93 protein-coding genes and 2 tRNA genes are annotated in these 90,630 nt (G+C 56.8%); 62 read left to right on the forward strand and 33 right to left on the reverse strand.

The window, feature by feature from the left end; genetic code table 11:
• Window positions 1–162: 162 nt before the first annotated feature.
• Window positions 163–239 (forward strand) — tRNA-Asp (locus tag NR201_RS19865).
• 1 nt (window position 240) lies between these two features.
• Here NR201_RS19865 and NR201_RS19870 read toward each other — a convergent pair.
• Both NR201_RS19870 and yafC read right to left on the reverse strand, forming a co-directional pair.
• Window positions 241–462: a hypothetical protein gene (locus NR201_RS19870; RefSeq protein WP_132500273.1), complete on the reverse strand. Its 222-nt coding sequence runs from the start codon at window positions 460–462 to the stop codon at window positions 241–243.
• Window positions 450–1,352, reverse strand: coding sequence for a DNA-binding transcriptional regulator YafC (gene yafC, locus NR201_RS19875; RefSeq protein WP_256850097.1), 903 nt, complete (start codon window positions 1,350–1,352; stop codon window positions 450–452). The genes NR201_RS19870 and yafC overlap by 13 nt, the downstream gene beginning before the upstream one ends.
• Window positions 1,353–1,614: 262 nt before the next feature.
• Here yafC and NR201_RS19880 point away from each other — a divergent pair, with 262 nt between their 5' ends.
• On the forward strand, window positions 1,615–2,406 hold the full coding sequence (locus NR201_RS19880) for an endonuclease/exonuclease/phosphatase family protein (protein WP_010255114.1): 792 nt from the start codon (window positions 1,615–1,617) through the stop codon (window positions 2,404–2,406).
• A 108-nt stretch (window positions 2,407–2,514) separates the two neighbouring features.
• Here NR201_RS19880 and mltD read toward each other — a convergent pair whose 3' ends face one another.
• The gene (gene mltD / locus NR201_RS19885; RefSeq protein WP_022625195.1) at window positions 2,515–3,891 is read right to left on the reverse strand and encodes a murein transglycosylase D; all 1,377 of its coding nucleotides are present in this window, start codon (window positions 3,889–3,891) and stop codon (window positions 2,515–2,517) included.
• A gap of 71 nt (window positions 3,892–3,962) precedes the next feature.
• Window positions 3,963–4,718 (reverse strand): hydroxyacylglutathione hydrolase, encoded by a 756-nt coding sequence (gene gloB / locus NR201_RS19890; protein ID WP_010255119.1) that lies wholly within the window; start codon window positions 4,716–4,718, stop codon window positions 3,963–3,965.
• A gap of 42 nt (window positions 4,719–4,760) precedes the next feature.
• Between gloB and NR201_RS19895 the strand changes: the two genes are divergently transcribed.
• Window positions 4,761–5,498, forward strand: a complete 738-nt coding sequence (locus tag NR201_RS19895) for a class I SAM-dependent methyltransferase (RefSeq protein WP_010671138.1) — start codon at window positions 4,761–4,763, stop codon at window positions 5,496–5,498.
• Here the strand turns inward: NR201_RS19895 and rnhA are convergent.
• Window positions 5,480–5,947, reverse strand: coding sequence for a ribonuclease HI (rnhA, locus tag NR201_RS19900; RefSeq protein ID WP_010255125.1), 468 nt, complete (start codon window positions 5,945–5,947; stop codon window positions 5,480–5,482). The two genes, NR201_RS19895 and rnhA, sit on opposite strands and share 19 nt — an antisense overlap.
• A 51-nt stretch (window positions 5,948–5,998) precedes the next feature.
• Here rnhA and dnaQ point away from each other — a divergent pair, with 51 nt between their 5' ends.
• On the forward strand, window positions 5,999–6,730 hold the full coding sequence (gene dnaQ, locus NR201_RS19905; protein ID WP_010255127.1) for a DNA polymerase III subunit epsilon: 732 nt from the start codon (window positions 5,999–6,001) through the stop codon (window positions 6,728–6,730).
• A 134-nt stretch (window positions 6,731–6,864) separates the two neighbouring features.
• Window positions 6,865–6,941: transfer RNA gene (locus NR201_RS19910), tRNA-Asp, on the forward strand.
• A gap of 49 nt (window positions 6,942–6,990) precedes the next feature.
• Here NR201_RS19910 and NR201_RS19915 read toward each other — a convergent pair.
• Complete coding sequence (locus NR201_RS19915) at window positions 6,991–8,499, reverse strand: NCS1 family nucleobase:cation symporter-1 (RefSeq protein ID WP_033756668.1); 1,509 nt, start codon at window positions 8,497–8,499, stop codon at window positions 6,991–6,993.
• Window positions 8,500–8,643: 144 nt separating this feature from the next.
• On the opposite strand from NR201_RS19915, the gene NR201_RS19920 reads away from it, so the two are divergent.
• From NR201_RS19920 to puuE, 3 genes are read left to right on the forward strand one after another with little or no spacing between them, the layout of a single operon-like run.
• A complete protein-coding gene (locus tag NR201_RS19920) occupies window positions 8,644–9,366 on the forward strand; it encodes a GntR family transcriptional regulator (protein ID WP_010671140.1) in 723 nt (240 codons plus the stop codon).
• Window positions 9,363–10,094 carry an allantoin racemase gene (gene hpxA / locus NR201_RS19925; RefSeq protein WP_122889169.1) on the forward strand — a complete coding sequence of 244 codons (732 nt, stop codon included), beginning with the start codon at window positions 9,363–9,365 and terminating at the stop codon, window positions 10,092–10,094. Before NR201_RS19920 ends, hpxA begins: the two co-directional genes overlap by 4 nt.
• Window positions 10,095–10,126: 32 nt before the next feature.
• Window positions 10,127–11,080, forward strand: a complete 954-nt coding sequence (gene puuE / locus NR201_RS19930) for an allantoinase PuuE (protein WP_010255138.1) — start codon at window positions 10,127–10,129, stop codon at window positions 11,078–11,080.
• Between the two features lie 50 nt (window positions 11,081–11,130).
• On the opposite strand, the gene hpxZ is transcribed toward puuE, so the two are convergent.
• The 4 genes from hpxZ to NR201_RS19950 are packed head-to-tail and all read right to left on the reverse strand — an operon-like array spanning window position 11,131 to window position 14,686.
• On the reverse strand, window positions 11,131–11,511 hold the full coding sequence (gene hpxZ / locus NR201_RS19935; RefSeq protein WP_010255141.1) for an oxalurate catabolism protein HpxZ: 381 nt from the start codon (window positions 11,509–11,511) through the stop codon (window positions 11,131–11,133).
• Window positions 11,511–12,908, reverse strand: coding sequence for an AtzE family amidohydrolase (locus tag NR201_RS19940; RefSeq protein WP_062758311.1), 1,398 nt, complete (start codon window positions 12,906–12,908; stop codon window positions 11,511–11,513). The genes hpxZ and NR201_RS19940 overlap by 1 nt, the downstream gene beginning before the upstream one ends.
• Window positions 12,905–13,087 carry an oxalurate catabolism protein HpxX gene (hpxX, locus tag NR201_RS19945; RefSeq protein ID WP_256850098.1) on the reverse strand — a complete coding sequence of 61 codons (183 nt, stop codon included), beginning with the start codon at window positions 13,085–13,087 and terminating at the stop codon, window positions 12,905–12,907. Before hpxX ends, NR201_RS19940 begins: the two co-directional genes overlap by 4 nt.
• A 12-nt stretch (window positions 13,088–13,099) precedes the next feature.
• Window positions 13,100–14,686: a gamma-glutamyltransferase family protein gene (locus NR201_RS19950; RefSeq protein ID WP_033771016.1), complete on the reverse strand. Its 1,587-nt coding sequence runs from the start codon at window positions 14,684–14,686 to the stop codon at window positions 13,100–13,102.
• Window positions 14,687–14,824: 138 nt separating this feature from the next.
• Between NR201_RS19950 and hpxU the strand changes: the two genes are divergently transcribed.
• From hpxU to uraH, 9 genes are all read left to right on the forward strand, one after another.
• Entirely contained in the window at window positions 14,825–15,664 is an 840-nt protein-coding gene (hpxU, locus tag NR201_RS19955; RefSeq protein ID WP_010255152.1) for a MurR/RpiR family transcriptional regulator HpxU, read from the forward strand.
• Between the two features lie 192 nt (window positions 15,665–15,856).
• Entirely contained in the window at window positions 15,857–16,642 is a 786-nt protein-coding gene (locus NR201_RS19960) for a transporter substrate-binding domain-containing protein (protein ID WP_010255154.1), read from the forward strand.
• A 10-nt stretch (window positions 16,643–16,652) separates the two neighbouring features.
• Window positions 16,653–17,321, forward strand: a complete 669-nt coding sequence (locus tag NR201_RS19965) for an amino acid ABC transporter permease (protein WP_010255155.1) — start codon at window positions 16,653–16,655, stop codon at window positions 17,319–17,321.
• On the forward strand, window positions 17,321–17,977 hold the full coding sequence (locus tag NR201_RS19970) for an amino acid ABC transporter permease (protein WP_010255156.1): 657 nt from the start codon (window positions 17,321–17,323) through the stop codon (window positions 17,975–17,977). Before NR201_RS19965 ends, NR201_RS19970 begins: the two co-directional genes overlap by 1 nt.
• On the forward strand, window positions 17,958–18,689 hold the full coding sequence (locus tag NR201_RS19975) for an amino acid ABC transporter ATP-binding protein (RefSeq protein WP_010671147.1): 732 nt from the start codon (window positions 17,958–17,960) through the stop codon (window positions 18,687–18,689). Before NR201_RS19970 ends, NR201_RS19975 begins: the two co-directional genes overlap by 20 nt.
• 20 nt (window positions 18,690–18,709) lie before the next feature.
• The gene (locus tag NR201_RS19980) at window positions 18,710–19,945 is read left to right on the forward strand and encodes an alanine--glyoxylate aminotransferase family protein (protein WP_256850099.1); all 1,236 of its coding nucleotides are present in this window, start codon (window positions 18,710–18,712) and stop codon (window positions 19,943–19,945) included.
• Window positions 19,942–21,195 carry an allantoate amidohydrolase gene (gene hpxK / locus NR201_RS19985; protein ID WP_022625186.1) on the forward strand — a complete coding sequence of 418 codons (1,254 nt, stop codon included), beginning with the start codon at window positions 19,942–19,944 and terminating at the stop codon, window positions 21,193–21,195. The genes NR201_RS19980 and hpxK overlap by 4 nt, the downstream gene beginning before the upstream one ends.
• Window positions 21,196–21,197: 2 nt before the next feature.
• Window positions 21,198–21,692 (forward strand): 2-oxo-4-hydroxy-4-carboxy-5-ureidoimidazoline decarboxylase, encoded by a 495-nt coding sequence (gene uraD, locus NR201_RS19990; RefSeq protein WP_052272054.1) that lies wholly within the window; start codon window positions 21,198–21,200, stop codon window positions 21,690–21,692.
• Window positions 21,689–22,024, forward strand: a complete 336-nt coding sequence (uraH, locus tag NR201_RS19995) for a hydroxyisourate hydrolase (RefSeq protein ID WP_010671151.1) — start codon at window positions 21,689–21,691, stop codon at window positions 22,022–22,024. Before uraD ends, uraH begins: the two co-directional genes overlap by 4 nt.
• Window positions 22,025–22,051: 27 nt before the next feature.
• On the opposite strand, the gene NR201_RS20000 is transcribed toward uraH, so the two are convergent.
• Window positions 22,052–22,819, reverse strand: a complete 768-nt coding sequence (locus NR201_RS20000) for an amidohydrolase (RefSeq protein WP_033766593.1) — start codon at window positions 22,817–22,819, stop codon at window positions 22,052–22,054.
• Window positions 22,807–23,967 (reverse strand): pyridoxal phosphate-dependent aminotransferase, encoded by a 1,161-nt coding sequence (locus NR201_RS20005; protein ID WP_256850100.1) that lies wholly within the window; start codon window positions 23,965–23,967, stop codon window positions 22,807–22,809. The genes NR201_RS20000 and NR201_RS20005 overlap by 13 nt, the downstream gene beginning before the upstream one ends.
• Window positions 23,968–24,320: 353 nt before the next feature.
• Here NR201_RS20005 and NR201_RS20010 point away from each other — a divergent pair, with 353 nt between their 5' ends.
• The 5 genes from NR201_RS20010 to NR201_RS20030 all read left to right on the forward strand — a co-directional run bounded on the left by NR201_RS20010 (window position 24,321) and on the right by NR201_RS20030 (window position 27,517).
• On the forward strand, window positions 24,321–25,310 hold the full coding sequence (locus tag NR201_RS20010) for a colicin D domain-containing protein (protein ID WP_256850101.1): 990 nt from the start codon (window positions 24,321–24,323) through the stop codon (window positions 25,308–25,310).
• Window positions 25,300–25,599, forward strand: coding sequence for a colicin immunity domain-containing protein (locus NR201_RS20015; RefSeq protein ID WP_033766595.1), 300 nt, complete (start codon window positions 25,300–25,302; stop codon window positions 25,597–25,599). Before NR201_RS20010 ends, NR201_RS20015 begins: the two co-directional genes overlap by 11 nt.
• 79 nt (window positions 25,600–25,678) lie before the next feature.
• Window positions 25,679–26,293, forward strand: a complete 615-nt coding sequence (locus NR201_RS20020; protein WP_010255165.1) for a methylthioribulose 1-phosphate dehydratase — start codon at window positions 25,679–25,681, stop codon at window positions 26,291–26,293.
• Window positions 26,290–26,973 (forward strand): acireductone synthase, encoded by a 684-nt coding sequence (mtnC, locus tag NR201_RS20025; protein WP_256850102.1) that lies wholly within the window; start codon window positions 26,290–26,292, stop codon window positions 26,971–26,973. Before NR201_RS20020 ends, mtnC begins: the two co-directional genes overlap by 4 nt.
• A 1-nt stretch (window position 26,974) precedes the next feature.
• Complete coding sequence (locus NR201_RS20030; RefSeq protein ID WP_064690614.1) at window positions 26,975–27,517, forward strand: acireductone dioxygenase; 543 nt, start codon at window positions 26,975–26,977, stop codon at window positions 27,515–27,517.
• A 56-nt stretch (window positions 27,518–27,573) separates the two neighbouring features.
• On the opposite strand, the gene mtnA is transcribed toward NR201_RS20030, so the two are convergent.
• Complete coding sequence (gene mtnA, locus NR201_RS20035; protein ID WP_256850103.1) at window positions 27,574–28,596, reverse strand: S-methyl-5-thioribose-1-phosphate isomerase; 1,023 nt, start codon at window positions 28,594–28,596, stop codon at window positions 27,574–27,576.
• Window positions 28,597–28,718: 122 nt separating this feature from the next.
• On the opposite strand from mtnA, the gene mtnK reads away from it, so the two are divergent.
• Window positions 28,719–29,918 (forward strand): S-methyl-5-thioribose kinase, encoded by a 1,200-nt coding sequence (gene mtnK, locus NR201_RS20040; RefSeq protein WP_256850104.1) that lies wholly within the window; start codon window positions 28,719–28,721, stop codon window positions 29,916–29,918.
• 192 nt (window positions 29,919–30,110) lie between these two features.
• Here the strand turns inward: mtnK and fadE are convergent, their stop codons facing one another.
• Complete coding sequence (gene fadE, locus NR201_RS20045; protein ID WP_256850105.1) at window positions 30,111–32,561, reverse strand: acyl-CoA dehydrogenase FadE; 2,451 nt, start codon at window positions 32,559–32,561, stop codon at window positions 30,111–30,113.
• Window positions 32,562–32,814: 253 nt separating this feature from the next.
• Between fadE and lpcA the strand changes: the two genes are divergently transcribed.
• Both lpcA and NR201_RS20055 read left to right on the forward strand, forming a co-directional pair.
• Window positions 32,815–33,393, forward strand: coding sequence for a D-sedoheptulose 7-phosphate isomerase (gene lpcA / locus NR201_RS20050; protein WP_010255178.1), 579 nt, complete (start codon window positions 32,815–32,817; stop codon window positions 33,391–33,393).
• Window positions 33,394–33,444: 51 nt separating this feature from the next.
• Window positions 33,445–34,212, forward strand: a complete 768-nt coding sequence (locus NR201_RS20055; protein ID WP_010255181.1) for a class II glutamine amidotransferase — start codon at window positions 33,445–33,447, stop codon at window positions 34,210–34,212.
• On the opposite strand, the gene dpaA is transcribed toward NR201_RS20055, so the two are convergent.
• The gene (dpaA, locus tag NR201_RS20060; protein WP_010255183.1) at window positions 34,183–34,926 is read right to left on the reverse strand and encodes a peptidoglycan meso-diaminopimelic acid protein amidase; all 744 of its coding nucleotides are present in this window, start codon (window positions 34,924–34,926) and stop codon (window positions 34,183–34,185) included. The two genes, NR201_RS20055 and dpaA, sit on opposite strands and share 30 nt — an antisense overlap.
• A 244-nt stretch (window positions 34,927–35,170) precedes the next feature.
• Between dpaA and dinB the strand changes: the two genes are divergently transcribed.
• Window positions 35,171–36,226 (forward strand): DNA polymerase IV, encoded by a 1,056-nt coding sequence (gene dinB / locus NR201_RS20065; RefSeq protein ID WP_010255185.1) that lies wholly within the window; start codon window positions 35,171–35,173, stop codon window positions 36,224–36,226.
• 36 nt (window positions 36,227–36,262) lie between these two features.
• Here the strand turns inward: dinB and NR201_RS20070 are convergent, their stop codons facing one another.
• From NR201_RS20070 to pepD, 4 genes are all read right to left on the reverse strand, one after another.
• The gene (locus tag NR201_RS20070; RefSeq protein WP_010255186.1) at window positions 36,263–37,330 is read right to left on the reverse strand and encodes a sugar ABC transporter substrate-binding protein; all 1,068 of its coding nucleotides are present in this window, start codon (window positions 37,328–37,330) and stop codon (window positions 36,263–36,265) included.
• Window positions 37,331–37,355: 25 nt separating this feature from the next.
• Complete coding sequence (locus NR201_RS20075; RefSeq protein WP_010671160.1) at window positions 37,356–38,357, reverse strand: ABC transporter permease; 1,002 nt, start codon at window positions 38,355–38,357, stop codon at window positions 37,356–37,358.
• Window positions 38,354–39,859: a sugar ABC transporter ATP-binding protein gene (locus tag NR201_RS20080; protein ID WP_256850106.1), complete on the reverse strand. Its 1,506-nt coding sequence runs from the start codon at window positions 39,857–39,859 to the stop codon at window positions 38,354–38,356. The genes NR201_RS20075 and NR201_RS20080 overlap by 4 nt, the downstream gene beginning before the upstream one ends.
• Before the next feature lie 260 nt (window positions 39,860–40,119).
• The gene (pepD, locus tag NR201_RS20085; RefSeq protein WP_010671162.1) at window positions 40,120–41,577 is read right to left on the reverse strand and encodes a beta-Ala-His dipeptidase; all 1,458 of its coding nucleotides are present in this window, start codon (window positions 41,575–41,577) and stop codon (window positions 40,120–40,122) included.
• A gap of 254 nt (window positions 41,578–41,831) precedes the next feature.
• On the opposite strand from pepD, the gene gpt reads away from it, so the two are divergent.
• The 3 genes from gpt to crl all read left to right on the forward strand — a co-directional run bounded on the left by gpt (window position 41,832) and on the right by crl (window position 44,188).
• Window positions 41,832–42,290: a xanthine phosphoribosyltransferase gene (gpt, locus tag NR201_RS20090; RefSeq protein ID WP_031590376.1), complete on the forward strand. Its 459-nt coding sequence runs from the start codon at window positions 41,832–41,834 to the stop codon at window positions 42,288–42,290.
• A 116-nt stretch (window positions 42,291–42,406) separates the two neighbouring features.
• On the forward strand, window positions 42,407–43,654 hold the full coding sequence (gene frsA / locus NR201_RS20095) for an esterase FrsA (protein ID WP_061901724.1): 1,248 nt from the start codon (window positions 42,407–42,409) through the stop codon (window positions 43,652–43,654).
• A 132-nt stretch (window positions 43,655–43,786) separates the two neighbouring features.
• Window positions 43,787–44,188: a sigma factor-binding protein Crl gene (gene crl, locus NR201_RS20100; RefSeq protein ID WP_003851176.1), complete on the forward strand. Its 402-nt coding sequence runs from the start codon at window positions 43,787–43,789 to the stop codon at window positions 44,186–44,188.
• 259 nt (window positions 44,189–44,447) lie between these two features.
• On the opposite strand, the gene ompC is transcribed toward crl, so the two are convergent.
• A complete protein-coding gene (ompC, locus tag NR201_RS20105) occupies window positions 44,448–45,560 on the reverse strand; it encodes a porin OmpC (RefSeq protein ID WP_010255197.1) in 1,113 nt (370 codons plus the stop codon).
• Between the two features lie 238 nt (window positions 45,561–45,798).
• Between ompC and proB the strand changes: the two genes are divergently transcribed.
• The 10 genes from proB to NR201_RS20150 all read left to right on the forward strand — a co-directional run bounded on the left by proB (window position 45,799) and on the right by NR201_RS20150 (window position 53,992).
• Window positions 45,799–46,902: a glutamate 5-kinase gene (proB, locus tag NR201_RS20110; protein WP_010255198.1), complete on the forward strand. Its 1,104-nt coding sequence runs from the start codon at window positions 45,799–45,801 to the stop codon at window positions 46,900–46,902.
• A gap of 10 nt (window positions 46,903–46,912) precedes the next feature.
• Window positions 46,913–48,166 (forward strand): glutamate-5-semialdehyde dehydrogenase, encoded by a 1,254-nt coding sequence (gene proA / locus NR201_RS20115; RefSeq protein ID WP_033766601.1) that lies wholly within the window; start codon window positions 46,913–46,915, stop codon window positions 48,164–48,166.
• A 360-nt stretch (window positions 48,167–48,526) separates the two neighbouring features.
• Window positions 48,527–49,258 (forward strand): S24 family peptidase, encoded by a 732-nt coding sequence (locus NR201_RS20120; RefSeq protein WP_010255201.1) that lies wholly within the window; start codon window positions 48,527–48,529, stop codon window positions 49,256–49,258.
• Between the two features lie 423 nt (window positions 49,259–49,681).
• Complete coding sequence (locus NR201_RS22705; RefSeq protein ID WP_071785064.1) at window positions 49,682–49,960, forward strand: hypothetical protein; 279 nt, start codon at window positions 49,682–49,684, stop codon at window positions 49,958–49,960.
• A 204-nt stretch (window positions 49,961–50,164) separates the two neighbouring features.
• Window positions 50,165–50,632, forward strand: coding sequence for a glycoside hydrolase family protein (locus tag NR201_RS20125; RefSeq protein ID WP_010255203.1), 468 nt, complete (start codon window positions 50,165–50,167; stop codon window positions 50,630–50,632).
• On the forward strand, window positions 50,629–50,976 hold the full coding sequence (locus NR201_RS20130) for a hypothetical protein (protein WP_010255205.1): 348 nt from the start codon (window positions 50,629–50,631) through the stop codon (window positions 50,974–50,976). Before NR201_RS20125 ends, NR201_RS20130 begins: the two co-directional genes overlap by 4 nt.
• Window positions 50,973–51,266 (forward strand): hypothetical protein, encoded by a 294-nt coding sequence (locus NR201_RS20135; RefSeq protein ID WP_033766602.1) that lies wholly within the window; start codon window positions 50,973–50,975, stop codon window positions 51,264–51,266. Before NR201_RS20130 ends, NR201_RS20135 begins: the two co-directional genes overlap by 4 nt.
• A 203-nt stretch (window positions 51,267–51,469) precedes the next feature.
• Window positions 51,470–53,224, forward strand: coding sequence for a glycosyl hydrolase family 28-related protein (locus NR201_RS20140; RefSeq protein WP_033766603.1), 1,755 nt, complete (start codon window positions 51,470–51,472; stop codon window positions 53,222–53,224).
• Window positions 53,225–53,605: 381 nt separating this feature from the next.
• A complete protein-coding gene (gene cspA / locus NR201_RS20145) occupies window positions 53,606–53,818 on the forward strand; it encodes an RNA chaperone/antiterminator CspA (protein WP_003854408.1) in 213 nt (70 codons plus the stop codon).
• 3 nt (window positions 53,819–53,821) lie between these two features.
• Window positions 53,822–53,992, forward strand: a complete 171-nt coding sequence (locus NR201_RS20150) for a cold-shock protein (protein WP_085978710.1) — start codon at window positions 53,822–53,824, stop codon at window positions 53,990–53,992.
• A gap of 288 nt (window positions 53,993–54,280) precedes the next feature.
• On the opposite strand, the gene NR201_RS20155 is transcribed toward NR201_RS20150, so the two are convergent.
• The 3 genes from NR201_RS20155 to NR201_RS20165 all read right to left on the reverse strand — a co-directional run bounded on the left by NR201_RS20155 (window position 54,281) and on the right by NR201_RS20165 (window position 57,350).
• Window positions 54,281–55,858: a methyl-accepting chemotaxis protein gene (locus tag NR201_RS20155; protein WP_010255214.1), complete on the reverse strand. Its 1,578-nt coding sequence runs from the start codon at window positions 55,856–55,858 to the stop codon at window positions 54,281–54,283.
• Window positions 55,859–56,157: 299 nt separating this feature from the next.
• The gene (locus NR201_RS20160) at window positions 56,158–56,307 is read right to left on the reverse strand and encodes a hypothetical protein (RefSeq protein ID WP_022625169.1); all 150 of its coding nucleotides are present in this window, start codon (window positions 56,305–56,307) and stop codon (window positions 56,158–56,160) included.
• 80 nt (window positions 56,308–56,387) lie between these two features.
• Window positions 56,388–57,350, reverse strand: a complete 963-nt coding sequence (locus NR201_RS20165) for a chemotaxis protein (RefSeq protein WP_010255217.1) — start codon at window positions 57,348–57,350, stop codon at window positions 56,388–56,390.
• Window positions 57,351–57,517: 167 nt separating this feature from the next.
• On the opposite strand from NR201_RS20165, the gene NR201_RS20170 reads away from it, so the two are divergent.
• Window positions 57,518–57,910: a YgiW/YdeI family stress tolerance OB fold protein gene (locus NR201_RS20170; protein ID WP_010255219.1), complete on the forward strand. Its 393-nt coding sequence runs from the start codon at window positions 57,518–57,520 to the stop codon at window positions 57,908–57,910.
• Between the two features lie 35 nt (window positions 57,911–57,945).
• Here NR201_RS20170 and dbpA read toward each other — a convergent pair whose 3' ends face one another.
• The 3 genes from dbpA to NR201_RS20185 all read right to left on the reverse strand — a co-directional run bounded on the left by dbpA (window position 57,946) and on the right by NR201_RS20185 (window position 63,099).
• Entirely contained in the window at window positions 57,946–59,328 is a 1,383-nt protein-coding gene (dbpA, locus tag NR201_RS20175; protein WP_010255222.1) for an ATP-dependent RNA helicase DbpA, read from the reverse strand.
• A 1,431-nt stretch (window positions 59,329–60,759) separates the two neighbouring features.
• Window positions 60,760–62,148 (reverse strand): amidohydrolase, encoded by a 1,389-nt coding sequence (locus NR201_RS20180; RefSeq protein ID WP_256850107.1) that lies wholly within the window; start codon window positions 62,146–62,148, stop codon window positions 60,760–60,762.
• 90 nt (window positions 62,149–62,238) lie between these two features.
• Entirely contained in the window at window positions 62,239–63,099 is an 861-nt protein-coding gene (locus tag NR201_RS20185) for a LysR family transcriptional regulator (protein ID WP_256850108.1), read from the reverse strand.
• An 87-nt stretch (window positions 63,100–63,186) separates the two neighbouring features.
• Here NR201_RS20185 and NR201_RS20190 point away from each other — a divergent pair, with 87 nt between their 5' ends.
• The 6 genes from NR201_RS20190 to yniD all read left to right on the forward strand — a co-directional run bounded on the left by NR201_RS20190 (window position 63,187) and on the right by yniD (window position 68,890).
• Window positions 63,187–64,356, forward strand: a complete 1,170-nt coding sequence (locus NR201_RS20190; RefSeq protein WP_256850109.1) for a cyanate transporter — start codon at window positions 63,187–63,189, stop codon at window positions 64,354–64,356.
• A 205-nt stretch (window positions 64,357–64,561) separates the two neighbouring features.
• Window positions 64,562–66,217, forward strand: a complete 1,656-nt coding sequence (gene lldP, locus NR201_RS20195) for an L-lactate permease (protein WP_010255230.1) — start codon at window positions 64,562–64,564, stop codon at window positions 66,215–66,217.
• The gene (gene lldR, locus NR201_RS20200; protein ID WP_010255231.1) at window positions 66,214–66,987 is read left to right on the forward strand and encodes a transcriptional regulator LldR; all 774 of its coding nucleotides are present in this window, start codon (window positions 66,214–66,216) and stop codon (window positions 66,985–66,987) included. The genes lldP and lldR overlap by 4 nt, the downstream gene beginning before the upstream one ends.
• Entirely contained in the window at window positions 66,987–68,174 is a 1,188-nt protein-coding gene (lldD, locus tag NR201_RS20205) for an FMN-dependent L-lactate dehydrogenase LldD (RefSeq protein ID WP_022625165.1), read from the forward strand. Before lldR ends, lldD begins: the two co-directional genes overlap by 1 nt.
• A gap of 58 nt (window positions 68,175–68,232) precedes the next feature.
• The gene (locus NR201_RS20210; protein ID WP_022625164.1) at window positions 68,233–68,661 is read left to right on the forward strand and encodes an OsmC family protein; all 429 of its coding nucleotides are present in this window, start codon (window positions 68,233–68,235) and stop codon (window positions 68,659–68,661) included.
• A 121-nt stretch (window positions 68,662–68,782) separates the two neighbouring features.
• Complete coding sequence (gene yniD / locus NR201_RS20215; RefSeq protein WP_022625163.1) at window positions 68,783–68,890, forward strand: small membrane protein YniD; 108 nt, start codon at window positions 68,783–68,785, stop codon at window positions 68,888–68,890.
• Window positions 68,891–69,005: 115 nt separating this feature from the next.
• Here yniD and NR201_RS20220 read toward each other — a convergent pair whose 3' ends face one another.
• The 3 genes from NR201_RS20220 to NR201_RS20230 form a co-directional block, all read right to left on the reverse strand.
• Window positions 69,006–69,236, reverse strand: coding sequence for a hypothetical protein (locus NR201_RS20220; protein WP_029519422.1), 231 nt, complete (start codon window positions 69,234–69,236; stop codon window positions 69,006–69,008).
• Between the two features lie 99 nt (window positions 69,237–69,335).
• A complete protein-coding gene (locus NR201_RS20225) occupies window positions 69,336–69,506 on the reverse strand; it encodes a hypothetical protein (protein WP_003850083.1) in 171 nt (56 codons plus the stop codon).
• Between the two features lie 172 nt (window positions 69,507–69,678).
• Window positions 69,679–70,329 (reverse strand): CPBP family intramembrane glutamic endopeptidase, encoded by a 651-nt coding sequence (locus NR201_RS20230; protein ID WP_010255238.1) that lies wholly within the window; start codon window positions 70,327–70,329, stop codon window positions 69,679–69,681.
• Between the two features lie 213 nt (window positions 70,330–70,542).
• Between NR201_RS20230 and NR201_RS20235 the strand changes: the two genes are divergently transcribed.
• The 3 genes from NR201_RS20235 (at window position 70,543) to NR201_RS20245 (ending at window position 74,191) form a co-directional block, all read left to right on the forward strand.
• Entirely contained in the window at window positions 70,543–73,146 is a 2,604-nt protein-coding gene (locus NR201_RS20235) for an EAL domain-containing protein (protein WP_187501282.1), read from the forward strand.
• A 272-nt stretch (window positions 73,147–73,418) separates the two neighbouring features.
• Window positions 73,419–73,715, forward strand: a complete 297-nt coding sequence (locus tag NR201_RS20240; protein ID WP_010255242.1) for an I78 family peptidase inhibitor — start codon at window positions 73,419–73,421, stop codon at window positions 73,713–73,715.
• Window positions 73,716–73,870: 155 nt separating this feature from the next.
• Window positions 73,871–74,191: a hypothetical protein gene (locus NR201_RS20245; protein ID WP_010255244.1), complete on the forward strand. Its 321-nt coding sequence runs from the start codon at window positions 73,871–73,873 to the stop codon at window positions 74,189–74,191.
• A gap of 9 nt (window positions 74,192–74,200) precedes the next feature.
• Here the strand turns inward: NR201_RS20245 and NR201_RS20250 are convergent, their stop codons facing one another.
• Entirely contained in the window at window positions 74,201–74,452 is a 252-nt protein-coding gene (locus NR201_RS20250) for a biofilm development regulator YmgB/AriR family protein (protein WP_010255246.1), read from the reverse strand.
• A gap of 434 nt (window positions 74,453–74,886) precedes the next feature.
• Here NR201_RS20250 and NR201_RS20255 point away from each other — a divergent pair, with 434 nt between their 5' ends.
• The gene (locus tag NR201_RS20255; protein WP_010255249.1) at window positions 74,887–76,161 is read left to right on the forward strand and encodes a multidrug efflux MFS transporter; all 1,275 of its coding nucleotides are present in this window, start codon (window positions 74,887–74,889) and stop codon (window positions 76,159–76,161) included.
• Here the strand turns inward: NR201_RS20255 and NR201_RS20260 are convergent.
• Window positions 76,043–79,180, reverse strand: a complete 3,138-nt coding sequence (locus NR201_RS20260) for a beta-galactosidase (protein WP_256850110.1) — start codon at window positions 79,178–79,180, stop codon at window positions 76,043–76,045. The two genes, NR201_RS20255 and NR201_RS20260, sit on opposite strands and share 119 nt — an antisense overlap.
• Window positions 79,181–79,433: 253 nt before the next feature.
• Here NR201_RS20260 and NR201_RS20265 point away from each other — a divergent pair, with 253 nt between their 5' ends.
• The 4 genes from NR201_RS20265 to NR201_RS20280 all read left to right on the forward strand — a co-directional run bounded on the left by NR201_RS20265 (window position 79,434) and on the right by NR201_RS20280 (window position 82,183).
• Window positions 79,434–79,577 (forward strand): hypothetical protein, encoded by a 144-nt coding sequence (locus NR201_RS20265; protein ID WP_164480391.1) that lies wholly within the window; start codon window positions 79,434–79,436, stop codon window positions 79,575–79,577.
• A 204-nt stretch (window positions 79,578–79,781) separates the two neighbouring features.
• Window positions 79,782–80,033, forward strand: a complete 252-nt coding sequence (gene iraP / locus NR201_RS20270; RefSeq protein ID WP_187499816.1) for an anti-adapter protein IraP — start codon at window positions 79,782–79,784, stop codon at window positions 80,031–80,033.
• A gap of 115 nt (window positions 80,034–80,148) precedes the next feature.
• Window positions 80,149–80,451: a PsiF family protein gene (locus tag NR201_RS20275; protein ID WP_010255256.1), complete on the forward strand. Its 303-nt coding sequence runs from the start codon at window positions 80,149–80,151 to the stop codon at window positions 80,449–80,451.
• 205 nt (window positions 80,452–80,656) lie between these two features.
• Window positions 80,657–82,183 (forward strand): FAD-dependent oxidoreductase, encoded by a 1,527-nt coding sequence (locus NR201_RS20280; protein ID WP_256850111.1) that lies wholly within the window; start codon window positions 80,657–80,659, stop codon window positions 82,181–82,183.
• A 61-nt stretch (window positions 82,184–82,244) separates the two neighbouring features.
• On the opposite strand, the gene proC is transcribed toward NR201_RS20280, so the two are convergent.
• A complete protein-coding gene (gene proC, locus NR201_RS20285; RefSeq protein ID WP_010255263.1) occupies window positions 82,245–83,057 on the reverse strand; it encodes a pyrroline-5-carboxylate reductase in 813 nt (270 codons plus the stop codon).
• 168 nt (window positions 83,058–83,225) lie between these two features.
• On the opposite strand from proC, the gene NR201_RS20290 reads away from it, so the two are divergent.
• On the forward strand, window positions 83,226–83,675 hold the full coding sequence (locus NR201_RS20290; RefSeq protein ID WP_010255266.1) for a YaiI/YqxD family protein: 450 nt from the start codon (window positions 83,226–83,228) through the stop codon (window positions 83,673–83,675).
• A gap of 2 nt (window positions 83,676–83,677) precedes the next feature.
• On the opposite strand, the gene NR201_RS20295 is transcribed toward NR201_RS20290, so the two are convergent.
• A complete protein-coding gene (locus tag NR201_RS20295) occupies window positions 83,678–84,394 on the reverse strand; it encodes a DUF2076 domain-containing protein (protein WP_010671175.1) in 717 nt (238 codons plus the stop codon).
• Window positions 84,395–84,709: 315 nt separating this feature from the next.
• Between NR201_RS20295 and aroL the strand changes: the two genes are divergently transcribed.
• From aroL to ppnP, 7 genes are all read left to right on the forward strand, one after another.
• The gene (gene aroL, locus NR201_RS20300; RefSeq protein ID WP_010255270.1) at window positions 84,710–85,234 is read left to right on the forward strand and encodes a shikimate kinase AroL; all 525 of its coding nucleotides are present in this window, start codon (window positions 84,710–84,712) and stop codon (window positions 85,232–85,234) included.
• A gap of 111 nt (window positions 85,235–85,345) precedes the next feature.
• A complete protein-coding gene (locus NR201_RS20305; protein ID WP_010255272.1) occupies window positions 85,346–85,537 on the forward strand; it encodes a YaiA family protein in 192 nt (63 codons plus the stop codon).
• Between the two features lie 349 nt (window positions 85,538–85,886).
• Window positions 85,887–86,639 (forward strand): IclR family transcriptional regulator, encoded by a 753-nt coding sequence (locus NR201_RS20310; RefSeq protein ID WP_010255274.1) that lies wholly within the window; start codon window positions 85,887–85,889, stop codon window positions 86,637–86,639.
• Window positions 86,640–86,927: 288 nt separating this feature from the next.
• Window positions 86,928–88,487 carry an OPT/YSL family transporter gene (locus NR201_RS20315; protein WP_010671176.1) on the forward strand — a complete coding sequence of 520 codons (1,560 nt, stop codon included), beginning with the start codon at window positions 86,928–86,930 and terminating at the stop codon, window positions 88,485–88,487.
• A gap of 11 nt (window positions 88,488–88,498) precedes the next feature.
• The gene (locus tag NR201_RS20320; protein WP_010671177.1) at window positions 88,499–89,431 is read left to right on the forward strand and encodes a DUF1177 domain-containing protein; all 933 of its coding nucleotides are present in this window, start codon (window positions 88,499–88,501) and stop codon (window positions 89,429–89,431) included.
• Window position 89,432: 1 nt separating this feature from the next.
• Window positions 89,433–90,110, forward strand: coding sequence for an AroM family protein (locus NR201_RS20325; RefSeq protein ID WP_256850112.1), 678 nt, complete (start codon window positions 89,433–89,435; stop codon window positions 90,108–90,110).
• Between the two features lie 95 nt (window positions 90,111–90,205).
• Window positions 90,206–90,496, forward strand: a complete 291-nt coding sequence (gene ppnP / locus NR201_RS20330; protein WP_009091800.1) for a pyrimidine/purine nucleoside phosphorylase — start codon at window positions 90,206–90,208, stop codon at window positions 90,494–90,496.
• Window positions 90,497–90,630: the final 134 nt, after the last annotated feature.

Genomic DNA, 90,630 nt, shown 5'->3' on the forward strand with positions numbered 1-90,630 from the left:
GAACTCAGAAGTGAAACGCCGTAGCGCCGATGGTAGTGTGGGGTCTCCCCATGCGAGAGTAGGGAACTGCCAGGCATCAAATTCGTTCCTTTTCCCCTGACAAGGAAAATAACAGGAACAGACGGCCATCAGCCAGTTGCTGACAGCTGTGAAAGAATCGGTGGAGCGGTAGTTCAGTTGGTTAGAATACCTGCCTGTCACGCAGGGGGTCGCGGGTTCGAGCCCCGTCCGTTCCGCCACTTAATTGGAAAGCCCTGACTTAACGGTCAGGGCTTTTTCCATTGCAGCAAATTCAACACGGAAAAATACACCGCGCTGATTCTCTTCGATCTCCCGGATCATTTTAACGATCGCTAATTCTTTGAATCTGAAGCGATAATCGCGCAATCGATCCCACCCCTTCCAAATTGTGTGCGGGCAGACCCCGATCAGGCCTGCCCCTGTAGACTTCAGGTACGCCACGGCTGGTCAGCTGTCCACTCACTCAGAAAATCGATAAAAGCGCGCACACGCTGGCTTACGCCAATATCACTGTAGTAAACAGCATGGAAGGGCATCTCGACCGGCAGACGCTGATCGGCCAACACTTCCACCAGTTTTCCCTCAGCAACTTCACGATCGATCATATAGTCCGACAGGCAGGCAATACCATTACCGGTAAGACAGAGCTGCTTGATCGTCTCTCCACTGTTAGAGGAGATAGCCCAGCTAATATCATAGAGTTCGCCGCTTTCAAGGGAGACGGGCCAGCGATTGAGTCGTGGGGAATCATCAAAGCCAAGACAATGGTGATTATCCAGCTCAGCCACCGTTTGCGGTGTCCCATGCTCACGGAGATAGGCGGGTGAAGCAACCATCTTGCGAAAGCTCCTGAACAGCAGCCGGGCGCGCAGCGTTGAGTCGGTGAGATTGCCGGCGCGAATGGCGATATCCACTTTCCGCTCAATCAGATTGATAAAACTCTCTGAGGAGATCAAAGAAAGAGTCACGTCAGGATAGCGCAGACGAAAGGGTTTAATCATCGGCATCAGCAAATGCAGAATGACTGGCGTCGCGGCATCAACGCGCAGTAGTCCTTTAGGCGCCTGTAAACTCTCGATCAAATCGCTTTCTGCCGTGGTCATCTCCTGCAAAAAACGTTGAACATGGCGAAAATAGCGTTCGCCCTCCTGCGTAAGCGCCAGCTGCCGTGTTGTGCGGGTCAGCAGGGCAATACCCAGCTTGCTCTCCAGCTTTTTAACTGTCCTGCTGACGGCAGAGTTAGCCATCTTCAGCTGTTCAGCAGCGCGACTGAAACTTCCACTTTCTACTACGCTGACAAACACTTTTAGTTCATCAGAAGATGCCTTCATTCTTCCTCCCTGCAGTCACATGGCCATTAAGCCAGTTTATGACTGATAATGCTGTTATAACCAGTACAGGAGCCGTTAACGATGACATCGGGGATCTCACCGCCTGATCTGCCTCGTTTTGCTTAGCGAACGTAAAAGGGCTGCTTTATTCTGGAAAAGGTGATGAATTCTGACATTCACCTGCATCCATTGAAACCCCGGTCTAAAATCCCTATAACAGACAGGTGTTAACTGTATTTTGAATCATCAGCCAGGCGGGAAAGTGCGCAAAAAAACTTATGCAATGCGATATGTAGCAGGACAACCAGTGGAACAGATCTTTCCACCTGGCGCGATGCTCCATCTCGGTCAGGCACTGCCACCCGGCGCACCCTTGCCCGCGCACCCAAACCTCAAAGTTCTGGTATGGAACATCTTCAAGCAGCAACGCGCAGACTGGATGTCGGTACTGGAAGGATTTGGTAAAGATGCGCACCTGGTATTACTGCAGGAAGCGCAGACCACTCCAGAACTGGTGGAGTTTGCCACCAGTAATTATCTTGCTGCCGATCAGGTACCTGCCTTTGTGCTGCCTCAGCATCCCTCTGGGGTGATGACGCTCGCCTCTGCGCACCCGGTCTATTGCTGCCCGTTGCGTGAGCGTGAGCCTCTGCTGAGGCTGTCAAAATCGGCACTGGTCACGGCGTATCCGCTGCCCACGGGTGAAATGCTGATGGTCGTGAACATCCATGCGGTAAATTTCAGCCTGGGCGTCGACGTCTACAGTAAACAGCTGGGGCCAATCGGGGAGCAGATCATGCATCACCAGGGGCCGGTGATTATGGCCGGGGATTTCAATGCCTGGAGCCGTCAGCGTATCAATGCACTCTACCGTTTTGCACAGCGAATGAAGCTGGAAGAGGTCATGTTCACTGCCGATCACCGCCGTAAAGCCTTTGGTCGCCCGCTGGATTTCGTCTTCTATCGCGATCTCAGGGTGAGTGAGGCATCCGTACTGGTGACGCGCGCGTCCGACCATAACCCCTTACTGGTGGAGTTCAGTTCAGGAAGCTAGTCCGGTGCATTAAGCGAGCCTGCAAAGGGGAGGGAAGTCCGGCAGATGAGTAAACGGTGGCGGATGAATAAAAGAAAAAGGCTGACAAATGTCAGCCTTTTCAACGTATCAGGTATCAGGTGTTGCGTTATTATTCACAAACAGCGTTAAGTTATCGCCGGGTTGAATATCTTTCGCACTGTCCAGCACACTGTTCCAGCGCATCACGTCTTTGATGTTAACGCCGTGATGACGGGCAATACTGTCAAGAGAATCACCCTTACGAACACGATAGGTGATGCTGTTGCCGTTATCAGCCAGTCGGGTGCCATTCGAACCAATGGTCAGAGTCTGACCCGGTCGGATATCAGCACCGCGCAGGTTGTTATCCTGCTTCAGTGTCGAGACGCTAACGCCAAGTTTTGAGGCGATACCAGAGAGCGTATCACCCCGTCGCACTTTGTACCCGCCACTCGCACTGGCTTTCGCAAGCTGAGTAGGCTGTACCGCTGCGATGTCACCGGAAGCCAGTGAGTTACGCAGTTTCGCGACGTTCGACTTCGGCACCATAATATAGTGTGGGCCGTTTGGCGCTGTTGCACCGCCTTTATAACCGGTATTGAAGCTCTTCAGTTTCGTGAGCGACATACCCGCCATTTCGGCAGCCTGCGTCAGCTGTATCTGCTGACCCACTTCCACTCGCGCCAGAGCACGACTTTCATTAGGTGTCGGCAGTTTGATACCGTAACGCTTGTTATTTTTGAGCAGTTCACTCAGAGCTAACATTTTAGGCACATACACGGTCGTTTCGCGTGGCAGCGATAAATGCCAGAAGTCAGTCGGCTTACCGCGCGCCTTGTTCTGCTTTATCGCTTTGAGTACACGTCCTTCACCACTGTTGTACGCTGCGATGGTTAATAACCAGTCGCCGTCAAACATGGTGTTAAGACGCTGCATCATATCCAGCGCAACTTTCGTGGATGCGACCACATCGCGTCGCCCATCGTAATACTGGTTCTGTTTCAAACCATAGTTTCGACCTGTTGCAGCAACAATCTGCCAGATACCAGCGGCATTGGCGGATGAAGTTGCCCGGGGGTCAAAAGCGCTCTCCACTATGGGTAGCAGTACCAGTTCCATCGGCATTTTACGTTTCTGTATCTGCTCGACTATCCAGTACATGTACGGCTCTGCCCGTAATGTTACATCGTGGAGATAGCTCTTATTTTTTAAAAATTTACTTTTTTGTTCGCGGATTGCCGGGTTTTCCGGAATCCCCATCTTCAACTCGTCACTAATGAAACTCCAGAGATCTGCGTCTGCTGCGAGGCCAGTTCCATCTTCCTGCCATCGCGGCGACAAAAACTCGTCTCCGTACTTTCCATTTTCACCTTGACCAGCTGAAGACAGACTCTGTGCATGCTGTACCGGGATATTGGCATCGTTCCTGGACGCCTGACATCCTACCAGCAAGACTGAGGCGAGTAAGATCGCTTTAGCCTTCATGTGTGTGTCAATAGTTCGCTTAAAAGACGAGCAACTATACGTGACGACTTTTCACAACACAACCCGAAAAATCAAAAAGCGTCTTTCTTCTCGCGTAGAACGGCAAATGAACGCCATACGGGTTCATCAGTAACGTTAACGTTTAATGCCCTTTGTAAATCAACGTCTTGTGTGCGAAGAAATAAATTTATTGTCCGTTCGTGCGCCAGTTTTGTGGGCAAACTAATGCCATTTTCAGCGCGTAAGTCCTTAATTTTCTGATATTCGGCCGTTATTTGTGGGTCATGGGGCAGAATAGCCGCAGCAAACTTCAGATTGGATAAAGTATATTCATGTGCGCAGCAGACTAATGTTTCACCTGGAAGCTGGTTAAGCTTTTGAAAGGAATCATACATCTGCTCTGCCGTGCCCTCAAAAAGGCGCCCGCAGCCGCCCGAAAAGAGTGTGTCACCACAGAAAAGATAAGGTGAGCTGTAATATGAGATATGTCCTAAAGTGTGACCAGGGGTGTGGATCACCTCAAACGTCAGGCCCAGTACCGTGACCTTATCGCCTTCGCTGACTATCGTTCTGGCCCCTTTAGCCGCGGTTTCCTGGGGACCATAGACCTCAAGCTGAGGGAAATGCTCGCACAGTGTTTTCACTCCGCCCGTGTGGTCGTTATGGTGGTGAGTCAGCAGAATAGCGACCGGCTGCCAGCCGTTGGAGGCCATTTTTTCTAACACCGGTTGGGCTTCGCCGGGATCGACAATCAGGCATTTACCGTCATCATCAGTCAGCGTCCAGATGTAGTTGTCCTGCAACGCAGGAATACTGGTAAGATTCATCATCACCTCTCGCAGGTCGTAGGAAAAGGAAGAGCGTAAAGCATGAAGCCCGCTAAATCACGCCAGATTCTGAACGCACCGCTGTCATGGCGCGATATGCCGTGGGGAGATTATTTCCGCGACGCGCTAACGCAGCAGCTTCAGCCTTACCTTGGAAAGCTTTATGGCTTTCATATGCTTAAGCTTGGCAACCTCAGCGCAGAAATCAACACCGAAAACTGTGCTATTTCACATCAGGTCAATGTTGGCAGGGAAGGTGAGCTGTTACAGGTGCTGGCTGACCCGATGCAACTGCCGTTTGAGTCGAAGTCGATCGATGCCTGTTTGCTGGCCCATACGCTCGCCTGGAGCCAGGATCCTCACCGGGTGTTACGTGAAGTAGATAGGGTGTTAATTGATGATGGCTGGATGATTATCAGCGGCTTCAATCCATTCAGCCTGCTCGGCGTGAGTAAGATGGTGCCGGGCCTGAACCGCAAAGCCCCCTGGAGCGGACGGATGTTCAGCCAGGTGCGGTTAGTCGACTGGCTGGGACTGTTGAATTATGAGGTAGTCTATCGCACCCGCTTTCAGGTGCTGCCGTGGCATCGGCAGGGCGGAAAACTGATCAGCGCCCACTTACCGGCGCTGGGCTGTCTGAATATTGTGGTGGCACGTAAACGCACCTTCCCGCTGCTGCCGACCCGGGCTAAGAAGAGTATGAGCACCAGCAAGATCCGCCAGACGGTCAATGCCACACGCCAGTTCCGGCAGGCAGAGGATCAGGATTCGGTTTTATAACCGATATCCTCAAAAGCGGGATTTTCAGCCGCGCTGCGGGCCAGCACGTCGCAGCGCTCATTTTCCGGATGTCCGGCATGGCCTTTAACCCACTCCCACTGAATCTTATGGGTGCTGAGTGCTAAGTCGAGACGCTGCCAGAGATCGACATTCTTCACCGGCTTTTTGTCGGCGGTTTTCCAGCCACGCTTTTTCCAGTTATGGATCCAGCTGGTAATTCCCTGACGCACATACTGACTGTCGGTACTGAGCACCACATCGCACGGCTGGGTCAGCGCTTCCAGTGAGACAATCGCCGCCATCAGCTCCATCCGGTTATTGGTGGTAAGGTGATAGCCCGCGCTGAAGGTTTTCTCATGCTGACCGTAGCGTAAAATCGCCCCATAACCGCCGGGACCAGGATTTCCAAGACAGGATCCATCGGTGAATATTTCTACCTGTTTGCGCATCTCTGGTAGACTTCCTCTCAAAAACGCTAAGTCTGACATAAAACGGGTCTTATGAGCACTGCAAATAACCGCCAGATCGTTCTCGATACTGAAACCACCGGCATGAACATGATCGGGGTACATTATGAGGGGCACCGCATCATTGAGATTGGTGCGGTAGAGGTGATTAACCGTCGCCTGACCGGTAACAATTTCCATATGTATCTCAAGCCCGATCGGCTGGTCGATCCCGAAGCCTTTGGCGTACACGGCATTGCCGATGAGTTCCTGGCCGACAAGCCTGCATTCAGCGAGATTGCCGATGAGTTTCTCGACTACATTCGCGGTGCTGAATTAGTGATCCATAACGCCCCGTTTGATATCGGCTTTATGGACTACGAGTTTGCAAAGCTGAACCGCGGCATTGAGAAAACCGAAACCTTCTGCAAAATCACCGACAGTCTGGCGCTGGCGCGCCGTATGTTTCCCGGCAAGCGCAACAGCCTTGATGCGCTTTGCTCGCGTTACGAAATAGATAACAGCAAACGAACCCTGCACGGCGCACTGCTCGATGCCGAGATTCTGGCTGAAGTCTTCCTGACGATGACCGGCGGACAGACGTCACTCTCCTTTTTATCGGAAAGTGAAAGCGCCCGACAGGCGCAGGGAGAGAGCATCCAGCGCATCGTGCGTCCCACCTCTGCACTGCGCGTGGTCACGGCCAGCGATGAAGAAGTGGTTGCCCATGAGTCACGTCTGGATCTGGTGATGAAAAAGGGTGGCAGCTGCCTGTGGCGCGGCTGAATTACGCATTTTTGTGGATAAAATCAACGGCAAGCTGAAAAAAACAGCAAACGATTTGTTCGCCTGGAAAAAGCGTTGACGTCGCAACAGGCTGCCATTACTATGCGCCTCGTTCCCGACGGGGAACAAAGCGCGGAGCGGTAGTTCAGTTGGTTAGAATACCTGCCTGTCACGCAGGGGGTCGCGGGTTCGAGCCCCGTCCGTTCCGCCAATCTCTTTAAAAAAGCCGATTCAGAAATGAATCGGCTTTTTGCTGTCTGCTATTCAGCGGTGGCCTGGTTCTTCTGCGGCATCACCTCGCCTTGCCAGCGGGCACCATCCTCCGCCTCACGATCTTCACGGGCGATAAAGCGATAGCAGCCTGCCGCCAGACCGGCGCCAATAAACCAGCTGAAATTCGCCACCTGATGCAGGGAAGGGATAAAGCTAATCACCAGGCAAATCGCCACCGATGGCAGCAGTGCGCCAATCGCTTTAGGGTTAAAGCCACCGCGATACCAGTAACGGCCTGCTGGCGTATCGTTAAAAAGATCGTCGACCGAGATACGTCCACGTTTAATCAGATAGAAATCAGTTAGCAGAATCCCGAACAGCGGCCCGATAAACGATCCCAGCACATCCAGCGTATAGTGAATCAGCTCAGGAGACTGGAACAGATTCCACGGCGTTAACAGCACCGACCCCACCGCGGCGATCATCCCGCCGGTACGGAAACTGATTTTCTGCGGTGAACAGTTGGAGAAGTCAAAAGCGGGCGAGACGAAGTTCGCCACGATATTGATACCGATGGTAGCGGTAATCATGGTCAGCAATCCAATCGCGACCGCCAGATCGTTGCCGACCATGCTTACGGTTTCGATGGGATCGGTAATCATTTTGCCAAACAGCGACTGGGTGCCCGACACAATCACTACGGTCACCACCGAGAACAGCAGAAAGTTAAACGGCAGTCCCCAGCGGTTGCCGCGACGGATCTCTGACATGCTTTTGCCGTAGCGTGAAAAGTCACCGAAGTTCAGCAGCGGTCCGGAGAAGTAAGAGACCACCAGCGCCGTCGCCGTAATCATCTGCCACGTCTGCTCGCCTGCGGTAAGCGATTTGCTGGCGAGGGTAAACGAGATCCCATCGAAGCCGGTCTTGTATACAATCCAGCCCGCCAGCGCCACCATCACCACATAGACCGCCGGTCCGGCGACATCAATAAACCGTTTGATGGCGTTCATGCCATGCCAGAACACCATCGCCTGCAGTAACCACATAATGCCGAAGCAGCACCAGCCCAGCAGCGACAGACCAAGCCAGTGTGGCACGGTCATCGACGTCAGCGACGGCGCGAACTTCAGCAGCACCAGCATCAGCGCATTCGCCGCCAGATAGGTCTGGATGCCATACCAGGCGAACGCGATCAGACCGCGTATCACTGCCGGGATATTGGCACCAAACACCCCAAACGCCTGACGGCAGATCACCGCATAGGGGACGCCCGCCATCTGGCTCGGTTTCGCCACCAGATTCGCACAGATCTGCACGATGCAGATCCCCGCCAGCAGGCAGAGCAGCACCTGCCAGCTGGCTAATCCCAGCGTGAAGAAGCTGGCGGCCACCACATAGCCGCCCATGCTGTGCACATCCGACATCCAGAAAGAAAAAATGTTGTACCACGACCAGTTCTGATCGCGAGTCGGTGCCAGGTCGTCGTTACAGAGTCGTGGGCTGTAACGGGCGTTGGCTTCAGAGGCCGTGCTGGCCACCGTTGATTGATTTGGCATGAAACCTGCTCCTCTACCCGAGAGTGGAATGAATAATCTGGTAAAGCGGTATTGCAGGATCCAGGCCAGATCTCTTTTCTTGTATACAATATTTATTTTTCACGTATACGATATGTGGCGTACAGCAAGCGACCGGAGCGTGTAATGACGAGTAAAACAGGACAGCGAGACGCCACCAGGCTGCAGGATAAAGATGAAGGGATTTACCAGGCATTGATGAACGCCATTGTTGAGCATCAGCTGCCGCCGGGCAGTAAACTGCCGGAAGAGGCCCTTTCCGGGGTCTTCGGTGTGAGCCGCACCGGCATCCGCAAAGTGCTGCAACGCCTCGCGGCGGTGCAAATGGTCACTCTGACGCCCAAACGTGGTGCGCAGGTCTCCACACCCGGCGTTGAAGAGGCGCGGGATATCTTCTCAACCCGCAGTTTAATGGAGTGCGCTAATCTGCCAGTGGTCCTGGCCCATTTGCAGCCCCCGCATCTGGTGGCGCTGGAGCAGCTCATCGCGCAGGAGAACCAGGCGCACGCCGATCATGATGGCCCGGCAGCCATCCGGCTGTCAGCGGCCTTTCATATTCAGTTACAGGCGATCTCCGGGAATCAGGTGCTCACCGGCATGGTGACCAGTCTGACGCAGCGATCATCGCTGGTGATCGCCGCCTATGGCGCACCCTGGCAGCGTGGCTGCCGCTGTGACGATCATGCGAATCTGCTTCAGTTACTGCGCGCGCGTGCGCTGCAGCCGCTGACGCAGGCGCTACAGCATCACTTCGAGCACATCGTCTCCAGCCTGCACTTTGAGCGCAGCGGGGAAACGCTGCCCGACTTTTCCCGACTGTTTGCCGCAGGCTCTGGAGCTGCCTCATGAGCCTGATTCAGGTTATTAACCCTAATACCAGCCTGGCGATGACCGAAACTATCGGTCAGGCCGCGCGTGCGGTCGCCGCACCGGGCACCGAAATTCTGGCTGTTTCGCCGTCGCAGGGCGTGCCTTCCATTGAAGGGCACTTCGATGAGGCGATCGCCGCCATCGGAGTACTGGAGCAGATTAAACTGGGCAGAGCGAAGGGCGTCAGCGGCCACGTCATTGCCTGCTTTGGCGATCCGGGTTTGCTGGCGGCACGCGAGCTGGCCAGCGGACCGGTGATCGGCATTGCGGAAGCGGCGATGCATACCGCCACGCTGCTGGCGACGCGTTTCTCCATTGTCACCACGCTGCCGCGCACCCTGGTGATTGCGCGTCATCTGCTGCAGCAGTATGGCTTTACCCATCACTGTGCCGCACTGCATGCCATCGATCTGCCGGTACTGGCGCTGGAAGATGGCAGCGGCCTGGCGCAGGAAAAAGTGCGGCAGCGCTGCATTCAGGCTAAACGGGAAGATGGCAGCGGGGCGATTGTGCTGGGCTGTGGCGGAATGGCGACGCTGGCCGGGGAGCTGACCCGGGAGCTCGGCCTGCCGGTGATCGATGGCGTCAGCGCGGCGGTGAAGATGGTGGAGTCGCTGGTGGCGCTTGGTTTTGGCACCAGCAAACATGGTGATCTGGCCTGGCCTTTGCAGAAACCTCTCTCAGGTGCGTTTCAGCATCTAAACTAACGGAACTTTCCCGAATCAAAACAGGTGGAGTGATGACTGACGCTGCAGAGAAGAAAGAGTACAGCTTTAACAAAAACTATCCGCGCGATTTAATCGGTTATGGCGCTCATCCGCCGCACGCCGCCTGGCCCAACAACGCCCGTGTGGCGGTGCAGTTTGTTCTGAACTACGAAGAGGGCGCAGAAAACAGCGTGCTGCACGGCGACACCGGCTCAGAGCAGTTCCTCTCCGACATCATCGGGGCAGCCAGCTATCCCGATCGCCACATGTCGATGGAGTCGCTGTATGAGTACGGCTCACGCGCCGGTTTCTGGCGTATCCACAACGAATTCCAGAAACGCGGTCTGCCGTTAACGGTTTTCGGCGTGGCGATGGCGCTGGCGCGTCATCCGGAAGTTGTCGAGGCGATTAAACAGGCTGACTACGATGTGGTCAGTCACGGCTGGCGCTGGATCCACTATCAGGGCATGGATGCAAAAACCGAACGCCAGCATATGCAGCAGGCGGTCGATGTGCTGGTTGATCTGTTTGGTAAAGCGCCGACCGGCTGGTACACCGGCCGCGACAGCCCGAATACGCGGCGGCTGGTGGTGGAGCAGGGCGGTTTTAGCTATGACAGTGACTACTACGGCGACGATCTGCCTTTCTGGACCCAGGTCACCTGTCAGGATGGAACGGTTAAACCGCACCTGATTATCCCCTATACCCTGGAGTGCAATGACATGCGCTTTGCCTCGCCGCAGGGATTTAATACCGCGGAACAGTTCTTTACCTATCTGCGCGACAGCTTCGATGTGCTGTATGAAGAGGGCGAAACCGCACCGAAGATGATGTCGATCGGTATGCATTGCCGCCTGCTGGGTCGTCCTGGCAAATTCCGCGCGCTGCAGAATTTTCTCGATCACATCCAGCAGCATGAGGATGTCTGGATCTGTACCCGTCAGCAGATCGCTGACCACTGGATCAACACGCACCCGGCACCTTAAGCCGGTTCCGGCGCTCGGCCCGCGTTGATCGGGCGAAGCGCCGGACGATGTCAGCTCATCAGGCTGACCTGCGCCGCCACGATGCACCAGCCGTGGGGCATGCGTACCCAGGTCTGCTGCTGACGGCCAATTTTATCGCTGCCGGTGCGGGTAAATTCGGTGCTGCAAACCGCATAATCCTCGCCAAAGGTGGTGATCACGGTGTTTCGCAGCGTCCGGTTCAGCCCGGCTGAAGGACGCGCGGCGCGGAAGGCCCGAATCTCATCAATGCCATACAGATTCTCACCTGCGCCGAGGCGCACGGTTCGCGGGTCGTGCCAGAACAACGCATCCAGTTCGGCCACGTCATTGCTGACCAGCGCCTGCTCGTAGCGGTAAAACTGCGCCGTCACCTCGGTGACCACCTGCGGTAAATTAATCTCTCTGTTCATCAGGCTCCAGCCATATTGATTTGCGGTATCGTAATGCCGCGTTGTTCCAGTGCCCAGGCGGCACGTAACACCGCCTCTTCATTAAATGGACGGGCGATAAGCTGTAATCCAATCGGCAGACCGCTTCGGGTCGCCAGCGGCACGGTACAGACCGGCAATCCCAGGAAGGAGATCGGCTGCGTCAGCATACCCATGCTCGCCTTAGCGGGCAGCGATTCCCCCTGAATCGACAGGGTCTGCTGACCGATGGTGATCGCGCTGCAGGGTGTCGCCGGCGCTATCAGCACATCAAACCGATCAAAAAGCGGCAACACCTGCTGCTGGAAATGGCGGCGGAAACGCTGCGCCTGCACGTACCAGGCACCTGGCATCATGGCACCGGCCAGCAGACGCTCGCGTGAATTGGGTTCAAACTGCTCAGGCGTCTGGCGCAGGGCGGGCAGATAGTGATTGCCGCCTTCTGCCGCGGTCATGATAAACGCCGCCGAGCGTGCCAGCTCAGCGTCCGGCATCAGCACCTCTTCCTGTGCATCAAGTGCTGCCGCGACCACCGCGACGGCAGCGCGGGCATCCTCATCGCACCAGCGGGCAAAAAAGCCACCCAGTACGCCGCAGCGCAAGCCTTCGCTGCCCTGTGACAGCCCCGGTAGCGTCGCGGCCAGCGGGCGATCGGCCTGAAACGCATCGGTGTGGTCTGCGCCCTGCAACAGATCATATACCAGCGCCAGGTCTTCAACCCGCCGCGCCAGAGGACCGATGTGATCGAGGCTGGCGACAAACGGATGGCTGCCGCTGCGTGACAACCGGCCAAAGGTCGGCTTAAGACCAAAAATACCGCACAGCGACGCGGGCACCCGAATCGAGCCGTTGGTGTCGGTGCCCAGTGAAAAGTGGACCAGACCGGCGGCCACGGCAGCCGCCGAACCGCCTGACGAGCCGCCAGCCACGCGGCTGAGATCGCGCGGATTGTGCGTCGCGCCGTAGTGGCTGTTTTCGGTGGTAAAACCATACGCGTAGGCATCCATGTTCAGCATGCCAGACAGCAGCGCACCAGAGCGACGCAGTTTATCGACAGCAAACGCATCTGCACGTGCCGCCGGCCGGTCGCTGAACAGGCTGGCACCGGCCAGGGTAGTGTGACCCGCCACATCAAACAGGTTTTTTACCGCATACGGGATGCCCGCCAGCGGTGGCAGGGTTTCGCCGCGCTGCCGCTGCGCATCAACATCCGCCGCTTCTTTTAACATGCGCGGCCCGGTCACTTCCGTCCAGGCATTCAGCGCCGGATTATGCTGCTCAACCGCCTGCAGCGTGCGCTTTGCCACTTCCAGCGCACTGATTTCACCCTGCTGAATCGCCCGCTGCAGGGTCTGAATCGAAACGTCACCTAATCTCATGCCTGGTATACTCCTGCCACTTCAAGCCAGTCATCCAGCGGAAACGCCATCAGCGGCGCGGCCATCTCCGCGATACGCGACAGCTGGATCAGCAGTTCAGCGCGGCGGGCGTCATCCAGTTCCAGTTGCAGTATCTGCTCCATATGGCCGATGTAGCTGGCCCAGTCGTGTTGATTCATGATTCGCTCCTGTTAAAAACCGGCGGCGCTGCCGTTACTGCGTGGATCGCTTGCGCCCTCAAACATGCCGTTGCTGTGGCGCACAATGGCGCCCGCATGGCCTACGGATTCGCTGAAGTCCGGCAGCAGCTCCACCTCATGTCCCCACAGACGCAGCATCAATACCGTTTCGTCGTCAAAACGACCTTCCAGTTTCAGCGAGTCTGATGATTGCCCCCAGGTCCGGCCCAGCAGCCAGCGCGGCGCACTGACCGCCTGTTGTAACGGCAAGCCCTGAATCACATGGCGGGTAAAAATCGCCGCCTGAGTCTGCGGCTGTCCATCCCCACCCATCGCGCCATACACCAGCGTCCGGCCATCTTTCAGCCGTGCGGCGGCGGGATTCAGGGTATGAAACGGCTGCTTACCGGGTGCCAGGGCCAGCAGATGGTCAGGATCGAGGCTGAAAGCGGCGCCGCGGTTCTGCCAGGTGATACCCGTGCCGGGCAGCACCACACCACTGCCAAATTCGTGATAAATGCTCTGAATAAAGGAGACGGCCAGGCCGCTGCTGTCCATCACGCCCATCCAGACCGTATCGCCCGGCCCGCGTCCGTTTCCCCATGCCGCCGCCTCTCCATCGGTGATCTGGCTGGCGAGTGTGGCAAGGTGATCGCTGTCCAGCAGCGCCTGCAAATCTTCCGTGACGTGACGCGGATCGGTGATGTGTTTGTCGCGCAGTGCAAACGCTTTTTTGGTGGCTTCCACGATACGGTGCACCGTCTGCGCATCGTCAGCCTCCGCCATCTCCAGCCGATCGGTGATGCCCAGGATCGCCAGCGACACCATGCCCTGCGTTGGCGGGGTGATATTCCAGATGTCACCTTCGCTGTGGGAGAGATGCAGCGGCGTCGTGCGGCGGGCGCGATGCTGCTGCAGATCGGCCAGCGTCACCGGCATGCCCAGCGTGGCCATCTCATCGGCCATATGGTGAGCCAGCGTGCCGCGATAAAAGCTGTCGAGCCCCTCTTCAGTAAGCTGGCTCAGGGTGTTAGCCAGGGCAGGCTGGGTAAAACGGCTGCCTGGCTGCGGCACGTTGCCGTCAGGCATAAAGGTGGCGCTGAAGCCGGGCTGATGCTGCAATTCACTGCGGAACGTCGCGGTGGCGGCGCTCTGTGAGGCAGTCACCGGAATACCGTCGGCGGCGTAGCGAATCGCATCGCGCAGCAGACGTGCCAGCGGCAGCGGTGGGGTGCCCATCTCAGCCGAGAGATTCAGTGCCTCCTGCCAGCCGCTGACCGTACCGGCCACGGTCAGCGCCGCTTTCGGCCCGCGATGCGGAATCTTAGGGTGATCGGCGTAGAAATCGTGATGAGCCAGCGAACCGGCTGCGCCGCTGGCGTCGATAGCGACAGGATCGCCGCCGGGCGGCAGAATCAGCCAGAAACCATCACCGCCCAGTCCATTCATATGCGGGTAGACCACGGCGATGGTCGCGGCAGCGGCCACCATCGCTTCAATGGCATTACCGCCATCACGCAGTACCGCGAGCGCGCTTTCACTCGCCAGATGGTGTGGCGTCACCGCCATCCCCTGCGGGGCCATATTGCTTTGAATCATCTTTTTCTCGTTATCCGGGTGACAGAACCGATAACAAAGCAAGAGCTGTTCCAGTTTTCACCCTGAGCTGACAATGCGCCGGTTAACCTGGCGCAAATTGTGCTAGCTTCTGCTGAAACAAAAGTTACAGGACGGGTTATGAAACAGCTTGATGAACGACTCAGGAGTCACTATCCCCAGCTCTCCCCGCAGGAGCAGCGTATTGCCGACTTCGTGTTTGACCACTTCGATGACCTGATCAGCTACAACAGTGCCGAGCTGGCGCGGCTCAGTGGCGTGTCGAAAGCCACGGTCAGCCGGCTGTTTAAGCGTCTGGGCTATGAAAAATACAAGGATATGCGTGATGAGTTACGCATCCTGCGCCAGAGCGGCATGCCGCTGACCGATAATCGTGATGCGGTGCAGGGCAATACGCTGCTGGCGCGACACTACAAGCAGGAGATGGCTAACCTGACGCAGTGGGTGAACAGTCTGGATGCCCGGCACTTTAATGAGGTTATCCAGCAGCTGGCGCAGGCAAAACGCGTCTTTATCATCGGCATGCGCAACGCCTATCCGGTGGCACTGCATCTGCGACAGCAGCTGGTGCAGGCGCGTTCGCAGGTACATATCCTGCCGCAGCCGGGCCAGACGCTGGCTGAGGAGCTGGTGGATATTACGCCGGAGGATATGGTGGTCGTGATGGCCTTCCGTCGTCGTCCCCGCATCATTCGCCCGCTGATGCAGCAGTTGCAGGCGGCCGGTATCCCGCTGCTGGCGCTGTGTGAGCCGCAGGCGCAGACGGTGATTGCGCTGGCGCGCTGGCAGCTCTGTACGCCGCTGGACAGCGTTTCCGCCTTCGACAGTTATGGCTCCGCCATGAGTCTGGTTAACCTGATTGCCAATGCACTGCTACATGAAATGCTGGCACAGGGACGTCAGCGCATTCATCAGATCGCCGACCTTTACCAGCAGTTTGACGAGCTGGAGCACCGCTAAAAGGCACCGTTTTGGTGCTTTGCCCCATTTCAGAACAGACCTTCCCCCGGCGTAGTCGTCCCGATTACGCCAGATTTCAGCTGAATGCTTTGCCGCTTAACCCTTTTTCTGTGGCCGTCCGGATTGGCACATTAGTTGCAGATTGCATCTCAAAGAATCTTTTGTTTCACGTTAATCTCACCGGGGTGCATAATGAAAAAAGTTTTGATGGCGGTTGCGACAGCGGCATTACTGATGGCACAAGCGGGAAGCGCGCTGGCCGATCAACTGCAGGATATCCAGAAACGCGGCGTCATTCGCATCGCCGTGCCGCAGGATTTCCCGCCGTTTGGCTCGGTTGGCACCGATCTGCAGCCGCAGGGGTATGACATCGACACGGCCAGATACCTGGCAAAGCAGATGAAACTTAAGTTGCAGCTGGTGCCGGTCAGCAGTGCCAACCGCGTGCCTTATCTGCAAACCGACAAGGTCGACCTGGTCATCTCCAGCATGGGTAAAAATGCCGAGCGGGAAAAAGTGATCGACTTCACCCGCGCCTATGCGCCGTTCTTCCTGGGCGTATTCGGGCCGAAAGGCGATGAAATCAAAGCGGCGTCTGCCCTGAGCGGCAAATCGATTGGCGTAACACGTGGTGCAGTAGAGGACATGGTGCTCAGTGACGTTGCGCCGAAAGATGCACAGGTGAAACGCTACGAAGATAACAACACTACCTTGTCTGCGTATCTCTCCGGTCAGGTGCAGTATGTGGCGACCGGCAACCTGGTGGTCGCCGCCATTGCCCGTCAGAATCCGGCTAAAGCGCCGGTGGCGCAGTTTATGCTGAAAGATTCTCCCTGCTATATCGGCCTGAAGAAAGATCAGCCGGCACTGAAAGCGAAAGTGAATGCGCTGATTGAGCAGGGCATCAAAGATGGCACCCTGAATAAACTGTCAGAAGAGTGGCTGAAAGCGCCGCTGCCCGCCAACCTCGGCGCCTGAGGAAAGATTCATGACCGGGCAACTTAACTTTCCCGCCCTGTGGCCCTACTGGCCGGAGCTGCTCTCCGGTCTTTGGGTCACCATTCAGCTGACGGTGCTGGCGACTACCGGTGGTGTGGCGCTCGGCATTGCGGGCGCGGCGCTGCGCAGTGGCAGACCCAGCTGGATGAGCCGCCTGTGGGGCATCTATGTCGAGCTGATCCGCAACACGCCGTTTGTGGTGCAACTGTTCTTTATCGTTTTCGGTCTGCCTGCGCTGGGGCTGAAACTCACTGCTGGCGAGGCGGCGCTGTTGGCGATGCTGATCAACCTCGGGGCATATAGCACCGAGATTATTCGTGCCGGAATACAGGTGACACCCAAAGGGCAGTGGGAAGCGGGACGGGTGCTGGGATTAACCCGCAGCCAGACGTTTCTGCGGGTGGTCTTGCCGCCCGCGCTGCAGCGCATTTATCCGGCACTGGTAAGCCAGTGCATCATCGTGATGCTGGGTTCGTCGGTGGTGTCGCAGGTCTCCTACGAGGAGCTGACCTTCGCCGCTAACCTGATCCAGTCGCGCACCTTCTTAAGTTTTGAGGTCTATCTGGTGACCACGCTGATCTACCTGGCGTTGTCGATTGCGATGCGCCATCTGCTGCTGGCGATTGGCCGTAAATGGTTTGGAGTGCAGCCATCATGATGACGACCTTTACCGACTGGGACATCCTGCGCAACCTGCTGCTGGCGGCACGCTGGACCCTGTTGCTGTCGCTGGTGGCCTTTGTCGGCGGCACGCTGGTGACGCTGCCGCTGCTGTTTATGCGCCTGCTGCAACGCAAATGGTTAACGCGCCTGGTACGCGGTTACACCGCGCTGTTTCAGGGCACGCCGCTGCTGATGCAGCTGTTCCTGGCGTTTTTCGGCGTCGGCCTGTTCGGCATTGATGTTGCACCCTGGACGGCAGCCTCGCTGGCGCTGACCTTCTACACCAGCGCCTTTCTGGTCGATATCTGGTACGGCAGCATCCGCGCCCTGCCAAAAGGCCAGTGGGAAGCGTCGCGCTGTCTCGGCCTGACCTTTGGTCAGACGCTGTGGCGGGTCATTGCGCCGCAGGCGATCCGCATCGGTATCGCGCCGACGGTGGGGTTTGCTGTCCAGGTGATCAAGGGCACCGCGCTGGCGTCAATTATCGGGTTCATCGAGCTGACCAAGGCGGGCACCATTCTGAACAACGTGACCTATCAGCCGTTTAAAGTCTTTGGGCTGGTGGCGCTGGGCTACTTCCTGATGTGTTATCCGCTGTCTCGCTACAGCCAGTATCTGGAGAAAAAATTCAATGCCGCTCATCACCATTAATCAGGTGCAAAAATATTACGGCGACAACCATGTGTTGAAAGGCGTGGATCTGGATATCGACATGGGCGAGGTGATCTCAATCATCGGTCGCAGCGGATCGGGCAAAAGCACGCTGCTGCGCTGCATGAACGGGCTGGAAGGCTATCAGGAGGGCAGCATCAAGCTCGGCGGTATGACGATTACCGATCGCGACTCGCAGGCGCGTGAAATCAGCCGCTCGGTCGGGATGGTGTTTCAGAGCTTCAATCTGTTCCCGCACATGACGGCACTGGAGAACGTGATGCTGGCGCCGCGCCGGGTGCTGAAAAAAAGCGAGGCCGAGTGCCGGGCGCTGGCGGCGCAGATGCTGGAGAAGGTCGGGCTGGGCGAGCGTCTCAACTACTATCCTGCCAGCCTCTCCGGCGGTCAGCAGCAGCGCGTGGCGATCGCCCGTGCACTGGCGATGACGCCGAAAGTTTTACTCTGTGATGAGATCACCTCCGCGCTCGATCCCGAGCTGGTGGGCGAAGTGCTCAAAGTTCTGGAGCAGCTGGCGTCAGAAGGGATGACGCTGATCCTCGTCACGCATGAAATGAGCTTCGCCCGCGACGTGGGCGATCGTGTGGTCTTTATGCATCAGGGGCGCGTCTGGGAGCAGGGCGACAGTAAGACGCTGTTCGCTCAGCCGCAGTCACCGGAGCTGAAGCAGTTTATCTCTTCGGTTCGCCTCTGATTCTGAAAAAGGAAATTACGATGGATATCAATCACTACCCGCAACTTAACCCGCCACAGCGTCTGCTAATGGGGCCAGGACCGATCAATGCCGATCCACGTGTGCTGCGCGCCATGTCGAGTCAGCTGCTGGGGCAGTACGATCCCGCGATGACCCACTACATGAATGAAGTGATGGCGCTCTATCGCGGCGTGTTTCGCACAGAGAACCGCTGGACACTGCTGATTGACGGCACCTCCCGCGCCGGTATCGAATCGATTCTGCTGTCATCGATCCGGCCTGGCGACAAAGTGCTGGTACCGGTGTTTGGCCGCTTTGGTCATCTGCTGTGCGAAATTGCCCGCCGCTGTCGTGCGGAAGTGCACACCATTGAAGTGCCGTGGGGCGAAGTCTTTAATCCCGACCAGATTGAAGATGCGATCAAAAAAGTGCGGCCGCGCCTGCTGCTGACCGTGCAGGGCGACACCTCAACCACCATGCTGCAGCCGCTTGAGCAACTGGGTGCGATCTGCAAACAGTATGGCGTACTGTTCTACACCGATGCCACCGCGTCGCTGGCGGGTAACGCGCTGGAAACGGACGCCTGGGGGCTTGATGCCGTATCCGCGGGGATGCAGAAATGCCTGGGCGGTCCATCGGGTACCTCGCCGATCACGCTGAGCGCAGAGATGGAGGCGGTGATCCGCAAACGCAAATGCGTAGAGCAGGGGATCCGCACCGAGGCGCATCAGGATGGCGAAGAGGAGATGATCTACTCCAACTATTTTGATCTCGGCATGATCATGGATTACTGGGGGCCGGAGCGGCTCAACCACCATACCGAAGCGACCAGCGCACTGTTTGGCGCGCGTGAGTGCGCCCGTCTGATCCTGCAGGAGGGGCTGGACAACGGCATCGCCCGCCACAAGCTGCACGGTGAAGCATTGCTGAAAGGCATTCAGGGGATGGAGCTGGAGACCTTCGGCGACCTGAAACACAAAATGAACAACGTGCTGGGCGTGATGATCCCGTCTGGCGTAAACGGCGATCAGGTGCGCAAGCTGATGCTGGAAGATTTCGGCATTGAGATTGGCACCTCGTTTGGCCCGCTGCATGGCAAGGTGTGGCGCATTGGCACCATGGGCTACAACGCGCGTAAAGATTGCGTGATGCAGACTCTCTCCGCGCTGGAAACGGTGCTGACCTATGTCGGCTATCGCACGCCGCAGGGTGCCGCGGCGCAGGCCGCCTGGGATCACTACGGGAGCCACGCATGATGATGAGCGCCAGCGAAGCCCAGGCCGCTGCACAGCGCGTTATGGCGCGCTGCGATGCGCTGGCGGCGATCAGCGAAACGGCCGAGGGGCTGACCCGCGTCTACCTCTCACCCGAACATCTGCGCGCCAATGCCTGTGTCGGTGAGTGGATGCAGGCGGCGGGGATGCAGGTGTGGCAGGATGAAGTGGGCAATATCTGTGGGCGCTACGAGGCGGCAGAAGCGGGTGCACCCGCGTTATTGCTTGGTTCGCATCTCGACACGGTGCGCAACGCCGGTCGCTATGACGGCATGCTGGGCGTGCTCAGCGCCATTGAAACCGTACAGTGGCTTAACGAAAATCAGCGCCGCTTACCGCTGGCGATTGAAGTCATTGGCTTTGGTGACGAAGAGGGCACCCGTTTTGGCATTACGCTGCTCGGCAGTCGTGGCATTACCGGCAGCTGGCCGCAAAGCTGGGTGACGCATCCTGACGGCAACGGCATTACCGTGGCGCAGGCGATGGCGGATGTCGGGCTCGACAGCGACAGGATCGCATCTGCGGCGCGGCGGGTTGAGGATATCGTCGGTTATCTTGAGCTGCACATCGAGCAGGGCCCCTGCCTGGAGCAGGAGGATCTGGCGCTCGGTGTGGTCACCGCCATCAACGGTGCGCGCCGCCTCAACTGCCGTTTCACCGGTGAAGCGGGCCACGCGGGCACGGTGCCGATGACCCACCGCAAAGATGCGCTGGCTGCTGCTGCCGAGTGGATGGTGTTTATCGAGCAGACCACCCGTGAGCAGGATCCGCAACTGGTGGCTACCGTCGGTACGATTAACTGCGCGCCGGGAGCGGTCAATGTAATCCCTGGCGAGGTATCGCTGTCGCTGGACGTGCGCGGTCCGCTGGACAACCCGCTGGAGACACTGCTCTCCAGTCTGTTAACCCAGGCGGAGGCGATTGCGCTGCGGCGTGGACTCCGCTTTGAGTCGAACGAATATTATCGCATCGGTGCCACCGCCTGTGACTCCGCGCTGCAACAGGCGCTGAGTCATGCGGTGGAAACGGTGCAGGGGCGCAGCCTGTCACTGCCGAGCGGTGCGGGGCACGACGCCATCGCTATCGCTGAACGCTGGCCGGTCGGCATGCTATTTGTGCGTAACCATCGCGGTATCAGCCACCATCCGGCAGAGTCCGTGGCGGTGGCTGATGTGGCGCCCGCGCTGCAGGCTTATTTACAGGCGGTCTCGCTGATTGCTGAACGGAGCTGAACATGGAATTAGCCGCATTTAATCAGCTGTCGGCTGATGAGGCGCAGGCGGCCATCCGGCATTGTGTTGCCATTCCGCACTGGCAGCAGTCGCTGGTGGCGGCGCGGCCTTTTGACACCCTGGATGCGCTACGGGCAACCGCCGATGCGCTGGCCCGCCAGTGGCAGCGGCCTGAGCTGGAGGCCGCACTGTCGGCGCATCCCCGCATTGGCGAACGCGCGAACGGTGCGGATAAAGAAGCGGCACTTTCACGGGGAGAGCAGTCCGCCATGCAGCAGGCCGACAGCGCTTTGCAGCAGGCGATGCAGCAGGGAAATCAGGCGTATGAAACGCGTTTTGGCCGGGTGTTTCTGATTCGCGCCACAGGGCGCAGCGGCGAGCAGATGCTGGCAGAGTTGGAGCGTCGGTTGCAGAATAGCGATCCTGCCGAGCAGCAGGAGGCGCTGGATCAGCTGCGTGAAATTACCCTGTTACGCCTGAAGGAGACGATTCAATGAGTACTGTTACCACCCATATTCTGGACACGGCGCTGGGCAAACCGGCCAGCGGTGTAGCGATTTCACTTGAGCAGAATAGCCCGGAAGGGTGGTTCCCGATTTCACAGGGTGAAACCGACAGCGACGGGCGTCTGAAAGATCTGACGCCCGAGCCGCTGACGCCGGGCCACTACCGTTTAACGGCAGAAATCGGCGACTATTTTGCCGCCGCCGGTCGGGATGCACTCTACGTCAGCGCGCAGATCGATTTTATGATTGCCGAAGCGGGCAGCCATTTTCATCTGCCGTTTCTGATTTCGCCCTGGTCGTGGTCAACCTATCGCGGCAGTTAATGGGCGGTCTGACTTCCCGCCCGCCATTCACAGCGAAAAGCGATCCGCATCCTGCCAGGCCGGGAAGCGCTCGCGATAAGCATTCAGTGCGTCCAGCGACAGCTCTGCGTCCAGCCTGGCGCGCTGGTGCGGCTCAGCCGCGCTGAGGATCTCGCCCTGCGGTGAAATAATCTGGCTGTCGCCGCTGTATTCATGCTGATTGCCGTCACTGCCGACGCGGTTACAGCCTGCTACATAAGCCTGATTCTCAATTGCCCGCGCCAGCAGCAGTGCCTGCCAGTGCAGTGCACGCGGTGCAGGCCAGTTGGCGACATAGAGCGCCAGATCGTAATCGTTGCGGTTGCGCGAGAAGACCGGGAAACGCAGGTCGTAACAGATTTGCGGCAGGATGCGCCAGCCGCGCCACTCAAACACCTGACGCTGTTCGCCAGGCAGATAGTGGTGATGCTCGTCCGCCATGCGGAACAGGTGGCGCTTGTCATACTGATGCAGCGTGCCGTCCGGCTCCACCAGCAGAAAGCGGTTTACCGCGCCGTGTTCGGTCTGAATCGCCGCGCTACCGCCGACCAGGGCATCGTTGCGACGGGCATGCTGATGCAGCCACTCCACCACCTGCGCCTGAGGCAGCGAGCTTTTCGCCGCTTCCATTGCAAAGCCGGTGGTAAACATCTCTGGCAGTAAAATCAGATCGCGCCCGGTGAGTCCATCCAGTTGCTCGTCAAAATGGCGCAGGTTGGCCTCGCCATCCATCCAGCTCAGCGTCTCCTGCAGTAACGTGATTTTTAAAGCTGACATAAGCGCTCCGCGGCGGCATCTAATGTCGCCGGCTGTTTGGCAAAACAGAGGCGGATCAGTTTGTGAGGAAAGGGATCGGCGCAGAACACCGACAGAGGAATTGCGGCCACACCGACTTCCCGGGTCAGCCACTGGCAGAAACTGACATCATCCAGATCGGAGATGGCGCTGTAATCGACCAGCAAAAAGTAGGTGCCTTCGCAGGGGAGTACCTTAAAGCGGCTGCTGCTTAGCGCCGTTGCCAGCCGATCGCGGCGGTCGCGATAAAACGCCGGCAGCTCAAGATAGTGCTCCGGATGCTCACGCAGCATATCGGCAATTGCCAGCTGCGCCGGCGTATTCACCGAGAAGGTCAGATACTGATGCACCTTGCGCAGTTCCGCGCTGATCGCGGCAGAGGCAATGCAGTAGCCCACTTTCCAGCCGGTCATATGGAAGGTCTTACCAAACGATGATACCGCGATAGCGCGCTGGCGCAGTTCGGGATGTGCCAGCACGCTGGCGTGGCCCGCCTGATCGAAGCAGATGTGCTCATAGACTTCGTCGCTCAGCACATAGACCGGCCGCGCAGCAATCGCCTGCCACAGCGCGGCGAAATCCTGCTGCTGCCAGACGGTGGCGGAAGGATTGTGCGGCGTATTCAGGATCACCAGCCGGGTTTTATCACTCAGCAGGGCAGCAAACGCCTGCCAGTCCACCCGGAAAGCGGGCGGCGGCAGCGTAATGCGTTTCATCACGCCGCCCGACAACTCTACCGCAGGCGCATAGCTGTCGTAGCTGGGATCAAAGCAGATCACCTCATCGCCCGGCCGCACCAGCGCGGTAATCGCCGCATAGAGCGCTTCGGTTGCGCCTGCCGTCACCGTAATCTCCGTTTCGACATCAGGCCGATAGTCATAAAGCCGCGCGGTTTTCTCTGCTATCGCCTCACGTAACGGCAGCGCACCCGTCATCGGCGCATACTGGTTCGCGCCCTGGCTGACATGATACGCCAGCCGCTGCTGCAGATAGTCCGGGCCGCTAAAATCAGGAAAGCCCTGAGAGAGATTGATAGCGTTATGCTGCTGCGCCAGCGCACTCATCTGGCTGAAAATGGTGGTGCCGAGCAAAGGGAGTTTACTCTCGGGGATCAGGTTGTGCTGCGTCATGATGTCAGGCCTTAAGCGCGAAGATTGATGCGGTGTCACCCGGTGTTTGTGCCACTATAAACAGGATGATAGTATTTGGCAATCAAGACGCTTAGATGGCTAAATGCGTCATGCTCCCGGCGATAAGCGCTTGCCGCCTTGCTGAGATGCGGATCATCTGGCAGGACCCGGAGAGTATGGTTCAGCAGTCGGGCACCAGACCCATAAAATTCTGACAACAACAGTACAGCCTGATGCTGGTCGCTCCGCTCCCCGTCTGCTGGTGTATCCACTACGGGGATATCAGGACTTCTTCGCCTGTTGTCAGAAATTCCTGATAATTGGGAACATAACGGCAGCGTAAAAGGGACATTATGCTTCATTACAGTCAGGCAAAGTCACTGGATGACATCTACCTTGAGGACATTCCTCACATTATCCACCCGGAAACGGCGGCACGAGATCTTGCAAATACCGCGTTGCAAAACCGCATCATCCAGGAGTGGAATTTACCGCAGGGCTACTCCCTTTTTGTCAGCCGGTATCACAAGTTCCACTGGCAGCGTCCCTGGATGGCATACCGTGACACGCTGGACGACATCAAATCCGGGGCACTCGTTCTGCTGAGACAAAATATCACCGGTTATGCCATCTCTGGCGTTCTGACGACATCTGGCGGCCTTCTCGATAACCTGCCTCTGTTACTTCGATCCCGGCTCAATCACCTCATATCCCGGCAACTGAAACGCCCGGTATATCACGTCCGTCCTGCTGCACCGGTGCAACACGCTCAGTCAGCAAAAACCATCAATAGCAAAGCCGCGGGCCGGCTGTTGGCTGCTGGCGGAATTTATAACGGCAATATCGAGGGGTTCAGAAAGACCGCCGGACAGCTCGGCGGCGATGCTCCAGCCGGTTTCGAGCAGGTCATGGATAACAAAGGTCTGCTCATTACCGGCGCCTCTGTAGCGGCAGGTCTTGCAATGGGAAAGCTGGGAACGGTAAGCGAATTAGAAAAGCTGTCTGCGTTATCAAAAGTACCTAAGCCACCTCCATCAGAATTTGTTAATTTTGAAACCAGACAGCTACAGAAGAAATTCAAGCACGCTGTGGATTTCAACCTGTCGGGCACTCCCAATGCCGAAGGGTTGAAGTCATATGAGCAGGCACTCAAAGCGCATATAGATGATCCACTGACACAACAAATCGCCGGCAAATACCGATGGAATCAGGATGTTAACCACTACTACAATCCTGAAACTAAAATTGATGTAATGACTAAACCTGATGGTAATTTCATCTCTGGATGGAAGTTATCCGAAACTCAAATTTCCGATCTGAAAGGTGAAGGTAATGTCTACTGATCAAAGCGAAGCAGATATGTTAGCCCTAATCGATTCGTTTGTTTCGGGTGCTATGTCGGCGCCAGAGTTTGAGGAAAAATACCTGAACGCATGGCGTGAACACAGAGCTGCTGACACAGCGGATAAACAAAACAAAGATACACAACGTTATTTTGACTCGGTATTCTCAGCTGTTGATTCTTATTGCTCTAATCCTGACCTGATTGACGAAGATGACTTAGATGCTCAGGGTTTGTTCGATTACGTCGTGAATTTAAGAAAAACCTGGGAAGAGTCACTCCTGGCTTGATGGCCTGGGCGAACTGAACATCATATCCCTGACCGTTATCTGAGCCACCCGAGATCACATTTCACCGCAAGGAACTTTTATGTCGCAGAGTCTTCCATTAGATCAGCTGGTCGCCGCCTGTCACTGGATTGGCGCGAAAGGCTGGGCACCGGCCACCGGCGGAAATATGTCGGTGCGCCGCGATGAACATGTCTGCCTGCTGAGTGAATCGGGCAAAGATAAAGGCACGCTGACGCGGGATGACTTTATCGAGGTCGATATTGCCACCAGCCAGTCGCTCTCTGGCCGTAAGCCGTCGGCAGAAACCGGTCTGCACACGATGATCTATCGACTCTTTCCCGAAGCGGGCGCGGTGCTGCATACCCACACCGTGAATGCGACGGTCCTGTCGCGGGTGGAGCAGGGCGCGGCGCTGCTGCTGCACGGCTATGAGATGCAAAAATCGTTAAGTGGCCAGCACACCCATCTGGATACGCTGGCCATTCCTGTGTTCGACAACAGCCAGGACATTGCGGCGCTGGCGTCAGAAATTGAAGATTACGCTGCCCGCTTTCCGCTGCGTTACGGCTTTCTGCTGCGCGGTCACGGCTTAACCTGCTGGGGCCGGGATGTCAGCGAAGCACGCCGTCATCTGGAAGGTCTGGAATTTTTATTTGAATGTGAACGTCAACGTCGCCTGCTGGAGAGAGCATGATTCGCGCCATTGTTACTGATATCGAAGGCACCACCAGCGATATCCGTTTTGTACATAACATCCTGTTTCCCTACGCCCGTGAGCATCTGGCGAGTTTTTTGCGTGAAAATGCGCATCAGCCCGAGGTCGCCGCAGCGCTGCAGTCGGTACGTGAGGAGGCCGGTCAGCCGCAGGCCGACCTGGATGCGGTGATAGAGATTCTGCTGGGGTTTATGGACCAGGATCGCAAATCAACCGGCCTGAAAGCGCTGCAGGGCATGATCTGGCGCGATGGCTATGTTAACGGCAGTTTTACCGGCCATCTCTATCCTGACGTCCTGCCAGCACTGAGCCGCTGGAAGGCGCAGGGCATTGAACTGTATGTATATTCCTCCGGCTCGGTTGCGGCGCAGAAATTGTTATTTGGCTACAGCGACGAAGGTGATATTACTGACCTCTTCAGCGGCTATTTTGATACGCACGTGGGTGCCAAACGCGAAGTCGCAGCCTATCGCACTATCGCCGCTGAAATTGGTCAGCCAGCGGAGCAGCTGCTGTTTCTCTCCGATATTCATCAGGAGCTGGATGCCGCCGCTGAGGCGGGCTGGCAGACGCTGCAACTACTGCGTGGCGATGCAGACGGCGAAAGCCGCCATCGTCAGGTGACCGATTTTTCCCAGATTAACCCGGAGTCGATTTAGGATGAGCGCACTGACTATTTTTACCGACCGCGAAGCCAGCCAGCCGGTGTGGCACAGTACCGACGCGGAAGAAATTCGTGAACGCCTGAGCGCCAAAGGCGTCCGTTTTGAGCGCTGGGAAGCCGATCGCGATCTGGGTGAAAATCCGGATCCCGAAACGGTGATCAACGCCTATCAGCATGCGATCGATCGGCTGGTGGCAGAGAAGGGCTATCAGAGCTGGGATGTGATCAGCATGCGCGCCGATAATCCGCAGAAAACCGTGCTGCGCGAGAAGTTCCTCTCTGAACATACACACGGCGAAGATGAGGTGCGTTTCTTTGTTGAGGGCGCTGGACTCTTCTGTCTGCACCTGGATGGCGAGATCCTGCAGATCCTCTGCGAAAAAAACGATCTGATCTCGGTACCAGCGGGAACACCACACTGGTTTGATATGGGATCGTCACCGCACTTCACGGCTATCCGTATTTTCGATAATCAGGAAGGCTGGGTAGCGAACTTTACCGGCGATAAGATTGCGGATGCCTATCCGCGTCTGGCGTAAACCGCCCGTTGTTTTCGCAAGGCGTTTGCCGCTCACGGTAAACGCCTTGCAGACCGTTATTGTGGCTGGAAAATGCCACCCTGAACCTGGTCAGGCGTGACTACCCCGGTGTCCAGTACCCAGCCGCTGATCAGGGTGGCGGGCGTGACATCAAACGCCGGGTTATAGACCTTCGCCGCTTCCGGCGCCCACTGCACGCTGCCAAAACTGCCGGCAACGCCCGTCACTTCACTGGCGGCGCGCTGCTCAATAGGAATCGCTGCGCCGTCCGGACAGCTGCGATCCAGCGTGGTATTTGGGGCCGCCACATAAAACGGAATCTGATGATAATGGGCCAGCACCGCCAGGCTGTAGGTGCCGATTTTATTCGCCACATCGCCGTTGGCGGCAATGCGGTCAGCGCCTACCCATACGGCATCGACCTCTCCACGGGCCATCAGGCTGGCGGCCATGGAATCGGTAATCAGGGTGTAAGGAATTGCCAGCTCGCCCAGCTCCCAGGCGGTTAACCGGCCGCCCTGTAACAGCGGACGGGTTTCATCAACCCAGACATTCTTAATCAGCCCCTGCTGATGGGCACGAACAATCACGCCAAGGGCGGTGCCCACACCGGCGGTGGCCAGTCCGCCGGTATTACAGTGGGTCAGCAGCTGGCTGCCGGGTTTCACCCGCGTACAACCCGCGTCAGCGATGGCGTCACACAGCTGCTTATCTTCCTGCACCAGCCGCCAGGCTTCCTCTGCCAGCGCGGGGGCAAAGTCCGGCTGCGTCAGCGCCAGTTTCATCCGGTCCAGATTGTTCATCAGATTGACAGCGGTAGGGCGGGCGGCGCGCAGGGTCTCCAGTGCCTGCGCCAGTTCAGCGCGCGTCTGCCCCTGTTCTGCCAGCAACGCCAGCAGCAGTGAGGCGGAAAGGCCGATCAGCGGCGCACCGCGCACCCGCAGCGCATGAATATGTTCAATCAGCTGGGGCACGCTGTGCGCGGGCAGCCAGTTCTTTTGCTGCGGCAGTGCCTGCTGATCCAGAATCCAGAGCTGATTGTCACGAACCTGTAAGCTGGTGGTTTGAAGTGTCTGCATTGTGGGTGAAATCCATGTTGCGTTAATGATGCCTATTGTGCCAACATGCTGAACGGATGTATAGACGTCTGAACGGCTTATTACACCCAGGTTATCCCCCTTCGATTGATGAGGAACAGGCAATGTCGCAATACCGTACCTTTACTGCTGCTGATGCTGTGGAATATGCCCGACAATTTGGCGGCGTGGACAATCCTGCCGCGCTGAGCAGCGCAGAAGAGATTGGTGATGGCAACCTCAACCTGGTGTTTAAAATTTATGACGATCAGGGCAACAGCCGGGTGGTGGTCAAGCAGGCGCTGCCCTATGTGCGCTGTGTGGGTGAGTCGTGGCCGCTGACGCTGGATCGGGCGCGGCTGGAAGCGCAGACCCTGGTCGAACACTACAAATATTGTCCGCAGCACACGGTGAAGATCACCCATTACGATGCGGAGCTGGCGGTGATGGTAATGGAAGATCTCTCCAGTCATCGCATCTGGCGCGGCGAGCTGGTGAAGGGCGCTTACTACCCGGAAGCGGCTCAGCAGTTAGGCGACTATCTGGCACAAACCCTGTTTCATACCTCCGATTTCATCCTGCATCCGCACCAGAAAAAAGCGGAAGTGGCGCGTTTTATTAATCCGGAAATGTGTGAAATCACCGAAGATCTTTTCTTTAACGATCCCTATACCGACCATGAGCGCAATAGCTATCCCGAAGCGCTTGAACCGTTGGTCGCCAGCCTGCGTAATGACGATGCACTGCGCATTGCGGTGGGCGGTCTCAAGCATCGTTTCTTTGCCCACGCTGAAGCGCTGCTGCATGGTGATATTCACAGCGGATCGATTTTCGTTGCTGATGGCAGCCTGAAAGCGATTGATGCGGAATTTGGTTATTTTGGCCCTATCGGTTTTGATGTCGGCACCGCCATCGGCAACCTGCTGATTAACTACTGCGGCGTGCCGGGTCTGCTGCCACCGCGTGAGGCCGCCGATGCTCGCGAGCAGCGTCTCAGCGATGTGCACACCCTCTGGACCACCTTTGCCTCGGGCTTTCTGGCACTGGCGGCTGAGAAAACCCGTGATGAGGCGCTGGCTTATCCAGGCTATGCAGAGGCGTTTCTGCGTAAAGTATGGGCCGATACCATCGGTTACTGCGGCACCGAACTGATTCGCCGCACGGTGGGGATGTCACACGTGGCGGATATGAAGCTGATTGCCGATCCGGCGATGCGTACCGACTGCATCCGTAATGCAATTAATCTGGGACGCACGCTGATTCTGGCGGCCGATCATGTAGAAGACGCGGATGCGCTGATTGCCCGCATCCGTCAGGCGGGATAAAAAAAGCCGACGTGATGTCGGCTTTCAGGTAAATCAAAGGCTGGCTGTAAGAGTGTGCCCGCGCCGGAAACAGGGGCAGATCGGAAAGTCGCTAAAGCCATCCCTGGCTCGCTCGGCCCGCGTTGTCCTGACGCGGGACGCTTTCCTCTTCTGACCCTGTTCCTGCGCCGGTGATGCAGGCTAACGCTAAACCTATGCTGCCTCACTCGCTCGCGACGCAGCCTGAGGGGCTTTCTCTGGCACCGGCACTGCCAGCGCATCCGCCTCAAACTCATCGACGTTAATCGAACGCAGGCGGCTGGCCTCAGCACGCTGCAACACTTCAGCCTCTTTAGCATCAATCCAGCCCTGCTCCAGCGCGCGCTTCGCCAGCGCATCCAGTCGGGTAAAGGAAAGGTGCTGCTTCGTCTGTTTGCACAGCCTGTCATGGATCACTTCTGCCGCCATCACATCCTGCAATGCCTGTTCCAGCTGACCGGCAGGGTTGTGCTCGCTGGGCGTCAGGTACATGCCACGGCCCAGACGGCTGCGGGTAGCTGACGGCTGTTGCAGCAGTTTTGCCAGCTGATGGTCCAGACGGTCAGACGGAGCAGGGCAGTGATGACCGCCTGCAAAAATAGTCATCCGCAATGCGCCCGCGACCAGACGGTTCGGGAAATTACGCAGCAGATCGTCCATCGCGACTTCCGCCTGATGTAACGCATCCTGCACGCCCCAGTGCACCAGCGGCAGATCGGCTTCGTTGCGGCCTTCATCGTCATAGCGTTTCAGCGTCGCCGAAGCGAGATAGAGCTGGCTCAGCACATCGCCCAGACGCGCCGAAATACGCTCACGACGTTTCAGGCTGCCGCCCAGCACCGCCATCGACACATCAGAGAGCAACGCCAGGTTGGCACTGATGCGGTTCAGATGCTGATAGTAACGACGGGTGCCATCGCGGGTCGGGGTGGCGCTGGTGCGTCCGGCGGTTAAGCCCAGCCACAGGCTGCGCATGGTGCTGCTGCCGACAAGGCCGATGTGGCTGAACAGCGCCTGATCAAACGCGTTAACATCGTTGCTGGCTGCCGCCGCCATCTCCTGCAGTACATAAGGATGGCAGCGAATCGCACCCTGTCCGAAAATAATCATGCTGCGGGTCAGAATATTAGCCCCTTCCACCGTGATGGCGATAGGCGCACCCTGATAGGCGCGGGCCAGGAAGTTGCTGTTACCCAGCATAATGCCTTTACCGCCGGCAATATCCATGGCGTCGATAATGGCGCGCTGACCGCGATGGGTGCAGTGATATTTCACAATCGCCGACAGCACTGCCGGTTTTTCACCCTGCATAATACCGGCCGTAATCAGCGTGGCCGCCGCATCCATCACGTAGGCGTTACCGGCAATGCGCGCCAGCGGCTCTTCAATCCCTTCCATCTTACCGATTGAGACGCGGAACTGACGACGGATATGGGCATAGGCGCCTGTCGCCAGCGCCACACTTTTCAGGCTGCCGGTTGAGTTCGATGGCAGCGTAATGCCGCGACCCACAGACAGACACTCCACCAGCATCCGCCAGCCCTGACCGGCCATTTGTGGGCCGCCGATAATATAGTCAATCGGCACAAAGATATTATTGCCGCGTGTCGGCCCGTTCTGGAACGGCACGTTAAGCGGGAAGTGGCGATGACCAATCTCCACGCCGGGCGTGTTGGTCGGGATCAGCGCACAGGTAATGCCAGGATTTTCGTTATCGCTGAGCAGATGATCCGGGTCGGAGAGTTTAAATGCCAGCCCCAGCACGGTGGCGATCGGCGCCAGCGTAATATAGCGCTTGTTCCAGGTCAGCCGCATGCCCAGCACCTGCTGACCCTGCCACTCGCCCATGCAGACCACGCCGGTATCGGGGATGGCTCCGGCATCTGAGCCCGCTTCCGGACTGGTCAGCGCAAAGCAGGGGATCTCATCGCCGCGTGCCAGCCGGGGTAAATAGTGATTTTTCTGCTCTTCAGTGCCGTAGTGTTGCAGCAGTTCGCCCGGACCTAATGAGTTAGGCACGCCTACGGTAATCGCCAGAATCCCGGAGACGCCCGACAGTTTTTGCAGCACGCAAGCCTGCGCATAGGCGGAGAAATCGAGTCCGCCATACTCTTTTTTGATAATCATCGCGAAGAAACGATGCTCTTTCAGATAGGCCCAGAGTTCCGACGGCATATCGGCCAGCTCATGGGTGATCTGGAAATCATTGGCCATGCGGCACGCTTCTTCAACCGGACCATTGAGAAAAGCCTGCTCGTCGGCGGTCAGGCGCGGCTGCGGATAGTTGTGCAGCTTCTGCCAGTCTGGTTTGCCCTGAAACAGATCGCCTTCCCACCAGGTGGTGCCCGCATCGATCGCTTCTTTTTCGGTGCGTGACATCGGCGGCATCACCTGCTGGAAGCGCTGAAACATCGGCTTTGAAAACAGGCTGCGGCGCAGTGACGGCAGGTTGAACGGCAGCAGGATGATCGCCAGCGGCAACAGTAACCATGGCGTCCAGAGGTGAGCAAAAGCCATCGCAGCAGTCCACAGCAGCAGAATCGCGCTGCTGAGCCGCAACGACAGGCGGTGATAGAACAGGGCGCCAATCAGCGCCACCGTGGCAAGTATCGAGACAACCATCATAATGAACCGCTCCAAGTAGTAAGAGGTCTGACCTGTTATGTAGAGAGGTTTAGAGCAGTTGGGTTGATTTATCAATTTGTTTACATCGCAATTACAACCTGCCTCACAAAAACCGATTTCTGTCCATTTTTGCATCACCCGCTGCAGTGATTATCGCCGCCACTGCCTGGCCAGCCATGGCATGACGCTTTGCGCTGACCGGCCATTCCGTTAAACTTGCTGCGATTAACCTCTCCTAAAAAAGGACATCCCTATGTACCAGGACATTATCCGCTCTGAGCTTAATGAAGCTGCTGATACGCTGAATAAATTCCTCAGCGACGAGGCCAATATCCATGCGATCCAGCGTGCGGCGGTGCTGCTGGCTGACAGCTTTAAGGCGGGCGGCAAGGTGCTTTCCTGCGGTAACGGCGGTTCACATTGCGATGCGATGCATTTCGCTGAAGAGCTGACCGGTCGCTACCGCGAAAATCGTCCTGGCTATCCGGCGATTGCCATCTCTGATGTCAGCCATCTCTCCTGCGTCAGTAATGATTTTGGTTATGACTATGTCTTTTCACGCTATGTGGAAGCGGTAGGGCGTCCGGGCGATGTGCTGCTGGGCCTCTCAACTTCCGGTAACTCTGCCAATATCATTAAAGCGATTGAAGCTGCCCGTGCGCAGGGGATGAAAGTGATCACCCTGACCGGTAAAGATGGCGGTAAGATGGCAGGCAGTGCCGACATTGAAATCCGGGTGCCACACTTTGGTTATGCCGATCGCATCCAGGAGATCCACATTAAAGTGATCCACATCCTGATGCTGCTGATCGAAAAAGAGATGGTGAAGTAACTGCGCTGGCCTCCCGCCTGACGGGAGGCCGCTTACTCTAAGGCGGTGGCTATGTGCGAATTGCTCGGGATGAGCGCCAATGTTCCCACGGATATCTGTTTCAGCTTTACCGGTCTGGTTCAGCGTGGCGGTGGAACCGGGCCTCACAAAGATGGCTGGGGCATTACCTTCTACGAAGATAAAGGTTGTCGTACGTTTAAAGATCCGCTGCCGAGCTTTAACTCGCCGATTGCGCGTCTGGTGCAGGAGTATCCGATCAAATCGCATTCGGTGGTGGCGCACATCCGCCAGGCGAATCGCGGGCAGGTGTCGCTGGAAAATACCCACCCGTTTACCCGTGAGTTGTGGGGCCGTAACTGGACCTATGCGCACAACGGGCAGCTCAGGGGCTATCGGCAGCTGGAGACCGGCACATTCCGGCCAGTAGGCGAAACGGACAGCGAGAAGGCGTTCTGCTGGATCCTGCATCAGCTGGCGACGCGCTATCCACGTACGCCAGGCAACTGGCCTGCGGTATTCCGTTTTATCGGGGAGCTTGCCGGCACGTTGCGGCAGAAGGGCGTGTTTAACATGCTGCTGTCAGACGGCCGTTATCTGATGGCCTTTTGCTCCACCAATCTTTACTGGATCACCCGTCGCGCACCCTTTGGCCGGGCGCAGTTACTGGATCAGGATGTGGAGGTCGATTTTCAGCAGCACACCACGCCGCATGACGTGGTGACGGTGATTGCTACGCAGCCACTGACGGCCAATGAAACCTGGCAGCGGATCGTGCCAGGTGAATGGGCGTTATTCTGCCTTGGAGAGCGCCAGGAATGAACGTGAAGCGGCTTCGGGACTGGCTAAAACCGGTGCCGGGCTGCTGTTCATCACATATTTACCGCTGGCGACATTAACCATCGGCGGCTGATGATATTTAGCAAAGTAAGCGTATCCCGGCTGCAGCTGCTGCCAGAAACTGGCATAGGTGGAGTAGCGGTGACGCTGCATATTGCTGTCGGTCATGCGGAATGGATAGATGCTGATGCTGATATCCTGCTGGCCGTTACGCAGCGCGGCATTCACATAGGTAAAAATCTCATCCATATAGGCGTTAGTCATGGCATAGCAGCCAATCGACTTACAGTCGCCATGAATCATCAGGTAATTGCCGCTGTAGCCCTGATTACGATCGTACTGATTCGGAAAGCCGATGTTGATCGCGCGATAAAACCGGCTATCCGGCTTCAGCTGATTCAGCTTCACGTTGTAAAAACCTTCCGGGCTTTTGAAATCGCCTTCACGACGTTTCGGGCCGAGGCCGCCAGAAAAGTTACAGATGCGGTAGGTGTCCAGCAGGCGGTATTCGTTACCGATTTTGCCGTAGAGTTCGAGCGTGCGTTCTTCCTTGAAGATCTGGATATAGACCGGGGTGCCGAGTAACTGCTTCTTTAATTCTTTGCTGACCGGTGCCGTTGAGACGGGTTCGGGTGTCATTGCCATGCTGAGGGCTGGCAGTAAAATCATCGCAAACAGGAGTGCGATTTTGCCCATGCTGTGTGTACCTTGAGGTGAAGAGAACATGACGCAAAATGTGCGTCTCTGTTTGCATTATCGGAACTGTCCGCTACCGCAGCGCAACATTAAACATTGTCTGTTTTTTTAGCAAGACGGCGTCAGCCAAATTCGCGATTTACTGAAGGATATTCGACCAGAAATTTGTAAACTTTAATCGTCAGCGCGACAAATATTGCAGTTACCCCTGCCAACTGTATACTTATCCAGTGCCGGAGGGGGTATGCGTAAAATCATTCATGTCGATATGGACTGCTTCTATGCCGCGGTGGAGATGCGTGATAATCCCCAGCTGCGCGACATCCCGATCGCCATTGGTGGCAGCCGCGAGCGTCGCGGCGTGATCAGCACCGCCAACTATCCGGCGCGCAAATTTGGCGTGCGCAGCGCGATGCCAACCGGCATGGCCCTCAAGTTATGCCCGCATCTGCGTCTGCTGCCAGGACGCTTCGACGCCTATAAAGAAGCCTCCGCGCAGATCCGCGACATCTTTACCCGCTATACGCCGCTGATTGAACCGCTCTCCCTCGATGAAGCTTACCTGGATGTCACCGACAGCCCCCACTGTCACGGCTCTGCCACGCTGATGGCGCAGGCGATCCGTGCCACCATCTACCGTGAAACCGGGCTTACCGCCTCAGCGGGCATCGCCCCGATTAAATTTCTGGCGAAGATCGCCTCTGACCTCAATAAGCCGGACGGCCAGTTCGTGATTACCCCGCCGGAGATGTCCGGTTTTCTGCTGACCCTGCCGCTGGCGAAGATCCCTGGCGTCGGCAAGGTCTCGGCCAAAAAGCTGGAAGAGATGGGGCTGGTGACCTGTGGCGACGTGCAGAAGGCAGACTTAGCGCTGCTGTTAAAGCGCTTTGGCAAGTTTGGCCGGGTGCTGTGGGAGCGCAGCAATGGCATTGATGACCGCAGCGTGATCGTTGAGCGCGAGCGTAAATCGCTGGGGGTTGAACGGACGCTGGCGGAAGATATCAGCGACTGGGATGCCTGCCTGGAAATTATTGATTTTCTCTACGCCGAACTGGAACGCCGGCTGACGCAGATCCGACCTGACAAGCAGGTGGCGCGTCAGGGCGTCAAACTGAAGTTCAGTGATTTTCAGCAGACGACCCAGGAGCATATCTGGCCGGTGCTGAACAAAGAGGACATGATTGCCATCGCCCGTAAAACCTGGGATGAGCGTCGTGCCGGGCGCGGCGTGCGGCTGGTGGGATTACATGTGACGATGGTGGATCCCCAGCTGGAGCGTCAGCTGCTGCTGGGTCTGTAACCGTCAGCCTCACCGACCGGCAAGGCTGACATCCGATTACTTCTTATATTTCGCCGCCAGGGTCGCAAACCACGGTGCGACGAAATCCTCATTGCTGCCCCAGCCCGGAATGATCTTGTTCAGTGACGCGACGTTCACCGCGCCAGGCTGGCTGTTAAGCTGTTGCTGAGAGATTGATGCCGCTTTAAACTGATAAGTCGCTGGCGTCTCTTCACCGGCAATTTTCTTCGCCACCAGACGCATATTCACCGCGCCAATAGTTTTAGGATCCACCGCTACCGTCTGCACCCACGGGCTGTTTTTCTCGCGCATCAGCTGCAAATCCTGGTTCGAGACATCAATGCTGTAGAGCTTGATCTCGGTACGGCCATTCTCCTGCAGCGCTTTGTAAGCGCCCTGGCTGAAGGCGTCCCAGGCACCCCAGATGGCGTCGATTTTGCCTTTCGGGTATTTCGCCAGAATCGCGCCAATTTTATTGGCGGTGTCGCCCTGAACGTCAGTTGAAACCGCACCAATCGACTCAAGCTGATGAATGCCCGGATTCTCTTTCAGCAGTTTTTCATACACCACCTGACGGCGTTCCATCGGCGGGAAACCGGCAACCCATAGCTTGACGATGTTCGCCTTGCCGTTGAAATCATGGATGAGCTGGCCCAGCGACAACTGCGCCAGTGAAGCGTCATCCTGCGCGGTGACGGTGACGCCCGGGATCGGGCTATCCACCGGCGTATCAAACACCGACAGCTTAATGCCTGCATCGGCAATGCGCTTCACCAGTCCGCTGGCGTAGGGCGCTTTACCGTGCGACAGCACGATGCCGTCATATTTCTGGCTGATCGCCTGATTCACGAAATCCTGGAAGCGCGCATCGTCGCCATTGCTGAGAAAGGTGCTGACCTTGAAGCCAAGCTGGCGACCCTGCTGAATGGCACCGGCAACAAACTGGGTGGTGTTGTCATCGGAGCCGAGATTGCGGATCACCGCAATACGGATCGGGCCATCATGACTGGCGATAGCCGCAGGCACCGGCGTGACGGTATCCGCGAAGGCGGCGCTGGCGTTCAGCAGGCTCAGGGCCAGCAGCGAGAGTGTTATTTTTTGCATTGTTATCAACTCCGGTAAACGCGCCTCAGCGGCGCTGGATATAGGTGATCGCCAGTGCTAAAGCCAGCACCAGCCCTTTAATAATGTCCATGGCGTAGTAGGGAACAGAGAGCATCACCAGACCGTTCTGCAGCACGCCGAGGATCACCGCACCGACCAGCGTGCCCAGTGCATTCGGCTTGCCGGAACCCGCCAGTGAGAAGCCGATCCACGCCGCCGCGACCGCGTCCATCAGGTAGCCGCTCCCGGCATTGACCTGCGAGGAGCCGATACGCGAGGCGAGCAGAATGCCGCCCAGACCGGCCAGCAGTGAGGCGATCACATAAGCCAGCACCCGATAGCGGGTGGTGCGGATGCCGGAAAGGCGCGCCGCTTCCGGATTGCCGCCCAGCGCATACATCCGGCGACCATGTTTAGTCAGTGAGAGCGCCAGCTGCGCGGCGACGGTGACGACCAGCATAATGATGACGATGGTGGGCACCTGGCCGAGCAGGCCAAACGCCGCCGGAATGGTGCCTTCCGCCATATCACCGCTCGGCAGCACCATGTTCTCGGTGATCGATCCGCCAAAGCTGTAGGTCATCGCCACACCCTGAATCACAAACAGTGTCGCCAGCGTTGCCAGCATGTCGGGGATGCGCAGGATCACAATCAGAAAGGCGTTAAACAGCCCGACCAGGGTGCAGAGCGCCAGGGTGAGCAGGATGGCGGTGGTAGTGCCGAAGCCGTACCAGACAAACAGTGAAATCACCAGTGCATTGGCCAGCGAGGCGGTCGATCCGACTGACAGATCAAAGCCGCCAACGGTCAGCGAGATCGAGACGCCGATCGCAATCACCGTGACAATGGCAATCGAGCGCAGAATATTGATGATGTTGTTGGGTTCAAGGAAGCTGTCGGAGGCGAGACCAAAGGCGGCGATCAGGATCACCACCGTGAGCAACATGCCCCATTTATAGAGAAAGTCGAACAACTGGTGACGCCACGGCGAGGCTGTCAGATTCAGGCTGGTTTCTTTGCTGCTCACGCAGGGGTTCCTCCGGTGGAATAGAGCAAAAGCGTCTCTTCGGTGACGTCGCGTGCAGCCAGCTCGGCCACAATGCGTCCATCCCAGAGCACGCAAATCCGGTCGCATAAACCGACCAGTTCAGAAAACTCTCCCGACGCGTAAATGATGCCTTTCCCATCGCGCGCCAGGTTATCGATCAGGGTGAAGAGTTCGGTTTTGGCTTTGATATCGACGCCTTTCGTCGGCTCATCGAAAATCAGCACGTCGGCGTTGTTGCGCAGCCATTTGCCTATCGCCACTTTCTGCTGATTGCCGCCGGAGAGACGGCGCAGCGTCTGTGCCGGACCGGTGGTGCGCACCTGCAACTGCTGGATAACCTGCTCCGCCCAGCGCCACGCCTGGCGATGGCCAAACAGGCTCCAGCGCGAAAAGCTGTCGTCTGCGCTGACGCTGAGGTTCATTGCCACCGACTCATCAATAAAGATCCCCTCTTTGCGCCGCTCCTCCGGCACCAGCGCCATGCGGCGACTGACGGAGTCATGCGGCGAACGGGGCTGCCACGGCTGGCCATGCAGTTCACCGCGCCTGACGCGGCTTTTGCTGGCACCAAACAGCGCCTTACAGAGTTCGGTTTTACCGGCACCGGCCAGGCCTGCAATGCCCAGAATTTCCCCTTTGTGCAATCGTAGCGAGATATCCTGCAGCAGTTGCTCATCATGAAGACCGTCAATCGCCAGCAGCAGCGGCTGAGCCTGCCGCGCACGGCGTGCCGGGAAGATATCGGTGAGCTGATGGCCCAGCATCTTCTCCACGATCTGCTCACCGCTCAGTGCCGTCATCGGGCCGGTTTCGATCAACCGGCCATCACGCAGCACCGTCAGCTGGTCACAGATTGCTTTCAGTTCATGGATGCGGTGAGAGATAAACACCACGCCGATGCCGCTGGCCTGCAGGCGACGCACCACAGCAAACAGCCGCTCACTTTCATGCTGATCCAGCGGGGCAGTGGGTTCATCCAGAATCAGAAAGCGGCAGTGGTGCGACAGCGCGCGCGCCAGCAGAATTTGCTGCTTTTCAGCCAGGGTGCAGCGCTCCACCAGCCGGTTGACGTCCAGCGCCACGTCGAGCTGAGCCAGCAGCGCCCGCGCCTGACGCCGAACCTCGCCCCAGCGATAGCGGTGGCCAGGCTCTGCCAGCCGATCCAGCAGAATGTTTTCCGCGACGCTGAGCTGCGGCACCAGCGCCACGTCCACTTCCTGCTGAACCAGATGGATACCCAGCCGTTTCGCATCACGCGGCGTACGGATGGAGACCGGCTCACCATCCAGCAGGATCTCGCCGCTGTAGTGGCTGTGCGCACCGGAAAGGATCGCCATCAGTGTTGACTTGCCCGCGCCGTTAGCGCCGGTCAGAGCATGTACTGAATGGCCGTCACTGCGGAAATCCACCGACGATAGCGCGGCAAACCCGCCAAAAGCGATGGAGATGTTACGCATCTCAAGGCAGTTTAACCCTGGCATGTCATTACTCTCCTGAAGAATCACTGGCCGCATTTTTTCCTGAACCTTCAGGCGCGGCAACAGCCGAAAGCGCATAAGCTAGCACGAAATCTTATTAGCCATCCAGACATCTGGACATAATGGCGGCTGTGACCAGCGAAGCGCGGGAAAGCGGCGGAATAACGGGGTAAAGGACGGAAAAGGCAGCGAATTATGCTGGGGGAAAGTCACAGGCATAAAAAAACCAGGCCGGAGCCTGGTTTACTTTTTTTGTGACAGAATTACTTTTCTGGCACCACATTCAGCAGGGTGGTCAGCAGTTTCCAGTAAAGGCCAACGCTTTCGATGTGAACCTGCTCATCCGGCGAGTGCGGCCCGGTGATGGTCGGCCCAATCGATACCATATCCATCTCCGGATACGGTTTTTTGAACAGACCACACTCCAGACCGGCGTGGATCACCTGAATGTTCGGGGTCTTATCAAACAGCGCGATATAGGTCTGACGGGTCAGCGCCATAATGGCGGAGTCCGCATCAGGCTGCCAGCCTGGGTAGCCGCCTTTCGCTTTGGTCTGTGCACCGGCCAGCTGGCCCAGTGAGGTCAGCATCTGCACCACATAATCGCGGCCGGTGTCGATCAGCGAACGGATCAGGCAGTTGATCTCTGCATGATCGGCTTCCATGGTCACCACACCGATATTCAGTGAGGTTTCTACTACGCCTTTCGCCACGTCGGAGTTGCGGATCACACCGTTTGGCATGCTGTTGAGCAGGTTCAGGAAGCGATCGCGGCTGTCAGCGTTCAGAGCATCACCCTGATGCGCCAGCGGCTCAGTGACCAGGGCGATGTTCGGCTCTTTGATGCCGTGCTCATTTTTGATGGCGCTCAGGAAGTGCGCCGCCGCTGATTTCAGCGCATCCGCTTTGTGGCTCTCGACCGCCACGGTAGCGAAGGCTTCACGCGGGATCGCGTTGCGCAGCGTACCGCCGCTGAAGGCCAGCAGACGCAGATCCAGTTCAGCAGCGTGTGCCGCCAGGAAGCGCGCCAGCAGTTTGTTGGCGTTGCCGAGGCCCATATGAATATCGGCACCGGAGTGACCGCCACGCAGGCCTTTCAGCGTCAGCTTCAGGGTCTGGAATTCAGCAGGCACCGCTTCACGGGTCAGTGGCAGGGTGGTGACGAAGTCGATACCGCCCGCGCAGCCCATGTAGATCTCACCTTCTTCTTCGGAGTCGGTGTTGATCAGGATTTCTGCCTGCAGCCAGTTGGGTTGCAGACCGAATGCGCCATCCATACCGGTCTCTTCAGTCATGGTCAGCAGCACTTCCAGCGGGCCATGCGTCAGGCTGTTGTCAGCCAGTACTGCCAGCGCAGAAGCCATACCGATGCCGTTGTCCGCGCCCAGCGTGGTGCCGCGCGCTTTCACCCACTCGCCGTCAACCCAGGGCTGAATCGGATCTTTGGTGAAGTCATGAACGGTGTCATTATTTTTCTGCGGCACCATATCCAGATGCGCCTGTAGCGCAACCGGGGTACGGTTTTCCATGCCTGCGGTGGCGGGCTTACGAATCAGGATGTTGCCGACCTGATCGCGCTCACACCAGAAGCCTTGCTCTTTGGCCCAGCCGACGATGTAACTCGCCAGCGCTTCTTCGTGAAAAGAGGGATGGGGAATAGAGCAGATCTTAGCGAAAATATCCCACAGCGGCTGTGGAGAGAGTTGAGACAATTCAGACACGACAGGTCTCCTGTGTCAGTGTACCGGCGAGGCCGGACATCGCGAGTTTCCAGTGAAAAATCGCCGTCAGAGAATCTGACGAGCCAGGCCCGAGAATATCACTGTTTTCTACCGGGTGCGCTCTCAGACGCGCTAAAAAGCCGCAACCAGTGCGCGGGTGCTGGTTTTTAGTGCGTCAACTCCTTATAATCTCGCGCAACCTTTTCCCCGTTGCACATTTTTACGCCACCTCGGTTGGCTGGGATTTCTATTCTATGAGCGAAAAATACGTCGTTACCTGGGACATGCTTCAGATTCATGCCCGTAAACTGGCCCAGCGGCTGCTTCCTGTTGAACAGTGGAAAGGCATTATCGCGGTGAGCCGCGGCGGTCTGGTACCGGCTTCGCTGCTGGCACGTGAACTGGGTATCCGCTACGTCGATACCGTCTGCATCTCCAGCTATGACCACGATCATCAGCGCGAAATGAAAGTTCTGAAGCGCGCAGAAGGCGACGGTGAAGGCTTTATCGTGATCGATGACCTGGTGGATACCGGCGGCACTGCCCAGGCGATTCGCGAGATGTATCCGAAAGCGCGTTTCTGCACCATTTTCGCTAAACCGGCCGGTCGCTCACTGGTTGATGATTATATTGTCGATATTCCGCAGGATACCTGGATCGAGCAGCCGTGGGATATGGGTGTGGTCTACATCCCGCCGATTGTTAAAAACTGATTGATACACATCAGACAACGCCCGGTTTTCCGGGCGTTGTGCTTTCTGTGCCTCGCAGCCCGAATTGCCGTACAGTACACTTAGCCATCGCCGTTTCTGTTGCAGGAGAAGTGAGTATGTCGAGCAAAAATCTCAGCGAGGAGTTGTTCAAACCGCGCTTTAAACATCCTGAAACCTCATCCCTGGTTCGCCGCCACCATCATGCTACTTCGGATGTCCACTCAGCCCTGGATGGTGACAGCCAGCGTGGCTGGTATCGTATGCTGAATAAGCTGATGTGGACATGGCGTGGCCTGACGCCGCAGGAGATCAGCGAAGTACTGGCACGTATTGCCATCAGCAATGTTGAACATACTGATGAGACGCTGCTCGACACTGTAATCGGTTTTCGCGGCGGCAACTGGCATTTCGAATGGTGTAAACAGGCGGGTATCTGGCAGCAGAAAGCGCTGGAGGCCACCGACGACAGCGAGGCGGGCGACTACTGGTTACACGCGGCGCATCTCTACAGCGTTGCGGCCTATCCCTATATAAAAGGGGATGAGCTGGCCGACCAGGCGCAGACGCTGGCGAACCGCGCCTATGAAGAGGCGACTCAACGCCTGCCGGGCGAGCTGAAACCGCTGACGTTCGCCATTCAGGGTGGCAGCCCGGTTAACGGCTTTCTGCACATGCCGCCTGACGTTGAAGCGCCTTATCCCACCGTGCTGTTCTGTGGCGCGCTCGACTCATTACAGAGCGATCACTATCGCCTGTTCCATGATTACCTTGCACCGCGCGGCATCGCCATGCTGACCATTGATGTGCCGTCGGTAGGCAACTCGGTGAAATGGACGCTGAGTCAGGACACCAGCTTTCTGCATCAGCAGGTGCTGCGCGATCTGAAAAACGTGCCCTGGATCGACCATACCCGCGTGGCGGCGTTTGGTTATCGCTTTGGCGCTAACGTGGCCGTACGACTGGCCTATCTGGAATCGCAGCGGCTGCGTGGGGTCGCCTGTCTTGGCCCGATTGTGCATGCGCTGCTGACGCAGACAGCGTTGCAGGATGAGATCCCGGATATGTATATGGATATGCTGGCGAGCCGGCTGGGCATGGCAACCGCTTCTGACAGTGCGCTGCGTACCGAACTCAATCGATATTCGCTGAAAACTCAGGGATTGCTGGGCCGCCGGACGCCGACACCCATGCTGTCGGGCTACTGGCAAAACGATCTTTTCAGCCCGGAAGAGGAGAGCAAGCTGATCGCTAACTCTTCGTCAGACGGTAAGGCGTTGCTGATTCCGGTGAAGCCGATGATGGCCAGTTTCGACAAGGCGCTGAATGAAATTTGCGACTGGCTGGAGAAGCGTTTAAAAAGGTAACTGGCAAAATTTACAGTATTTGCTACAACTAGTAGCGGAATTCTTCCGGGCTGCCGTTAAGCGAAACATGACATCCCCTGGCCGTCCGGAAAATCAAGGCTGTATAGCGGTCAAAATCTATGGAGATTCAGCATGACGTTACCAAGTGGTCATCCCCGCAGTCGCCTGCTTAAGCGCTTTACGGAGCTTGGGCCTTATATTCGCGATGGGAAATGTGGCGAAACCCGGTTCTTTTTCGACTGCCTGGCTGCCTGCGTTAATGTGAAACCGGCACCGGAACTGCGTGAGTTCTGGGGCTGGTGGATGGAGCTGGAAGCGCAGGCTGACCACTTTACCTATGTCTACCATATCGGTCTGTTCGATAAAGAGGGTGACTGGTCGGTGGCAACCATCAAAGGCAAAGAGAATACGGCGCGCGTGGAAGAGACCTTACGGAATTTCCATACCCGTCTGAAAGCGATGCTGAAAGAGTTCGAGCTGGATCTGATTCCGGCCAGCGATTTCGATGAGAAACCGGTGAAGCTGAGCGCCTGATTGGGTAGTGCAGTGAAATAAAGACGAAAAAAATGGCGAGTTTAAAAACTCGCCATTTTTGTTGAAGGCTTGTCCGCTGTGAGTTTGAGCCTTCGCAGAGAACACGGTCAGATCGGAAAGACGCAAAAGCCGCCATCCATGGCACGCTCGGCCCGCGCCGTCCTGGCGCGGGACGCTTTCCTCTTCTGACCGTGTTCCCTGCGTGTTGAATTTATGCGTTGCTGCCAGATCCAAATCCGTCCGGTTTTCTAGCCTGAAATCAGAACTGGTAAGTCACACCCATCGCGACCACGTCATCGTTGTTAATCGACAGCGCGTTGTCATCATCCAGCTGGTTGATTTTGTAATCAACGAAGGCAGACATATTTTTGTTGAAGTAGTAGGTCGCGCCCACGTCGATATACTTCACCAGATCCGCATCGCCGATACCGTTTTCGATATCTTTGCCTTTGGTCTGTACATAGCCAATGGAAGGACGCAGGCCGAAATCAAACTGATACTGCGCCACCAGTTCGATGTTCTGCGCTTTGTTGGCTGCGCCCGCGACGGTAGCACCGGTGTTACGGTTGGTGCCGCTGATTGGTGTCATGTTGCGGGTATCGGTATAGATCGCCGCCAGGTAGACGCTGTTGGCATCATACTTCACGCCTGCACCCCAGGAATCCGCACGGTCACCGCCGCCATAGGCGCGTGCCTGCTGCTGGTTGGTACGGTCAGAAGAGGTGATGGCACTCATCAGGCTCACACCGGAATCACCCAGGGCATAGCCCAGTGAGGCACCGTAGCCGTCGCCATTCTGACGGTTGATGTCGGTGCGGGTGTTGGCGCTGGTGGCGTCGTTTTTACCCTGATACTGCAACGCAAACTTCAGCCCATCGACCAGACCAAAGAAGTTGTTGTTACGGTAAGTCGCCACACCGGTAGCGCGCTGAGTCATAAAGTTATCGGAACGGGCTGTACCGTCACCGCCGAATTCCGGGAACACGTCGGTCCAGGCCTCAACGTCATACAGCACACCGTAGTTACGACCGTAATCGACCGAACCATACTGCGAGAATTTCAGACCAGCAAACCCAAGGCGGGTTTTGTTGCCATTGTTGGCGTCGCTGCCCTCGGAGTTATTGACGTTGTACTGATATTCCCACTGACCATAACCGGTCATCAGGTCGTTAATCTGTGTCTGACCCTTAAAGCCGATACGGGTATAGGACTTGTCTCCATCCTGGCTGGCATTATCGCTGATGTAGTGCTCAGCTTTAACTTTGCCGTATAAGTCCAGTTTGTTGCCATCTTTGTTATAGATTTCGGCAGCCTGCGCGGCAGATGCCAGCGTCAGCGTGGAGAGGATCATGGCCAGTGTGCTTTTCTTCATTTGCTATCAATCCCAATGTGAACGCCGTAAAAAAATGAAAGTTTTTGTAAAGCACGGACTTTTTACCCGTCGGCGATGAACTTTTTATGACACTTTTCATGATTTCTTGTTAACCCTGAACTTTTGGTCTACGTCCTTGTCCGCGTAAATTCGTGCTTTTCCCCCGCTGGCTGTTGGCTTCCTTATCGACTCCTGTTAAAACGTCCTTTCGTAAAAATTTTTCACTACGGCAGGAAATATGAGTGGCAGTCAGACCTTAGTGGTCAAGTTGGGTACCAGCGTTCTCACCGGCGGCTCCCGCCGGCTGAATCGGGCGCACATGGTGGAACTGGTTCGTCAGTGTGCGCAGCAGCACGCGGCGGGCCACCGCATTGTGATTGTGACCTCTGGCGCGATGGCCGCCGGACGCGAACATCTGGGTTACCCCGAACTGCCACCCACCATCGCCTCAAAGCAGCTGCTGGCTGCGGTGGGGCAGAGCCGTCTGATTCAGCTGTGGGAACAGCTGTTCTCAATCTACGGTATCCATATTGGTCAGATGTTGCTGACCCGTGCCGACATGGAAGATCGCGAGCGCTTCCTGAATGCCCGCGACACGCTGCGCGCGCTGCTGGATAACCACATTGTGCCGGTGATCAATGAGAACGATGCCGTCGCCACCGCTGAAATCAAAGTGGGTGACAACGACAATCTCTCAGCGCTGGCGGCGATGCTCGGCGGTGCCGACAAGCTGCTGCTGCTGACCGACCAGCAGGGACTGTTCACCGCCGATCCGCGTAACAATCCTGAGGCTGAGCTGATCAGTGATGTCCATGTGATTGATGATGCGTTGCGTGCCCTGGCGGGCGACAGCGTATCGGGTCTCGGCACTGGCGGCATGTCGACCAAGCTTCAGGCGGCGGATGTCGCCTGCCGCGCCGGTATCGATGTGATCATCGCCTCAGGCAGCCGCAGCGGCGTGATCAGCGATGTTATTGACGGCAAGCCGGTCGGTACGCGCTTTCATGCGCAGCAATCGCCGCTGGAAAATCGTAAACGCTGGATTTTCGGTGCGCCTCCGGCAGGTGAACTCACCGTCGATGATGGTGCGCTAGCAGCAATTATTGAACGCGGCAGTTCGCTGCTACCGAAAGGGATCCGTGCTATCCAGGGGAATTTCTCACGTGGGGAAGTGATCCGTATCCGCAGTTTGCAGGGCAGGGATATCGCGCATGGTGTTTCACGCTACAACAGCGACGCGATGCGGATGATTGCCGGTCATCACAGCCAGCAGATCAGCGAAATCCTGGGCTATGAATATGGCCCGGTGGCGGTTCACCGCGACGACATGATCGTCAGTTAAGGAGCGGACAATGCTAGAAGAGATGGGAAAAGCGGCGCGCGCCGCAGCTTACACCGTGGCCGATCTGTCGACTGCAGAGAAAAATCAGGTTCTGATGACTATTGCCGACCGTCTGGAGGCGGAAAGCGCAGACATTCTGGCGGCCAATGAGCTGGATTTAGCCGATGCGCGTCAGAACGGTATGAGCGCCGCGCTGTTGGACCGGCTGACACTCAATCCGCAACGCCTCGGCAGCATCGCCAGCGATGTGCGCCAGGTCTGCCAGTTGGCCGATCCGGTTGGACAGCTAATTGACGGCGGTCAGCTCGACAGCGGGCTGCGCATTGAGCGTCGTCGCGTGCCGCTGGGCGTGGTGGCCGTAATCTACGAGGCGCGTCCCAATGTCACGGTGGACGTCGCCACTCTGTGCCTGAAAACCGGCAACGCCGCCATTCTGCGCGGCGGTAAAGAGACCTGGCGCACCAATGCGGCCACCGTCCGGGTGATCCAGAACGCGCTGAAACAGCACGGTCTGCCTGCGGCGATCGTTCAGGCGATCGAAAATCCGGATCGCGAGCTGGTGAATCAGCTACTGAAGCTGGATCGCTACGTCGATATGCTGATCCCGCGTGGCGGAGCCGGGCTGCACAAGCTGTGCCGGGAAAACTCTACTATTCCGGTGATCACCGGCGGCATCGGCGTTTGTCATATCTATATTGATGAGACGATGGAGATCGAACCTGCACTTGATCTGATCGTCAACGCCAAGAAACAGCGTCCCAGCGCCTGTAACTCACTGGAGACGCTGCTGGTGGATCAGGCGATTGCCGATCGTTTCCTGCCCGCCTTCAGCGCGCGTATGGCACAGGAAGCGATCGCGTTGCATGCTGACAGCAACGTGCTGGCGCAGCTGCAGCAAGGCCCGGCATCGGTCACGCAGGTGAATCCGCAGCAGTACAATGATGAGTGGCTGTCGCTGGATCTTAACGTCAAATTAGTGGCGGATATGGATGAGGCGATCGATCACATCCGTACGCACGGCACGCAGCACTCGGATGCCATCCTGACCCGTAATACCCGCAACGCCGCGCGTTTTGTCCGTCAGGTCGACTCCTCAGCGGTCTATGTCAACGCAAGCACCCGCTTCACCGATGGCGGACAGTTTGGCCTGGGGGCCGAAGTGGCGGTCAGTACACAGAAACTGCATGCTCGTGGCCCGATGGGATTAGAGGCGCTGACGACCTATAAATGGATAGCATGGGGCGACGATACGCTCCGGCCATAACTGCCATAATTTTTAACAAAGCGGGAGTCTTTCAGAGACTCCCGTTTTTTTTAGCTCCATTTTCCGGTCCAGTGAAAGATAGAGTTTTCTGCGCATCAGCTTAATTTCCGTTCCGGTCTCGTCACTACTGGCCATTATTCTGGCTGATATTCACGCAATTTTTTACGGAACATTCCTGAAAGCCGGGGCTGTACGCGGCCTGAGGCAATATTTTTTGTCCAGCCGCGGGCTGAAGCGGATAATGATTATCAGGAATGCTTGATAAAGCGGTTAGGTAGTAAACGAGCGGTAATATAAAATGAACTGGTAGCAATAATGAAAATAACATCCAGTATCTCTTCTATGGCTGATTATTAACTAATGGTTAAAAAAGAAAGTACAAGACAAGCTTTCACCGCCAGGCTGATAGCGGCCTGTGAGAGTGCCGGCATTGCCGGACATGGACGAAACAAACAGGTTGCCAGGGCTCTGCAGCAGCAAGGCTGTAAGATTTCAACGCCGGGAGTGTGGAAGTGGTTTAACGCGCAGTCAGTGCCGGATGGCGGCAATTTACTGGCTCTCAGTCAGCTGCTGGGCGTCAGGGTTGAGTGGCTGCAATACGGTATGGAACAACCTGCTGAACCGGTGACGCTAAGTGCGCTCACCGGTCAGAAGAATGTGTTTCGGATTGATAGCCTCGACATTGGTCAGCGAAGTGCTGCAGGCCTGCCCGCGCGTGATGAGTTTGTCGAGACTATCCAGGCGATCGAATATGGTCTGGATGAGGCGCGGGTGCTGTTCAACGGGCGCCCGGCGGAAAACATCCGGTTAATCGCTATCAACAGTGACTCCATGGCTGACACCTTTGCGCCGCGCGATCAGCTGTTTGTGGATATCAGCGTGCGGATGTTCGACGGCGACGGCATCTATATTTTCACCCTCGATGAGCAGCTCTATCTCAAGCGCCTGCAGCTGCAGCATAAGAAAATCGCTGTGATATCAGACAATAAGCGCTATGAAACCTGGTATCTCAATCATGATGACGTCACCAGCCTGAAGGTACTGGCCAAAGTGATCATGAGCCAGGCGCGACATTATCAAATCCTCGGTTAAGGCCACTTCTGCCGGTTTTTTCAGGAAGGCTGAAAAAAAAATAATCGGCATAAATTCATAAATTTAACCAGCGGTAAATAAAAAATTAACCAACAGTGTTTGATAAAGCATAAGAACCTGTTAATAATTTGGATATGGATGAACGAAGCAGTTCTTTCAGGGACGAGCCGCTCTTAAACAATTGAGGCGCTGCACAAGCGCGAATCATACCACCACAAAGTTAGTGAACTTTGGGATGGGGTGGATGCGCAAAATGCAGCGTCGTCAGATGCCGTTTATTTCCCCTCGCTTACTTTCCACCTGACTGCTAATGCAGCCGGGCGGTAAGCGTGCGACCGTGATACGCGACATTCGGGCCCGTTCGGTTCGCCGAAAGCTCGCGCCTGCCACCCCATCGCCAAAGACTCATTCACAGGAGGAGTTATGGCGATAATTCACTATGGCAAAAGCGTTTTTATAGGCAACGCACGTACTCGTCGCCACCGGCGGCGCCAACCTCTCAGCAGCCTGACACAGAGCATCGACGAGGCCCTGAACTTCCCAACTGAAACACCCACCCTGAGACGTGCAGAGCAAATCTGCCAGCGTCAGGTCGCCCCGCGCGTTGACCGCGCAATTACTGCACCCCGCGTCACCAGTCAGGAAACACCCAGTTTCGACAATTGCTGTCTTCCGCACGTTCATCTCTACGCCGTGAGCTGAAACGCGCAGAAAACGCATTTTTCCGTTCCGGCTAACTCTTCGCTTTCTCCAGTTCTCACTGGGCGCAATTTGCTGAATTACTGTTCAGTTTTGCTGCAGGGTCAGTAAGGCCTTCTGCTGCGCCGTGCTGAGTAATGATCAGCGAGCGTTATGTATTTCCTTTCACAAGGCTGAGTTGCTTTAACCCGTCATTGAGGAGTCGTTATGAGCCAGATAATCGCAGTACTGAATTTTGAAGAGGGGTATGTCGACACGCCCTATCTCGACACGCTGGGCTTTCCCACGGTGGCCGGCGGCATTCGCATTGGACCCAAGGGGGCGTCTCTGAGTAATTACGCTTTCCGCGTGCCACGGCGCGTCGGTGATGTCTGGAAGCAGTGCATTCTTGAAAACAAAATTCAGGAGATGCAGGGCAGGGAGCTGCTGCGTAATGCGCTGGCGAAGTGCAACGACGCCCGCACCGACGTGCTGCTGAGCATGGCTTATCAGCTGGGCGTCGAGGGCGTCCTGCAGTTCAAAAACATGCTCAGCGCGATCGTGGCTGAACAGTTTAATGATGCGGCTGACGCGATGATGAACAGCCTCTGGGCCCGTCAGACGCCGGGCCGCGCCAGACGTCACGCGGAGATGATGCGCAGCGGAACCTATGCGGTTTACAGGGGGTTGCTATGAGATGGCTCATGTTTCTCACCGCCGTGCTGACGGCAATCATCATTCTGCTGCTGCTGCAGCGCTTTACCACCCTCCAGTTTGTCTCTCATGCCCGTCTGCTTTTCAAAACCTGGTCTGTCTGGCTTGCGTCGCTGGGTTCCATGCTCAGCGCCTGGGCGCAGTCGTTTCCTTCTGCCGCGGTTGATGCCTGGAGTGCACTGCCCGAAGACGTTAAAGCGATTCTGCCGCACAACTACCTCGGGCTGGTGGGCGCCTTCATGGTGGCGATGGGGGTGATTGCACAATTTGTTCGTCAGAAAAACCTGCTCAATGCGAAGGAGCAGTCTGAAGGAGCGAAGCCATGACTCTGATTACCACCTTACTGGGCGGCAGCTGGCACTGGCTTGCCGCGCTGGCTGGCGTAATTGCGGCGCTGGCCGCCAGTTATTTCGGCGGCAAGAAAATCGGCAAAGTGCAGCAAAAAGCGCGTTCTGACGTCGATAACGCGCAACAGGAGGCGTCCCGCGTCACCGCGGTGGCGCAACAGCAACAACATAACCGCGAGGAGGCTAACCGTGTGGCGACTGACAACCATAGCCTTGATGACGCTGCTGCTCGCGACAAGCTGCAGCAGTCGAAATACCACAAACCCTGAGCCGGTGGCGATCACCGACTCTGCCTGCGTACTTTTTTCCCCTCTTTATACCTACGGCGATGACGCGCAAAAAATGGACGTTCGTACGGTGCGCGCCATCAACACCCACAACGACATGTGGGACTCCCTTTGCGGCCATCCGGCTGCGGCTAAGTAGTGCGCTGATTTCAGCGCGATATCTCTATGATCCTGAGGAGGATTCTATGATCGAAGTTAACTCTTTTGCTGAACTGCGTACCACTGTTCCACCAAAATCAGGTGAAGTCGCGAGCCTTAAACGCTATTACGATAAGGACTCCAGCTTCCGTGGCGGCGCAGACTTTGTTGGTTTCCTCAGCACCACTCCGCTGAAAGATGATGGCGGTACGGTGGCGGTGGGTAACGGTTTCTACTGGAAGCGCACCATCAACGATCCCGCCGAAGTGAACATTCTGCACTTTGGCGCGAAAGGGGATGGCGTGACCGATGACACTGAAGCCTTTAAGCGGATGCTGGCATGGACACAGTCTTACAACGCCTATGCGAAAGCGATTCCGGTGCGTTTTCCGGGGGGCCGCTTCCTGATTTCACCCATCGATATCAGCGATACGGAGTTGTCGTTTTTTGGTCTGGCAGGCGATGATATCGAGCTCGGCTCGGCACCGCGTACCACCATTGTTTCTGATAAAAGCGCGAAAACCGTGTTTAAGGTTAATGCGCGTCGAATCGTCATTAAAGGCATCTGCTGGCATGGACAGGCTAACGCCGGGACTGTCGACACCACGGCCAAAGTCACCGTCACGCCTGAACAGTGCAGTAACACGCAGCCGTTCTTTGAAAATACCATTGTCGGAGGCCAGATCGTCAATATCTTCTGCTTCAAGGCGCAAAGTACCGGGGGAACCGTCTTTAAGCTGCAGGATACGCTCGACAGTAAGTTCGATCAGATTTACAGCTCCAATACCTTTTCACGGGTATTTGATGTCGGCTGGTCAAACACGCCGAAGGGGAACTGGGACCACTCAACCGCCATTGAGCTGTGTAATGCCAACTTCCAGTCGGGCTATGGCGACGCCACGCTCTATATGCCGCGCGTCACTCAGGGGCTCATGCGTAACGTCTGGATTGAGCACACGACTAACCCGGGGGATCTGTCGGATGGCGGCTGGAACATCGAAACGCTCAACATTGAAGATTGCGGCACGCCGCTCAATCTCAATAATGCCCGCGTGGTGATGCGTCATATCAACCTGCAGGCGGGGGCGAAAATCACCAATGATCTGGCCGGAAGTAAGTGGTTATCGACCTTCGAATATGGCTATCGTCGGGATGAGAACTACGGCACGTTCATGACCGGTTCGCTGCGTGCCGGCTACTACAGCGGCTATAAAGTGGTGAACAACACTGATACCGACAACTGGTATCGGCTGGGGCAGCTCTATTTCCCGGCGCCTAACCAGCAATGGGTAATGGAGCTGATCGGGAAAGCGGATGCGACCACGCCCTCCGGCACCGCCGGTTCGCCGGTTAATGTGGTGGGCACCGGTAAAACCCTGATCAACCTCCAGCGACTGGAGACGGTCTGGGCCGATGCTTACCATATGGGGCAGCCTTCCGTGCTGGACATTCGTTATGGCCGGGTAGGGACCACCTATGCCGTAATCTGGGTCAAGCTGAGAGCGAACAGCGGCGAGACCATGTTCAACCTGAAGACGACCGGTCCGACCCGCTTCGATACCGGTTCCTGCTCGCTGTTCCAGGCTGATATGTCGGTGGTTACGGACATCACCAAAATCAGCAACCTGAAACCCGCTGCACGTTTTGGCATGCACAACGGGCTGGCGGGCATCGGGGCCAACGAAAAAGGGGTGGTTACGCTGGCTACTGCTGCGGGTACGCCGACTAATAAGACCGCTCCGACCGGTTTTGTGCTGATCAATATCAACGGCGTTGACCGTAAGGTTCCTTACTACGATTGATGATCGGCATGTTTTGGGCGAGGCTCCGGCCTCGCCCTTTTTTGATCTGACATTATCTCCGCTTCTTTTTACGTCGCCGGGAAAGTCACAGTTGCATTGTGAAGCCAGACAGTCTCCCTGACACAGCCTTTCGCCTTCATCCTCGTCAGCGGGCTGATTGCGATTAATTTGAATTACGGCTTGCGTCACTTTAAGAAGTGTGGCCTAATGAATCGTCGGTTTGATTAACAGACACTATCAAAGTAAGTAACCAAAGCAGTTCTCATCTCTAAGTTTGTCGCGAGACATCCCTTCTTTTTGAGTCTTCTCTTACGTTCTGATTAAAATCTGTTCTCAGGCCATTATGTATGCCGGAAGGCTCGATATATTAAGGATTTAAGCATGTCTAACAAAATTCGCGGTACCGTTAAATGGTTTAACGCAGAGAAAGGCTTCGGTTTCATTTCTCCTGCAGACGGCAGCAAAGATGTATTCGTACATTTCTCTGCAATCCAGGGCACCGATTTCCGTTCATTAGATGAAGGTCAGCAAGTTGAATTCACAGTAGAAAATGGCGCCAAAGGCCCAGCTGCTGCGAACGTTGTTGGTCTCTAAGGACTGAAAATTACTTTTAAATGTCCTCACTGTAGTGGCTCACAGTTTCGTACATCACATTTTGATGTTACAAGAGCCAACCCGCATGGAGCGAAATGCATTTTCTGCAAATCTGTCGTGGTTCAGGTGAACCTGGCAAGGATTGCAATTCAGAGCCAGCTTCGCGCTCTCTGATTAAGGCTAGTGAGCTTTATAGCGTTGTTGCATTTACAGTAATAAAAGGCTGCCTCTGGCAGCCTTTTTTGTTTCTGCGTTTCCTCCTTCTCAAACCTCACGCTTTATCCTTGTAACCTGCCTGTTTACTTTCACTTTCCCTGTGTATTTGCAATTCCCTTGTATAACGCTAACCGCTAACCGCTAACCGCTAACCGCTAACCGCTAACCGCTCTGTTGCCTGTAACCTATCTGCTATTATCGTCATCATTCTTAAACTGGCCTGCCGAAGCAGGCCGTTGAGAGAGATTAACGCAGTACGGGTTGCAGTGAGAGCTTGCCGGTATTAAATACGCTCATCGCCTGCGCCATACGCTCTGCCTGATCCTGCAGCGCTTGTGAGGCGGCTGACGCTTCCTGTACCAGCGCGGCGTTCTGCTGCGTCACCGCTTCCATCTGGGTAATCGCCTGATTGATTTCATTGATGCCGCTGCTCTGCTCGCTGCTGGCAATGGTGATTTCGCTCATGATGTTTGCCACGCTCTGCACGCTGTTCACCACTTCGCCGATAGTTGAACCAGCGTGTGTCACCAGCTTGCTACCTTCATCGACTTTAGCGACGGAATCTTCAATCAGTACCTTAATCTCTTTGGCCGCTGAGGCTGAGCGCTGCGCCAGATTACGCACCTCACTCGCCACCACCGCAAAGCCACGACCCTGTTCACCCGCGCGTGCCGCTTCAACCGCGGCGTTGAGGGAGAGAATATTGGTCTGGAAGGCGATGGAGTCGATAACGCTGATGATATCGACAATTTTTCGTGAGGAGAGGGCGATCGCTTCCATCTTCTCAATGACCTGCTCCATTACCACGCCACCTTCACGCGCCACGCTGGAAGTGGTTGAAACCAGGTGATTGGCTTCACGCGCGTTGTCGGCATTGTGTTTCACGGTCGACGTCATCTGCTCCATGGCAGAGGCGGTCTCTTCCAGCGAACTGGCCTGCTGTTCGGTTCGGGTCGAAAGATCAAGGTTCCCGCTGGAGATCTGATTAGAGGCCACCGCAATAGTGTCGGAGCCGGTACGCACTTCGGTCACAATCGACAGCAGATTATCGTTCATTCGTTGCAGCGCCTGCATCAGGACGCCGGTTTCATCGCGTGAGGTCACCTGCATCTGTGAACTCAGATCGCCTGCGGCAACGCGTTCAGCAACGTCAACCGCTGCAACCAGCGGACGCACAATAGAACGGGTCAGGAAGTAGCCCAGCAGAATAGACGCCAGAATCGCCAGCGCGGAGAAAATCAGCGTAATGGAGATAGCCGACTGACCATTTTCCACAATACCCTGACCTTCACTGCGCAACTGTGCGTCCTGAGAGTTGGCAAAATCCACGGCATCCTGAAGGAATTTGTTCTGGGTGGCGGTCATCGATTTTAGGACATAGGTGCTGGCAGCCTCAAAATCGCCCGCCTTCACCAGGGTGATCAGCTCTGCTTTAACTTTCTCAAAAGCCTGGGAAGAGGCCAGCAGACCGGCGATCTTTTTCTTGCCGACTGGCGTGACCTGAATATCTTCGATCCTTTTCATTGCGCTGTTGGTGCGTTGCGTGGCTTCATCCAGCTGACCATAACGCTTCACATTCATTTCCGGACGTGTCGTGTCGATCACCATGCCGCGCAGGTATTTGATCTGATCGTTGACGCCATCGCGCACATCAAATGCCAGTCGTACTTTCACATAACGATCGTCAACGATCGAGGCGATCGCCGTATTAATGCTGTTAATCCTGGTTATGGATGTCACGCCAATCACTATCAGTAACGTCACAATAATACCGAAGGCTGCTGCGAGCCGCATTCCCACCTTCATATTCTTGATACTGAACATGTTCTCTTCCCCGTTTTATTATTAATCAATTTGTTAGCAACACTCAGGTTTCCTGCTGTTGTGCGCAGTGCCTTGCTGATGTCTGTGGTCACAGCCTCAGGCAAAAAGGTGATCTCGCGCATACTGTTATCGGAGAACGAAGTTGTACCTTTAATAATTTTTAAGTAATAACGCCGGGTGAATAAATAGTCAGTAAAAATCATCAGAAATGGTTAAGTAATAACCAGAGGAAATTCAGACAAAAAAAAGGGCTGTCAGCAGTGATGCTGACAGCCCGATCCAGACAAGGATGAATGGATTCAGAAAACTAAGAAGTAGAGGCCTGTCCAGAACGCGACGCTTAATGTGACGGCGCTAATCCAGGCCAGCTGGCGTAAACGGCCACGCAGCACCTTTTGACGGGAAGGCGTAGCAGGTGCAGGCGTAACGGGTAAAGTTTCAATGTGCATAGTCGGTTCCTGATCAGGTCAGCCATTCTGCTGGCTAAAAAGTAAAAGCGTGCCGGGCATTCTTAGCGGCCCGCATTCGCTTAGCGGGCAGTGTCGAGAACGTTGAAAATGACGTCTGACAGCTCATTCAACTCAAACTTTGCCACATAGCCATCGGCACCCACTTTGCGCACGTGATCTTCGTTGGCGCTGCCAGAGAGTGAGGAGTGAATGACGACCGGCAGAGCCTTGAGGATCGGGTCACGCTTGATGTTGCGGGTCAGCGTAAAACCATCCATCTCTGGCATTTCCAGATCGGTCAGCACCAGGGCGATTTTGTCGTGAATCGATTCGCCGGCAGCCTGCGCTTCCTGGCTCATCAATTTAATTTTTTCCCAGGCATCCAGACCGGTGTTAAACATCAGCGCCGGAATGCCCATACTCTTCAGGCCCTGCTCCAGCAGCTGACGTGCGACTTTGGAATCTTCTGCCACAATCGCCACCGCACCTGGGCGGTAGTTGAAGGCACGCGGTCTGGCCGCTTCCGGTTCGACGCCGCGCACCGATGGGATGATGTCATACAGGATTTGCTCAACGTCCAGCACCATCGCCAGCTCGTTGCTCTGCTTGTCACTGTCCAGGCAGGCGATGCTGGTAATGTTGCGGCCGCCGATACCGGCTTCGGCGGTATGCACCTGGCTCCAGTCGAGACGCACAATGTTCTCAACTGACTCCACGGCAAACGCCTGGGTGTTACGGGCATACTCGGTAACCAGCAGCAGGTTAAGACCGGTTTCCGGCACACAACCCGCCACGGCAGGCAGGTCGATGACCGGAATGAACTGGCCACGAATACTTGCCATACCCAGCAGCGGCGAACGCATGCCTGCGGCTTTGGTGATAGTGGGCATCGGCACTATTTCACGCAGCTTGAAGACGTTAATGCCAAACAGTTCAGACTTGCCTTTCAGCTGATCGGAACCTAAGCGAAACAGCAGCAGCTCAAACTTGTTCGATAACGCGAGGTTCGCTCTCTCATCGATCTCTTTCTGAAAATTATCCATGGTTGCCTCTGCATTAACGCAGCTGGTGAAATAGGGTGTGAACAGGTTATCGGCAGCAAACGGAAAAAGGTGAGAAGAGAAGGGTGAAATAAAACGGACGCCAATTAATGTGCCAGGATTAACCCTGAAGGTTCAACATGGACACCTTTCCAATAAAGGAGTGTGAAATGAAAAAAGTGATTCTGGCGTCGTTGCTGGTGATGATGAGTGCGGGTGTTTCGGCCGAAGAGGGCGGATACAAAGCAGGCGATACGCCACCACCGCAACACAAGCAGGATGCCGGCTATAAAGGTTCAGAAGATACCGGTCAGACGCATATTGATCAGATCCGCGATTTCCGTCAGGGCGGATATGTGACGCTGGAAGGTTACATCGTGAAGAAAGAGCAGGGCGAACGGTATCAGTTCCGTGACAATACCGGCACCTTACCGATTATCGCGCCGAAGAAGACCTTTGATGGTAAAACCTACACCGCAGAAGACAAAGTACGCGTCAGTGGCAAGGTACAGGGCAAAGGGGATAAAACCACGCTGCATGTGACCCAAATCGAAGAGCCGTAACAAACCGGGCGAGATAATCTTCTCGCCCGTTTTATTTAGTCCTTCAGCAGAATCGCCCGGCAGGTTTTGCCTTTGATTTTGCCCTGCTTGAGTTTCACCAGCGCATTTTTGGCCTGATTCGCCTCAATCGCCACGTAGGCGTGGGTCGGCGTAAGGACAATTTTGCCGATCTGCTCGGCACGATAACCCGCTTCACCCGTCAGCGCGCCCAGAATATCTCCCGGACGTATCTTGGCTTTACGGCCACCATCAATGCACAAAGTCATCATAGCTGCAGGCAGCGGCTTGCTGCTGCCCTTTTTCAGCGTGCTGGCAGAGACCCACGGCAGCTTCTGCTGCAGGAAATCTTCCAGCGCATGCGCGCGAGCCATCTCATCGGCAGCAACCAGGCTGACCGCAACGCCATGTTCGCCCGCACGCGCTGTACGACCAATGCGGTGCAGGTGGATTTCAGGATCCCAGGCGAGCTGATAGTTAACCACCATCGCCAGCGATTTGATGTCGAGTCCGCGTGCAGCGACGTCGGTGGCGACCAGCACGCGACCACTGCCGTTAGCGAAGCGGATCAACACGCGTTCGCGATCGCGCTGCTCCAGATCGCCATGCAAAGGCAGGGCGCTGATATCACGCGCGTTAAGCGCCGCGGCGACATCATCACATTCACGTTTGGTGTTGCAGAAGACCACACAGGATGAGGGCTGACGATCGCTGAGCAGGGCTATCAGCAGACCCAGTTTTTCATTATGGCTGGCTTCGAAAAACTGCTGATCGATTGAAGGCAGTTCGCTGACATCTTCTGTCACCACGCTCAGCGCATCACGCTGAAAGCGGGTGCTGATGGCCGTAATGCCGTCTGGCCAGGTGGCGGAAAAGAGCAGCGTCTGGCGCGAAGCGGGCGTCGCTTCAATGATCGTTTCCATATCATTCAGGAAACCCATCTCCAGCATCCGATCGGCTTCATCCAGGACCAGCGTGCTGAGCTGGTCCAGCTTGAGGTTTTCGCGGTTAATGTGGTCGAGGATACGACCCGGCGTGCCGACCACGATATGGGGCGGATGCACCAGCGAATCACGCTGTGCGCTCATCGGCTGTCCGCCACACAGAGTGAGAACCTTGATGTTGCGGGTGAAGCGCGCCAACTGGCGCAGTACATTGCCTACCTGATCCGCCAGTTCACGGGTCGGACAGAGAATGAGTGCCTGGGTCTGAAAGCGGGCGCTGTCGATATGGTGCAGTAAACCAATACCAAAGGCAGCCGTTTTACCGCTGCCGGTTTTCGCCTGCGCGCGCACGTCGCGTCCCTGCAGAATGGCGGGCAGCGTAGCGGCCTGCACGGGCGTCATGCTGGTGTAGCCCATCTCGCGCAGGTTTTCGAGCTGGCTGTCGGGAAGCGAATTGAGGGTAGAAAAAGCGGTCACGGGCGCGGCCTCTGAGGCTGAAAGTGTAGGGCATTATTGCGGGGCAAGTCTGGCAGAAAGCACGCCTGACAGCAACGGGAACCTCGATGGTTAGCAGTATGAAACTATATCTGTCAGAGGGCTTAGGAATAGACTGAAGTTTACGGGAAAAAGGTGGTTTATTTTTATAGATTAACCCCGACTCAATGTGATTGTTCCAGGATGAGGATCTTTTGAGACCAGCGATTATTTGATAAGTAGCCGTTTTTAAATATTTATTTCATTGTTAATCAGATAAATCCTTAACTACTACTCCAGTAATAGAATTAATCATTAAAAAATATCACCACTGGTGCCGATAAAAATCCTGAGCTAATTGCTTTATATTTAGCGCGCCATATTCCTGGTACAACGACCGGTAGAGGGTATTTGCATTGAGTAATCGCATCCAGGGACCACATGAAAATGTGCTTAAAATAGTAGGCCGCGCCGTACTGACACTGCATGTTCATGGAGAGAGCTTATCGGCTGATAAAATCGCTTCGATGATTGCGTGTTATGCGGAAGATGAGCCCTGTGATCAGGAAGATCGTCGCTTATACGCGCTGGCAATGGAACTAATGTCGAATGATAAATGGGCCAAAAGCGCGTAACCCGCACTCCGCTCAGGTAAATGCAGAGCCTCCCTTGTGGAGGCTCTGTTGTTTTTGGAGGAGTGGGTTTGTGTTGTGGGGCAGGTACTGGCTCCCGGCGCTTTAGGTAAGGTGGTCGTCTGTAACCGGGCCGGAGCCAGCTCGATCTCTCCGCATTTGCTGAGAAGGCTCAGCGCGGGCGATTACGCACCTCATCCCTGAGGTGCGCCCGTAGCCGGGCCAACGCTTTGCGTTGTTCAAAAACGCTCCCGGCGTTTTTAGTACGCACCTCATCCCTGAGGTGCGCCCGTAGCCGGGCCAACGCTTTGCGTTGTTCAAAAACGCTCCCGGCGTTTTTGTCGGTGGCCCGTAATGCTTTGCTACAGGCATATGCTCCCTTCGCTTCACGTCCGGCAGATGCTTCCCGTTTCTGGACCGTCGCTGCTGGTAAACCACGGGCACTGAGAATCTATCAGCAATAAACAAGCTTAAAGCGCAGGGAAGCCGGTCAGAAGAGGAAAGCGTCCCGCGCCAGGGACGGCGCGGGCCGAGCGGCCATGGATGGCTTAAGCGCCTTTCCGATCTGACCGGTTTCCCTGAGCCGGCTCGATCTCTCCGCATTTGCTGAGAAGGCTCAGCGCGGGCGATTACGCACCTCATCCCTGAGGTGCGCCCGTAGCCGGGCCAACGCGTTGCGTCGTTCAAAAACGCTCCCGGCGTTTTTAGTACGCACCTCATCCCTGAGGTGCGCCCGTAGCCGGGCCAAAGCGTTGCGTTGTTCAAAAACGCTCCCGGCGTTTTTGTCCGCAGCCCTGCTGTTTCAGGCTGATGCCAGCGCAAACACCGGTTTACCGCGCGAGAAGGTCGCGACGACTGGCGAAATCCGTGCCACGGCTTCGGCGGAACAGCTCGCCGCTACCAGCATCATGCTCGCTTCATCGCCCGGTACTGGCCACTGGCGTTCACCCTGGGCTGTCAGCGGCAGCCGATCGTCTGTGGCGATCGCCAGCGCCCGCGACAGCGAGAACTCATCCGATCCCCGATAGAGCTGCGCATAGAGATTCGCTTTTTCCAGCATGCTGCCGGTGCCAAACGGTGACCAGTGATCGATAACGCTGTCGGTGCCGGTCATCACCTTCACGCCCGCTGCCTGTAATTGCGGAATCGGCATGGTCAGCTTGCCGATCGGTAGCGTAGAGGCGACGCTGAATTGCTGCTCCGCCAGCCCTGCGATCATATTATCCAGCGTACTGCCGGACAGGGTCGCCAGCGCAAAACCGTGGCTCAGCGTCACTTTGCCCTTCAGCGCCGGATTCTTTGCCACGGTGTCAATCATGTACTGAATCGCCGCCACGCCAGCGGGTGAGGTTTCATGCAGATGTATATCCACGCCGCGCTGATAGTCGAGCGCAATCTGGAACATCGCATCCAGTGACTTCTCCATGGCACCATCGACATTGGTGGGGTCCAGGCCGCCGACATACTCAACGCCGTGCTGCATCGCCTCGCGCATCAGCCCATCGACCTGCGAGTGCAGCAGGCCATGTTGGGGAAAGGCTACAATCTCGCAGGGAAAGGCGGGGTGACGGGCTAATGCCGCCTGCAGATGCTCCAGACTTTGCAGGCCGCTGACCGGATCGATATTGCAATGGCTGCGGGCGCGGGTGGTGCCTTTGGCGTGCAGCAGAGCGATCAACCCTTCGGCGCGCGCCTGAGAGTGCGGCAGCAGTTGCGGAATCAGCACCTGTTCACGCGCAATCATGTCCAAGATAGTTTTGCCCTGACGGGGACGCGGAGCCTGCCACGGGCCGCCGTAGAAGGTTTTATCAAGGTGGATATGCATATCCTGGGTGGCGGGCAGCAGCAGGGCATCCTGTGCATCCCACGACGGCAGGGTGCTGTCACCCTGACCGGCGGGTGTCAGCTGGTCAATTTTACCGTCGCGCACGCTGATGTCGTAACGCCCGGTGCGGGTAGCAACGATCTCATCATCCTCACGGATAAAGCCCTCCTCCAGCCGCACATTGCGCAGCAGATAGTGATCCTGCCGGGGCAGGGCGGCGGGCTGGTCGGGATTGATGGAGGACAAAGGTGATGGCGTGGCGGCACTGGCCTGGCCGAGACCGGCGGCCAGCAAGCCGCCTGCGGCGGTCCAGCGGACGCTCTGCCCAAGGAAATCACGGCGGCTCGGCGAAGAGGAAATAGGCATCAGAGGCTCCTGCAAAGTGAACAAGGTCTTAATCTGACAAACGACGCTCCACCCTGCTGCGTTATTTTCCACTGACGACTATTCGATATCTCACTGCCAGCGCAGCTGGCTGAAGGCGGCCAGGGATTCCGCCAGCTCGCGCTGCAGCGGATCCTGCGGATGACGACAGAACAGCGCCAGTTCGAAGGTATCAATCACCGGCAGACCCTGTTCCGGGCCCAGTACCCGATGTCGCGGCAGGCGGCAGCTGGCGGGCAGTAACGTCAGCCCCAGACCCTGCGCACTGGCGGCGGCCAGCGCGACCAGGCTGGCGCTGCTGTAACTAATGCGCCAGCTACGGCCCAGTGCGTCGAGCGTCTGACACACCTCATCGCGATAGAGCCCCTGCTGGGGAAACAGCACCAGCGGTACCGGCGTCTGCTCAAAGCAGGGCCACTCTGCGCTATCGAGCCACAGCAGGGGTTCAGGACGCGACGCCAGCGGACGCTCGCCAGCGGGCTGTTTAATCAGCATGATGTCGAGCTCTTCACGCTGCCAGGCGCGACGCAGCTCCACCTGCATGCCGCTCATCACGTCCAGCCGAAGTTGCGGATGGTCGCGACTGAAGTGCGCCAGCAAACCGGCCGTGGGCGCGGCGAAATCTTCCGGCACGCCAAGACGCAGCACACCGTCGCGCCACTGGTCACTCAGCACATCGTGCGCTTCCCCATTCAGGGCGATAATCCGCCGGGCGTAGCCTAAAAGTTTCTCGCCCTCTTCGGTGATCTGCACCTGATGCGAAGAACGGTTCAGCAGCTCTTTGCCGACCATCTCCTCCAGCCGTCGCACCTGCTGGCTGACGGTGGACTGCGACAGGTGCACCCGGTCAGCGGCGCGGGTAAAGCTGGCGGTTTCGCACACCGCGACAAAGCTGAGCAGCTGCTGCGGAGTAAACATCGGCTGACGATTCATATTTCCACTACCTGGCAGAGTAATATTTCATTTCCAGATAGTAGCGACTGCTGCCAGGCTGGCAACTTTTAACTGTGTGGATCTCAGATGAAGAGAGAGAACAACCTGCTGCTGGCGGCGCTGGTGCTGGCCGGGCTCAATATGCGACCGCTGATGACCTCGGTCAGTCCGTTACTCGGCGAGCTGCGGCAGAGCATCGGTCTGTCGCCGCTGGCGGCATCGCTGTTGCCTGCGGTGCCGATGATGATGATGGGTGCCATTGCGTTAGTCAGCGCCCCGCTGATGCAGCGCTTTGCGGTACGTAAACTGCTGCTGGGTGGCCTGTTGCTGTTGCTGCTGGCGCTGGTGAGTCGGCTGTTTGTGGCTGACGGAGGCTGGCTGGTACTGAGTACTGTGCCGGGAGGGGCGGGCATTGGCATTGTGCAGATGGCGATGCCGGGATTGATCCGTCAGCGATTTGGCAGCCGCAGTGCCGGCGTGACCGGACTGTGGGCAGCGGCGCTGATGGGCGGCGGCGGGATTGGCGCGGCGATCTCGCCGTGGCTGAATGGGCAGCTTGGCTGGCAGGGCGCGCTGAGCAGCTGGGCGCTGCCGGTGGTGCTGGCCATCCTGCTCTGGCTGTTTATCACCACCCCACGTGCAGCCCGGACGGAGGCCGCCGCTCTGCCTTCGCTGTGGCGGAAAACCCGCGCCTGGACGCTGGCGTTGAGCTTCGGTCTGGTGAACGGCGGATATGCCATCTGTGTCGCCTGGCTGCCCGATTTTTATCATCAAATCGGCTGGAGCGCACAGGCGGGCGGTTCACTGCTTGGCATGATGATCGGCTTTCAGGTCACGGGTGCGCTGCTGCTGCCCTTGCTGGCACGGGGCCGCGATCGCCGTCCGCTGCTGCTGCTGACACTGGCGATGCAGTTCAGCGGCATGCTCGGTTTCCTGTTTGCGCCACAACTGGCACCGTGGCTCTGGGCGGGGATTGCGGGCTTCGGGCTGGGCGGGGCATTTCCGCTGGCGCTGGTGCTGGCGCTGGATCATCTGGAGCAGCCGCAGGCTGGCGCGCGGCTGGTGGCTTTTATGCAGGGCGTCGGCTTTATTATCGCGGGCAGCATGCCGTTTATCGCGGGGCAGTTGCATGCGCTCACCGGTCACTTCACCAGCGTCTGGTTATTGCAGGCGGCGGTCACGCTGCTGTTAATCGTGCTTAATCTGCGTTTCCATCCGCGCAGCTATCAGCACGCCTTTCCTGAGGTGAATCGCTGATTTTGGTCCGACCAATTCCGGCAATATTTTTCTCTGGTTCACACTCCGGGAAAATTCGCGCATCTTCTGTTGCCATAGGTTAACAATGCGTTAACTATCTGTTGCCATAAGCCCCGACAGAGCGGTTTGGTCTGACCAATCCGGGGCAGATGGCACCAGCGCTGCGGCTGCGTGCCACGTCACCTTTTCCTCTGGAGATACTGGCATGCAGATCTGGCAACAAAACTACGATCCGCTGGGTAATATCTGGCTTTCAAGCCTGATCGCACTGATCCCGATTCTCTTTTTCTTCTTTGCGCTGATTAAGCTGAAGATGAAAGGCTACCTGGCGGCCACCACCACCGTGGTGCTGGCGCTGCTGGTGGCGCTGTTTCTCTATCAGATGCCGGTTGCACAGGCGCTGGCCGCCGTAGTGTATGGCTTTCTCTATGGCTTGTGGCCGATTGCCTGGATTATTGTCGCCGCGGTGTTCGTCTACAAGATCTCAGTCAAAACCGGCCAGTTCGACATTATCCGCGCCTCTATCCTGTCGATTACTCCCGATCAGCGTCTGCAGATGCTGATTGTCGGCTTCTCGTTCGGGGCGTTTCTGGAGGGGGCTGCGGGCTTTGGTGCGCCGGTGGCGATTACCGCCGCGCTGCTGGTGGGACTCGGCTTTAATCCGCTCTACGCCGCCGGGCTCTGCCTGATTGTGAACACCGCGCCGGTGGCCTTTGGCGCGATGGGCATCCCGATTATTGTGGCGGGGCAGGTGACCGGGCTGGACAGTTTTGCCATCGGCCAGATGGCCGGACGCCAGCTGCCGCTGCTGACCCTGATTGTGCTGTTCTGGATTATGGCGATCATGGATGGCTGGCGCGGAGTGAAAGAGACCTGGCCGGCGGTGGTCGTGGCAGGGGGATCGTTTGCCATTGCCCAGTTCCTCAGCTCCAACTTCCTGGGTCCGGAGCTGCCCGATATTATCTCGTCGCTCGCCTCGCTGATTTCGCTGACGCTGTTCCTGCGGGTCTGGAAGCCGGTGCGCATCTTCCGCTTTGCCGATGCAGAGGCGAAACAGGGCGATCCGTTGCTGCCACCGCAGAAGTATCGGCTGGGGCAGGTGATCCGCGCCTGGATGCCGTTCCTGTTTCTCACCGCCACCGTCACGCTCTGGAGTATCCCGCCGTTTAAAGCGCTGTTCGCCAAAGGCGGCGCGCTCTATGAGTGGGTGCTGGCTATGCCGGTGCCGATGCTGAATGAGCTGGTGGCGCGGATGCCGCCCGTGGTCGGCACTGCAACCCCTTATCCGGCCATCTTTAAGCTGGATCTGGTGTCCGCCACCGGCACCGCCATTTTAATTGCGGCGATCATGGCGATGATTTTCCTGCGCATGAAGCCAAAGGCAGCATTGCAGACTTTTGGTGAAACGCTGAAAGAGCTGGCGCTGCCGATCTACTCTATCGGGATGGTACTGGCCTTTGCCTTTATCTCGAATTACTCCGGGCTGTCTGCGACGCTGGCACTGGCGCTGGCGCACACCGGCCACGCTTTTACCTTCTTCTCACCGTTCCTGGGCTGGCTGGGCGTCTTCCTGACCGGATCAGACACCTCATCGAATGCGCTGTTTGCTGCTTTACAGGCCACGACCGCGCAGCAGATTGGCGTCTCCGATATTCTGCTGGTGGCGGCCAACACCACCGGTGGCGTGACCGGTAAGATGATCTCGCCGCAGTCGATCGCTATCGCCTGTGCGGCGGTCGGGCTGGTGGGTAAAGAGTCCGACCTGTTCCGGTTTACCGTTAAACACAGCCTGATTTTCACCTGTATGGTCGGTGTGATAACCACGCTTCAGGCCTACGTCTTCCCCTGGATGATCCCATGAGCAGCAATGCCGATCCGCTGGTGACGCGCCTGCGGGCCTATATCACCGAACATCAGCTCGAGCCGGGCATGCGCCTGCCCGCCGAGCGTCAGCTCTCTGCGGAGCTTGGCGTCTCGCGCTCCTCGCTGCGTGAAGCCATACAACAGTTGATCAGCAACGGCATGCTGATTAGCCGACGCGGCGGCGGCACCTGGATCCGTCAGCAGCTGGCGCCCTGGTCGGAACAGCGCATCGTCGAGCCGATTCGCCAGCTACTGCGCGACGATCCCGACTACCGCTACGACATTCTGGAAGCGCGCCATGCCATCGAGGCCAGCACCGCCTGGCACGCCGCACTGCGCGCCACCGACGCCGACAAAGAGAAGCTGCAGTACGCTTTCGACGCCACCCTGAAACTGAAAGAGAGTGACGATCCCGATCTCGCCGCCCAGGCTGATGTGCGCTTCCATCTGGCGATTGCCGAGGCGTCGCACAACGTAGTGCTGCTGCAGACCATGCGTGGTTTTTTTGAGCTGCTGCAATCATCGGTAATGCAGAGCCGTCAGCGCATGTATACCCAGCCCGCGATTTTTGCCCGCCTGACTGAACAGCATCAGGCGCTGCTCGATGCGATCCTCACGGGCGATGCCGACGCTGCGCGCCAGGCGGCGATGCAGCATCTGGGATTCGTGCACACCACCATGAAAAGCCTGCATGAAGATGAAGCGCGTCAGGCGCGCATCACCCGCTTACCGGATAACGACACACGCAACCCAAAGGAATCTGACTGATGATTATCTCCGCTGCCAGTGACTATCGCGCGGCCGCGCAACGTATCCTGCCGCCGTTCCTGTTTCACTATCTTGATGGCGGTGCCTATGCCGAGCACACCCTGCGTCGCAACGTAGAGGATCTCTCGGATGTGGCGCTGCGCCAGCGCATTCTTAAAAATATGTCGGAACTGAGTCTTGAAACCAAACTGTTCAATGAAACCCTGTCGATGCCGGTTGCGCTGGCACCGGTTGGCCTGTGCGGCATGTATGCCCGCCGGGGTGAAGTACAGGCGGCGCGCGCGGCAGACCTGAAAGGCATTCCGTTTACCCTGTCGACCGTCTCGGTCTGCCCGATCGAAGAGGTGGCCCCGCAGATTAAGCGTCCCATGTGGTTCCAGCTCTATGTGCTGCGTGACCGCGGCTTTATGCGCAATGCGCTGGAGCGCGCCAAAGCCGCCGGTTGCTCTACGCTGGTGTTTACCGTGGATATGCCCACGCCGGGCGCGCGCTATCGCGATGCGCACTCCGGGATGAGCGGCAATCACGCGGCGCTGCGTCGTTACTGGCAGGCGGTCACCCATCCACAGTGGGCGCTGGATGTGGGTCTGCAGGGGCGCCCTCACGATCTGGGGAATATCTCCACGTATCTGGGCAAGCCTACCGGGCTGGAAGATTACATCGGCTGGCTGGCGAATAATTTCGATCCCTCTATCTCGTGGCGCGATCTGGAGTGGATCCGCGAGTTCTGGGATGGACCGATGGTGATCAAGGGCATTCTCGATCCGGAAGATGCGCGTGATGCGGTGCGCTTTGGCGCCGATGGCATCGTGGTCTCTAATCACGGCGGACGCCAGCTGGATGGCGTGCTCTCCTCGGCGCGTGCGCTACCGGCCATTGCCGATGCGGTAAAAGGTGACATCGCCATTCTGGCGGACAGTGGCATTCGCAACGGGCTGGATGTGGTGCGGATGATTGCGCTGGGCGCAGACAGCGTGCTGCTGGGACGGGCATTTATCTATGCGCTGGCAACCCACGGTCAGCGCGGCGTAGAAAACTTGCTGACGCTGATTGAAAAAGAGATGCGCGTTGCCATGACCCTGACCGGCGCGAAGTCGATCGGTGAAATTACCCGCGATTCGCTGGTGCAGGCGGAAGCGTTACTGGCACCGCAGAGCACACCGCCACGTCCCCGCGCGGTGAGTTGAGCCTGCGAAAATGAATGTATTGTCTATACTTAGCTTCTTTACCAACAGGAGGAACGACATGACCATTCATAAGAAAGGTTCGGCGCATTGGGAAGGCGATATCAAAGGCAAAGGCACCGTCAGCACCGAGAGCGGCGTACTAAGCCAGCAGCCTTATGGCTTTAACACCCGTTTTGAAGGCGGCAAAGGCACCAACCCGGAAGAACTGATTGGTGCAGCGCATGCAGCCTGTTTCTCCATGGCGCTGTCGCTGATGCTGGGCAATGCGGGTCATCCGCCGGAAAGCATTGATACCACGGCCGACGTGTCGCTGGACAAAAAAGGCGACGGCTTTGCCATCACCAAAGTGGCACTGACCAGCACCATCTCTCTGCCAGGCATTGATGAGTCGACCTTCGACGAGATCATCAATAAAGCCAAAGCGGGCTGCCCGGTTTCTCAGGTACTGAACGCGGAAATTACGCTGGATTACACCCTGAACAACTGATGCCGGTAACGGGTCGCCTTTTGGCGGCCCGGGCGTTATGCTATGCCTCACCGGTCCTGTTGCTGACCGGAACAGATGCGCCTTCTGGCGCATCTTCGCTTTCTGACCAGAGGAAACTGAGGTGACGAGATACCGGGCAGCCAAAAAGTACTGGAAGATGGTGCTGGTTCTGCTGTGCATCTGTGGCGCGCTGCTGCTGATCCGCTGGGCTGCCATGATCTGGGCCTGAACAGATGAAGGGGATTGGCCGCCACACGCTGGGCATATTATTAATGGTGATTATTGTGCTGGAAGCGGTTCACTATCTGCTTACTGCCTCATGGCTGCCGTGGCGATAAACGCGCTCAGACAAAGGCATCCTCGCGCCTTTTAGCCCGCACATCGCTGCGCGCAATGCGATAAGCCTTGCGCGGATCGCCTACCACAAACTCAAAGGTTGGCGTGTAGTAAAATGGCAGCCAGCCGCCATAGCTGCTCTCCCACTCCCAACGGACGGGGCAGGGCCACAGAATGCCATCATACAAAAGATAGTAAACCCAGCGTCCACCAGGACGACGGGGGCGTGATGTTTTCATGGGATTCACAACGATAATGGTTAACAACAGCTTATATTTTGTACGCTAAAGCGTCAGCTTGCAACGTTACAGCCCTGCTTTATTGAACCTGGCCCTGAATTAGCGATGTACTTCGCCGCACAGCAGTACCACATTCGGTCTGACTTTATGAATGCGGTTCGCCATCGTTTCACAGTCGACCTTCGTCGGATAGATGCGCTCTGATACCGGCAGCGCCTCGCAGGCATCGTAGCCGCATGCGCTCACTAACAACACAAATCCTATCAACATAGATCCTCTCCTTTACACGGTCTGGTGGTCCGGACTGTGGTGCTTTTTATCCCTTTTTAACATCCAGTATAGACAAACGTGCCGGGGCGGCATTGTCAGTGTGAGCTATAGTCCGCCAGCCAGGGTGTGATGCGGCGGCCTGTAAGGTGTGTCAGAAGGGGCGGGCCTGGCGCTAGCCTGCGAAATACCAGGCGGGCAGCAGCGCAATCAGGTTATTCAGCGTGTGCAGGAAGATGGGCAGCGCCAGACTGTTACTCCGCAGCCGGGCGTAACAGAGCAGTAGCGAAAACAGCGTCAGGGCGATAAGGGTCTGCCAGTGCACATACTGCGTATGCATCACCGCAAACAGCAGTGAGGTCAGCAGCATACAGGCAAAGCGGCTCCGTGGCGCCCACAGCAGAAAGCCCTGCAACAGAAAACCGCGGAACAGCACCTCTTCAAACACCGGTGCGAGCAGCACGGCGGTGAGCAGCAGAATTAGCAGCGAATTGCGTCCCTGTTGGGCCTGCATCACCAGCCATCCTTCCGGCTGCATGAACTGCATCTGTGCGGCCATCAGAACAAATAGCGCGCCAGTAAACAGCAGAGTTTGCAGCGTGCAGAGTTCACCCAGCGGCAGGTCGGTGCGGCGCTGGCAGTAAAAGCGGTAAAGCGGATAGATAACAGCAAATTCAAACAGGCAGAGCACCGGCACCAGCAGGCCGTCATTACGCAGCACGCTGTAATTAGGGAACAGCGTGATCAGCATGGTAACCAGGTAATAGACCACAAAGCTGCCGACGTAGAACAGCGTCAGTGTCACTCTGTCGGAATTGGTATTCATAGGCGACTCTGCCAGCGAAGGTTAGCGCATAGTAGCAATGCACCAGATCGCTGTCGAGTCAGCCTGTAACACAATATTTAAGCGCAAAATGTTAACCGCAGACTAAACACCCGCGCGCGTGAGCCGATAACTGAGGAAACTAATCTGGTCAGCACTGCATGTTGTATTGCAGGCCCGTCATCTCAAACTCTGACTGTGTAGTGAGCACTCTTAATGACTTCTAACCCTCCGGCGCCACCCTCGCCTCCATTCAGTCATGCCGCTGAAGACCGCACTGTCCGCTTTACGCGGCGCAGCCTGCGCACGCTTTCGCTGCTGCTGTTTGGCGTGCTGGTGCTCTCGATGCTGATGGTGCTGACGATTGCGCAGCGGCAAAACAGCGTATCGGTTGAGCATGACCAGTTGCTGATTCAGCAGGCGTGGAAAAATCGTCAGGAGGCGATGGTCACGGATATCCGGGACTATGCGTTCTGGGGCGAAGCCTGGCGCAATCTCCATGTCAGGGTCAACAAAGTCTGGGCTTATGACGAAGAGAACTTTGGTCCGGGCCTCTACGAAGAGTATCACTATGAGGGGGTGTTCGTGGTCGACGGCAACGGTCACACCACGTACAGCGTCATTAATGGGCAGCTGGTGGATACGCCGCTGGAAGCCTGGCTGGGAAAAGAGGCTCCAGCGCTGATTGCGGCGGCACGTCAGCGCAACGACGCGGCGATAACCCGTGATGCGCTGATTAATCATCTGCCCGCCATTGTGGTTGCCGCCCCCATCGGCAGCGGCAAACTGACGAATATGCCGCCGATGGCGGGGCCAGCGTCAGTCATGGTGTTTGTGAATCTTTTCACCCCTGCCAAATTACAGGCGCTGGGCGCCACGCTGGATGTGCGCGAACTGCGCCTGCCCGTCAGTGCAGGGGATGCCCTGCGTGAACCGCGGATGGTGCAACCGTTACCCGGTGGCGATCTGATTGTGCTGCGCTGGACGCCAAAGATGCCTGGCATGGGCCTGGTCTGGTTTCTGTTACCACTACTGATGCTCATGGCGATCATCATTGGCATAATCACCCATCGCGTCAGCCGCCATGCGCTCTCTAATGCGATTCTTTCTGACCGGCGCTTTGCCCTGCTGGCGATCAGTCAGCAGGAGCTGGCCAACAGTGAAGCGCGGTTTCGCGATCTCGCTGAGGCAGCGTCAGACTGGATCTGGGAAACGGACGAAGAGGGTCGCCTCATCTACCTGTCAGCGCGCTTTCAAACCGTGACCGGCCACGATATTACACACTGGCTGGGCCGTCACATCGATCACCTCCTGACGCATCCCAGCCATTCGCTGGTCGCCTGGCTGCAGCGTCAGGAGGAGGAGGGGCAACAGATGCCACTGCGCTGTCAGTTTATGTCGGCGCACGGCAACCGCCGTATCGGCCAGCTGGTCGCGAAAACAATCTGGCATGAGGCGCGACGTATCGGGTTTCGCGGCACGGTATCGGACATCACTCAGAGCATGGAAGCCGAGGCGCGCATTCATTTTTTGTCGCGTCACGACGTCTTAACCGGCCTGTCGAACCGCGTACAGCTGCAGGAGTTTCTGACGCTACACCTAGAGCTGCCTGATGGCGCTGCGCCGCTGACGCTGATTACCCTCGATCTCGATCAGTTCAGGCCGATTAATGAAACCTGGGGCCATGCGGCGGGCGATGAGGTGCTGAGCCAGATAGCGCAGCGTCTGAAGCGCTGTATCGGCCCGCAGGAGCTGGTGGCGCGGCTGAGTGGCGATGAGTTTGTGCTGGTATTGCGTGAAACGAACCGTGAGCGGGTCGATCAGCGTTGCGCACAGCTGGTGCACGAGGTTCAGCAGCCCATCAGCACCGGCCAGCATGTTCACTATCTCACCGTCAGCATGGGGATTGCGTGTGTACCGCAGGATGCCAGCCATCCGGAAGCGCTGCTGCAAATGGCGGATATCGCGCTGAATGAAGCGCGCGAAGCGGGACGCAATCAGTGGGTCTGGTATGCCAATGAGATGGCCAGTCAGCGTGAGGATAAGCGTGAAATGGCGCGGCGGATTGAGAAAGCGCTGAAGAACAATGAATTTCGCCTGCACTACCAGCCCCGCTATCAACTGCTGACGGGTCAGCTGGCAGGTGCTGAGGCGCTGATTCGCTGGCAGATTGCGCCGGATGAGTGGATTACCCCCGATCACTTTATTCCGCTGGCGGAAGAGAGCGGTCTCATCGCCACTATCAGCGACTGGGTGTTGATGCGGGCGTGTGAGGATGCGCTAGGATGGGGGGGCGATCGCTATGTTTCGGTTAATATTTCGCCCATGGAGTTCCGCACCAGCGATTTAGTGCAGCGGGTTGCAGATGTGCTGGCGAAAAGTGGCCTGCCGGCTACCCGGCTGGAGCTGGAGATCACGGAGAACGTGACCTTTGAACATCCGCAGCATGCGCTGGAGGTGATGCAGGGTTTACGGTCACTCGGGGTAAGGTTAACCGTTGATGATTTCGGCACCGGCTATGCGGCCCTGGGCTACCTGAAGACCTTCCCGTTTAATGGGCTGAAGATCGATCGCTCCTGGATGAAAGATTTCCCGGAGTCGCAGCAGGCACAATCGGTGGTCGCGGGGATTATTGCGCTGGCACGCGCCTTTGCCCTGACAATTACGGCTGAGGGGATTGAGACAGAAGCGCAACTGAACCAGCTAAAACAGCTCTCGTGCGAAGAGGGGCAAGGCTACTTCCTCGGTCGACCGATGCCGCTGGCTGCATTCAGTACGCTTCTGGAAAGAACCGCGCAGAACCAGGCTGAACCCGTTTAACGGACTTTAACCGCCACGGCGGTCATCAGCATTGCGCAGACGACAAAAATAATCAGTTCCATCATGACCTCCACAGGGCTAAGACTATTCTTAATATTGTAGTGGTCCGCTGTGCTTTTTTTAGGCAATGAGTGCGATTAATCTTAAAAGATGACCTGTGCGGCGACCCGTTTAATGCTGCTGTAACAACTTTACTTTTTAGGGGTTCAGGTCAGCAGGTGCGCTTTGCTACTCTTGGGGCAGGGTTTTACACGTCCAACAGGAGAATAAACGTGAAATTTTATGGAAAAGGGCTGCTGGTAGTGGGGCTGTTTGCATTAACCGCCTGTCAATCTGCCTCTAAGCCCGATACCGCCAGTGTGGCGCAGGATCCCGAAGCTGACCGCTGTGGTGCCTCTCAGTTTCAGAATTATGTCGGTAAACCGTTAACCGCGCTGCAGGGTCAGCACTTCGAACAGAAGGTCCGCGCCATTCCCTATAATTCTGCCGTCACCATGGACTTCAACCTTAACCGGCTGAACTTCCTGGCTGACAAAAATGGCAATATCAGCTCAGTTTATTGTGGTTAACGGCAAAGATGTCATAGGTTTGTCATAACGGCAGGCGAGGATAGCAGCGCGTTTAAGAAACTTCCTCGTCACACAATAGATAGTGCTCGTCTTGTTTATTCCCGCCCCGGCGGGAATTTTTTTAGCGGCTTCGGGCCGTAACAGGAGCAGAGAAGATGAAACGCATAATCGGGGCACTTCTGCCCGCATTGTTACTCAGCAGCACACTGGCGCAGGCTTCCAGTGAAGAGGCCTGGCAAAAGAGCCGTCAGGTGATGGTGCAGGCCTGCATTAACGCCAGTCATCTGAGCAAAGTAAAGGTGCTGGGCGAGGCGATCGAGTATGACGACAACACGGGCTACAGCGCACTGTTGCTGGAAGGACGCTATCCCCAGCCGCAGATGAAAAATAAGCGTGGACGGGAGCTGTGCCTGTTTCAGCGCAGCAGCGGACGGGCCAGTATCAGCGAAGCGGATAAATTGCGCTGGGTGAAGTAGGTGGTGGGTTTACGCCTCCGGCTGCGTGTCGATTAACTGCGCCAGCAGGGTGCGATAACGCTGCAACTGCGTCTCGTCGCCTTCCACTTCCAGTTTATCGATAACCCGCGCAATAAGGGCTTTATTGGTGGCGGGTTCTCCCGCTTCCATTATTTCACGCAGAATCACCGCCAGCAGATCGGACTCAGGCGGTATCCGCCAGTCCGGGCTGTTAAAATAGTCGCTGATAGCACGGCTGGCGCTGTCAGGTTGTACTCTCATTACCCACCTCCGCTAAAACAAGACCCCCTCCCTTACACCTGAGCATAAGGGCGTTTAACCATGAAATAAGCTGGTTCGCCTCAGCGTAGCCGGACGGTCTGCACCGTTTTTTGCGGAGGATGTCGCGCCGATTAAAAAGATTGCTATACCGCCGCGGCTGGCGGTTTTTTAAACATAGAAGCGGGGTGAAGAGTTGTCAGTAACAGAATGACATATTTTTCTATATTGACGGGCCGGATTGAGGGAGATCGGGTCTGGCCAGACCATCGCCCGCGTGCTTCGCGCTAAAAACCCGGTGGGCTGGAAAATTTGCGCCGGTGATTGCGCTGAATCAAAGAGGAAACCGGTCTTTTGCCATTTGTGCCATGTTTTGTCGGTCACGCTGAGAATAGCCGCGTTAGACTGAACATTCCCTCTCTTTAAAATATCTGCTCATGCCACGCACTATAGAACCCTGGAAGATAAACCTGATCTCGGTCTGGTTTGGCTGCTTTTTTACCGGCCTGGCCATCAGTCAGATCATCCCGTTTCTGCCGCTCTACCTTGAGCAGCTTGGCGTAACCGGTGGCGAATCACTGAGTCTCTGGTCGGGTCTAACCTTCAGTATCACCTTTGTGGTTTCGGCGGCCGTAGCCCCGCTGTGGGGCAGTCTTGCCGATCGTAAAGGCCGTAAGCTGATGCTGCTGCGCGCCGCTTTTGGCATGGGCGTGGTAATTCTGCTACAGGCTTTTGTCACCGAAGCCTGGCAGTTGCTGCTGCTGCGTGCCCTGATGGGGCTGACCTCCGGATATATTCCCAACGCCATGGCGCTGGTGGCCGCTCAGGTGCCGCGTGAACGCAGCGGCTGGGCGCTGAGCTGTGTCTCAACCGGTCAGATTGGCGGGGTGATTCTGGGGCCGATGCTGGGCGGGCTGCTGGCAGACTGGGTCGGTTTGCGTACGGTGTTTATTGTCACCGCAGCGCTGCTGATGGTCAGCTTTCTGGTGACGCTGTTCCTGATCAAGGAGACCGGTTACACCCCGGTGAGTAAAAAGGAGAAGCTCAGCGGACGCGAGGTTTTCCGCTCGCTGGATAATCCAAAACTGATGCTCTGCCTCTTTTTCACCACCATGGTGATTCAGATGTGCAACGGATCGGTGAACCCGATCCTGACGCTCTTTGTGCGGGAACTGGCACCCACCGCTGAGAATATCGCTTTTCTTAGCGGGGTCATTGCCGCGCTGCCTGGCGTCTCTGCACTGCTGGCCGCGCCTCGTCTGGGACGACTGGGCGATCGCATCGGCACGCAGCGTATCCTGCTGGCAACGATGGTCATCTCGCTGCTGCTGTTTATCGCCATGTCGTTTGTCACCAGCACGACACAGCTGGGGGTATTACGTTTTCTGCTGGGCTTTGCCGATGGCGCGATGATGCCCGCGGTGCAGACCCTGCTGGTGCGTCACTCGCGTGACAACATCACCGGCCGGATCTTCGGCTATAACCAGTCCTTTATGTATCTCGGCAATGTCGCGGGTCCGCTGCTGGGCGCCGCGGTGTCGGCGGTGGCCGGTTTCCGCTGGGTCTTTTTTGCCACCGCCGTGGTCGTGCTGATTAACGTGCTGTTTCTGAAGCGCTTTTACCGGCGTCCGAAGACAGCGCTGCCCGCGTCGGCTGACAAATCATCAGTTCAGCCTGCCAGCGCTGCTGAGTCAGTAAAAACTCAGGACTGACGCTGGGGCTCCAGGAGTCATCGCCGCCGACACCCATGTGGCAGGCATCCAGATGCAGCCAGCAGCCCGCTTCCGGATGCAGATGGTGGCGGTGTGATGCCTCCCGCAACTGCTCCAGGCTGAAACGGCTCAGTGAGAAAGCGAAATCGCCGCTCACCTGCCAGCTGCCGCTGTCGAGCTGACGGGTGCCGCAGCGCAGACCGTTCTCACCCGGGAAAACATAAGGCGTTGAGAGCTGATCCAGCGGCAGCTCCCAGCGGGAAAACTGCGCGGCCAGCTGGCGATCGGGATAGTTTTCATGCGGACCCAGGCCGAGCCAGCTCACCTGTTGTGGTATCTGCGTCAGCTCACAGCGTAATCCGATGCGCGCGGGCGGCGGCAATCCACGCGACTGCTCAACGGAAAGCTGCAACTGCAACTCACCCTGCGCATTGATCAGATAACGTTTACGGCTGATAAAGGCGATCTGGCCATGGGCGAGCCAGCTGTGCAGCGTCTCAATCTGCACCGCCTGTGGCAACGCATTCGCCGTCATCGACACCAGCTGGCTGCTCATCTGGTCATAACCCGCTGCTTTCCAGCGCTCGACCCAGGCATTGGGATCAACCCGTTCCGCTTCGCTGGTGCCAATGTCATTGTCCAGCGGGGCGCGAATAAAGCAGTCCTGAAGCGGTGAAAGCAGTGTGGGCTGTTCATCCACAAACCACTGCGTCAGTTCGCCGCTGTGGCGTGAAAAATGCCAGCGTTGCTGCTGATGGGTGATGACAATCTCACGGGTATCATCGTGCAGGCCCGGTGCGTGGCCGCTCTCCGGCTTTGATGGCAGCGCCAGCGATGAGGGCAGCGCCCATTGGTGCCAGGCGACACGCCAGCCAGCGGTGCTCCATTGGGTCGGTTGAATCTGATGAACCGCGACGTTCAGCCAGCATTTGCCCTGTAATGCTGGCGGTGACGGCAGCGTGATCCGCTGCTGGCCCTGTGGAACGATATCCAGCGGCACTTCTCCTTCCGTTACTACACGACCCGCCTGTTCGATGCGCCAGCGCAGCACTTCGTTGTCACTGTGGCGGAACAGATAGTCGCTGCTGACCGTAAAGCTCAGCGGATCGCCGGGATCGACGTCAAACTGCCAGAACTGCTGGGCGCACTGCGCCTCATAAAGCGCCGGATGCGGCGTGCGATCGGCAAATACCAGCCCGTTCATACAGAACTGTCGATCGTTGGGTTTATCGCCAAAATCGCCGCCGTAGGCCTGCCAGGGTTCGCCCTGATCGTCATAGCGGGTCAGGCTCTGATCAACCCAGTCCCAGACGAAGCCGCCCTGCAGACGCGGAAACTGGCGGAAGGCCTGCCAGTACTTAGCAAAACCGCCAAAGCTGTTGCCCATGGCATGCGCGTACTCACACAGGATCAGCGGACGCGTCTCACCCGGCAGACCGATCCACTTTTTCAGCGACCATTTCGGCACCGCCGGGAAGGGCTGATCTTCATCAACCCTGGCATACATCGGGCAGATGATATCGGTAGCAGCGGTATCCGCACCGCCGCCTTCATACTGAACCGGACGCGTTGGATCGCTGCTTTTTACCCAGCGGTAGAGCGCATCGTGTGTGGCACCATGTCCTGACTCATTGCCGAGCGACCAGATAATAATGCTGCAGTGATTACGATCGCGCTGCACCATGCGCGTCACGCGTTCGCTATAGGCGGCAAACCAGCGGGGATCATCGGAGAGCCGGTTCATCGGCTGCATACCGTGGGTTTCGATATTGGCCTCATCCACCACATAAAGCCCATACTGATCGCACAACCGATACCAGAGCGGATGATTAGGATAGTGTGAACAGCGCACCGCATTAAAATTGTGCTGCTTCATCAGCTCGATGTCGCGGCGCATTGTCGCCTCATCCACCACCTGACCGCGCTCCGGATGATGTTCATGACGGTTGGTGCCACGGATCAGCAGCGGTTTGCCGTTCAGGCAGAGCAGGCCGTTATCGATGGTGACCTGACGGAAGCCGACATCATAGGCTTCCACCTCGATCAGCTGTTGATTCTCATCCAGCAGCGCCAGCGTGGCGCGATAGAGATGGGGTGTTTCGGCACTCCACAGCGCAGGCTGTTCCACCGGCAGGCTGAGCAGGGCGCGTTCGGGATAGTGACCCCGCTCGTCAATAATGGCACTGCCCAGCGGCTGCTGACACTGAGCAATCTGCTGTTCACCCTGCCACAGCGTCAGGCGCAGCTGATAGCGCGAGCTGACGTCAGCTGGCAGAGCAACACGAACCCGGGCACGCAATTCGGCACGGTAAAACTCCGGGCTGAGCCGGGTTTCCAGCTGAACATCGGCCAGATGCACCTGCGGTTTATGCAATAACGTGACGTCACGGAAAATACCGCTCATTCGCCACATATCCTGATCTTCCAGATAACTGCCGTCGCTCCAGCGCAGCACCATTACTGCCAGCCGGTTTTTGCCCGGCCGCAGATAAGGCGTCAGGTCGAATTCAGCGGGCAGACGACTGTCCTGAGAGTAGCCAATCCAGTGTCCGTTGCACCACAGGTGAAAGGCCGAGTTTACGCCGTCAAAAATGATGCGTGTCTGCCCTTTATCCAGCCAGGCTGCGTCAGTGCTGAATGTGAGCGAGTAACATCCGGTTGGATTCTCTGTGGGTACCAGCGGAGGATTGACCGGAATCGGATACTGCACGTTGGTATAAATGGGGGCATCGAAGCCGTGCATCTGCCAGTTGGCCGGAACCGGAAGGGTCGTAGTGTCCGGCAGATCCTGCAGTAACCAGCTGGCCGGGACCGCTTCAGGCTGCGTAAAATAACGGAAACCCCACTCTCCGTTGAGGCTCTGCAGTGACGCCGAGGGGCTGTCATCCCGCGCGGCTGCTTCATCTCGCCAACTGGCGAATGGCGGGTGCGCATCCAGCCGATGCAGCGAGGTCACGACCGGATTTTCCCAGTCGCGCCGGGAGAGGATGTCACTGAAAGCAGCCTGAGAGAGAGTCATGTTTATATCCTGTAAATGTAATGCGCTCACAATGCGCAAAATTACGCCGCCTGTAAAGTGTTCACCCTCCCGATTTGCACAAATAATTTGTGCTGTAATCCAGCCGGGATGTTGAGATTGTGCCGCCTTAATGGTGGTAAATCGTTAAGTCTGGTCAGCAAAGATGAATAGTCGCCGGATGCGGAAGAATCTCACTTGTCGCCATGCAGGTGGCTCCATACACTCAGCCCGATTTCATCACCCTGAGGTAGATATGGTACGAATCTTTAAGCTGGCTGCCGTTGTGGCATTGGTTACTGCATTAAGCGGATGTATTTTCCCGCCTCCAGGCGGCGGTGGCGGTGGCTGGGGCGGACACGGCGGCGGACCAGGCCGCGGATTTGTCGATCCTCGCTAAGCAAAAGACCGATTTCGGGCGGGCGAAACGTTTGACCATAGCGTTGATTGCAGGGAAAACGTTTCGCTCGCAAGGTTAGCCGGAATCGTCTGAGCAGACGGTGAGGAATGCGGGCTAACTCACTGAAAAAAGTAGCGGTTACCCTCTGTTTTTTTAGCCAGCGTGGTGATAATTTCAGCTTTTCTCCACCGCTGAGATAACAGCATGAAAAACCTGATTGCTGAATTGCTGGTAAAGCTGGCTGAAAAAGAGGCGACAGCCAAAGAGCAGATGGCGCAAATCGAAGCGCTGGAGATTGTTGTTACCGCGCTGGTTCGCAAGCTGGAGCCGCAACAACATCTGGCTATAACCACCACTATTGAGACCGCAATAGACAATGTGGCCGATGCCGGAGATGAAAATGCGCAACTGCTGCGCAATTACATCGAAAAGTTACTCCGCCATCCTCGTCAGTAACAATCCCAGTGCCAGACTGGAATGGGATCTTCACATCACTTTGACCTGAAACATTTTCCGCTTTGCTTATTCGCTGCCAGAATAACAAAGGACAATCCACTGTGGAGATAACAAGATGAAAGTCGGTTTAATGGCGATGATGATGGCGGGCCTGCTGGTCAGTGGACTGGCCGGTGCGGCGGAAAAGACCCCGCAGCAGGAGAAGATGACGATGTGTAACCAGCATGCTAAATCACAGGATCTTAAAGGGGATGCGCGCAAAACCTTTATGAGTGAATGCCTGAAAAAGGACAGCAAGCTGTCGCAGATGTCACCGCAGCAGATGAAAATGAAAAGCTGTAACGGCGAAGCTGGTGATAAAAAACTGGCGGGCGATGCGCGTAAAACCTTTATGAGCCAGTGCCTGAAAAAAAGCTGATTATCCCCACGGTCACGCAGGTGGCCGCTTCTCCTTCCCGCGCAATGCTGATTAAATTCCCTTCTATAACAGCATGTTAACCTTCTGATAAGCATTCATCGCCAGGCTTCCCGGTTCTTTTGCCACACTTACTGTTTGTGGGGATTTGCGCAGCACTCTGTTTTGCCGCGCAGCACAAGACAAGAACCGTTAAAGGAGCCATGTCGTGAACTATCAATTTACCGTCGACCTGAACGATCTGCCCCAGCGCCAGCCGGTTAAAAAAACGCTCGGCGAGGTGGAAGTGTTGCTGATCCGCGAAGGCGACAATGTACGTGCTTATCAGGCGAAATGCCCGCACGCAGGCGCGCCGCTGGAGCAGGGCGCGATTTGCGGCGATCGGCTGGTCTGTCCTTGGCACAAAGCCGCGTTTAATCTGGCCAGTGGAAAAATGTGTGAACCGCTGGCGTTAGCCGATCTCAAACAGTATCCGCTGCGCATTGAAGAGGGCCGGGTGCTGGTGAATCCGAAAGCGATGTCCGCCGCGGCGCCGATTGGCAGTGGGGCAGCCGCACCGGTCTATGTGGTGCTCGGTGGTGGGGCGGCGGGCAGCGCGGCGCTGTGGCGTCTGCGCCATGAAGGCTTCAAAGGCCGCGTGATTCTGGTTGAGCGGGAAGCGGATGCGCCTTACGACCGCACCGCGCTGACCAAATTTGTGCCGTCGGGCAAAATGGATATCAGCGAGGTGCCGCAGCTGCTGAAAGCGGATGTGATGGATCACGTTGAACGACTTCAGGCTACCGTGAGCCGCCTGGATGCTCAGCAGCAACGGCTGATCTTTGAGGATGGCGAGACGCTCGCCTTCGACAAACTGCTGATCGCCAGCGGCGCGACGCCAGTCCGCCCCGATTTGCCGGGCAGCGATCTCGATGGGGTTCATCTGCTGCGCAGCAAAGCGCAGACAGATGAGCTGCTTCAGTCGGTGGATGCCAGCCATAAAATCGTGATTATCGGCAACAGTTTTATCGGCACCGAACTGGCGTCGGCGCTGCGTAATCGTGACATTGACGTGACGATAATCGCCCGACAGGCGTTGCCCTTTGCTAAACAGTTTGGCGATCAGATTGGCCGCTATTTCTATCAGCTGCATGAGCAGAACGGCGTGAAGTGGGTGCAGGGCGAGATCGAAGCCTTACAGGGCGACCAGCGGGTGAGTGGCGTGCAGCTCAAGGGCGGACGGTTGCTGGACGCGACGGTGGTGCTGTTTGCCACCGGGGTTAAACCGGCTACCGACTTTCTCCACGATCTCCCGCTGGCAGAGGATGGCAGCCTGCAGGCGGATGAGCAGTTGCGGGTCGCTGACAATATCTGGGTGGCGGGAGATATCGCCACGTATCCGTCGGCGCAGGGGCCGCTGCGCATTGAACACTATCGCGTCGCGCATCAGCAGGGACAAACCGCCGCATGGAATATGCTGGACCAGACCGTCGCGTTTGATCGTGTGCCGTTCTTCTGGACTACGCAGTATGGCACTCGTTATGAGTATCTGGGCCATGCCAAAGAATGGGATTCATTCCAGCTGATTGGCTCGCTGGAGGATAAAAAGTTTATGGCGTTTTATGGCCAGCAGGGGAGGCTGGCGGCAATCTGCTCATGCGGCATGTATACGCTGACCGCTGAGCTGGTGGAGCGGATGCAGCAGCCGATGACGTTTGCCGACGCGGTGGCGCTCTGTCAGGCGCACATCAGTTAAGCCGGTAGCAAGGCGGGCCAGCCAGCGTGGCGGGCCGCCTTGCGCAACAACACTCACTCTGTTAGCTGCGGCTCAGTTTCTCTGACTTCGCCATGCACTGCAGCATCGCTTCCATCACCGCCGAGCGCATGCCTTTCTCTTCCAGCACTTTCACCGCTTCAATGGTGGTGCCGCCTGGGGAGCAGACCATATCTTTGAGTTCAGCCGGATGTTTACCGGTGGTCAGCACCATCTGCGCCGCCCCTTTCACCGCCTGAGCAGCAAACTGATAGGCCTGAGCGCGTGGCATGCCGCCCAGTACGGCCGCATCGGCCATCGCTTCGATAAACATAAACACGTAGGCCGGCGCAGAACCGCTGACGCCGACCACGGAGTGAATCAGATATTCATCCACCACGGCCGCTTTGCCGAAGCTTTCAAAAATCGCTATCACCTCGTCGATTTCCGCCTGCTCAACCAGCACGTTGGGCGTGACCGAGGTCATGCCTTCGCTGACCAGCGAGGGAGTATTCGGCATCGCACGGACAATTTTACGATCGTAACCCAGCACCGATGAGAGCGAATCGAGCGTCACCCCAGCCGCAATCGACACCACCAGCGCCTCTTTTTTCAGGCTGCCTGTCAGCTCTTTCAAGACTTTCAGAATGACATTGGGTTTGACCGCGCCGAACAGGATGTCCACTTCACGCGCCAGCGCTTCAGCGCTCTCTGCTGCGTTGATGCCATACTGCTCTGCCATCGCCTGGTTGGTCTCTGCTTTGCGATCGTAAACGAAGATATCAGACGGGGCGATTTTGCCGCTGTTGACCAGTCCGCCGATAATGGCTTTCGCCATATTTCCCCCGCCGATAAACCCGATTTTCTTTGCCAGCATCGCCATCTCCTTAGGACATTATTCGTTTTTCTCAGTGAGCTAGCTTACTTCAGCCAGCCTGAATAACAAGTCAGCCAGGCGCAGGCTGGAAAGCACGCCGCAAATAAAATTTGCCATTTAAGGGGAACCCGGCAAGATCTTACTCTTCTCTGACTGTAAGGAATCATGATGTTTATCTGGGTCGATGCCGATGCCTGTCCGAATGTAATCAAAGAGGTGCTCTACCGCGCAGCCGACCGCACCGCAACTACCATCACTTTTGTGGCGAACCAGTTTCTGCGTGTGCCGCCCTCACCGTATCTGCGCACCCTGCAGGTGCCTGCCGGATTTGATGTGGCGGACAATGAGATCGTCAGACGTTGTCAGCCAGGCGATCTGGTGATCACCGCCGATATCCCGCTGGCAGCAGAGGTGATTGAGAAGGGTGCGGCGGCGCTGAATCCGCGCGGCGAGCGTTACTCACCGGCGACGATACGTGAACGCCTGACGATGCGGGATTTTATGGATACCCTGCGGTCAAGCGGCGTGCAGACCGGCGGCCCCGCGGCGATGAGTCCGCGTGACCGCCAGCAGTTTGCAAATGAACTGGATAGCTGGCTCACCCAGCAGAAACGCTGAAGTTAAACGAAGCTGTCGTCGTCGTAATCGTTGCCGCCAAAATCATTGAGATCGCTGTTGTCGGCATAATTACTGTCCCAGCCCGTATTCTGGTCGAGGAAGGCGTTGTCGTTACCGCCGTTAAAGGTATCGGCATTGTCATCGCCACCGTTGAAGGTGTTGAGATTGTCATTCACATCGGGCAGGGGTGGCTCATTGATGATGTTCACAATCTCTTCCGGCTGTGAATGGTGGAACATGCTGGTCAGCATATCGGCCATCACCACACCGCCCGCCACACCCACAGCTGTCTGCAGTGCGCCGCCGAGGAAACCGGTGCCGCGTGGTGCAGGCGCTTGTGCAGGCGCATATTGCGGCTGAGCCGGTTGCTGTGGCGCACTGTTCCACGGTGACGATTGCTGTTGCTGCTGCACAGGCGGCTGCTGACGCGAACCGCTGCCAAACAGCCCGGACAGAAAGCCGCCGCTGCTCTGTGCAGGTTGCTGCTGCTGTTGCTGGGCCAGCTGGCTTTCCAGCGCCGATACTTTCTCATTGAGTTTTTTCAGCGCCGCTTCCTGAATCAGGATCGCCTGCGCCATGTAGTAAGGCGCGCCCGGCTGCGCCTGCAGATGCTGGTTAATCAGTTGTTCGGCAGCGGCATCGCGTGCCACGGTCTGGCTTTCAGCCTGTTTCAGACGGCTGAACAGCCCTTCGATCAGTTGTTGTTCTTCGCGTTGCATGATGACTCTCCTGTGGCGATTGTTACCAGTATATGTGGGCGCCAGCGTGAAAAGTAAAATCGGGGCAGTAAGCAAATATTGCCGACGCATTTTAGCCGCTCTTTTGCGGAGTTTTTATCGCTCTGTTACGGCCCTGATGCACAAAACGTGCATGCATTTCCCCTTGAAAACACAAAGATTGTCGCTGTTCAGGGGACGAAAATGCGTAAATCGTGCCTGACAGGTAGAGGCCATAATAATTTCCAGTTATTATGCGTCGCATTAATAAGCTCACCATGCAGCCGCATCGCGCGGTCAGGCGGAGGAACGGCCCTGATGTCACTACCCATCTTTTTGATTGGCGCTCGCGGTTGCGGCAAAACCACGGTCGGCGAGGCGTTGTCGCGGGCGCTGGGCTACGCCTTTACGGATACCGATCACCATCTGCAACTCAGCACGCAGCGGAGCGTGACGGAGATTGTGGCAGAGGAAGGCTGGGAAGGTTTCCGCGCCCGTGAAACGGAATCGCTTAAAGCGGTGACGGCACCCGGAACCGTCATTGCCACCGGCGGCGGCATGATTCTGGCTGAAGAGAACTGCCGTTTTATGCAGGAGCAGGGCCAGGTGATCTGGCTTAGCGCGTCACCCGAGGTGCTGGCAGAGCGGCTGGAAAGTGAACCTGAAGCGGCCCAGCGTCCGACCTTAACCGGCCGTCCGATTGCTGATGAGATGAGTGATGTGCTGCGTGAACGTGCGCATCTCTATCAGGCTGCGGCCCATCATCAGGTGAATGCGATGCAATCGCCTGAGTGCGTGGTAGAGGAAATTCTGCTGTCACTCTCCCTGGCGCGCGCCAGCTAACCCTCAGATTTTTCCCGCTTTGATCCCGCTTCAGACGGCATTGTCTATACTTATCCTATGACAGGCAGCGGCCTGTCCTGTGGAATGTTATTCAGACAAGAGGGACACAGTATGCCGACCAGACCACCGTATCCACGTGAAGCGAAAGTTGTGCCTGTTGAAAAGGGCACTGAAGGTAATAAAGTAACCTCTTACGAATTGCGTGCTGATCATCCCAAACCGAATTCATTAATCAGTGAGCACGAAACGGAAGAAGAAGCGCGTGACGCTAAAGCGCGCTACGAAGACGTTGAAAAAGAGTAAAGCTTCACTGCTGGCAGGGACGCCAGCCTGTTACACCGGATAACTGCTTATTACTGACCCGCCTGACGCTGTGCCTGAACCACGCCTCTTTTTACTCCTACCTGCAGTCGATCGGGTTATTTAAGAAGCGAAATTGACGCAGATTTACTGTCGAATGCTCTCTGCGTATGCTTCTGTTCTGCACTCTCCTTGTCTCACCAGATAAAGCCCCGCTAATCATTTTTATCCCCTTATTTTCTCTGCTGCCGATCTCTGTGTGAGTCAAATTGTCGCTTGACCGATTCAGCGCCACGCTTTATTTTCATCAAACCAACAGAGGAACTTAGTTCCATATAGTGGAACACGTAACATGACCACACTTGAAAATGCTGCCGCCGTACTTCGATTGTTTCAGCACAAAGGTGTGACGCAGGGGCATGTTGGTCTCTCATTCAGTGAGGTGGTTGAGGCGTTAAACCTGCCAAAAAGCACCGTTTCGCGTCTGCTGGCCACCATGGAAAGTCAGGGGCTGCTGGAGCGGAATGCGGATACGCGCGGTTATCACATTGGTCGCGTATTGCTGGCTGCCGCCGGACATTATCTTTCGGCACCGCTGGTTGACAGCGTTTCAGCGGCGATGGTCAGGCTGGCTGCGAAGACCGGCTGCATGGGTTACGTGTCGAAGCTCGACGGGCGGGAAGTATTAGTGATGCGTATGTTTCATGGGCGTCACTTTACGCAAATGGTCACGCCGCCGGGCAGTCGGATGCCGGCTGCCGCGACCTCAACCGGCCGGGCGCTGTTAGCGCAGTTAAGCGATGAAGAGGTGCTGGCGCGCTTCCATGATCAATGGCAGGTCGCATCAGCGAACTCGCCGCAAAGTCCTGAGGCACTCTGTGCCAGACTGGCTGAGATCCGCCAGCAGGGCTGGTCACTGGCCCGAAATGAATCGCTGCCAGGCATCAGCTCGCTGTCAGTTATTGTTCATAACAAACATCATGGCGAAACGGTGGCACTCTGCCTGTCGTTTCCGTCTATGGAGTCTGAACCGGGTTTCCCGTCAGAGCTCCTTGAAGCATTACGCGCAACGGCCACTGAGATGACCGAAAAATATGGCGCGTAACTTCACACCGTTTTTATCGGCGTAGTACTTTCGCCACACCAGGGAAAACAAAGGCCTTCGGGCCTTTTTCTTTCAATCTGATCGCCACGCTTTACGCAGCACTCCGGTTGCCTGTGTCCGTCTCTCATTGCCTCCTGTATCGGTTCAGCATGCGGAGGGACGACCATCTGCAGTGGCTGTTGCAATCTCTGTGCGCATCAGAGCAGTGAAACTGATAACCGGCGTAAACCGGCCAGCGGGTGGGTAGACGTTATTTCATTTCTTCTGGACAAGGACTGGCGGGGACGTATGGAACGGGTAAATCCGATTAAGCACGTTGGCGTGGCACTGGTTTTAATTCTTCTCTCCATCGCGGGTGCTATTATTGGCATTCAGCTGATTACCACCATTGGCGTAACGCCTAACACCTCTATTATCGGCGCGCTGTTTGCCATGCTGCTGGCGCGTATTCCGCTGCAGGCATTCCGCCGTTATCGTTCAATTGAAATCCAGAACCTGGCGCAGACCGCCATCTCTTCAGCTACCTTTGGGGCGGCGAACAGTCTGTTGATGCCGATTGCCGTGCCCTGGGCGCTGGGTGAACCGCAACTGGTCCTGCCGCTGTTCTGTGGCGTCAGCGCCGCGATGCTGCTGGATGCCTGGCTGCTCTATCGGCTGTTTGATACCCGCGTCTTTCCGGCCAGTAATGCCTGGCCACCGGGCGTTGCAGCAGCAGAAGCGATCAAAGCGGGTGATAAAGGCGGACGCCAGGCGTGGCTGCTGGTGCTGGGCATCGTGGGTGGCGTCGTCGGTGCCATGCTGAAGATCCCGATGTCCGCCTTTGGCACCGCGTTTATCGGCAATATCTGGGCGCTGTCGATGCTCGGCATCGGTTTTCTGCTGCGTGCCTATGCGCAGCCGGTGGCCGGTATTGATATTAATGCGCTCTATATTCCGCATGGCGTGATGGTCGGTGCCGGTCTGGTGGCGCTGATTCAGGTCGTGATGGTGATCCGCAGTCGCAAAAATGATGCGCTGGTGGTGAGCCGTAATGGCAATGAGGTGCAGCGGGCGCTGGGTTTCGGCAGCGTGGGTTATATCGTGATTTCGGCGCTGCTGGCGCTGGCGGGCGGCCTGTGGAGTGAGATGGGCATCGCGATGCTGCTGCTGTTTGTTCTTTATGCCGCGTTTGCTGCTTTCGCCCATGAACTGATTGTCGGCATTGCCGCTATGCACTCCGGCTGGTTCCCGGCCTTTGCCGTGGCGCTGATTACGCTGATTATCGGCATTCTGATCGGCTTCCCACCGCTGGCGCTCTGCCTGCTGTGCGGCTTTACCGCCGCCACCGGTCCGGCGTTCGCCGATATGGGTTATGACCTGAAGGCAGGCTTTATCCTGCGCGGCAACGGTGCCGATCTGCAGCAGGAGCTCTGGGGACGTCGTATTCAGCTCATCGCAGCTATGATCGCCTTTGTTGTGTCGATTCCGCTGGTCTGGTACGCCCATACCTTCTTCTTTGCTGACAACCTGCTGCCGCCTGTAGCGCGGGTGTATGCCAAAACCATTCAGGCGGGTGCTGAGCCAGGTATCGCCGGGAATCTGCTGATGTGGGCGATTCCGGGTGCGATTATTCAGTTGATCGGCGGGCCGAAACGCCAGCTGGGCGTGCTACTCGCCACCGGTTTATTAATTAATAACGCCATGGCGGGCTGGGCAGTGGTGGTAGGGATCGCCTTACGCATTGTAATCATCCGGATCTGGGGCGAGCGGGGCCGGTCGCCTATGGAGGTGATGGCGGCAGGCTTTATTGCCGGTGATGCCCTCTACAGCTTCTTTCATTCGCTGTTTGCCAGCAGCAGCAAGAAATAAAAGGATAAAGCATGAGTTTGCAGCAGACCCTGGCGGTTTTTGAGTTACTGGATAGCGCCCACATTGACGGACAGCAGGTGGTGGATCTCTTCGCGGCGTATCCTGATGTTGATGCCCGCTTTACCCGTGTCTCCGGTCCCAAAGGCCGCACCGATTTTGTGCGCATTGATATTCCGGGGACGCAGGGCAAATCAGGCGGCGGCAGTGCACCGACGCTGGGGATTATTGGTCGCCTTGGTGGCATCGGCGCTCGTCCTGGTCGTATCGGCATGGTGTCAGATGCGGATGGCGCGATCGCGGCCGTTGCCAGCGCGCTTAAACTGGCGCAGATGCAGAGCAAAGGCGACAGGCTTGATGGCGATGTCATCATTACCACTCATATCTGCCCGGATGCGCCAACGCGGCCGCATCTGCCGGTCGATTTCATGGACTCGCCGATTGACGATGTCACCATGAATGATAATGAAGTGGTGGCGGGTGTGGATGCGATTCTGTCAATCGACACCACCAAAGGTAACCGCATTATCAACCACAAAGGCTTTGCCCTGTCGCCGACGGTGAAAGAGGGCTACATCCTGCGGGTTTCGGAGGATCTGCTGCGCATCATGGAGATGACCAGCGGCCGTCCGGCGGTGACCTTTCCCATCACCACGCAGGATATTACACCTTACGGCAATGGGGTTTATCACCTCAACAGCATTCTGCAACCTTCTACCGCCACGGATGTGCCGGTGGTGGGGGTGGCGATCACTGCCGAGTCGGTGGTGCCGGGCTGCGGAACCGGCGCCAGCCATGAAGTGGACATTGCGGCAGCGGCGAAGTTTGCCATTGAGGTGGCCAAGGAGTTTGGTCGTGGAACCTGTCACTTCTACGACGCCGAAGAGTATGCGCGGCTGATTTCGCTCTATGGCAGCCTGGCGCATCTGCGTCACCGGAATCACTAAGATGACGAAACCACTGGTAACGCTGACTATCGGCCAGTCTCCGCGCAGCGATATTCTGCCGCTGCTGCGGCAGCATCTGCCGGATGCGCTGACCGATCACGCCGGTTTACTGGATGGACTCAGCGCGGCAGAGATTGCCGCACGCTTCGCACCAGCAGCGGGCGACCGGGTTCTGGTGTCGCGGCTGCAGAGTGGCGAACAGGTGCGGCTGGCGGCCTCGAAAGTGGAGCAGGGATTGCAGCGCAAAATCAGTGCGCTGGAGCAGGCGGGCTATGCGACCATTCTGCTGCTCTGCACCGGTGAATTCAGCCGGCTCCGCACCCAGCGTGCGCTACTGCTGGAGCCGGATCGCCTGATTCCACCGCTCATCTGCGCCATGGTGCAGCAGCAGCGGGTCGGCATTGTCGTGCCGGTTGAGGAGCAGATTGTTGAGCAGGCAGGTAAGTGGCAGCAACTGCCCGCGCAGCCCTGCTTTGCGGTCGCCAGTCCCTATCAGGGCGATCAGGCAGCCTTCGCCGATGCTGCAAACAGTCTGAAAGCGCAGGGCGCAGCGCTGGTGGTGCTCGACTGTATGGGTTATCACCAGCAGCATCGGATAGGGTTACAGCAGCGGCTGGGCGTACCGGTTCTGCTCTCTAATCAGCTGGTGGCGCGCCTGGCGGCGGAGTTGCTTCCCTGAGTGAAGAGATCACAAACGGCCATCATTTCGCGTGACAGATCAGCGGGTTCCCTTCTACACTGCCAGACACACAACATGTGCTCTGGAGAACTATTATGCTCAACGTTAGTGAGTATTTTGACGGAAAAGTTAAGTCTATCGGTTTTGACAGTGCGAGCACCGGACGTGCCAGCGTGGGCGTAATGGCTGAAGGCGAATACACATTCGGTACCGGCCAGCCGGAGGAGATGACTGTGGTCAGCGGCTCGCTTAAGGTATTATTGCCAGGTGAAACCGAGTGGAAATGGTTTGAAGCGGGTTCGGTGTTTAACGTGCCGGGTCACAGCGAATTTCATCTGCAGGTTGGCGAGCCAAGTTCCTATCTCTGCCGTTACCTGAAAGATTAAAAACATGGCCGCTTAGCGGTAATGCTGGTCAGTTAAGATTAGATTTGTGAAGGCTGCCACGGTCAAACGTGGCAGCTTTTTTTCCGGGCGAGCCAGCCGCAGTGCGGGCCAGCGCACCTCTGCTGCTGCCGGGC

It is taken from the genome of Pantoea sp. Fr-CA_6 (genome assembly GCF_024520895.1).
GTDB lineage: Bacteria > Pseudomonadota > Gammaproteobacteria > Enterobacterales > Enterobacteriaceae > Pantoea > Pantoea agglomerans.

Bases quoted from the DNA above. Each gene is read 5' to 3' on its own strand.
- NR201_RS20070 (WP_010255186.1), bottom strand. From the start codon at position 37,330: ATGCAAAAAATAACACTCTCGCTGCTGGCCCTGAGCCTGCTGAACGCC.
- NR201_RS20170 (WP_010255219.1), top strand. From the start codon at position 57,518: ATGAAAAAAGTGATTCTGGCGTCGTTGCTGGTGATGATGAGTGCGGGT.
- hpxX (WP_256850098.1), bottom strand. From the start codon at position 13,087: ATGAATCAACACGACTGGGCCAGCTACATCGGCCATATGGAGCAGATA.
- NR201_RS20230 (WP_010255238.1), bottom strand. From the start codon at position 70,329: ATGAATACCAATTCCGACAGAGTGACACTGACGCTGTTCTACGTCGGC.
- NR201_RS20290 (WP_010255266.1), top strand. From the start codon at position 83,226: ATGTTTATCTGGGTCGATGCCGATGCCTGTCCGAATGTAATCAAAGAG.
- uraH (WP_010671151.1), top strand. From the start codon at position 21,689: ATGAGTACTGTTACCACCCATATTCTGGACACGGCGCTGGGCAAACCG.
- cspA (WP_003854408.1), top strand. From the start codon at position 53,606: ATGTCTAACAAAATTCGCGGTACCGTTAAATGGTTTAACGCAGAGAAA.
- NR201_RS20255 (WP_010255249.1), top strand. From the start codon at position 74,887: ATGCCACGCACTATAGAACCCTGGAAGATAAACCTGATCTCGGTCTGG.
- dnaQ (WP_010255127.1), top strand. From the start codon at position 5,999: ATGAGCACTGCAAATAACCGCCAGATCGTTCTCGATACTGAAACCACC.
- ompC (WP_010255197.1), bottom strand. From the start codon at position 45,560: ATGAAGAAAAGCACACTGGCCATGATCCTCTCCACGCTGACGCTGGCA.
- NR201_RS20160 (WP_022625169.1), bottom strand. From the start codon at position 56,307: ATGCACATTGAAACTTTACCCGTTACGCCTGCACCTGCTACGCCTTCC.
- NR201_RS20305 (WP_010255272.1), top strand. From the start codon at position 85,346: ATGCCGACCAGACCACCGTATCCACGTGAAGCGAAAGTTGTGCCTGTT.
- NR201_RS22705 (WP_071785064.1), top strand. From the start codon at position 49,682: ATGGCGATAATTCACTATGGCAAAAGCGTTTTTATAGGCAACGCACGT.
- dpaA (WP_010255183.1), bottom strand. From the start codon at position 34,926: ATGGGCAAAATCGCACTCCTGTTTGCGATGATTTTACTGCCAGCCCTC.
- NR201_RS19960 (WP_010255154.1), top strand. From the start codon at position 15,857: ATGAAAAAAGTTTTGATGGCGGTTGCGACAGCGGCATTACTGATGGCA.
- rnhA (WP_010255125.1), bottom strand. From the start codon at position 5,947: ATGCGCAAACAGGTAGAAATATTCACCGATGGATCCTGTCTTGGAAAT.
- NR201_RS19965 (WP_010255155.1), top strand. From the start codon at position 16,653: ATGACCGGGCAACTTAACTTTCCCGCCCTGTGGCCCTACTGGCCGGAG.
- gloB (WP_010255119.1), bottom strand. From the start codon at position 4,718: ATGAATCTTACCAGTATTCCTGCGTTGCAGGACAACTACATCTGGACG.
- NR201_RS20260 (WP_256850110.1), bottom strand. From the start codon at position 79,180: ATGACTCTCTCTCAGGCTGCTTTCAGTGACATCCTCTCCCGGCGCGAC.
- NR201_RS20310 (WP_010255274.1), top strand. From the start codon at position 85,887: ATGACCACACTTGAAAATGCTGCCGCCGTACTTCGATTGTTTCAGCAC.
- ppnP (WP_009091800.1), top strand. From the start codon at position 90,206: ATGCTCAACGTTAGTGAGTATTTTGACGGAAAAGTTAAGTCTATCGGT.
- mtnK (WP_256850104.1), top strand. From the start codon at position 28,719: ATGTCGCAATACCGTACCTTTACTGCTGCTGATGCTGTGGAATATGCC.
- hpxU (WP_010255152.1), top strand. From the start codon at position 14,825: ATGAAACAGCTTGATGAACGACTCAGGAGTCACTATCCCCAGCTCTCC.
- NR201_RS19920 (WP_010671140.1), top strand. From the start codon at position 8,644: ATGACGAGTAAAACAGGACAGCGAGACGCCACCAGGCTGCAGGATAAA.
- dinB (WP_010255185.1), top strand. From the start codon at position 35,171: ATGCGTAAAATCATTCATGTCGATATGGACTGCTTCTATGCCGCGGTG.
- NR201_RS20225 (WP_003850083.1), bottom strand. From the start codon at position 69,506: ATGTTGATAGGATTTGTGTTGTTAGTGAGCGCATGCGGCTACGATGCC.
- NR201_RS20245 (WP_010255244.1), top strand. From the start codon at position 73,871: ATGAAACGCATAATCGGGGCACTTCTGCCCGCATTGTTACTCAGCAGC.
- uraD (WP_052272054.1), top strand. From the start codon at position 21,198: ATGGAATTAGCCGCATTTAATCAGCTGTCGGCTGATGAGGCGCAGGCG.
- NR201_RS20125 (WP_010255203.1), top strand. From the start codon at position 50,165: ATGAGCCAGATAATCGCAGTACTGAATTTTGAAGAGGGGTATGTCGAC.
- NR201_RS19940 (WP_062758311.1), bottom strand. From the start codon at position 12,908: ATGAGATTAGGTGACGTTTCGATTCAGACCCTGCAGCGGGCGATTCAG.
- NR201_RS20015 (WP_033766595.1), top strand. From the start codon at position 25,300: ATGTCTACTGATCAAAGCGAAGCAGATATGTTAGCCCTAATCGATTCG.
- hpxA (WP_122889169.1), top strand. From the start codon at position 9,363: ATGAGCCTGATTCAGGTTATTAACCCTAATACCAGCCTGGCGATGACC.
- NR201_RS20275 (WP_010255256.1), top strand. From the start codon at position 80,149: ATGAAAGTCGGTTTAATGGCGATGATGATGGCGGGCCTGCTGGTCAGT.
- NR201_RS19915 (WP_033756668.1), bottom strand. From the start codon at position 8,499: ATGCCAAATCAATCAACGGTGGCCAGCACGGCCTCTGAAGCCAACGCC.
- NR201_RS20020 (WP_010255165.1), top strand. From the start codon at position 25,679: ATGTCGCAGAGTCTTCCATTAGATCAGCTGGTCGCCGCCTGTCACTGG.
- NR201_RS19975 (WP_010671147.1), top strand. From the start codon at position 17,958: ATGCCGCTCATCACCATTAATCAGGTGCAAAAATATTACGGCGACAAC.
- gpt (WP_031590376.1), top strand. From the start codon at position 41,832: ATGAGCGAAAAATACGTCGTTACCTGGGACATGCTTCAGATTCATGCC.
- lldD (WP_022625165.1), top strand. From the start codon at position 66,987: ATGATTATCTCCGCTGCCAGTGACTATCGCGCGGCCGCGCAACGTATC.
- NR201_RS20250 (WP_010255246.1), bottom strand. From the start codon at position 74,452: ATGAGAGTACAACCTGACAGCGCCAGCCGTGCTATCAGCGACTATTTT.
- NR201_RS20135 (WP_033766602.1), top strand. From the start codon at position 50,973: ATGACTCTGATTACCACCTTACTGGGCGGCAGCTGGCACTGGCTTGCC.
- NR201_RS20130 (WP_010255205.1), top strand. From the start codon at position 50,629: ATGAGATGGCTCATGTTTCTCACCGCCGTGCTGACGGCAATCATCATT.
- aroL (WP_010255270.1), top strand. From the start codon at position 84,710: ATGTCACTACCCATCTTTTTGATTGGCGCTCGCGGTTGCGGCAAAACC.
- puuE (WP_010255138.1), top strand. From the start codon at position 10,127: ATGACTGACGCTGCAGAGAAGAAAGAGTACAGCTTTAACAAAAACTAT.
- NR201_RS20265 (WP_164480391.1), top strand. From the start codon at position 79,434: ATGGTACGAATCTTTAAGCTGGCTGCCGTTGTGGCATTGGTTACTGCA.
- proA (WP_033766601.1), top strand. From the start codon at position 46,913: ATGCTAGAAGAGATGGGAAAAGCGGCGCGCGCCGCAGCTTACACCGTG.
- proC (WP_010255263.1), bottom strand. From the start codon at position 83,057: ATGCTGGCAAAGAAAATCGGGTTTATCGGCGGGGGAAATATGGCGAAA.
- fadE (WP_256850105.1), bottom strand. From the start codon at position 32,561: ATGATGGTTGTCTCGATACTTGCCACGGTGGCGCTGATTGGCGCCCTG.
- NR201_RS20055 (WP_010255181.1), top strand. From the start codon at position 33,445: ATGTGCGAATTGCTCGGGATGAGCGCCAATGTTCCCACGGATATCTGT.
- NR201_RS20210 (WP_022625164.1), top strand. From the start codon at position 68,233: ATGACCATTCATAAGAAAGGTTCGGCGCATTGGGAAGGCGATATCAAA.
- NR201_RS20005 (WP_256850100.1), bottom strand. From the start codon at position 23,967: ATGACGCAGCACAACCTGATCCCCGAGAGTAAACTCCCTTTGCTCGGC.
- NR201_RS20235 (WP_187501282.1), top strand. From the start codon at position 70,543: ATGACTTCTAACCCTCCGGCGCCACCCTCGCCTCCATTCAGTCATGCC.
- NR201_RS20000 (WP_033766593.1), bottom strand. From the start codon at position 22,819: ATGTCAGCTTTAAAAATCACGTTACTGCAGGAGACGCTGAGCTGGATG.
- mtnA (WP_256850103.1), bottom strand. From the start codon at position 28,596: ATGCAGACACTTCAAACCACCAGCTTACAGGTTCGTGACAATCAGCTC.
- NR201_RS20120 (WP_010255201.1), top strand. From the start codon at position 48,527: ATGGTTAAAAAAGAAAGTACAAGACAAGCTTTCACCGCCAGGCTGATA.
- NR201_RS20295 (WP_010671175.1), bottom strand. From the start codon at position 84,394: ATGCAACGCGAAGAACAACAACTGATCGAAGGGCTGTTCAGCCGTCTG.
- lldP (WP_010255230.1), top strand. From the start codon at position 64,562: ATGCAGATCTGGCAACAAAACTACGATCCGCTGGGTAATATCTGGCTT.
- NR201_RS20190 (WP_256850109.1), top strand. From the start codon at position 63,187: ATGAAGAGAGAGAACAACCTGCTGCTGGCGGCGCTGGTGCTGGCCGGG.
- crl (WP_003851176.1), top strand. From the start codon at position 43,787: ATGACGTTACCAAGTGGTCATCCCCGCAGTCGCCTGCTTAAGCGCTTT.
- yafC (WP_256850097.1), bottom strand. From the start codon at position 1,352: ATGAAGGCATCTTCTGATGAACTAAAAGTGTTTGTCAGCGTAGTAGAA.
- NR201_RS19950 (WP_033771016.1), bottom strand. From the start codon at position 14,686: ATGATTCAAAGCAATATGGCCCCGCAGGGGATGGCGGTGACGCCACAC.
- hpxZ (WP_010255141.1), bottom strand. From the start codon at position 11,511: ATGAACAGAGAGATTAATTTACCGCAGGTGGTCACCGAGGTGACGGCG.
- mltD (WP_022625195.1), bottom strand. From the start codon at position 3,891: ATGAAGGCTAAAGCGATCTTACTCGCCTCAGTCTTGCTGGTAGGATGT.
- mtnC (WP_256850102.1), top strand. From the start codon at position 26,290: ATGATTCGCGCCATTGTTACTGATATCGAAGGCACCACCAGCGATATC.
- lldR (WP_010255231.1), top strand. From the start codon at position 66,214: ATGAGCAGCAATGCCGATCCGCTGGTGACGCGCCTGCGGGCCTATATC.
- lpcA (WP_010255178.1), top strand. From the start codon at position 32,815: ATGTACCAGGACATTATCCGCTCTGAGCTTAATGAAGCTGCTGATACG.
- NR201_RS20155 (WP_010255214.1), bottom strand. From the start codon at position 55,858: ATGTTCAGTATCAAGAATATGAAGGTGGGAATGCGGCTCGCAGCAGCC.
- NR201_RS20315 (WP_010671176.1), top strand. From the start codon at position 86,928: ATGGAACGGGTAAATCCGATTAAGCACGTTGGCGTGGCACTGGTTTTA.
- NR201_RS20010 (WP_256850101.1), top strand. From the start codon at position 24,321: ATGCTTCATTACAGTCAGGCAAAGTCACTGGATGACATCTACCTTGAG.
- NR201_RS20185 (WP_256850108.1), bottom strand. From the start codon at position 63,099: ATGAATCGTCAGCCGATGTTTACTCCGCAGCAGCTGCTCAGCTTTGTC.
- NR201_RS20030 (WP_064690614.1), top strand. From the start codon at position 26,975: ATGAGCGCACTGACTATTTTTACCGACCGCGAAGCCAGCCAGCCGGTG.
- NR201_RS20220 (WP_029519422.1), bottom strand. From the start codon at position 69,236: ATGAAAACATCACGCCCCCGTCGTCCTGGTGGACGCTGGGTTTACTAT.
- NR201_RS19970 (WP_010255156.1), top strand. From the start codon at position 17,321: ATGACGACCTTTACCGACTGGGACATCCTGCGCAACCTGCTGCTGGCG.
- hpxK (WP_022625186.1), top strand. From the start codon at position 19,942: ATGATGATGAGCGCCAGCGAAGCCCAGGCCGCTGCACAGCGCGTTATG.
- NR201_RS20180 (WP_256850107.1), bottom strand. From the start codon at position 62,148: ATGCCTATTTCCTCTTCGCCGAGCCGCCGTGATTTCCTTGGGCAGAGC.
- proB (WP_010255198.1), top strand. From the start codon at position 45,799: ATGAGTGGCAGTCAGACCTTAGTGGTCAAGTTGGGTACCAGCGTTCTC.
- NR201_RS20140 (WP_033766603.1), top strand. From the start codon at position 51,470: ATGATCGAAGTTAACTCTTTTGCTGAACTGCGTACCACTGTTCCACCA.
- NR201_RS20165 (WP_010255217.1), bottom strand. From the start codon at position 57,350: ATGGATAATTTTCAGAAAGAGATCGATGAGAGAGCGAACCTCGCGTTA.
- NR201_RS19980 (WP_256850099.1), top strand. From the start codon at position 18,710: ATGGATATCAATCACTACCCGCAACTTAACCCGCCACAGCGTCTGCTA.
- frsA (WP_061901724.1), top strand. From the start codon at position 42,407: ATGTCGAGCAAAAATCTCAGCGAGGAGTTGTTCAAACCGCGCTTTAAA.
- iraP (WP_187499816.1), top strand. From the start codon at position 79,782: ATGAAAAACCTGATTGCTGAATTGCTGGTAAAGCTGGCTGAAAAAGAG.
- NR201_RS20320 (WP_010671177.1), top strand. From the start codon at position 88,499: ATGAGTTTGCAGCAGACCCTGGCGGTTTTTGAGTTACTGGATAGCGCC.
- NR201_RS19895 (WP_010671138.1), top strand. From the start codon at position 4,761: ATGAAGCCCGCTAAATCACGCCAGATTCTGAACGCACCGCTGTCATGG.
- NR201_RS20080 (WP_256850106.1), bottom strand. From the start codon at position 39,859: ATGCCAGGGTTAAACTGCCTTGAGATGCGTAACATCTCCATCGCTTTT.
- NR201_RS20325 (WP_256850112.1), top strand. From the start codon at position 89,433: ATGACGAAACCACTGGTAACGCTGACTATCGGCCAGTCTCCGCGCAGC.